This is a genomic window from Cognaticolwellia aestuarii (assembly GCF_002000025.1).
Classification (GTDB): domain Bacteria; phylum Pseudomonadota; class Gammaproteobacteria; order Enterobacterales; family Alteromonadaceae; genus Cognaticolwellia; species Cognaticolwellia aestuarii.
Genome location: NZ_MUZV01000008.1, coordinates 97,282 through 212,624, shown reverse-complemented (window position 1 = coordinate 212,624; position 115,343 = coordinate 97,282). Strand labels below are relative to the sequence as shown.

The following is a 115,343-nucleotide window of genomic DNA, read 5'->3' as shown; positions in this document are numbered from 1 at the left end:
TGTCACAGGTTGAGCTTAAGTCTCATATTCAATTTTACGATGGTATTAAAACCGCAGACATTCATGAAACCATTATTAAGTCAGCGGCAGATTTAATTTCTGAAGAAACGCCTGATTATCAATTTTTATCGGCTCGACTTGCCATTTTTCATCTACGAAAAAAAGCCTATGGTCAATTTGAGCCACCTAAGCTTTACCCTCATGTTCAAGCATTAGTTGCTGCCGGTAAATACGATCAGCATTTACTTAGCGACTATACTGCTGAAGAGTTTGAGCAACTAGAAAGCTTTATAGACCACAGCCGTGATTTAGATTTTAGCTATGCCGCAGTTAAGCAGCTTGAAGGCAAGTATCTCGTGCAGAACCGTGTCACTGGTGAGATTTATGAAAGTGCACAGTTTCTTTACATTTTAGTATCCGCTTGTTTATTCGCCAAATACCCTAAAGAAACACGTTTAGATTATATAAAAGGCTTTTATAACGCTATTTCTACCTTTAAATTGTCACTTCCAACGCCTATTATGGCTGGTGTACGCACACCAACACGTCAATTTTCTTCATGCGTACTCATTGAATGTGGCGATAGTTTAGACTCAATTAATGCGACCTCAAGTTCAATCGTTAAATACGTGTCTCAACGTGCAGGTATCGGTATTAATGCCGGTCGTATTCGAGCGTTAGGCAGTACGATAAGAAATGGCGAAGCATTCCATACTGGCTGTATCCCTTTCTATAAATTATTTCAAACAGCCGTTAAAAGCTGTTCGCAAGGTGGTGTACGTGGTGGTGCTGCTACCCTATTCTATCCACTTTGGCACTTAGAAGTTGAAAGCTTATTAGTACTTAAAAACAACCGTGGTGTTGAAGAGAACCGTGTTCGCCATTTAGATTACGGTGTGCAATTTAACAAATTAATGTACCAACGCTTGATCAAAGGCCAATCAATCACTTTATTTAGCCCAAGTGATGTACCAGGTCTATACGATGCATTTTTTGAAGACCAAGAAAAATTTGAAGCGCTTTATGTAAAATATGAAGCTGATGATTCTATCCGTAAAAAATGTATTAAAGCTATTGAACTATTTACTTTATTCGCCCAAGAGCGCGCGAGTACTGGTCGTATTTACTTACAAAACGTAGATCACTGTAATACTCACTCACCATTTGATCCAAGTGTTGCACCTATTCGCCAAAGTAATTTATGTTTAGAAATTGCCTTGCCAACGAAACCGATGGACGATGTTAATGATCCAAATGGTGAAATTGCGCTATGTACTTTGTCAGCCTTTAACTTAGGTGCTATTGACAGCCTTGATGAACTTGACGGTTTAGCCGATTTAGCCGTTCGTGCTTTAGATAACTTATTAGATTATCAAGATTATCCAGTACCTGCTGCACACACCGCAACTATGGGTCGTCGTACTTTAGGTATAGGTGTTATTAACTACGCTTATTATTTAGCGAAAAATGGAGTTTACTATTCAAACGGCAGTGCCAACAACTTAACGCACCGTACCTTTGAAGCTATTCAATACTATTTATTAAAAGCATCGAATCAATTAGCTATCGAGCAAGGTGCTTGTCCTAAATTTAATGAAACACGCTTATCGCAAGGTATTTTACCTATCGATACTTATAAAAAAGAAATCGATAATATTACCGGTGAGCCATTACATTTAGACTGGGAATCGCTTCGTGCTAGTATTAAAGAGCACGGTGTTAGAAACTCGACAGTTTCAGCCTTGATGCCATCTGAAACGTCATCACAAATTTCTAATGCGACTAACGGTATTGAGCCTCCTCGTGGCTTGATCAGTATTAAAGCCAGTAAAGATGGCATATTGAAACAAGTGGTACCTGAATACCAACGCTTAAAAGATAACTACGAGTTACTGTGGAATATTCCAAGTAATGAGGGCTACTTACAGTTAGTCGGTATTATGCAAAAGTTTGTTGACCAAACGATTTCAGCTAACACTAACTATGACCCTGCGCGTTTCGACGGTGGCAAAGTGCCGATTAAACAAGTGTTAAAAGATATTTTAACCGCGTATAAGCTGGGTGTGAAAACAATGTACTACCACAACACACGTGATGGTGCAGCTGATAGCCAAATCGAAGTGGAAGACGATGATTGTGCAGGCGGCGCTTGTAAAATTTAGCGTCCAAACTGAGGAAAACATTGCGTTTTCCTCTTTTTTTGCCAACATCGATATCTAAAAATAAAACCAGATCAATTACTAATAAGTGACGAAATATTGCCATGACTCGGTACTATTTCAAGGAGAAATAAATGTCGTACACTACGTTTAACCAAACACCTAACAATGCATTGTTAGAGCCAATGTTTTTGGGAAACAGTGTTAATGTTGCACGATACGATCAACAGCGCTTTATGGCGTTTGAAAAGTTGATTGAAAAGCAATTATCGTTCTTTTGGCGTCCTGAAGAAATTGACGTATCCAAAGATCGCGCTGATTGGCAGAGTTTAACCGACTCTGAAAAACATATTTTTATTTCTAATTTAAAGTATCAAACTCTGCTTGACTCTATGGCTGCTCGTTCAGTGAACGCTGTTTTGCTGCCGCTTGTTTCACTGCCTGAAGTGGAAACTTGGGTTGAAACATGGGCATTTAGTGAGACAATTCATTCGCGCTCATATACCCATATTTTACGTAATCTATTTTCAGATCCAAGTGAAGTATTCGATGATATCATGGTGAACCCTGCGATATTAAAGCGTGCATCAAGCATTGCTCAATACTTTGATTCTGTCATTATCACTACGCAGTTATTACAATCGCAAGGCCCTGGTAGTTACGAAGTCGACGGTAAAAACATTGAGGTAAACGAGCGTAAACTTAAAGAACGTTTATTCCTAGCTATATGCTCAGTGAACGCGTTAGAGGCTATTCGCTTTTATGTTAGTTTTGCGTGTTCATTTGCCTTCGCTGAACGTGAATTGCTCGAAGGTAATGCCAAAATCATCAAATTAATTGCTCGTGATGAAGCGCTACATTTAACTGGCACCCAACATATTCTTAATAACTGGATATCGGGCAAAGACGATCCAGAAATGCAAGAAATTGCAATTGAATTGCGTGAGCAAGGCAAGCAAATATTTATGGATGTAGTTGAACAAGAAAAAGAGTGGGCAGATTATTTATTTAAAGACGGTTCAATGATCGGTCTTAACGCTGCTATTTTAAAACAATACATTGAATACACCAGTAATCAACGTATGGCAGCAATAGGCTTTGAAGCCCCGTTCGAGATTAAAAGTAACCCTTTACCTTGGATGAATTCATATCTTGTCAGTGACAATGTACAAGTTGCGCCACAAGAAACCGAGATATCTAGTTACTTAGTTGGCCAAGTAGACTCGTCTGTATCAAGCGACGACTTTGACGATTTCGATTTTTAATTGCTATGTCTTTTAGTATTACTGTCGAGGAACGTGAAATAGCGTTCCTCGCTGAAGACAAAAATATCCTTAATACCCTAGAACGAGAAAACATCGAATCACATTTTCATTGTCGAGATGGCTTTTGTGGTGCCTGTCGTTGTACCTTAAAAAAAGGTACGGTGGAGTATAGCGAATACCCATTGGCATTTATTGGCGGTGGCGAAATACTCACTTGTTGCGCCTACCCTACTTCCGATATTGTTATTGAAATAGATTAACTTCCTCAAGAACAGTTTATGTATGATTGAAAAATCAATGCAGACGATAAAACGGACACTATCAAGATAACCAACTGAAAATAATCAATAAAAATGCCGTTCACTTTTTATGAACGGCATACAGTCATTACGATTATTAGCATATATCGTTAGAATAAAAAGCTAACTTTTGTATAGAGATAACGACCACGAGGATTATGTACTCCCGACACATAACCATATAAGTCACCATCACCATCACCAATAGCAAACGGTGGCTCTTCATCGAGCAAGTTATTAACACCTAAAGATACTTTCGTAAATTCAGTAACATGGTAAGAAGTTTGTAAATCTACCAATATTTGTGAATCAACCATTCGTGATGTATTGCTATCAAAGTCTAAATTTCCGTCAAAATCAATATCTGGCGTATCTTCAAATTCACCAACGTAACTAATATTAATATTGGTATTAAATTGCCCTATTTCCCAGTTTGATGAAAAGATCCAGCGATGCTCAGGATAGCCATACTCGCCGGTATAATCTCGACCATCTTTTTCAAACTTATCTTGATAGGCCCATTCTAAGTTGAATTTTAATAAACCTAAATCATCCAATGAGTGGTTATAATTACCTGAGATATCAATACCCGATACTTCTTGTGACGATAAGTTTTTAAAAGTACTGTGTACTTTTTGTATTGTACCTAAACTTGCACCACCGGTAGCTGGCAAACGAACACATATCGTACTGTTTTGATTACCGCATTCTGCAGCATAAATAGGACCAAACTCTTCTTCATCAATTTTATTATCTTGGGTAATACTCCAAATATCGACACTGATGCCAAAATCAGCTTCAGGAGCCCAAATAAAACCAATATTCCAAGACTCTGATTCTTCGGCTTCTAAATCAGGGTTACCTGAAAACTCAATATTATAATCTAAGGCTTGGCAGTCTAATCCCGTTTGTTCACAACGCTGCGTATCAACAAAAAACTGACTTTTCTGTGATGGACCTAAACCTATTTGAGCCAATGATGGCGCTCTAAAACCTTGAGCCCAAGAAGCTCGCACGGTTATTTCATCACTTGGCGCCCAACGAAATGCTATTTTTGGGTTAGTTGTGTTACCAAAGTCACTATAATCATCATAACGCCCGGCGAGTTGTAGCTCTAAGCTATCACTGAGAGGTATAGAGAATTCTACATACGCCGCATATTGCTCACGCTCCGCTGATGCTGACACCGATTCAGTACCAAAAATTAGGCCACGTTGAAACTGATCGTCAGGAATATCATTAACATCTTCTTCACGATATTCAATTCCCGCAGCCATCATCACAACACCATCTCCGAAATCGAAGGCCTCGCCCGTAATATTGGCATCAAATGAAGTCATATGCGATTCACCACGGCGTACTAAGCTCGTTGTGATCCTGTCGATAACTTCAGGATCATTAAAAGTGCCACCAAATGGATTATAGCTACCAGCATCAATTTCTTGTTGCAAAAAGTCAGTACGTACCCAACCTTGGGTACGATCACCTGTTTGCATAGATTTACTACGCCCTTTTTGTACTGCTGCCTCCCAGCTCCAATCATTAATTTCACCTCTTAAGCCTGCAACCAAGCGTAAAGTGTCTGACTCTATATCCCATTGACGTGCGCCCGCATCTACAGTTCTGTAACGACCAATTGCAATATCTTCGCCAAAAGGGTTGTTGGGATGGCTCGCCGGCACAGTTAAGCCTGCATCTTCATCAAGTGGTGTTGGTGCACCAGCTGCAACAGAGCTATTATGTTGGATCGCCATTTCTATAAAGCTTGTTATGGCGTTGTCAAAGCGATACTCAAATTGTGAAATAGCGCCAATACGCTCTGAAGCTGGTGATATATAGCCATAAGGGCCATAGTCAAATAAACAACTACCACTTGCGGTTGCTTTATCAGCAGGACAGTCCGGATCAATGGTTTTAACTTCATCAACATAGAAGTAACCAGGAAAGCCGCGTGATGAACGAAAATCTTCACCGCCATAAGGGGCTTGGTTTGCGGTACCTAAACTGCCCATTTCATTGGATGAAAGAGAGGTGTTTTTAAAGTAATCGATAATGATCGAAGCACTGCTTTTTTCACTTGATGTCCCCCAAACAAGACTTGCGGTTGTTTCCTCATAGTTAGGTCCATCGGTGCCTCCATACCCCAAGTTTAGCTCGACACCCTCAATGTCTTTTTTCAAAATTACATTAACAACTCCGGCAACAGCGTCAGAGCCATAAATAGCAGACGCGCCATCTTTTAAAATATCAATCCGTTCAATCGCGGAAACAGGAATGCTATTAATATCAACAAATGAATTAGTAATACCTTCTGCAAAGGCACTAACTGACACTCGTCGGCCATTGATTAGCACTAAAGTTGCATCTGCACCTAAGCCACGTAAACTGACAGCGGCTGAACCATTAGCCGTAGAGTCTTGGTTATTTCCACGAGTCGAGAAAGTACCATTACCCGCAACTGGCATTCTTTCTAGTAATTGTTGAAGGTTGTCATACCCCATGTTCTCGATATCATCTCTGCCAATTGATTGAACCGGAGACGGCCCCTCCATATCGGAACGTTTAATACGAGAGCCCGTGACTTCAATACGTTCTATTTTCTCAGCGCCTTGAGCTGCATATGCTGTTGCTGTAAAGCCCCCTGATAATGCTAATGTTGCACTTACAATAATACTAGGTGTAAATTTATGTACTTGATTCATCCTGAAATCCTTGTAGTTTTATTATTTTATGCTCATTTAATGAACAAGTTAATTAATAGCATGTAACTTAAGGGTTAGCAATTTGGATGAATTTTAACTGTATTGACGCTGAGCTTATTCGACATTAATTACCATATTGAAGGTAGTACTAGCTGACAATTTAGTAATCTCGGTACCTTAACATCGTGTATTAGTGGTCAGTATGATGATTTGAACACTGTTATTTCATCGCGCGACTATTAAAAACTCATGATATGAATTTAATTCGAGTTAAATTCAAGCACTTTTCGTATTTACGCATATACTCTATTGAAAACTAGCTCTTATTTCATGGTGTCGTATTTTATTAGTGCCAATCTTTAAACTATTAAGCCACTCCTATCGGGTTATCTACATAGTAGCTTCCTTATACGGAGGTATTTGAGTGCTATTTAAAACCATCAAAAATACCACCTCATCAATAGCCGTGTTAGCCATCTGTCTTGTTAGCTTAACTGTCCTTACGGTTTCTTTGCAGGAACATGAAAAGTTATATTTTGAATTTGTAAAAGGCGACCTCGATGCACTCGCTGAAAATATGTCTAGTGATCTCATTCCTTTGTTAGCGTTTGAGCCCGATGAATTTGAATTGACCTCAATGCTGCTGCGCTTAGATAGATATGATAATGTCAAATTTGCCACTATTTACGATAAAACATGGCAAGCACTACAAAGCTATCATGGTAAGTCATTTTCTGCTCAGCATCCGATAACTATATTTCAACTTGAATCATTTAAAGAAAAAGGTCCCGGGGTTTACCTAGCAAATGGTGAGTTAGTGGCAGTTAAATTAATTGGTGACGTAAGACTTCCTTTAGGTTATTTAATCATTATTCATGACTCAAATGGCCCGCTGAACAAAAGTAAATTGAACTTGCTAAAACAGGTACTTCCCTTAACCCTAATATTATTATTCATCGTTATCTTCTTACTATTTTGGATACAAGGACGGCTATTCTATCCTTTAATCAGCCTTTCGAGACTGACACATAAAATTAGACAAACAAAAGATTATTCTTTGAAAGTCCATATTAGAGGTAAACAAGAAGTCGCTTCTTTAAGCCATGACTTAAACCTGATGATGGAAACCATCAACCAAGAAACACTAAAAAATAAAGAGTACACTGCACAATTGATGGAGCAACAAAAAACCATGGAGCGGTTGGCAAATTTTGATGGGCTTACAGGCCTACCTAATAGGCAATTTTTTATGGAAACTTTGCGTATTGAATTAGCAAAAGCTAAACGTTCTAAAAAGAACTTAATATTATTGTACTTTGACTTAGATGGTTTCAAGGGAGTCAATGATTCATTAGGGCATGATACTGGCGATCAATTATTAATTGAAGTAAGTAATCGTTCTAAAGAGTATTTTCGTGACGGTGATATTATTTCACGCTTAGGAGGCGATGAATTTCTAATCCTACTACATAACGAACCTAATGATTTTTTATTATATCAAATAGCCGAACGCTTAGTTAATGGTCTTTCAAAGCCATTTAAAATAAATTCATGGGAAGTACAAGTCAGTGTCAGTGTCGGTATTGCCAAAGCTTATGATGCTAACTTCAATTTAAGTGAATTTGTTTGTAATGCAGATGTTGCTATGTATCGTTCTAAAATGGCTGGGCGCGATACACATACCATTTTTGTTCCTGAAATGATGGAAGAAAAAAAGCGTAAATTACTAATCGCCAATTCTATATCACATGCAATAAAAAATGATGAATTTATGCTTTATTATCAGCCAAAAGTCTCACCGGAAGAAGAAATAATAGGTTACGAAGCGTTACTTAGGTGGACAAGTGAAACATTAGGTAAAGTATCTCCCGCTGAGTTCATTCCTATTGCAGAGCAAAGTGGAAAAATTCAAATCATCACAAAATGGGTTTTGGATCGTTTGTGCCAAGATATTGAAAATATTCAACAAGCTATCAATCCCAATATCGTTGTTTCTGTCAACTTGTCTGCTCAAGATATAAAAAGTGTTTCACTGATTTCGTATATCAAGTCGTTATTCAAACAATATGCTGTCGAACCAAGCGCAATAGAATTTGAAGTCACTGAGTCAGCTTATTTGGAAAATTTTGATATGGCAAATGACTTCTTTTCTGAGATGAGAGCGTTAGGCACATCAATTGCACTTGATGATTTTGGAACAGGCTATTCATCATTAAGTTATCTCACCCAATTACAATTAAACACCTTAAAAATAGATAAGCAATTTGTTGATAACTTAGTAATATCAGAGCGTAGTACTCTGATAACCAAAACAATAATTGAAATGGCAAAACAACTGAATTTGAAAATATGTGCAGAAGGTGTAGAAACTAGAGAGCAATTTAATTTTTTAATTGAAAATGGTTGCCATCAACTACAAGGTTACCTGTTTTCTAAACCAATCTGTCTTACGCAGGTACTTAGCCATAAACTAAAAAAATAATGTCTCTTAGGTTATTTTATTTCAAATAGTATCGTCAATTCATTTGGAATTTCCATAGCAGAAGACAGATATCCAACAGCATTGTGATTATTTTTGACATAGTCTAAAACCGATTGTTCACTCTGTAATTCTTTCGGTTGTTGTCTGCGGCCCGAAAACTTCATTTGCGCCCAATAAGACTGTATACGTGACTCGGTCAAGCCTACTACTCTGGTATTAAATAATACCCGTGTAAGATTTTCTGGCGGCAGTGCAATAGCCGTTAGAGCATATTCTGACGCTCCGCCCATAAATAAATTTCTGACTTCTTGTCGACTAAGTTTTAAAGCTGTATTTTTTACATTGGCAACTACGACAATGCGCTCTCTTGCAAAACAAGTAACGCAAAAAAACAGCAAAATGATGGCGAAAACTCGCAACGTGGCACTCATTAAAACACCCACTCTACGGCAGCTAGATAAAGTATCGCCTCTCTATCAAAGTTAGCATCGTGAACAGTAAAAAAAGCGCGGTCACTACTTTTGCCTTTAATTAAACTGACTTCGCCTTTCAAGGCTAGACCTGAACTGATATCCCAGCGCGTTCCGATCGTAAAAGCTTCAGAGCTGTTAACAGGCAGTTGATTAAATATCGCTTGATAACCGCCTGCCAAAGCATCAAGTTGTGGATTTAATCCGGTAGGTATTTCATCGACAACAGACTCGTACTTAGTTTTATTTCTAGCATATGAAATATACGAAGAAAATGGGGAATAGTGATAGCCTGTTGAGACAAAATAACCATCACTATCTGGCACCAAAACAAAATCAGCTTGTATTCTATTGAGCTCTGCTCGCACAAAATAATTAACGTTTTCAAAGTTCGCACTTAATTGATAAATTTCGGTTAACCCTGCTGTTGCTAACGATTCTGCACTATTAATAAAACCTAACTGAGCTAATATACCAGAAAACTGTTGAAGTTCCTGCAATTCAACACTGGTTTGCCCTTGATGATAAGAGCCTCTAAACGTCCAGTTTTTATAATTAATATTGGCAATTAAACCGCTCAAATTCTTGGTTTTAGCTGTCATTTCTCGATCAGCAACAAAAACCTTATCAGCGAAATACCCCCAGTAACCTTCAATATTAATCACAAACGCTTTTCTGGGTATTTCATAACTTGCCATTAAGCCATCAAATGTAGAAAAAAAGTGTCTAGGATAAGTTTGTTGCGGTAATGTCGCCCATGGGTAGGCATAGCCAACATCGATAACATCACTGTAACTTAAAAAAGGCGTACGTTGCTTACCAAGCTTAAATTTCAAAGTATTGCTTGGCGTATATGTCAAATACAACCATTCAATCCCTGAGTCACGTTTATTGCCAGAATGACCGATAAGTTGCCCTGTGATCGCTAAATCATCAATAATCTGATAGTCAGCTTGTAAACCAATTAAGCTTTCATTATCAATACTTATCGAATTATCATAATTGAGATAGTCGGCTTGTCCATCATCTAGGTAGCCAACAACAACACGAGCAAAACCAGAAAACCGCAAGTTATCATCACTCTCTGCCGATACAAAGGTGCTGAAGCTAAAACAAATCAACATAACATTAACTATCAGTTTCAGAGGGTAATTTTTCATAAAATTTTGCACGGTAAGAACGATAAATAAACAGGTAGTAATAAAGATAGTCTTTGCCGGTAAAGAGTCAATATTATTCGATATTTACTTGATATAGAACGCTTTAGCTTTAAGAGTGAAACATAAATCAATCGCTGCTATTTTCATTACCGTTAAAGCCAAAATACACTTGCGACGGTTGTATGAGACATGATATTGCCTATGCTGATTTATTTATAAGAAAGATTAAAGGTAGCGGAGGAAATACAAAGAAACGCTCGTTGCTACAAATAAGCAGATGATCCGCGTTAATCATTAAGTTGTTGCTTGAAAAGCATTAAAAATTGGGAGGTTAACGCCATCAAAGTACGGCTACTGATTTTTCGCGAAGCTTTAACTAACCTGAACTCTGGGTAAGCTGCACTCATTATCCAGAGTTCAGGTTAACTATAGTAGTCAGAGCAATAGGCGAGCATTAGTGCAAAGTCGAGCTATTATATTATTGTACTGTGAGCATAATAGAGAGATCGCAGTGTGTAGCGTTCCCAATAATTTATGCATATTTCTCGATACAAAAAACAATCAAATAATCAAATAATCAAATAATCATGATATTTTCGTCTTTAACTCATAGCTCCTAGTGGTTATATGCAATTGCATCAATGTGAACGATTGTCGATCTATTTTTATCTAGCGGCCATTCAATTTCCTGCCCAATAGAAAGACCAATCAACGCACTGCCAACAGGAGTAAGAATTGATAACGTGTCACTTTCAGCAATATCTTTAGGGTAAACGAGTTTCAAGGCAAAGGTTTTTTTTGAAGAAAGCATAGTAAAGGTCACTGTTGAGTTCATTCGCACCACTGTTTTCGGTAACTTGGCTTTATCAACAATCTTTGCTCGCTCTAATTCATCAATCAATAGATCATGTGATGGTGCATAAACTTCTTTTTCTAACATTAGATGTAAGCCATCGTAATCATCATGACTTATAATTATTTTAGGTTTAATCATTATATACCTGTCCTTTTGTAAATTAACTGCATTGGAGAAAAACTTATTACTACCGATATAGTTAGCTTATTGCGTAGCTAAAACGATTGCTGCTTTGCAATCAACCACTACTTGTTGATGCATAGAAACTGTCAATCGCACGTGCTAAGCCTTCAACTGTATACTCAGTTGGCATAATATTTACCGTTAACCCTGCCGCTAAACACGCCTGATAGGTTGTTGTGCCAATAGCACAAATAACGGTATGACTTAACGCCTTTTGCTGTTCAGCGTTGGTTAAAATTGCCATTAACGCTTGCACAGAAGAAGGTGAAGTAAACGCAAAACAGTCAACGCTATTATTTTCAAATAAAATTTTCGCTGGGCTATCAAGTCCGCAACGAAGCTCAGTTTTATAGATAATTGGGCTAACGACGTTATAACCTTTCTTTATAAGTACTTGCTCTAATTTTAATGCTGCCCGGTTACCTTTTGGAAAAAATATTTGTTGGGCCTGGTCCGTAACTGGTGGGAATAAATCAGCTAATGATTCTGCAGTATACAATTCAGGCATTAAATCAGTATTTAAACCATATTCAGTCAATTGACGAGCAACGACTGGACCTACTACGCAAATTTTTAAAGCGTTGAGCTGGGCACTGTTTATACCCAATAATCTCAAGTATTCGAGTGTTTCAATTACCGCGTATTGAGAGGTAAAAATTAAATAATCACTTGCTAGCATCTGAGCAAAGTCAGCCCGTAGTTGCGCAGTTTTTTCAACCGCTGTGATATCAAATAGCGGACAGGCAGTAACCTTATATCGCTGCGCTGGCAGTAGGTTAACAGCACTTTTTAGTTTTGAATACTCGCGACTAAACAACACATTAATAGGTGAACTCGCCATTTTATTGCCTTTTTATAGCCTGTGAAATCGCGTTAATGAGTTTAACAGCGACAAACTCTTCGTATGAGTCGACTGGATCAAACTGTCGAGCGTATAACAATTCTATCGTTTCTAATCTAGCATTAACCTGCGAAAGCAGATCTTGATTTTCATTATTCATATCTTCGATTAACTCAAAGGTTTGATAGAGGTAATCCCAAAAATTATTATGCATTTCATTCTCTCAATCTCGAACTGAGGTATCAAAATCACGCCAAGTTAGCAGTGATACAGTAAGCTATAGTAGTGAAAGTGTAACGAGTTCAAGCGTTATTGCTGGGGATGGACGACTAAGGAAAAGTAGCGCTTAGTCGTCCTTAAATGGGAAAGGCGCGAACAGGAATCATCCATATAATGGATAACTTCGCAATTAAATTAGTTGTTTGAATATATGACAAAGTAAACATCCAATAATCGTAACATAGACCATTATTGTTTCCAACAATGATTCAGCCTCGTTATACCTTCTTTATTGTGGTGCTAAAATCAACTTTCAAGTCATCGCTCAAAGATTAGCGATAAATAATGATAATGGCTATCTCAGCCACTTGCCTGCTGTACATACTTTATATTCTGAACTGACTATGCAGACTGCGAAAAATTTACCATCAGCTGCTGCTATAACAGTTGTTTTATTTATCGGCATTATTTTTAGCCAGTAATCTTATATCATTGCCTGTTGGTGACTCATGAACCCTGAGTGAAAATGCTGGCAGCACGGCAATAATATGGTCAAATATATCTGACTGTATATCTTCGTAAGCGTTCCAGCTGGTAGTATTTGTAAAAGCATACACTTGCATAGGTAAACCGTCACATGTTGGCTCTAACTGCCTAACGATTAAAGTCATACCCTGATGAATTTGCGGGTGATTTTTTAAGAATGACACTAAGTATTGTCTAAATGTGCCAACATTCGTTAACCGTCGCCCATTTTGTAAAACACTCATATCAACTTTTCTATCGATATTCTCTTTTTCGATCAGAGATACTTTATTCGCGATATAATCACTTAACAAGTGTGCTTTTTTTAGCTCTGCAAGTTGCTGGTTATCTAAAAAACAAACGCTGCTCATTTCTAAATGAATACTACGTTTAATTCTTCTCCCACCAGATTCAGACATTCCTCGCCAGTTTTTAAACGAATCGGAAATCAGCGCATAAGTTGGAATAGTCGTGATGGTTTTATCCCAGTTTTTTACTTTTACAGTTGTCAGTGCTATGTCAACTACATCACCATCGGCACCATATTTAGGCATTTCAAGCCAATCACCAACGGCTAGCATGTTATTAGCTGATAGCTGTATTCCGGCCACTAAACCCAAAATAGGATCTTTAAATACCAGCAACAGCACAGCCGACAGCGCACCTAAACCACTGAGTAAAATTAACGGTGATTTATCCATCAGCAATGAAACAGCAAGAATACCGGTTAACACACTCGCTATAAGCTTAATAGTTTGTAAGAAGCCTCGAAGTGGAAATGGTACCCGACTAGAACGTTTATCAGAAATAGCTTGAAAAATATCAAGTAGCGTAAAAAGTGACAATAACGAAAATAGAATAATCCATTGGTCAGTGAGCACTTTTACAATATGTAAAAACACCGCTTCTTTGACTAACCAAAGGTTGGCTTGAATAACAACAATCGCGCCCTGAAAAGCAAAAGAAATACGGCTAACTAAGCATAACACTAGCTTAGCGGTTTCACTTTTCTCAGGCTGATCACTTGCTAAAGTCACAAAATGACCTTTAAGAAACTGTTTGGCTAATGCTCTTAAGATGAAATGCAGCGCCAAGGCAAAACTGGCGATCCATAACAGCACTAATATGTCATACCATAAAATTGAATTACCTGGAAAATGCTGTTCAAACCAAGCCAATAGAAAGTCTCTTAAATCTGCTCTTGTTTGCGTCATGATAATTTTACTCTTACTAGATCTAAAACTGAAAAATGTAACCAGTTGAATATGACTAATATACTATCAAACAGATCAGATTGTGATGATATTATTAGCACAATATATTGCGTTATCATTGATGAAAAACAAAAAGACCTTTCAACAGAAAGGCCTTGTATCATAATACGTTAAATAACTATCAGGTTAAAAAAATAAATTTTGCAATAAATAATACAGTTAGTGCCCAAACACCTTTAGATACTTGTTGATACTTGCCTGCGCCAACCTTAAGAACGGTATAAGTAATAAAACCAAAAGCGATGCCATTAGCAATAGAGAAAGTGAACGCCATCATCACCGTCGTACAAACGGCGGGAGCATATTCAGTTAAATCTTCCCAATCTAAGCCTTTTAAAGAGCTCATCATTAACATAGCAACATAAATCAATGCGCCATCAACGGCAAAGCCCGGTAACATTTGTGCTAACGGCAGAAAGAACATACCAACAGCAAACAACACGCCAATAGTAACAGCTGTTAAACCAGTGCGGCCACCAACAGCAACTCCAGCGGCAGATTCAACATATGACGTTACTGGTGGACAACCAAAGCCGGTGCCAATAACAGAGGCAATTGAGTCTGCTTTTAATGATTTACTTAAGCCATGAATTTTACCATTTTTATCTTGCAAATTGGCCCGCTCAGCAACGCCCATTAAGGTACCGGCAGTATCAAAAATATTCACAAATAAGAAGGTTACAATAACGGGGATCAAAGCAACTTGGAATGCGCCAGCAATATCAGCTTTCCATAAAATGGGCGTCAAAGCAGAAAAGTCAGGCACAGCCAAAATGCCATTATAGCTAACAAAGCCAGAAGCAGGAGCAAAAGATTTAGCCGCTTGAGCGACCACAAAAAAGTCGGCGGGTAATACCCAAGTCATCATAAAAGCAATCAAGGTTGTGGTTGCAATACCAATAATCACCGCACCAAACACTTTTCGATAACTTAGAATAGTAATCAACAAGAAACTTAAAAAACCCAACGCTGGTGCTTCTGGGCCAAATTCGCCAAAACCAAAGTGAGTCAAATCCGCAATAGCAACAACATTGTCAGCATCTGGTATAACAATGCCAGTAAAGCGTAAACCAATAAAGCCTAAAAATAGTCCTACCCCCGCGGTCATGGCAAGCCTAAGACTCATTGGTATACTATCAAGCATCCACTCTCTTAGCCGAGTAACGCTCATTAAGACAAAAATAACACCAGATAGAAATACAGCACCTAAGGCAATTTCCCAGCTGTAGCCCATTGCACCCACCACAGAAAAAGTAAAAAATGCATTTAAGCCCATACCTGGTGCAAGCCCTACTGGCCAATTAGCATAAAGCCCCATCAAAATAGTCGCAATGGCTGCACCTAAACAAGTCGCTAAAAATAAGCCATCAAACGGCATACCAGTTTTTGACATAATGATAGGGTTTAGAAACATAATATAAGACATAGTGACGAAGGTTGTTAATCCCGCCATAAGCTCAATTTTTACGGTGGTATTATGCGCAGGCAGTTTAAAAAAACGCGCTAGTGCCCCTACGTTCATCATGTCTTCACCATGATTTTTGCTCGCGTGTTCATCCATAACGACAGCTCTCTTGTTGTTGATAAATATGTTTAATTTATTTTTATTTTCTATTTAACAGTCTGACTGGTTTATCTCTTTAAATAAATAATTATTCTCATGTACTTTAATCATAAAGGTATTGTTTGCGTTCAATAACTTGTTCGACATTGCTTATTCATGTTCAAGCTTTTTTATGGCATTGATATACCCACCCTATAATGAATAGAGAAAACCTGTCAATAGTGTCAAGAACTAAGTTTTTATTATATAATTGCCACTTAGTTCCATAGCCTGCTATACCGTAGACATGCTAATAATTTTCTTTTGGTATTTATTTTAAAAATACCTCCAATCAGGTTTCATTTAGGTCGTTATGCTTTCCTTATCACATTTTAATCAACAAACCATTAAGGGTGACATTTTTGGTGCTCTAACCTCAACTATCGTTGCTCTACCTTTTGCTTTAGCTTTCGGTGTAACATCAGGTGCTGGAGCGAGTGCTGGCATTTATTGTGCTATTATAACGGGGTTATTTGCCTCAATATTTGGTGGCACAAATCAACAAATATCAGGTCCTAACACTGGTTTAACCATCGCTATGGTAGCTATATTAACTAGCTTTGTTGCACAATCGCCAGATCATGGCATAGCACTCGCTTTTACTGTTGTAAGTTTAGCAGGGGTGTTTCAAATGCTTTTTGGTTTTTTTAAGCTGGGTAAATACTTTACGTTAATATCATACCCGGTGATATCAGGCTTTACATCCGGCATTGGCGTACTCATTATTTTATCGCAAATTGAACCCCTGTTTGGGGCATCGTTGCCTGAGTTGTCATTATCTTTTAGTACTATCAGCACAGCAAATACCTTAGTTGGACTATTGTGCTTACTAGTACTATTTTTATGGCCACAACAATATAGCCGTGTGGTACCGGCAAGTATTATTGTCGTGCTAGGGGCAACCCTTTTTTACTTGTTGTCGGGCACTGAAATGCCGGTGGTTGGTGCAATTTCAAGTGAGCTGCCCTCTTTCAACTTCCCTACCTGGGATAGCGACTTAGCCGGTGAGATGCTGCAATCAGCCCTACTTATTGCCACATTAAGTACCCTAGACTCATTAATGACCTCACTGACGGTAGATAGTATTAGCAATGATCTGCACGATTCTGATCAAGAGCTTGTTGGTCAAGGTATTGGTAATATTATTGCAGGCCTATTTGGCGCTTTACCTGGCGGTGGTGCTACCATGCGCACTGTAACCAATTTACGTGCCGGTGGCACAACCCCTTTATCAGGGATTTTACATGCCCTTTTTATTCTCGCCATTGTTTTATGGGCAGGTGAATATACCGCCTACATTCCCGTTGTTGTGCTAGCGGCAATATTAACCCATGTAGGCATTAATATTATTGATTGGAATTTTCTCAAGCGTGTCCATCAAATTCCACTTTTTAGCGTCAGCTTAATGCTATCAACAATGGTAATGGCAATTGCTTTTAACTTAGTTACCGCCGTGTTAGTGGGTATCTTTATTGCAAATTTAGTGACCATACGACGTTTATCAGAAATTCAATTAGACAATATTAAATGGTTTACCGCCCAAGATGAACACTTATCAAAGACAGAAAGAGCGCTACTGACAACACTGAATGATGATGTGCTTCTGCTCAGCATTTCAGGGCCTATTGGTTTTGGAGTAGCACGTGGCTTAAAGCAGAGCGTTTCTAAAGTCGATGAAAACAAAACCCTGTTGATTGACTTAACCGATGCTCGCTTTGTTGGTATAACCAGTACCATTGCCATCGAAGAAATTATCATGAACTATCAAAAAGAAGGTAAAAAGGTCATATTATCAAGTATATGTAAACGTGTACGTGATGATTTTAATAAACTCAATTTATTTGACAAAGTGCCAACTGAGCATATTTTTGCAACAAGAGTTGAAGCACTAAGTTACTTAAAAGAAACACTCGTAAAATAAATTGACCGTGGAATTACTTTTACTTGAGTGATGCATAATCCATAGGTCACTAAAATGCTCTTAGTGACCTACTCATTGGCAAAGGTGAAAGTAACAGCAAACCAACCCTACCAAGGCATTTAAGCAATTGGCGTTTTATTGATATGTGATAAAGCAAAGTTAATATCCCAAATATGCCCTCCCATCTCTTTAATACCCATAACTTTCAAACGTGCTGAGTGCTGGTCTTGAAAAAGGTAAATGCCAACATCTAATTGATCTTGAATACTTTCGGTCTATATTTCCAAATAACCCCAAGTTCATTATTAATTGACGATGCTAAATCCGTTAGCGCCTCTGTCATTTCATCACCAAATGGACCGGTAAAATCAAAGTCTACTGGTCATCGTTTTTTCATCTGTCTTCAGCTTATGCTTATGCTTAGTTTTATAAATATTACTTTTTAGACACCCTAATTAAGATCAGTGAGATAAGCGCAACACATTTTATGCTTTTTCGAGCGCTTGTCTAACATCAGCAATAATATCGTCGATATGTTCAATACCCACTGATATTCTGATCAAATCAGCACTTACCCCGGCTGATGCTAACTCTTTAGCGTTCAGCTGTCGGTGCGTGGTCGATGCAGGATGACAAGCTAATGATTTAGCATCGCCAATATTGACCAACCGTAAAATCATCTCCAGAGCATCTATAAAGTTTGCACAAGCTTCAACTCCACCATCTACACCGAAGCTGATAATACCAGAGGCTTTACCACTAGTGATGTGCTGACAAGTGTTAAAGTAAGGGCTATCAGGTAAAGCGGCATAGTTTACCCATTTTACTTTGTCATGTTGTTGCAAATAGGCAGCAAGTTTTTCGGCATTTTCACAATGGCGCTCCATACGCAAGCCTAGGGTTTCAAGACCTTGTAGAATTTGAAAAGCATTCATTGGCGATATGGCGGCGCCGGTATTTCGCAAAGGTACAACACGACAACGACCAATATAGGCCGCAGCACCCAATGCTTGTGTATAAACAACATGATGATATGAGGGATCTGGTTCATTTAACACCGGGAAACGCGCTTTATTGGCGACCCAATCAAACTTACCTGAATCAATAATTACCCCACCAATAGAGGTACCATGGCCACCGATATATTTGGTTAATGAATGAACAACAATATCAGCACCCAATTCAAATGGTCGGCATAAATAAGGCGTTGCAACCGTATTATCAACGATTAATGGCACACCATACTTATGGGCAATTTCTGCTAAGCGCACAATATCTACAACATTACCGGCCGGATTACCAATAGACTCACAAAACACGGCTTTGGTTTTATCATCAATCGCTTGTTCAAAGCCTTGATAATCATCATACGAGATCATTCGGGCTTCAACACCTTGTCTTGGTAACGTGTGAGCAAATAAATTATAAGTACCGCCATATAATTCACTAGTACTAACAATATTATCTCCCACTTCGCACAGGCATTGTATCGCATACGTGATAGCTGCCATGCCGGAAGCAACACATAACGCACCAATGCCACCCTCCATTGCCGCCATACGTTTTTCCAGAACATCCGTGGTCGGGTTCATAATACGAGTATAAATATTACCTGGGACTTTCAAATCAAATAAATCAGCACCGTGCTGAGTATCGTCGAAGGTATAGGATGTTGTTTGATAAATAGGTACAGCGGCAGATTTGGTGGTTTCTTCCGACTTGTAACCCTCATGTAAAGCAATTGACTCTAGTTTCATGCGACATCTCTTCTGGCTAGTAACTTATGGCAGCAACCGCGATCGCGGATCATAATCGTTGGGCTAAACAGCTAAGTTAACGCTAGGAAAATAATGACTTTAGCAATAACTCAGTTTTTATAACCTAAAGGTAATATATAACTGAAAATCAAAATTTTATAGTGCTTTTTTTGTTCACGGACCATGCTCGGCGCAAAAAGTCATTACGCTTTACTAAAGTGTAATATGATTAGCATAAGAAATAGTAAAGTCGCTGACCATGTTGCGCTTGCATTAATACTAAGGTAGCCGATAGGCTTATTTAGGCGTTTTTTGATGAAATAAAAGTGCTGACATATAACGTTAAATGATTTTATTCATTAATTTCAATCAGTTAAATAGATAAAGCAAATAACAACCAGTTCTCTATAGACTATTGATATGTATTACCATTATGCTTTAACCACCCGCCTATATGATGGCCATTGGGATCATGATGCGTCCAATGCACGACTCCGCCTTTATTATTCCATTCATACTCACCATAAAACGCTATTATATCGCCGGTAGAAATGGCATTAATTCTTGGCGCTAAGTCAAAATTATGAGCAATTAAAATAGTCTTATTTGAGGCTAATTTCAGTATAAATTTCTGGTGGCGAGATGCCCGATTATCACCTTTTAATAAGCGAATAACCGTGCCGGTGCCTTTAACTTGTACATTACTTGTACGTTGCTGAATTGCTTGTTCGAGGGATATTGCATTGGCAAAAAACGAACATTGTAATAAAACAGCACTAACGACTCATAGTAAAAATAGTTGTTTTTTCATCCTAAAAGCCAAATTCCATTTCAACGGTTACACAACGCATTATACCCAAGCCACTTGAAACTGCATTTTAAGTGGCTTGGGTATAGCTAACATAATACCATGGTTAAATTAATTGTCCGGTAAAGTATCCTGCGCCCAAGCCCAAAGAACCTAACGAAGCCCACCTGATCAACTTTAACATTTTAGATGTTTGATAAATATCTTGTCCTTTAAGTAACGAGTCTACAATATGATCTTGGCCCACAAGGGAGAAAAATATTGATAAGGCTAATAACGCTAAAGCAAAATATATATCGGTTTCAATCGCAACAGCCTTCAACTGTATTAGAATAATGATCGCACCCACTACCGCTGATGAGAGCCAAGCATACTGTTTAAATAGCTCAAAATGTAGCTCCGCAGTGAGCGTTTCATTTCTGCTTTTATTTTCATCAACTACAATTTTGTTTTCATCAGCTAGCTTATTTTTGCTGATATTTTTTGTTACTGACATTGTAAACACCTAACTCCATAATCTAAATTTAACTCTACTTCACATAAAGCTGACCGCTAAATATTGACTTCAAAAATACAAACCTATCGGAATAATCACTCACTTGCGGTATTTTTCTGACGTAAACTCGCTTCTAGCATCATTGAGTTTTGTTCTGCAAAGCCCGGCTCAACAAATTTCTCAGGACAAAGACATAATTGTGTTGCCAAGGTTGGATTACCTAATGCTGCTAGCACACAAGCAATGGCAAATTGTTGGTCCGTACATGATGATATGTTATTCATCGAAGTATTTAAGGTATATGAGTCGCCAGACTTAACAAAAAAGCTTTTCATACGCTGCGCATCATAACCATATTGCGTTAATATAGGCGCTAATTCAAACCATGATTTTTTGCTAAAACCGTAAAAAAAACTCATCATATATCCTAAAGTAAAACAGCATTATTTATCGCTAAGCAGAAGCTCTTAAGCACGGGTGCGACAGGAAAGTGCTTTTTTATATCGATATTCGCATAAGTACCACATTGACACACCAAATAATAACCCAGCTAACAACCAAGTAATAACATGAATGATAGCGGCGGTTAGCGTAAACCCAGCTGAAAATGGCTTACTGATAAATGCCATAATGATTAGCATAGGTAAGCCATACGACAAAATACCATTGACGAGAAAGAAACGATATTTACCTTTTTCTCTTAGCGCTTTCCAAGCATTAAATTGCTTTGTATTCATCTACAAATTTCCAACATTGAATATTAATGTAAAGGATTAGTCGTAGTTAAATAAAATTTTCCCTCAACACAACTAGACAAAAAATTATTGAATACCACAACCTTTGAGAATAATTTTTGTCAGTGAACTCACCACTGCGTCGAAATCATCATCACTCATAGCCTCTTTATCCAATGCAGCGACAACTTGTACGTTAAAGTCAGCATAATGCTGCGTTGAACTCCAGATTAAAAAGAGTAAATGATGAGGGTTAACATCATCTATCAAACCTTGCTTTATCCAAGTTTCGATAACATTAACCTTACTTTGCAACCAAATTTTAAAATCACTATGTAGATATTCATTTAATACGGGGGCACCATGAATCAACTCACTGGCAAATATTCTGGAGGCATCAGGATCGTTCTTAGCATGCATCACTTTTGCCCTAATATAGTCGCTAAGTACTTGTTTAGGTTCTTTATCAGCGGTTAGCGTATCATAATCATTATTCCATACCGCAATGATGCTACTGAGTAATTGCTGATACAAGTCTGTTTTATCTTTAAAATAATAATGAATATTAGCGCGAGCAATATTGGCCCGTTCAGCAATACGTTTAATTGACGCACCTTTAAAACCGTAAGTAACAAACTCTTTCTTTGCCGCATTGAAGATAATGGCTTTATTCTTTTGTCGAATACTCCCTTCAGATACTTTTTCTTTCGCCACAAAAACTCCGATTAAAAGATAAAAATCAAGAAATTAGAATGAAAATTCACATCCATCTAATAAAGTCGATTATTAAATAGCAAATTAGTCATAGTTTCAACCATCAAAGCCAAGCAAACGGTATTTAACGCAACTTAAATTAATTTAAATTAGCTTAAACTGGGTTATTTTTGATCTAGCTTCGCTAACCAGCTGGCTAATTGGCTACGCTCTTGCTCAGTCATGCCAGTTTTATTCATAAATGGCATATCTCTGGCGTCAATTACCCGTGCTTTGATACGTGGGCCCCATTGCTTTATTGAGCTGATATTCGAAAAAACAAGACCTGCCGGTGCTATGGTGAAAATAGCATCGCTAGGGGTTTCTGAATGGCAAGAGCCACAGCGTTGCGCAATAATTTGCTTCACTTGTGTATCAGTGACAACTTGCTGTTGCTGCATTGGCGTCAACTCAACAGAACGAGGCGCAATGGCAAAGGCTAACACAATAGTGGCTAGTACAGATGCCACTAAAATTAACGGTTTTTGTTGTCCAAAATGACGTAAAACAAAGTACTGCCTTACTGCTGCAGTAATAAGGATGATCGCCATTAACACTAACCAATTTGCGCTATGATTAAAAGTCATTGGATAATGATTTGAAATCATAATGAACAAAATAGGTAACGTTGTGTAAGTGTTATGCGTTGAACGTACTTTCGCGTTTAAGCCATAAGCAGGATCGGGTGCTGTACCCGCTTTAACAGCGTTAACTAACGCCCGTTGTGAGGGCATGATACCGAAAAACACATTACCAGCCATTATGGTGCCAATGATAGCGCCCATGTGCATATATGCACCCCGAGCACTGAATATTTGTGTTAAACCATAAGCTAAGCCCGTGGCAACGAGCAATAAAATAATGCCTAAAATAATGCCATGATTTCTCAGCTTGGTGCGCACTAAGGTTTCATAGATACCCACACCAACAACAATTGACCCCATCCCCAATACAATAGCTTGTAATTGGGTTAAATCAGCGACTCGTTTGTCAATTAAATAAGTTTCAGCGCCAACATAAAACATTAAAGATAATAACAAAAACCCGGTGATCCACGTTGTATAAGCTTCCCACTTAAACCAGTGTAAAGTGCTAGGTATTTTCGGTGGTGCAAGCTTATATTTTGCCACTTCATAAAAGCCGCCCCCGTGAATCGCCCAAAGATCACCACCAATACCTTTATCGGCTTTTTCTTGTGGTGGTTTTTGTAAATGATTATCCAACCAAACAAAATAGAAAGATGCTCCAATCCATGCAATACCCGTTATCAAGTGGGCAAAGCGAATTACCAAATTTAGCCATTCATTAAGATACGGATCCATAATTTTCCTTAGTATAAATAATCATTATTTTTATTTTTGTTTGATTCAGCCTCAAACTGCACTAACCAAATACAGCGTTATTACCTCGTTAGTGCAAAGATAAATTCGCTATTTGGGCTCACCTGTCACTCTTTCACCCATAATATGCGTCGCTTTGACGTGACGTTCATCACCTAACATACTTAAAATAAATAATTTTTCTGACAATGTTGTGCAATGCTGCATACGTCGCGCCATTAAAGGCGTGGCATGATAATCAAGTAGCACAAAGTCGGCTTCCGCGCCTTGTGTAAAGTTACCTACAGTGCCTTCAAGATCTAACGCGCGTGCGCCGCCTAAAGTTGCCAAATAAAGCGATTGAAATGGGCTGAGTTTTTCTTGGCGTAGTTGTTGTGTTTTATAGCCTTCGTTAATCGTACTTAACATTGAGAATGTTGTACCAGCACCAATGTCGCTACCTAAACCAACATTAACATCGAATTTTTGTGCTTGTTGTAAATTAAATAAACCACTGCCTAAAAATAAATTAGAGCTTGGGCAAAAAGCAATGGCCGAATTAGTTTCACCTAAACGCTGACACTCTTCATCATGTAAATGCACACCATGAGCAAAAACACTACGGCGGCCCAGCAATTTACTCTTATCATAAACATCTAAATAACTAGTGCTGTCAGGAAAAAGTTCTTTTACCCAAGCAATTTCAGCTTTGTTTTCACTTAAATGCGTATGCAAATAGACGCTTGGATGTTCAGCCAGCAATTGCCCTGCTTTATTAAGTTGTTCTGTTGAACAAGTTGGCGCAAATCGCGGCGTAATCGCATATTGTAAACGGTCAGTATTATGCCACTTTTCTATTAACGCTTTGCTGTCGTCATAACCTGTTTGTGCAGTATCTGATAAATAGTCAGGGCAGTTTTGGTCCATTAACACTTTACCGCAAATCATGCGTAATTTTTTCTGTTGGGCAACAGTAAAAAACGCATCAACTGATGCCTTATGAACAGTACCAAAAACTAAAGCCGTTGTGGTACCGGCTTCGAGTAGTTGACTTAAAAAGAATTCAGCAACATTTTTACCGTGTTCTAGATCAGAGAATTGACGTTCAAATGGGAACGTATAATTCTCCAACCATTCTAATAACTGCTCACCATAAGATGCGATCATTTCTGTTTGCGGATAATGCACATGGGTATCAATAAAGCCTGGCATCATTAAGCCACTTTTATAGTGGGTAACGTCAATATTATCATCAAGCGTTGGAAGCAGCTCATTTGCCTCGCCAATGCTTTCAATCAGGCCATCTTTGATGATCATAAGTCCATCTTCGAAATACTGATAACTTTCTTGTAGTGCAACTTTTGCTGGATCTGCTAAAAAATGAAGCAGCTCACCACGATATACTCTTAACATGTTTTTACCTTATTTACCTATCGACAATACTTTATAATTTACTCGCGATAGTCATTATTTACTTGTCAGTGTTAACTGACCTACATTAACTTGTCTTAAATTGTCTTAACTTGTCGCGATCACTAACGAACCATCCAACGTAACAACATCACAATTGTCACCTTCGCCACCCCGATCAATGACTAAAAAATCACTTTCACCACCTAGCGCCAAACAAAAGTGATGCCAAGTGCCTTTATGGTAATTAACGCCTTGATTAGATTGGGCGATAAACACTTGCAATTTATTAATATCAAAATCGCCCTTCGGCGCAACCACCACTAAATAAGGCTTAGCACTCATGGGAATAAACGCTTGGCTCCCCTTAGGATGTCGCTCCATCATTTTAATCGCAATCGGTTGTGCCAGCGGCGTCGAACGAAAGATATTAATTAACGCACGGCCACCTTGATCATTAACGTCTACCTCAGCTAAATCATGATAACGTTGGGTATAGCCGTCATTAATGGTAATTTTATGATTATCGTCATGCGCTTCTATCACATCGCCAAAAGCGCGAAAAGCATGACTTGTCAATGCTTTTGGGGTGATCGTCTGTATCTTATTAGTCATCACTACTTCCAAGTACTAACGTTAACTGCCACGATAAGTTGAATAGCCAAACGCTGTTAATAACAATGGAATATGATAATGCTTGCCACTGCCATCTAATTCAAAAACGATATCAACATAAGGGTAAAAACCTTGTTCATTATTGGCAGCAAAATAAGTCTTAGTGGCAAAGTGCATACGATAAATTCCCGCAGCGAGTACAACATCATCTGCGAGTAAACCGGCAACGCGACCATCGGTATTTGTTATACCTGACGCCAATTTATGCCAACCGTTACTCGTTTGAGCAAATAAGGTAATTGGTAAGTTAGGTGCAGGTAAACCGCGAGTGGTATCAAGTACATGGGTGGTTATTTGGCTCATAGTAACTTCTCTAATCGTAAGTGAAATATTTTCTGCTGCTCTTGCGCTGCATTAATCAACTCTGTCGCTCTATCATTAGGTAATCGTGCTTGTAATAGCGCTAACATTTGCTCAGCGCTTTTACCCGTTGCACAAACAATAAAAATAAAGCCAAATTTTGCCAAATAATCGGCATTACCTTGAGCTAACGCTGTAATGACTTGTTCTGTCGCATTATTGACCGAGCGTTGTTCGCCACTAGCAAGAGCTTTAGTATTGGCATATTTAGCTCTTAACGTATCGACATTACCAATTTGCGGATGGCCTTCAAAGGCTTCTAGGTAGTCGTGCTCAGTCAAGTCTTGCCAAGCTGAGTCTGCTTGTTCAGCTAAGGCTTGCTTATCAGCAAAAGGCCGTGCTTTTACCATGGCATCAACCCAAACGCTTGATGTACAACATTGCATAAAGCATTGTTTTGCTTCATTAATAGGTAAACTATTCAACTGTGTTAAATTCATTTTATCTCCAGTAACACTGAGTGTTACTTACTTTAACCGCGACTAAATCGCACGGCTCCATTAACTCGTAGGCAGACAACTTAGTTTGATTTAATACTTAAAGTTGACCTTTTAGTAATGGTCGACCTACGGGTGAATCAAGAAATTCATCTTGTTGGTAGACATGATGACCACGTACATAAGTATGCAAAATTTGTCCTGTCACACGGCGACCCGCATAGGGCGTGATGTTATGACGATGCTTGATCATATCATTGGTAATGGTGTAGCTTTTATTGGCATCAAAGACCAAAAAGTCAGCATGAAAACCAACACTTATTTGCCCCTTAATGGTGTTTAAACCCGCAAACTTTGCGGTTTCACTCGACATTAAACGTGCCAAATCAACTAAACTTAAGCCGCGCTCTTTTGCTTGAGTCCAAATAAGTGGCAAACCAAACTGTAGTGCTGAAATGCCGCCCCAAGCTTTTTCAATATCGCCGGTATCAATATGCTTTAGTTCCGGCGTACAAGGCGAATGATCCGACACGATAAAATCTATTCGACCGTCTTTTACGGCCTGCCACAAATGTTCACGATTACTTTCTTCCCTAATGGGCGGACAGCACTTAAAAAGTGTTTTACCATCAGGAATATGCTCTGCAGCAAGGGTTAAATAATGCGGACACGTTTCCGCACTAAAACGTAAGCCTTCGCGCTTAGCATCAGCAATCGTCGCTAACGCTTCATCAGACGATAAATGGACAATGTGGACCTTACAATCATCACCTTTAGCTTTTGATTCACGTGCCATCTCAACCATAAGTGCAATGGCATCATTTTCCCATTTTTTCGGCCGTGACGCTAAAAAGCTGTTATATTTTTCATTGATAACAGCATGATTAAAACCACCACAATCAAGCTCAGCATGAATTAAATAAGGTACATCATGCTTGGCTAAAATCGGCATAGCTGCACGAATATCTTTCGCTGCTACATTAGGAAACTCAGCAATACCAGAATCAATTAAAAAAGACTTAACACCCAATACGCCAGCATTAAGCAAGTCGTCTAAATCTGCAATATTTTGTGGGATAACTCCACCCCAAAAACCACAATCCACCCATAATTTATCATCAACAGCAGCAAGTTTTTCCGCGAATGCCGCTTTAGTAGTGGTCACTGGAATACAGTTTAACGGCATGTCTACCAAAGCCGTAATACCCCCAGCAGCTGCTGCTTGTGTCGCGGTATTAAAACCTTCCCATTCAGTACGACCGGGTTCATTGATATGAACATGTGAATCAACTAAGCCAGGCATAATCACATGCTCAGCGTAATCAATCACCTGACACGACAATGTACTACCATAGGGATGAATAGCATGAATAAGCTGATCTTTGATTTCAACACATGCAGCAACCATTTCACTGCTACCGTTATCATTAACGATGACATTTTTACTTTGCAGGGCAAAATGCGACACCTTGCTACTCCTCTTATTTAATTCCATGTTTACTCATGTTAACTCTAGCCGATATGTCATACCGCTAACCTTTCATACAGCCAAGGCGTTTGCCAAAATCCTAATCAGCAGGAATTAACGGTTTAAGCGCTTGCCAATGAATACCCTGCTGCGATTTAGCTCTCATCTTAACATCGGGTTTTACTTTCGCATGTTGTTGATTATTTGGCGCAAAAGCTAAACTGGCACGTGCTTGTTCTTGCTTAGCGAGTTTCGCTTGTTGTACTTGATAAGTATGAATAATTTCGGCTGAAACCGACACGGCAACCTCAATAGGTAACTTACCGCCAACTTGGCGTAAACCTATCGGACAATTCATTCTCGCTACTTGCTCTGCAGCAATATCTCGATGTTTATAGCGTTGCTGAAAGCGGCGCCATTTTGTCTCAGAAGCAATTAAGCCTAAGTAGTGAAAGTCAGCTCGTTTTAAAACCGCTTGTGTAATATCAAAGTCCATTTGATGATTATGCGTCATGACAATAAAGTAGCTGTTAGCGGGCATGCTATCGACTTCAAACTCAGGTGAATCACTAATGAGCATTACAACATTTTCATAATCTCCAATATTGGCTGGGAATTGCTCGGCTCGGCTATCAACCCAAGTTACCTGACAAGGTAGCTGCGCTAATATCGGTACTAAAGCTTTGCCAACATGACCTGCGCCAAATAACATAATATTAACCCCAGTAGCAGCAAAGCATTCAAATAACACGCTAGCATTGCCACCACAGCATTGACCTAATTGGCTGCCTAATTGAAAGTGCTCAATATGTTGAGCATTTTTACCGTCAGTTAGCATATTATTAGCGTGTTTAATCACTTTGTGTTCAAGATGGCCGCCACCAATAGTGTCAAAAACACCGTCTTTGCTGATCACCATTTTAGTACCACTATTTCTAGGTGTTGAGCCCGCAACACCGACCAGGGTCACTAACACATAGGCTTGACCTTGTTTATTTAATTTATAGCTAGCACTGCTCCAATTATTGCTCATGATATTCGCCTAAGCTGTTGCTTTTTTCTTTGTCGCTTTTTCTTTCATCGCCTCTACAGCCCAAAGCACGCGTTCAGGTGTGGCTGGAGTATCAAGCGCGGGGCTAAATTGGTAGTCTGCCACACTTGCTATGGCGTCTTTAAGCGCTGACCACACTGATATCCCGAGCATAAACGGTGGCTCACCAACCGCTTTTGAGTTGTAAATGGTATGCTCGCGATTAGGATCATCAGGCACTAAATTTACTCTAAAATCACTCGGTGTATCACTGATGGCTGGAATTTTATAAGTCGCAGGATTATTGGAGAGTAAACGACCTTGCTCATTCCACATTAACTCTTCAGTGGTTAGCCAACCCATGCCCTGAATAAATGCCCCTTCAATTTGGCCAATATCAATAGCAGGATTAAGTGAGTGACCCACATCATGTAATATATCGGCACGTAATAATTTATACTCACCTGTTAACGTATCAATTAACACTTCAGATACCGCAGCCCCAGTTGAGTAATAAAAAAACGGTCGACCTTTGCCTGTTTCGCGATCAAAATGAATTTTCGGTGTTTTATAAAAGCCAGTCGAAGATAACGATACTCGCCCCATATACGCTTGCTGAACAAACTCAGCAAAAGAAAATTTCTCGCTACCAACAACCACTTGGTTATGACTAAATTTTACTGCGCTTTCATCCACCTGATATTTTTCACAAGCAAAAGCAATTAACCGTGCTTTTACGGTTTGCGCAGCCGCTTGCGCCGCTTTACCATTTAAATCGGTGCCCGACGATGCTGCAGTAGGCGACGTATTAGGCACTTTATCGGTTCGCGTTGCTGACACGCCAACGGTATCAACATCCACTTGAAATTCTTCTGCAACAATTTGCGCAACTTTAGTATATAAACCTTGGCCCATTTCAGTGCCACCATGATTTAAATGTATGGTGCCGTCTGTATATACGTGCACTAACGCACCCGCTTGATTAAGATGCTGAACTGTAAATGAGATACCAAATTTAACTGGCGTTAACGCCAAGCCTTTTTTCAAGAGGGTATTTTCATTATTGAACCTTGTGATCTTTGCTCGACGCGCTTGATAGTCTGAACTGGCTTCTAATGACGAAATTAATTCTGCCATTTTATTATGTTCAACGGTTTGATGATAATGGGTAACGTTACGTTCGTTTGTACCGTACAAGTTTATTTTACGGACAGCTAATGGGTCTTTACCCAAATAGCGCGCGATATCATCCATCACCATCTCAATGGTCATCATACCTTGTGGACCACCAAAGCCGCGATAAGCTGTATGCGATACGGTATTGAGTTTACAACGGTTACCCGTTACCGTTGCTTGGTCTAAAAAGTAAGCGTTATCAGAGTGAAACATCGCTCTATCAACAATGGCATCAGACAAGTCAGGTGAATAACCACAGTTACCATTAACTTCGATATTAATTCCCTTAATTTGGCCGTTGCTGTCAAAGCCCACCTGATAATTATTTTCAAAAGGATGACGTTTGCCTGTCATGCACATATCATCTGTGCGGCTGAGTTTGTACTTAACCGGTTGTTTAGTGACATTAGACAACAATGCTGCGATACAAGCCCAAGGAGCCGCTTGTGTTTCCTTACCGCCGAAACCGCCACCCATTCTGCGAGTATCAACAATCACTTTGTTCAGCGGAATGTCTAAGACTTCAGCAACAAGTTTTTGCACCTCACTTGGGTGCTGCGACGAAGAAAATATCGTCATGCCACCATCTTCTGTCGGCTCAGCCGTTGACACTTGCCCTTCAAGATAAAAGTGCTCTTGGCCACCCACCGATATTTCGCCCGATAATTGATGTTCAGCTTGCGCAATAGCTGTAGCTGAGTCACCACGGCGCATGGTAAATGGCGGGCGAACAAAGCTTTGCTTTGCTAACGCATCTTTTACGCTTAAAACCGCGTCAAGTTCTTGATATGCTATTTTTGCTAATTTGACTGCTTTTCTCGCCAAATCATAGCTAGTAGCCGCAACAGCAAATATTGGCTGTCCAATATATTCTACTTTACCAAGCGCTAACACTGGGTCGCCAGGAAATACCGGTCCGATATCAGTATGACCTGGTACATCATCGACGGTGATCACAGCAACCACACCTTCTGCTGTTTTAACTGCAGATAAATCTAAATGTTTAATGATGCCGTGGGCAATCGTACTTTGACCAACAGCGGCATGTAATTGCCCGCGTAAACTGGGTCTGTCATCAATATAAAGCGCTTCACCACTGACATGCTTATCAGCACTCTCGTGTTTTTTTGAACGGCCTACACCACCCAAGCCAACAGTGCTTACCGCCTTGTTTATAGTTTGGTTAGAATGATCAGTATCGATAAGGTTACGCATAATTAACTACCCGAGTTTCAATGGTTTTATTTTGCAATTCTAAGTAACATTTTTGCAGTAAGTTTTGTGCCACTTTCATACGATATTTATCACTCGCACGCACATCTGACATCGGTTGAAAATCTTGTGCTAAAGCAAATTGGGCCGCAGCTATGCTATCGCTGCACAGCTGATTATTTAATAAGGCAGCTTCACACTGTTTAGCTCGCATCGGAATTTCTGCCATGCCGCCAAATGCAATGCGTACCTCGGTAATAATATTGTCTTTAATTTCTAAGAAAAATGCCGCTAAAACTGCTGATATATCATCGTCAATACGCTTTGAAATTTTATACAGCTTAAACATTTGACTCTCCTTCGCTTTCGGAATGTAAATATGTTTAATAAACTCAGCGTCTTTTAACACGGTTTTCTTATAGCTAATAAAAAAGTCTTCGAGTGCTATTCTTCGCTCAACATCACCACGTTGTAAGCTGATTTCAGCACCTAAGGCAATCAAGGCCGGTGGCATATCACCAATTGGGGAGGCATTACCAATATTGCCGCCCAACGTACCATGGTTGCGAATTTGCCTAGAGCCGATACGTTCAATCATTTCGCCAAGCTCATGATATTCGTTATCTAGCATTGGGGTAAAGTTACTATAAGGGACGGCGGAGCCAATAATAAACTCGTGATCATTTTCTGCTAACGTATGCAGCTCAGCCACATCACCTAAATAAACCAGATCTGCAATTGTTGCTAAGTTTTGTGTTACTGATAAGGCTAAATCAGTGCCGCCTGCAAGCAATGTTGCATTAGGGCTGGCTAATAACTTATCCGCCAATTCAGTCACTGTTTTGGGAGCAAAATAATGATGCTCGGCATGGGAGAACTGAGCTGAAGGTAAGCTTTTAAAGTCAATTAATTGTTGTAATGTTCGCTGATAATGTTGTTCAAAAGAGTCGGCCTCAGCGTGTTGGCTTGAGGTTAACGCGGCATCAATTATCGAGCGATACCCTGTACAACGACAAAGGTTTCCGGCTAGCGCTTCAAGCACTTGTGCGCGATCAGGTGTGTTGTTTTGCTTGTGTAAAGCAAATGACGACATCACAAAACCTGGTGTGCAAAAACCACATTGCGAACCATGATTATCAACCATAGCTTGCTGAACATGGTGCAATTTAGCCCCTTGTTTTAAGTGCTCTACGGTAATAAGTTGCTTGCTATGCAAACACCCAACAAAGCTAATACAGGCATTGATTGATTTATAATTCAGCGCTTGGTTATCTTCGCTAAGCTCAGCAAGTACTACAGTACAAGCACCACAGTCACCCGAAGCACAACCTTCTTTGGTGCCGCTTTTAAAGCGCTCATCACGTAAATACTGCAAAACAGTTAAATTGGGGTCAATGTTTTCTAGTACTACAACATCGTTGTTTAATAGAAAACGTACTGCACTTGGGCTCATACTTAGGCTCATAATGGTATCCGCTGTTAGATTATCAATTTATTACATGAACAATGGCCGAATAAGCAAATATATCAGAATAAAAACCTGACACAAGTGTCAAATTATAAATTACTGGCATTTATTATGAATACAATGAAGGTTTTTTATGACTATTTGACTGCAATGACACGATTAAACAAGTAAAAAACTACATAGCTATTCGCTTAACAAAGAGCTAAATCGACATTTTTAAGATAAAGTGCCATAGCTAAATTATAATAGCGCTAATCGACGTTGCGCGCTTAATTTGATAAAAAAGCCAATAAATACTGAGAAAAGCTATCGTTTGAACAGCAGAAGAAAATTGAACCGCTAGTAGATAACTAGCGGTTAATAACAGTAAAATGACAATACATATAACTAACCAACTCGTAGTACAGGTTAAGCACCTGCCAGACTATTACCAAGTTATTATAGAGTTAAGGTTAAACATTAGTTCTTTGGACGAATAAATGGCATATGTCGATTGACGTCTTTGTAAAGTAAATATCGAAACGGCCCTGGGCCACCGGCATAGCAAGATTGCGGACAAAAAGCCCGTAACCACATAAAGTCACCTGCTTCTACTTCAACCCATTCACCATTAAGGTGGTATACCGCCTTACCTTCCAATACATACAGTCCATGCTCCATAACATGTGTTTCATCAAAAGGAATGACACCACCGGGCTGAAAAGTGACAATATTAACGTGCATGTCATGGCGCATATCTGATTGCTCAGTAAAACGAGTTGTTTGCCAAACGCCATCAGTATTTGGCATGGCAATCGCTTCAACATCATTATCACTAGTAACAAATGGCTCCGGTGCATCGATGCCGTCAACGGCTTGGTAAGCCTTGCGGATCCAATGAAATTTCACCTTCTCGTTGCTGTTATTTTTGACTGTCCATTTGCAGCCAGCGGGTAGATATGCGTAACCTCCCGTTTGCATCTGATGTGTAACGCCTTCAATGCTAACCTCCATCTCACCTTCAACAACAAACAGCACAGCTTCAGCACTTTCATCGAGTTCAGGTTTATTTGAGCCACCATTTGCGCCAACTTCAACAATATATTGCGAAAAAGTCTCGGAAAAACCACTTAATGGTCGAGCAATAACCCACATACGCATATTTTCCCAAAAAGGCAGATAACTGATAACAATATCGGTTAACACGCGTTTAGGGATAATGGCATAAGCCTCAGTAAAAATTGCACGATCGGATATTAATTGCGTTTGCGGTGGTAAACCACCTGTTGGGGCATAGTAAGTATGTTTCGTTGACATGTTTGATAATTCCTTGAGGTCTTTACTGGAAGTTTTTATTGTTATATTAACCTGAACTCTGGCTAAGGTGAGCGTTACGTTCACTCTCGAAAGCTATTTTCTTTTTAGCATATACCAGTTATGACGCGATAAACATACAATGTTTACCTCAATTTTGCATTTATTGGCTGCAAACAACTAAAATCGATAGCGTCAGCACTAGCTGACAATAACAAGCTTTTTGGGGAATAAATAATAAAAAAAACCGCCGAATAACTCGACGGTAACAATAAAACCAAAGCGCTAAGTTAACGCTTTCTCAGCATTTAATTAGCTTGCCAAAAAAGTGATTAGCTTGACTATTGCATAGCTTCTACATAGCTTCTAAATGACGATGAGCAAGCTATTTTAAATACTGAGCATGAAAAGCTAAATGCTCAGCTATAAACGATGATATAAAGTAATAGCTGTGGTCGTAACCTTGATGAATATTCAAGGTTAAAGGATAACCACTCGTTTGGGCTGCTGCCACCAATACCTCTGGTGTTAGTTGCTCGGCAAGGAAATCATCCGCTCCCCCTTGGTCAACTTTCGCAGGGACAAACTGGCTCGCTTGACGCATCAGCTCACTGGCATCATGATCGCGCCAAGTTGTTTGGTCTTTCCCCAAATAAGCAGTAAAAGCCTTTTTGCCCCAAGGTACATTAATAGGGTTACAAATAGGACTAAATGCCGATACTGAACAGTAACGCTCAGGGTTTAACATTGCGATAGTCAGCGCACCGTGACCGCCCATAGAATGACCACTAATAGCGCGTTTTTGTGTGACCGGAAATGCCGCTTCAATGATTTCAGGCAACTCATTAACGACATAATCATACATTTGGTAATGACGATTCCAAGGCGCTTGTGTCGCATTGACATAAAAGCCCGCCCCTTTGCCTAAATCATAACCGGCATCATCAGCAACATCATCACCACGAGGGCTAGTATCAGGTGCTACAATCGCGATCCCTAATTCAGCTGCCATTTGTTGTGCGCCTGCTTTTTGCATAAAGTTTTCATCGCTGCAAGTCAGTCCAGAAAGCCAATACAACACCGGCACTTTTTCACCATTTGATACGTGTGGTGGCAGATAAATGGCAAAGCGCATAGCACAATTTAAGACTTTTGATTGATGACTATATTGCTTATGCCAGCCACCAAAACTTTTATTTACACTTACGTTTTCAATTGTCATAGTAAAACCTTAATAGGTATTCTTTTACGAATAGGTATCCCTTTACGCTCGTTGATAAAAGAGCAAACAAAACATGGAACAATATTCATACCCATAAAACATCAAGAAAACTTCAAGAAAACTTCAAGAAAAATTTTAGCTTGAATAATTACGGGTACTTAAAAGTCGTATTACTTGTCAAAGTGAATAACAGTTCGAATGCTTTCACCTTTATGCATTAAATCGAATGACTCATTAATATCTTCAAGTGCCATGGTATGGGTAATAAAGTCACTTAATTTAAATTCACCCGCTAAATAACGCTCCACGTAATCAGGTAATTCAGTACGGCCTTTTACACCGCCAAAAGCAGAGCCACGCCATACACGACCGGTAACAAGTTGGAAAGGACGAGTTGAAATTTCTTGGCCTGCACCGGCAACACCAATCACCACTGACTCACCCCAACCTTTATGACAACACTCTAAAGCCGAGCGCATCAAATTAACGTTGCCGACACATTCAAATGAATAGTCAACACCGCCATTGGTAAGCTCAACAATGACATCTTGAATGGGTTTATCGAAATCTTTAGGGTTAATACAATCAGTAGCACCCAATTTTCTCGCTAATTCGAATTTACTTTCGTTAATATCAATCGCAATAATACGACTTGCTTTTGCCATAGTAGCACCAATAACTGCCGATAAACCTATGCCACCTAAGCCAAAAATAGCGACCGTTGCGCCCTCTTCAACTTTCGCGGTATTCATCACCGCCCCCATACCTGTAGTTACACCACAGCCTAACAAACAAACTTCTTCTAATGGCGCTTCTTTATTCACCTTAGCTAATGATATTTCTGGTAACACGGTATATTCAGAAAATGTTGAACAGCCCATATAATGGAAAATCGGTTGGCCGTCTTTATAAAAACGTGTCGTGCCATCAGGCATAAGCCCTTGACCTTGAGTTTCACGAATTTTTTGACAAAGATTAGTTTTACCAGAAAGACAAAATTTACATTCACGACACTCAGGTGTATACAGTGGAATAACATGATCGCCAACAGCTACACTAGTAACACCTTCACCCACTTGTTCTACGATACCGCCACCTTCATGGCCTAAAATAACCGGAAAAATTCCTTCAGGATCTTCACCCGATAACGTAAAGGCATCGGTATGACAAACACCAGAGGCAACAACTTTAATTAATACTTCACCTTTACGCGGTAACATCACATCGACCTCTTCGATCGATAATGGTTGTTTTGGTCCCCAAGCAATAGCAGCTTTTGATTTAATAAATTTATCTGACATATTCATTCTCACTTCCAATGGGTTGATATTCTATTGTGTAATATTAACTAAGGTCTACTACAGAAACAGCGCTGTAATCATGTCATCTAGTGTAGTCTATTAACTTAAGCATGATAATACCTATTAGTTACAATTCACTTTTACTCACAAGTAATAATAGTGTGTGATAAAGTAAGTGTAATTCGATTAAAAACATCCGTGTGATACTTCAAGATAGCGTTTAAAAACGCTCAAAGGCAGAACATTCAAGGCCCGCTGTTTAGCATCCTTATGGCTTTTATATTCATATTCGCTGTTATGTTGCCTTTGAAGTGTTAACGATGTAAATAAGGGCAACAATCATGCAATGGGAAGGGATCAGCGAGTTTGTCTATGTCGCTGAAAATGAGAGCTTTACATTAGCTTCAAAAAAAATGGCTATTTCCACAGCCCAGGTTAGTCGTCAAATAAGTGCGTTAGAAAAGCGCCTCAATATTAAATTATTTTATCGTACAACCCGTAAAGTGTCGTTAACAGAAGAAGGACGTATTTTTTATCAACATTGTCGTAGCGTACTTGACGGCTTAGAGGCGGCAGAACGAGCAATCACAAATTTACAATCTAAGCCTCAAGGTAAAATCAAGTTAACCGCCCCAGTGACTTACGGTGAACAACAGATACTGCCGCTAGTGAACGATTTTATGCAGCAATATCCAGATGTTGAAGTATCAGCCTATTTAAGTAATAGAAAAATTGATTTAGTCGAAGACGGTTATGATTTAGCAATCCGACTGGGTAAGTTAAACGATTCTTCGATGATGGCGAAAAAACTCGGCAAGCGAACAAATTATGTTTGTGCTGCAAAACAATATTTAGACATACATGGTATTCCCCACTCCATATCAGAGCTTAACCAACACAGGTGTTTATTAGGCACGCTTGACTACTGGCACTTTCAAGAATCTGGTCGTGAAAAAAGTATTAAAGTCACAGGACCTATACGCTTCAACAGTGGTTACAGCCTAACCGATGCCGCACTAAAAGGCTTAGGTATAGTGCAACTGCCCGACTATTATGTTCAACAACATTTAGCCAGTGGCAAGCTGGTGAGTTTACTCGATAATTACCGTGCGCCCGAGGAAGGCATCTGGGCCATGTACCCTCATAATCGTCATTTATCACCTAGAATAAGATTATTAGTAGATTATTTAGCAAGACAATTGCTTTAAAACACTTGCCCTAAAAGCATTGCTTTAAAGCAACAACCAGAAAATCATCGATGAGAAAGGGCCAATTTTAATGGTGAAGACGCAAGTCAAATTGCGATTGGTGCTTTTGCCATGGCCCTTCCGATTAGTTTTTCAGAAGAGGTTTGGCTATTGGCTGAGACTTTGCCTTTAGCCAACTTACTACTCATCAGTGTTTTATCACTATTCTTTTTAGTTTATTTTGCTTACTTTAGTATCTTTCAAGCAGATATCAAACAGCGCATAGCGATGCTTATTTTTCGTATTATCATTGCTTATCTGATCACCCTAATAGTGGTCGCTTTAGTGCTTACCGCTTTAAATCAATTTCCCATCACTACTATGCCTGACATTGCGATAAAACGGGCGATAATCGTAGCTATGCCTGCATCTTTAGGCGCAATTATTGTCGATAGTTTAGACAAAGAATAAGATTTATCACAATGCAGTTAGATCAACCTAAGTATTTGATTTAAAATTAATTGTGGATTACTTCTTCGTCGCTATTTTTCTTGATAGCTTTCCTTGCTCGTCTGTTATTGATTATTTTCTGATTGAGTGTTTTCTAATTGAGTGCTTTCTAATTAAGTGCTTTCTGATTGGTTCTTTTCTTTAAACATCAACGCATCGCCATCTTCAATCAACTGCTCGACCCTAGTATGTTTTTCAGCATCAAATAAAACAATACCATGTGAAAAAGCAAGTGTATAACTTCGTTGTGCCGTACTATTAAGCTGATCTAAAGACGCTTGAAAACGTTTGATAAAATCCTCAGCAAAAAACATTGGGGTATTAGTCAATAACACCACAAACTCATCTCCACCCAAGCGGGCAAAAATATCAGACTCTCTACAGGTCGTCTTCATTATGTTTGCAAAAGCAACCAAAGCAGCGTCGCCTTCAGCATGACCGTAGTTGTCATTAATGGCTTTAAACTTATCTAAGTCGAAAAAAATTAATGACAATGGTATTTTATGGCGAGCGACAAAATGTAAGCTATATCCAGCAAGCATCATAAAGCCACGGCGGTTTGAAATATTAGTCAACTCATCCATTGTTGCCATCTGCAAGGAAGACATTTCTCTTTCAACAGTGGCAGCAAGATCTGATAAAGCACTAACATCATCAATATCGAACTGACGGGGTTTATTATCTATGATGCATAAAGTACCTAATTTACTGCCGTTAGGGGCCCGCAAAGGACAGCCAGCATAAAAACGAATATGGGGCTCATGAAGAACCAATGGATTATCGAAAAAACGCATATCCTCTAAAGTATTTTCAACAACCATGACTTCATTACCTAAAATGGCATGGCCGCAAAATGAAATATCACGATCTGTCTCTGTAACCGATAAACCGACACAAGATTTAAACCATTGACGATGTGCATCAACTAAACTCACTACCGCGATCGGCACGTCGAACATACGTTTAGCCATACGAGTTATACGATCAAACCTTTCTTCTGGCTGTGTATCTAAAATATGAAGCAGTTGTAGCGTTTCAAGTCTTGCTTTTTCATCAGCAGGTAAAGTCGCCTTTATCATTGAATCTCCATTAAATCCTTTAAAAGAAAATAAACCTAACTGCTGTTTTCTTTTTCAATAGCTCCCCTGAAGACTAGCTTATTTAATGCAAACTACAAGAATTTCACCTAACGGTTTTATAGCAATATCGCTGTGTGCAACACCTGTACATCAGCGGCTTTTACGCATTACATAGATAAATATGGAAACAAGTCGATAGCTTGTTTAATTACTTCAGTTTTTTGACTTTTAGCCAAATAAACCGCAAAAATTTCTCGATGATAAATAGGTGAACTTTCGACAACAAATAAATTGTTCGCTTCAACATGTTCAAAGGTCATCTGACGAGGAAGATGAGCACTACCTCCTGCATGCAAAATATAATTTAAAGCAATCCGTGGTTGACTCATAAAATGCTTAGCTGGAGGAGCATCTTGAAATTCTCTCATATGTTTTGAATTAACTGACTCGCCGTAATCCACCATTATATAGTTATCTAAGTCTGTCCCTTCTTGATATTCCGGATCTGTGGTAACTAAATGCAGAGGTACCGTTGCCACTTTCTCAGTAACAAGGTCTTCAACAAAGGGCGGTTCAAATAAAAAGGCAATATCGATCACCCGACTCAAGACATTTTTTCTCAGCTCTACTGGCGAATAAGTATTGGTAAATAAACTAACACCATCTAAATTTCGATGAATTTTTTGTAACCAACCTTGTAACACAATGTCCCAAATTGACATCATTGAACCAATAGCAAGTTGCTGAGTATCATGCTCAGCTATACCTACATCATGTTTAGTTTTTTGCCACATAAAAAGCAACTCATTGGCATGCTTAATTAACCTATGCCCTTCTCGGGTTAACTTTAAATGTTTATGCGTTCGATCAAAAAGTAAAACACCTAGGTCATCTTCTAATAGTTTAATTCGAGCACTGACTGCAGATTGGGTAATAAAAAGATTTTCAGATGCTATCCTAAAGTGCAAGGTTTGACTAACTTCTAAAAACGTTGTTAAAAGTTCAAATTTCATGAAATACCCCTGTAATCAATTTTTTTGATTAAACACAGCAAAATTTAGCGTTTTATAATTCTCTGGCTAGACTATACACTTTAGTCATACATTTACATCACTTTTTTTAGCAAAAGTGAATCAATTAGGTAATTCCTATGAAAGTCGCAATTTTATCAAGAAACAAAAACCTTTATTCAACCAAACGCTTAAAAGAAGCGGGTGAAGCTATGGGCCATGAAGTCGATGTTATCGATACTTTACATTGCTATATGGATATCACCAGTAGCCATTCTACTGTGCGTTATCACGGTAAAGAACTCCCTAGATATGATGCGATTATTCCACGTATTGGTGCTTCAGTAACCTTTTATGGTACGGCGGTAGCTCGACAGTTCGAAATGATGGGCACGTTTAATATCAACGAATCTGTTGCGATTAGTCGTTCGCGCGATAAATTACGTTCATTACAATTACTATCACGTAAAGGCATAGGTTTACCACGTACTGGTTTTGCTAACAAACCTGATAACGCAAAAGATTTAATCAAAAATGTTGGTGGTGCACCTGTAGTTATTAAACTATTAGAAGGTACACAAGGCATCGGTGTAGTGCTAGCTGATACAGCAAAAGCTGCAGAAGCGATTATTGAAGCTTTTATGGGCTTAAAAGCCAACATTTTGGTGCAAGAATTTGTTAAAGAAGCCGGTGGTGCTGATATTCGTTGCTTAGTGATCGGTGGTAAAGTTGTTGCGGCAATGAAACGTCAAGGTGCAGAAGGTGAGTTTCGTTCTAACCTCCACCGTGGTGGCTCTGCTGAAGTAGTGAAACTATCGAAAGAAGAACGTGAAACGGCAGTAAAAGCGGCAAAAGCCATGGGCTTAAATATGTGTGGCGTTGATTTACTGCGCTCACAAAATGGCCCTATGGTGATGGAAGTTAATTCATCTCCAGGGTTAGAAGGTATTGAAAAAGCTACCGGTAAAAATGTTGCGGGTATGATTTTTGAATTTTTAGAAAAAAATGCGAAACCACACAATACTAAAACTCGTGGTCGTGGATAATTAAGGTGAATTCTATGAATGTATTACGTATAGGTGAATTTGATATATTGCCCGGTGAACAGCGCAAAATAGAGTTGCCCGTGGCTAAGCTCTATACCGATGCCGATGTTTCATTGCCTGTGCATATCATTCGCGCTAAAAAACCTGGGCCAACAATTTTCATCAGTGCCGCAGTGCATGGTGATGAGCTTAATGGTATTGAAATTATTCGACGTTTGATCAGCCAAAAAAACTTTAAATTGATCAGAGGAACATTAATCGCTGTGCCTATGGTCAATGTTTACGGTGTCGTAAACCAAAGTCGCTATATGCCTGATCGTCGTGATTTAAATCGTTGTTTTCCGGGCTCATCAAAAGGGTCATTAGCTGGGCGTGTTGCTCATATTTTCCTTAATGAAATCGTTAAGCACTGTAACTATGGTATCGATTTACATACTGGAGCGATACACCGTTCAAACTTCCCACAAATTCGGGCTGATTTATCGGATGAAGAAACAAAAGAACTGGCATTAGTCTTTGGCGTGCCGGTTGTACTTAACTCAAATATTATTGATGGTTCGTTAAGAGAAGCAGCCGTTAAGCATAAAACTAAAGTGCTACTTTATGAGGCCGGTGAAGCACTACGTTTTGATGATTTTTCGATTCTCGCTGGCATGCGAGGCATTACCAATGTGTTAAAACACTTAGGTATGGTGCGTAAGTCTGTAACACGTAAAAGAGTTGTACCGCCTTTTGTTGCCAATAGTAGCCAATGGTTACGTGCTAATGCCAGTGGTATTGTTAATCATCGCGTTAAGCTCGGTGATCAAATTAAAAAAGGTGATATTTTAGCGGATATTGGCAGCCCTTACGGTGATATTATTGATGTTGTCAAAGCAAGTAGAGCGGGCATATTAATAGGCCAACAAAATATTCCTTTAGTACAAGAAGGTGAAGCTATGTTTCATATTGCCTATTTTGAAGAAGATGATGCCGATATTGTTGAGCAAATAGAGAATGCTCAAGATACTTTATTACCAGACAATAACGTTTAACAAAGGCTAACGTAATATGACAACAACACAAAAAGCAATCATTGGTCGATTGGAATCTATTGCGCTACCTGAGTTAGCAATAGCAGATTTACAAGTACGCGTAGATACAGGCGCTAAAACTTCGTCATTACATGTTGATAACATTACGAAATTCACAAAAAACGGAAAATTAATGGTCAAGTTCAACCTGCACCCTGATGTCCATAATGTTGAAAACACCGTATCGTGTGAAGCGCCTATTCATGACATTAGAAGAGTCAAATCTTCAAACGGTAAATCAGAGCAACGTTATGTTATCGCAACACCGGTACAACTGGGTGAGTCGAATTGGACCATTGAAATAACCTTAACGGATCGTTCTGACATGAGCTATTTAATGCTATTTGGCCGTGAGGCCATTGGCGATAAATTTCTTGTTGACCCATCAAAAGTTTTCGCTAGCTCGTAACATTTAAAACAAAGGTTTTTTATGACTTTAGAACAGATAATAGAACAAATAACAGGCACGCTTGCTTACACTGTAGTAACGATATCGGAGCAGCCAATCACACTGGGCGATATACTCTTTATACCATTACTTATTTGCCTTGGTTTACTGTTAACCAAGTGGCTAACAGGGTTTGTTAGTAAGCGTTTAACATCGAAAAAAACCGATCCTAACATTATCCATTTAGTGCAACGGATTTTATATGTTATATCGATCACTGTGCTTATTATCAGCATATTAGACTTTATGAATGTACCGATTGCCGCTTTTGCCTTTTTATCTGGTGCAATTGCAATCGGTTTTGGTTTTGGCGCGCAAAACATCATTAATAACTTTATTAGTGGTTGGATTCTAATGTGGGAGCGCCCTATTCGTATTGGCGACTTTTTAGAAGTTGAAAATACTAAGGGTATAGTAGAAGAAATAAATACTCGCTCAACCCGTATTAAGCGGGTCGATGGTGTGCATTTATTGATACCTAATAGTAAATTGCTCGAGAATACAGTCGTTAATTGGACCTTAGTAGATCAACTGGTCAGATGTTCAGTAAAAGTAGGTGTCGCTTATGGCTCACCGGCAAGAAAAGTAGCAGAGTTAATCATGCAAGCTACCACAGAACAACCGGAAGCCTTAGCAGAGCCTAAACCTTTAGTGACTTTTGATGATTTTGGCGATAACGCTTTAATGTTTGAAGTGACGTTTTGGATAAGTTCACGTGTTGAAGGCGGTTTAAGGTTAGCAAGAAGCAATGTACGATTTCGTTTGGAAGAGCTATTTGAGCAGGAGAATATTGTTGTAGCTTATCCGCAACGCGATATACACCTTGATGGTTCATTAACCTTAATAAAACCATAATATTATTAGCTTATTACCCAAACCACTTGAAACTGCATTTTCAAGTGGTTTGGGTATATTTACACTATTATTTAATTAACGATTAAATGACAAAGCTGTTGACTATTTGTGGCGAAAGTTCGCCATTACAATAGTTATTTTATGCCCTCTTAGCAGGCATATTGAGAATTGCCTGCAAAAAGCAAATACAACCCAAAAAGTAACTAATATGTAGAATTTTCACATGCGAAGATGTTGTCGTTTTATGACCATTAACATAAAACGACAAACAATAATTATTATTTCTTTGCAAACCACAATTGCATGAAATCAGCGGTTAGCTTCTGCTCTATTTCAAGCGCTTTTTCAGTAGGACAAAAAATAGAAAAAATCACTTGTGTATCGCCTAACTCAGAGGTCGCCACTTGAATATGTGGCTCTGGTCCAGAAATACTGATATCTAAGCGATTTTCTATCAAGTGATTATATCGGATAGCGACTTCTTTGAACTCTTCACAATATAAGTTGGCCTTTTCATGTAATGTATCGATAAATGTAAAAGGGTTAACACTATCATCACGTACAATTGTAAAATGATGCATCGCATAGCGTTTTAGAAAGTTGAGGTTTTTTATCACCGAGGTAATCAACTGGCTATTTGGTACGTAGAGCGTTTTACCTGTATATTGATAGTCGAACTTATTGACTTCTAACAGCGTTAACTTTGCCCAATCACTTGAGTGCACTTCCCCATAATACTTACCCACTTGAATCCAGTCACCGATACGAAATGGGCGACTAGATAAGATATAAATGAAACCGATAAAGCATTGAATAAACTCTCTTGTTGCTAACACAATAGCGACGATAAAAGCAGCGATTGAAAACGCAAACTGCTGAATTTCATTCGACCAAATATTTATAATCAAAACAATAACAAGTAAGGTAAATACATTATTGACTAAATTTATTTTTAATCTTCTACTTTGCTTTGATTTTCGTTTTATCACGTTAATAATTAATGCTTTAACGCAAAAAAAACTAATGATAAATACTGAGGTCAATAAAAATTTATGCTGAAGAAAAAATTCAACCATGGTTTCAATTTTCAAGTTAATGCTGTTCCTATAATACTTGTGGTAGCCTAAAGGTATTTAAATATGTGCTCTAAAGCGCTGTTATACGGCTATTGTTACTTAATTACTCTTCAACAACTCTTTGATTAATATTTTTTAAATGTAATAGCGTACCATCAACGCCTAAACGGTTAAAGCTGGCATTGATTTCACCTTGCTTAGTCTGTAATAAACTTATCCCTTCAACTTCAATATCAAAAAAACGCCAAGCTTGATCGTTACTTTGAACTAGCTTTACTACGGCTTTATTGGTTTTAGTTTTACCAATAACGGTAATATCAACCATGGCAATTTTACCACTGGGTGATAACGAACTTTGGCCAATATGAAGCTCTTCATTATTATATTTATTTAACAAGCTGCTATAAGTATTAATAAGCTGTAAAGACAACTCAGTAACAAACGCATCTCTGAGTACTTCTGGTACTTTAGTTAAATTTTTATTAAGTACTTTATAAGTAAAATAGCGAGTTTCAACTTCAGGCAATAAAAACTCAGTTAATACCTCTCTTATACTCGCTTTTGTTAAGCCTTGTGTTTGTTTTAACATAACCAAGGATTTTTCAACCTGACCAAATACCGTTTTTACTTTCTCTTTAGCGGTATCAGCTGAAGCAAACACACGGGTAGAAATTAATAACGCCATGGTGATAACCAACACAAAAGTTAAATTGGTATAGCTAAACTGTTTGATTGTCATTTTATTACTCAGTCGATAGTCAATTACCGCGATTATAGTGATTAATTTAATGTCAGCAAACGCAAAAATTGACTCGGTGTAATCAAATAAAATGTTTAAACATAGGTAACTAATAAATTATTATCATTTTGATGTTAACACCCATTAATGTCTGGCAATTGGATATGTACATAGCAAAGCTAGACTAGCTTGACAATGCAAACGTTCAAAGCTCACACAAAAGCCAAATAAACTAACAAAAGGATCATTTTTTATAGAGTCAGCTGACAATATATCTTTAAAAAAGAATCTGTTAGTTCATAAAAACAATCAGCTAGTATTAATTGGAGTTTTATATTATCTTAACGGTATAATTAACTTTATTAATGTTTTATTCGCCATTTGATTCATTAAGCTAAACTGATAAAGTTCAATATCTATTTGCCCGTAAGTTTTACTTTTTATGCAAAATTAAACCTTATATTGCTGCTTAGATAATAAGTTATAAATAAAGATAAGGCATAAGGATATATAACGCCATGGAAATAAATGACGCCCAAGATGCACGGCAGAAAATGCTCTACTCTAGCCATTTACGTGGCTTTCATTGGTTAATATTAAGCCTTTCAGTAATATTAACCACTGCTGCATGGTTTGTTACCACCGAACAAGTTCACGAGCGAGCTGCTGAGCGTTTTGAACGCGAATCATTACAGGTTATTGAGCTCGTCAAAGAGCGCATGAAACTCTATGAGCATGCTTTATGGGGGGCTGTTGCATTTCTTGACGCTAATAAAAGTGAACTCACTGATCAACAATGGAAAGACTACAGTAATAGCCTGCAAATCGACCGAACTTACCCGGGTATTAATGGCCTAGGGGTAATTTTAAATATCACACCTGAGCAGCGCAATAGCTTTATTGAAACACAACAGGCAACTCGACCTGATTTCAGCATACATCCGACTCACGAGGAGTCTGAATTATGGCCTATTACCTATATTGAGCCGGCCTTATCAAACGAACAAGCGATAGGGTTAGATGTTGCTTTTGAGCATAACCGTTATACCGGCATCAAAAAGGCAAGGGACAGTGGATTAGCACAATTAACCGGCCCGATTACCTTAGTACAAGATGCAAAACAAACACCTGGTTTTCTTTTTTATGCACCATTCTATAAAAAAGGTATGGCGCATGATTCAGTGAATGCTCGTCAAAGTTCAATTGAAGGTGTGGCATACGCGCCATTTATTATGTATAAACTTATTTCTGGCACATTAGCGATAGATAAACGCTTAGTGACTCTAGAAATCAATGACAATGGCCAGGGGCTTTACAATGATTTAGATAGTAATGAAACGGCAGAGATAGATGCAAAGCCTTTGTTTACTGATAAAATAACCGTGGATTTCTATGGCCGTAAATGGCAGTTTGTCATCAGCTCTAACTTGTCTTTTCGTAAAGACTCTCATTCAAATCAGCCATACTTCATATTAGCCAGCGGCACTACACTCACATTATTACTATTAGCCTTATTCATTGTACTCTCTCGAGCCAGTAAACAAGCATTGACATATGCTGATGATATTACCCGAGAATTACAGATTAATGCCCAGCATTTAACAAAGTCAAACCAAGACCTAGAACAATTTGCTTATGTTGCCTCACACGATCTAAAGTCCCCCCTTAATGCGATACAAAAACTGGTGAATTGGATCTCAGAAGATTGTGAAAACATATTACCCGATAGCTCTAAAGAACATTTAGCTTTACTAAAAAACCGCACTATTCGCATGAACAAGTTACTCGATGACTTGCTTGATTATGCACGTATTGGCCGCCATGATTTTGCACCGCAAGAGCTCGATTTAAAAGCAACTGCGCACGAGGTATTTAGCTTATTAGACCACCCGAAAACCTTTTCATTATCAGTAACTGAGCAGCTTTTATTAATCCCTAAAACGCCACTGGAAATCGTGCTACGCAACCTGATATCGAACGCGATAAAGCATCATGATAAAACAAGCGGCCATATCGAGGTACTGTATAAAGAAGAACACGGTATGCATCATATTTGCGTAAAAGACGATGGTCCGGGTATTCCACAAGCGCTATTTGATAAAGCACTTGAGATGTTCCAAACATTAAAACCTAGAGATAAAGTTGAAGGCAGTGGTATGGGGCTTTCTTTATCTAAGAAAACCATTGAGCATTACGGTGGTACCTTAACCATTGAATCTGATGGGGTAAATGGCACTTCGGTCATTATTACTTGGCCAATGGCAAGTAAAACGACCAAATGATAATTTGACTACTACGATAATTAAACTATAAAACTTAATTATCGTTTTTTAAACGATAAACGTTCAACGGATACTAAATGAGCATAAACACTAATGAAATAACACTTTTATTACTAGAAGATGATGATATTGATGCGATGGCCATCACCCGCGCATTAGATAAAATGAATATTGGCAATAATATCATCAGGGCTTGCGATGGTTTAGAAGGCTTAGAATTATTGCGCAGCGGTGCTGTGCCCTCACCTTATATTATTTTGCTAGATTTACAAATGCCGCGCTTGAGCGGTTTAGAGTTTTTAGAAGAAATTCGTCAAGACCCTGTATTAGATAAGAGTATTATCTTTGTTTTAACTACATCAAAATCTGATGAAGATATCACCGCCAGTTATAAGAAAAATATTGCTGGCTATTTTCTTAAAGAAAACGTAGGTGAAGAGTTTTTAGATATCGTAAAAATGCTAAAAGGTTATTGGAAAATAGTGCTTTTCCCAGAAATATAAACAATAACTAAGCTGTATCCGAATGAAAACACAAGGAATTTATAGTTGAACATTTTGATTGTGGATGACGACATTGTCGATCGAGAGCACATTAAACGCACCTTACACAAAACCAGTACAAATTGGCTTTTTACTGAAACTGAATCTGTGGATGAGGGGTTAATAGCCTTTGCAAAAAATGACTTTGATGTAATTTTGTTAGATTATCGCATGCCAAAACGTGACGGTATCGAATTATTACTTGAATTACGCAATTCGTCTTTAGAGAAAAGTGTCGCTATTGTTATGCTCAGTAACTCTGAACAGCCTGAACTTGCTTTAGAGTGTATTAAAGCTGGCGCGCAAGATTTTTTACTAAAATCAGAAGTTAATTCTTCGAGACTGGAGCGGGCCATACTGCAATCTCAAGCGCGCTTTGACCTAGAGCAAAAACTATATATAAGTTATCAAAAGGCAAAAACACTCGCCGAGCATGATTCATTAACCGGTTTGGCTAACCGTTACTCATTTGAAGAAGCACTACGTCTAAGTGTTAGTCAAAAACCTCGTGACAAATCTATTTTAGCGCTCGCGGTCTTTGATCTTGATAACTTTAAATTTATCAATGACAGCCATGGTCATGATGTTGGTGATGAGCTTTTAAAACAAGTTTCAAATAGAATATACCATTGCTTACGTGAAAATGAATTATTTGCCCGTTTAGGCGGTGATGAGTTCGCCATTATATTGAATAATTTACACAGCATAGATAATGCAACAAGAATTACAAAACGTATTTTAAACTGTTTAGAAGACGTTTTTATTATTGCAGAAATCGAAATAAAAATGTCAGCCAGCATTGGCATAGCGGTTTATCCTGATAATAGTATTATTGCCAATGAATTATTAAAATATGCCGATATAGCGATGTACCGGGCTAAAAAGCTTGGTAGAAATCAAATTTGTTTTTTTGAAGAGCAAATGCAAGCACAGTTTTTAAAACGCTATCAAATAGAAGCAAACTTAGTCGGTGCAGCAGAGCGAAATGAATTTGTATTACATTACCAACCTATTTTTGAAACAGCTACTACTGAAGTCATTGGTTTTGAAGCGCTAATACGGTGGAATTTTCAAGGAGAATTGCATTTTCCTGATAATTTTATTGGTATCGCAGAAAGCTCTCATATTATTATTGACATTGGGCGATGGGTGATAGAAGAAGCCATAAGTAAGATAGCACACTGGAATATTAATCATGGTAAAACATTATCTGTTTCAATTAATTTATCAGTTACACAGTTATCTGATAAGTCTTTAGTGAGTTTTATCGAAAGTACCATAGAAAAATATCAATTAGAGCCTAAACTTGTTGAGCTTGAATTAACCGAAACTGCGTTATTAGAAAATAGTGAACATGCCATTGGTGTTATAGAATCGCTAAGTAATTTAGGATGCCATATCGCATTAGATGATTTTGGCACCGGTTTTTCATCTGTCTCACATTTACAAAACTTTCCTATCAATACAGTAAAGATAGACAAATCATTGATGCTTGCATCTAATGAAGCAAAAACGCTTGCCTTAATCGAAGGGCTTTCAGCGATGTTACACTCGCTAGGCTTGAATATTGTGGCAGAAGGTATTGAAGATAAAGATAGTTTTGCTTTGTGTCAGCAACTGAATATTCAGCGTATGCAAGGTTACTTTTTCTCTAAACCTGTCGATGTTAACACGGTAGAAAAAACGTTTTTGTAGGCTAAATGTTCTAGCTGTTATTTATTGTCACGAGTGCAGTGTTTATGTGACTCAGGTCAGTTCATTATGTTGCCGGTGACTAAGCTTCTGGTGACAAGTCTCTGGCGGCAATGATTCAGCTGACAAAATCATTGCTTAGCTAAAAGTACCTGAAAGAAATTCGGCTTACTTTTCAACTAACAATAGCTTATTATATGGCTAGATTATGCTTTAAAAGCCTTATGTATACAGCCAAATACCGCAAGTTACCGTGCTTTACACCGTGGCTTGTCGCTTAGGCTTTACCCTGCTTAATGATTAATCACCCAAGGGGATGTTTCATGACAACCTTACACATTGTTCTGTCAGATTTAGAAGTCACTCACGCAATTTTTACCAAAGTCAGTTTATTACAAAAACGCCTATCAGCAGATATTGTGTGGTACTTACATCACCATCAACGCTTTTTTGACCGTCACTATTTTTCTAATGAACTTGCTGCTATCTCAAGTAACTTACAAGCAAACCACAGCGATAAAATTTCGCCAGTAAAAACTAAAATAAACAAGCACTTTCCTGAAAGTAAAATAACCATCTGTCAAGACAAATACTGGGCAAACAATGTTAATGACAATGCTGCAACGAAAGATCCTAGAGTCATCATCCGTTCGGCATCTGGCTTAACCTCAGCAGATCATCAGTACATTAGTCGCAACAAACACACGGTGTTTATCTTAAGTCAACAGAAGTGGTTAGCTGAGGGTAAAGCTATCGGGGCAATTGACCCGTTTCACGCAGATGACAGTGATAATAAATCAGATGTTAAGGTGTTTAATTTTATCCGTCAGTGGACTTCGGTTACTGAGAAGAAAGAGCCTTGTTTATTGCATGTCATCCATATTCCACCATTAGCTATTGAATATGAAAAACAAATCGAAACATTACATAAAGAACAAGTATATCGTTTTGCTAAAAAAGTAAAATGCCCAATTGACCTAGTTAGTTTTATTCGCGGTACGCCTGAACAGGCTTTATTGACTTACATTAACGATAATAACATTGATGTCATCGCGCTTGGTTGCAGAGAGCATAGCTTGTTTGACAAATGGCTAAACGGTTCAACAATATCAGCACTGATAACACATCAAAATATTGATCTAGTTTTACTTAATACCCCTTAACATTACTGCCACTTAATTCATCGTAAATCTTAAGCGCTATGCTCACAATCCGGTATTAGTGCTGTTCGGTTAACTAAGTCAATAATTCTCTTAATATTTTTCGTCTTGTTATCTTCCGTCTTGTTATCTTCCGTCTTGTTATCTAATACTTAGAGAGTAGCAAAGACGAAAATGAAAGTGTCATGACGGGTAATAATGCCGCTGCGCGATAAAAATATAGTACAACACCTCTAGATTAGTTTAAAAAATAAATCGCCAAACCCCCATAATAATGTGCCGGTAATAAGTAACGAAACTTCAAGTATACCAAGCTGTAATCGAACCGCTTGTAAAATACGTTGCGTTTTATCGTCAAACTCATCTTCTATTAATTGCAGCTCACTGTCTTTATTTGCTTCGGTTACCTTTAAAAGCCGTAGCTTTCTTTTCGTGCGAGCCACATTAATACGGTGTTGAAAATTAAGCCGACTAATTAACAGTCTTTCTTGTATTATGCCGCCCAAACTTGACCACACACCCAAGACCACAATTAAACAGCCACTGCGAGAAAGCCATTCTATGCCAGCAAACTCTATGATTGATAAATAAATACCTGAGACCATGAGCAATATTGCCAATAACCAATTAAGTAACGGATGACGTTTAGATATTGTTGGTGGCTTTATCAATGTTGGTTTGTTTGACTCATCGGTCATCACTATCCTCTTCTTTAATTTACAATTAGCGAACATCAGGATTTAACTGTTATTTGCTGTGTTGACAAATACCCTAAACAATAGCTAACTAAGTAAGTTTTAATAATTAATGAAAAAATGACAAAAAATAAAAATCACACTGACCTTCAATCATAGCGCGCAATTGTTTATTCGCAGCGAAATGAGACACTAAGGTTGTTGTTTATCTTCAAGTTTATCACTTTGATCATCAGTCGTTTTGTCGCTGTTATCATCACTGTCTTTATTTTTGCTTTTGCTTTTGCTCGGCGAATACTGCTTTTTATAATTAATGTTGGCACTTATCTCTTCACCGCTGGTGGCTTCAAACGAAATATTGGGCGAAAGTTTATATTCGATAACCCAACCAGCTTGTATGCTATTGTCAGAGTCAATACTCGTCCCGTAACCAACGTTTAAACGTTCATTTATTTTTGCTGCTATATCCACTCGCGTGCTATTACCATTAGTGCCATTTTTACTGGTAAATGCCACATCTTTCAAACCTAATTGTTCTCCTATTTTTTGTACTAACTTATTTGCACTATCAACACCTAAACTAATTGCCGCACTGGTTAATGCATTGCCCTCTTGTTTAGTCAAAGAATCTAAATTACGGCCGGTGATCAACAAAGATAGTACATTTTCATCAGCCATCGCTGGCTCAGAAAATAAAGTAAGACGGGGATATTGTATGGTGCCATCAGCAATAATACCGACCTTAATATCATCAACTACACGAACAGCTCGAAACTGTATGCTAGGATTTTCTGGGGCGCCAAGAAACAATAACTGCCCTTGTTCAATAGTAAGAATTTGCTTATATGCCTGAAACTCACCATTTTTTAATTCTAATCGACCATTAAGGCTTAATGGCTGGCCAGAAATAACACTGGAAGTAATATTGCCTTGTATCTCACTTGATAAACCAAAGCCACTAATTTTAACGTTATCTCCTGCGGTGATTGTTAGTGCAACATTATAATCAAGCCCACTGTCTCTTGATTGCACCTGTTTTTCACCGACAATAACTTGGTCCTGAGAAACACTGACTGCTGACTTAGGTAAAGAGGCTATTTTTATATCTGCTTGATCGACCAACACATGTCCATCAATCTTGAGTTGCTGCTGTTGATAATTAGCTTGTAAGGTAGGCGAAACAATCAGTTTATTGTCATTGCTATTAACTAAAGTAACTTGCTGTCCTTCAATCGTTAAATCAGCTTTAATCGGCGCAGACAACTTAGCTTGTCCAGTAATGCTAAGTTCTCCCTGTGGGTTTTGCAATTTACCTAACAGTTCAATGCGATCTTGAGCACTGGTGAGCTTAATTTTGCTGTTACGAATATCTAAGCCGTATTCATCAATGGCTAAATGTTCAATGTCTAACGCCCCTTTACCTTCAAATAATGGCTGTTGCCATGTCCCTGCTAAGCTAAAGTCTTGAACTAAACTCATATCAATTTTATCAATACGTTTTTGCCAGTTTTTAAGCCAGTCAAATTGCTGCAAATTCAGCCATAAATCCCCTGAAATATTAGCGTTATCAGCCAATGGCCAAGCACTGGTTAACTTTGCGGTTATTTTATCTTCTACCGGTAAAAGTATGCTTAAGTCAGTGCTTATTTTATCCTGTTGCCATTGACCTGTCAGTGCGACTAATGGAATGGTCAATAAACGTTGGGAATTTTTCGCTACACCTGCACTTTCTTCAGTGGCAATATCAATAACCGTATCGGGTTGCTGTAGCTTAAAGCCGAGTTTTCCATCTGCATGATATGAAAATGTAACGTCTCCCGAAGGCATGACTATTTCTGATGTAAACTCAGGTAGCTGTAAACTTGTATGAATACTTTGCCATTGCGTTTTTAAAGCAAAGTTTTGCTCATGTTGTTCACTATTTAGGGTAATGTTTGCACCTTGCAATTGAATATCGGATGTTTGCCATTTTAAGCGAGGTATCGATAAATTTGCGCTAACATTTTGCAGTTTTTCAGCCTGACCCAAGGCACTGAGCTTGCCGGTTATTGTCCCCGAGACTTGTTGTGGGAACTGTGCAGAATACCTTGGCAACCAAGCGTTAATGTTGTTTAAGGCGGGTAATATTGACCATTGGTCAAACACTAAGTTTGCTTGCCATTGATCATGCTTATTTTCGCCATTAACACATAAACTGCCATGACCCGTTAAACATAGATTTTTGATCGTTTGTTGCGCTTGACTAAGTGTTAATTGCTCTGCCAGTAAAGATAAGTTTTGTTGTTGTGTTTTCGCACTAAGCGCTAATTGATCGATCTGCCAAATAGCCGACATAAAATCACGACTAACGGTGAAGGCTTCCTTGTTTGGAGAGCGTAATTGGCCATCAAAGGTTAAATTAATCGCAGTATTATCAGCAATATTTGCCTTAACGACTGCTTGATGTTGCGAAGGTAAACCGGTTAGTGTTACTGCTGCTGAGGCCACATCAATATCATGAATATTAAGCGAGTCAGCTTTAAATTCAGCCTGCCATTGATCACTAAAATCGAGTGCCCAATGTAATTTTTTACCACTAACATCTGATAATGCTAATTCAGCTATATTGCCATTACTGGTGATTTGCCATTGTGCTTGTTGTTTTTTTATCAGCCAATTAACATCTACACCTAAAAACTTAACACTGTCACTGAGTGTTAAGTTATCACCATTGATTTGCCCTTTTACTAAAAAACTTTCTGCTGTTGGCTGATTAACATCAAATTCAGCTTGCACTGCTGCGGTTAGCTCTCCTATTTTCAACTCACGACTGTTGAAAGTAAAAGCGCCTTGATTAATAGCCATGTCTAGGTTTGCTTTTACTGGCCATACTGGCGCATTATCAGGTGCGCTATGAGCAATAACTGGCGGCAATGTAGCCGAAAGTGCTTGTTCATTTAACTCGCTTTTCAACTGCATAGTACTTTGAGTATTCATTTGCCAATCAAGAATATTCGCCAGTTCAGTATCTATATCTAGTTGAATATTTTCAAATGCTTGCCATTTTGCCTGTGCTTGAATCGTTGAAGTTAACGTCGGCCAAGCAAGTGCAAATGTTGCTTTTGCTTGTTGCAAAAATGCCGACGTTTTACCTAAATTCACTGCTTGTTCGGGCGCAATGAGTAAACCATGCTCTAAAAAAAGCCCTTGTTGTAAAAACCAATCCGTAGTTAATGTCGCTTGGTTTGGCGACGCTAGCTGTAACGTTAGTTGCGCGCCTTTATTAATACTACCTTTGGACGTGGCCTGAAGAGAAAGTTGAGGACCTAATACGCTAAAATCCAGTACATGTTGCCAGCGCTTTCGCATATCTACAGAGCCAGATGCTTTAAGTTCATGTCCTTCATAGGTCAATGCTAAGCTTGCAACACTGACTTTACTGCGCAGTAAAGTAAATTTTTTCGCGCTTAGCTTACGAACATGATAATTAATGGCTGCCTCAGGTGAGCGTTTATTGTATCGGACATCATTAATAGTGACTTTTTTAACCTTTGCGGCAATAGGTAAGACTATTGTATTTAGTTCAGGCCAAGGAATGTCTTGCGATTGATTGCTGGTATCTTCGCTGCTCGATACTATTAAAGAGCTCAGGGCTAAGCTTTCACAAGAGATTAACCCATCAATTAAATGCCACCATTGGCAGTTAACCTCTAGACCCGTTGCCTGTATTTCTTGCTGATCTTGCTGCCAAGTTAAATCAGTTAAATAAATACCTGACTCAAGCGTACCAGTGACTTTACCGATAGTTAACCCCGCAGGCTGATAGGGTAACAGACGTGCCGTTAACCATTGCAAGCCAGATTCAGAGCTATAAAGCCAAGACAACATTAGCAATATCAGCGCTAGCAACACCGTAATAGTTAAACTTGTGCTTTTAAGTAACCGACTTTTTTTCATTTCTGTCATAAATCCGGCCCTATCGTGACATGAACACGCCAATCTTTATTACCATCAAGTGCTTTAGCAACATCAAAGCGAATAGCGCCAACGGGCGTGACCCAGCGTAAACCTGTGCCAACAGATTTATGTAGTTTCCAGTCCTGCCAATCATTAAAAGCATTACCTTGGTCAGTAAATACGGCCCAACGAAAGTCCTCTTTAAATAAGTAATCAAGTTCGATACTCGAAGCGATCAAATGTTTACCACCAAGCAAAACACTGTCAGCAACGGGTGACAAGCTTTGATGTTTATAGCCTCTAACAGAAACATCTCCGCCAGCAAAAAAACGATAGTTAGATGGCATAGAGCGATTAAAGTCTTCAGTATCCATCAAGGTAGTGCCAATACGTGCTCGTAATAATACCCGCCAATCCTCATTGATTGACCAAATGCGCTTGATGCGTTGATCCGTTTGTAAGAAAGTAATATTGGGATCACTGATCTGCTCACCACTAAAACGAAATATGCTTTGCCAGCGCCAACCTTGAGTAGCAGAAAAGGGATCGGTAACACTGTAATAATTCAGCTGCCATGACGGCACTATATACTCCAAACTGCTACTAACATCAGCATCAGATTGTAACTGCTCTTGGGCCATCACAATGGACCATTGGCTAGTCCAATGATCATTAATTTTATTGGCAAGCATCGACTCTAAGGTGAAAATTTCACTGCGACCTATTTCTTCATTCTTTATCTGATAACTCAGTAAGTTAATCCACTGGCTGGAGGCTTTTTCTAACGGTATTTGGTATTGGAATGTGGCATGAATATCTGCTTTATCTAATTTTACTTTGTTTAAATCTAAGGCGGCAATATATTGATGTGCTTGGTTATTTACTCGCCTGTTTTTCCAGCTTACGCCTAACTTTCCTCCGCTGTCGGTACCATAGCCTAACAAGGTTTTTAACTCATACTTTTCTGTGTCAGCAATAGAAAGGCTGATATCAACAGTTTCAGTCGCGTGATCTATGGTCTGTTCAACGACTACAGATTTAAAAAATCCAGAACGATTAAGGGCTTGCTGGCTTGAAATAATATCAGGTTGATTATAATTTTGCCCTGGACGGATTTTCGAATAACGATTAACTAGATCATGTGATAGTACAGTACCATCAATATTTACTTTATTGATAATGTAGCGAGCACCACAGTCAAACGTCCACGCAACATTAGCAATATGCTGTGTAACATCAACGTTTAGGACACTTCGACTAAAGCTGGCATTAAGTAAACCCAATTCTTGTGCTTGGCGCTGTAGTGTAGCCTTAAACTGGCTATAGTCTCCATGGTTAACCACCTTGCCTTGGCTAAAAGGATGTTTACTAACAAGTTGTGATAATTCTGGCAGCTCATTCTGACAATTTAGCTTGATATCAACCTGATGCCAACGCACCGGTGACTTTAGATCAATGGTGAGTATTTTAATGATTTTATCACTTTGGGGCTCATCAGCTAATGCTAATATCGGCTGATAATAGCCTAATGCTTGTAGCGCACTACGAGCTTTATTCAAAATATAATCATCTGATTGGGGAAAGCCTAAAACAGATAACGGAATCACGTTATCTGTACTATTTAGGTTTCTCAAAATATTGGTTTTTAAGGATGCATCAACACCATTTATCGTAATAGATGTGCCCGAAAGTTCATGCTCTTGGGCTGACTGCACTTTAAAAGCGCTCAAAAGCATTAAGCATATAATGAATGGGTAAATCGGGTATCGGTAATTCAGTTGTTTCAATAGTTATCCATGGCTGCTTGGCCGTTTAAATTTCACGGTCTAGGGCAATTATGACGATTTTATTGGCAAAAATCATTAAATAAGCAAAACCTGGTATTTTATTGAGCGCAACACTTAAAAGTGTGTCAGGTCATCAGCAGCTGACTACATCATCTTTGTCTTGGGCTGCTGGTAAAGCTCATTTATAACCAGCGTTTCTTCTTAAATACTATCAATAATACAACTGAGATCACCGCCATAACGAACAATAATATAAAATAACCATTTTCAGCTTTCAATTCCGGAATATGTTCAAAGTTCATTCCATAGATACCGGCCAGGAAAGTTAAAGGTACAAACAAGGCAGTGATCACTGTTAATACCCGCATGGTGGCATTAAGTTGATGTGAAGTTACTGACATATAACCGTTAATTAAATCACCACAAATATCATAATACATTTGTGAAAGACTCAAAAGACGGTCTAAACGCTCACGTAAATCATTAACCGTATGGATTTCTTTATCTGTGATCAAATCGGTATCATCATCATCGACAAAGGCTTTTAATGTATCGCCCATACTGACATGATAATTGAAAGTACGCCTTATTTTCACCAACTGTGAGCGATGTGAGGTGATTTGCTTCATCATGCGATCATTACCACTTAACTGAAATTTATCTTCTATTTTTTCCAGTTCAGCTTCAAAGGTAAAAAGCTCTTTAAGGTAATAACCACAACTGCAATGAAAAAGCCTTAACGCCATATGAATTGGACTACGTTTAAGATATTTTTCACTACTTTGATTAAAAAGTTCATTTATCGCCAGTGAGCTTTGTGGATGACGAGTAATTAACAAACGTTTTCCGATAAACATACTGATTTGTAAATGACCAAAGCGTAAGCCGTCGTCATTCGCCACTATGCCGCGATACAACATAAAAATATAATCTTTAAACAACTCTATTTTCGGCGGATGGCGCTCTCGTTGAGCATCGCTGATAGCCAATGGATGACAGTTAAAGTTGGTTAATAACTGCTTTTCTTCCTCCAATTCAACATTATCTAAATCTATCCAAAGCGTTGATTGCTCATCTTTTTGCCATTGTTCTATTAATTCACGGCCACCAAACAGTGTTTTGTCAGTGGGTGAAATCAACATACATTTAATCATTTTACACTCTCAATATCCCCAACATATGAAGGGATGTTTTGTGAACTCTGTTTTGACGACTACGTAAAATTCAGTAATGACTCGTTAAATATTAAGACTGTACATTACTTAATATTTTCAATTACTGACATTATGTCAATTATTTAATAAACAACAACGGAATTTAATTACTCACGTTATTGTTGCTTTATCGGCTTAATTTTCGCTGAGTGTGAAATAACTTAATCAACTTGTTATTAAAGTTAACTTAATTTCTCTTGATTGTAATACACTTAATGCTAAATACGCATAAAACCGATTAATACCTAACGTTAAACAAAAAAAAACGATACCCGCTAAATATAAGACAAATGACCATTAAACAATTACTTAAAATAACAAACCAAAGTGTTTTGACGACACTTTTAAGGATAATTCAATGTTAGAAAACACTATAGACAAATTATCCTTAGTTATCGACGACATATTAATTTCCGAGCACACTGCACAAATCGCTGAAATTATGTCTAACGCCATTGATACTCTGGCGCCAGAACAGTTTTCTTTACTCATTGAGGCATTGCCACAAGATAAGCGCTTAAGTGTTTGGGCAACTTACCCTGAAGAAATCCAAAGATCTGCCTTTGTAGATATGGGGCAAGCAACTAGAACAAGTCTGATCGAGTCATTAACTGACGACGAATGTTTCGAGTTATTAGCACAGCTAGATGTTGACGATGTCATCGAAATTGCCGAAGAAATCCCTAGTCGGCTATTAAAATATGCCATAAAGCACTTAGATGATTCACAACGTAAGCTGTATCAACAAGCACAACAATTTAGTGTCGACAGCGTCGGTCATTGGCTAGATTATAACTATGTTCGTATTTCAGAAAAACTTAAAATCACTAGTGCTCAATTACTTTTACACAAAGGACTTGCGCCCTATACCGAAGACTTTTACGCGGTAAATAAGGAAGGGATTTTAACCGGTACTATTGCTATTAATACCCTATTACCAAATAACGCTGAAGGAACTTTGAAGGAGCTTTTTTGCCCAGAAATAGTCAGACTAAATGCCAACGAAGAGCTCACTCTCGCAGCTGAAGCCGTTATATTATCAGGCAAAATGTCGCTTCCTGTTGTTGATGACGATGAACGTTTTCTTGGCCGCTTTACAATAGAAACGGCTTATCAAGTTAAGCAAGAGTCACAAAGTGAGCAAATTACTACCGCTGCTGGTTTAAGCAGTGACGAGGATTTGTTTTCTAGCGTACGAACCAGTGCGAAAAACCGTGGTATTTGGTTGGGTATTAACTTATTAACCGCCTTTTTAGCCTCCTGGTTCATTGGTTTTTTCGAAGCAACATTACAACAAGTCGTGGCATTAGCAGTATTAATGCCGGTAGTTGCCTCAATGGGTGGTGTTTCTGGTAGCCAAACCTTAACGGTGATTGTCCGCGGTCTTGCTTTAGGTCAAATAACCGATTTAAACCGAAAAGTATTACTACGTAAAGAACTCAAAGTTGGCGCACTCAATGGCTTAATTTGGTCGCTGGTGATCGGGTTAATCACTTTTGTTTGGTTTGATAGTTTGGTACTAAGTTTAGTGATAGCTTTGGCAATATTATTAAATTTATTGACCGCCGCCGCATCTGGCGTCATGATTCCGGCATTATTAAACCGATTGAACATTGACCCTGCTTTATCAGGTGCGGTTATTTTAACGACGGTAACCGATATTGTCGGCTTCGTTGTATTTTTAGGATTAGGCAGCTTATTGCTGCTTTAAACAAGTCAGAGCAATCCGCTAAAATATTCACGGTTTTAGCCGGTTTGATATTTATAACAGGAATTAAGTAATGCCCGTAGAAACAATCACTTGGATTGCAATTGCATTTTGTATATCGCAGTCAGCCATTTTTTCTGGTTTGAATTTAGCCTTTTTCTCGCTGAGTCGCTTACAGCTAGAAGTAGAAGCCAATAAAGGCAATAAAGCCGCTAAAAAAGTCCTGGCACTAAGAAACGACTCTAACTTTTTATTAGCCACCATTTTGTGGGGGAATGTCGGCATAAATGTATTATTGACCATGCTATCAGACTCAGTGCTTGCTGGTGTTGGCGCGTTTTTATTCTCGACAATCGTAATTACTGTGGTGGGTGAAATAACCCCACAAGCTTATTTTTCACGTAATGCATTAAAAATGGGCAGTATGCTTTCACCCATTATACGTTTTTATCAATTTTTGTTATATCCCGTTACTAAGCCAAGCGCATTAATACTGGACGCCTGGTTAGGAAAAGAAGGTATTACCTATTTAGGCGAGAGTGAACTAGGCAATATTATTAAAGAGCATATTCGCGCCGAAGAAGCAGATTTAAACCATGTTGAGGGTATTGGCGCCCTTAACTTTTTTGCTTTAGATGAAATTAAAGTGACAGAAGAAGGTGAGATTATTGATCCTAATTCCATTATTGCCTTACCAACAAAACTTGATTTACCTATTTTACCGGATAGTTATTCCGGTGCTGATGATCCCTTTCTCACTATGCTCAATCAATCAGGTTATAGTTGGGTGGTATTAACCAACCTTGAAGGAGACCCCTTATTAGTGATTGATGCGGATGGTTTTTTACGTAGTGCTTTATTCCAATCAGAAAACTTCGACCCGTACAATTATTGCCATCGACCTGTGGTGATCACTGATGAAAGCACATCTTTAAATGAAGCCATTTTAAAAATGAAAGTCAATACCTCTGTTGATCAAAACTTTGATGGCGTAATAGAACACGATGTCTTACTGATATGGGGTGAAAGTAAACGTATTATCACCGGAGCCGATATTTTTGGTCGCTTGCTAAAAGGTATGCTACCACCAATGGAAAGTAGCGCTAAGACTAACATTTAAAGCCATGATATCTTAAAATATCGTTAACGTATTCATGATAAAAAAGCCCATTACTTATGTAACGGGCTTTTTTTACGGCTTATTTTTATGACTTTAATACTTAGTCAAAATCAGCTATCGAGCTAAAAAACAAAGTCTTCGCTATCTAATGCCATCATCGAATCAACGCCATTGCTTATACAAGCAGCATGACCTTTCGCACGAGGCAACATACGTTGAATGAAAAACTGTGCTGTTTTAATTTTCGCTTGATAGAAAGCAGTATCTTCTGTGCCCTGTGCGAGCTTAGTTTGTGCAACTTTCGCCATTTTCGCCCAGAAGTACGCTAAAGTGACATAACCTGAGAACATTAAGTAATCAACCGATGCACCACCAATTTCATCTGGATTTTTCATCGCTTTAGCGCCAATCATCGTCGTAAGATCATGCCATTCTTTCGCGTAAGCCATGATAGGTTGAATGAACTCAGCCATTTCAGCATTGTCGATATTTTCTTGACAGAAAACGCTTACATCTTTAGCAAAAGGCTTTAATACTTCACCTTGAGTACCGATAATTTTACGCGCAAGTAAATCTAATGCCTGAATACCGGTAGTACCTTCATATAAACAACTAATTTTGGTATCACGCATTAATTGTTCCATGCCCCACTCTTTGATAAAGCCATGACCACCGAAAATTTGCACACCATGGCTGGTACATTCAAAACCTAATTCAGAAAGGAAGGCTTTTGCGATGGGTGTTAATAACGCTAGCTTAGTTTCTGCATCAGCTTTAACCGACGCATCTTTTTCAGCATGACCAATATCAACAAGTTGTGCGAGATATGACACAAGTGCACGACCGCCCTCAGCAATTGATTTCTGTGTTAGCAACATTCTACGTACATCAGGGTGAACAATAATGGGATCAGCTGGTCCATCAGGATTTTTTACACCACTGATCGAACGCATTTGTAAGCGATCTTTAGCATAGGCTAGTGCCCCTTGAAATGACGCTTCAGCAGCGGCAACACCTTCACTTGCTACACCAATACGGGCGGCATTCATAAAGGTAAACATGCATTTAAGACCACGATTAGGTTCACCAATTAAATGGCCTTTAGCGCTATCAAAATTGATCACACATGTCGCATTACCATTGATACCCATTTTATGTTCGATTGAACCACAGTTTACGCCATTTCTATCTGCGATAGTGCCATCATCATTAACATTAAACTTAGGTACAATAAATAAAGAAATGCCTTTGTTACCTTCTGGTGCACCAGGGATACGGGCAATAACAATATGAACAATGTTATCAGACAAATCATGCTCACCAGCGGAGATAAAAATTTTCGTACCCGTTAAAGAGTAACTGCCGTCTTCATTTAATTCTGCTTTGGTGCGCAACATGCCTAAGTCAGTTCCACAATGCGGCTCTGTTAAACACATAGTGCCTGTCCAGTTGCCTTCGACAAGTTTTGGCATAAACTGTTGTTTTTGAGTTACTGTACCGTGCGCTTCAATCGTAGCTAATGCACCATGGCTTAAGCCTGGATACATCGCAAAACTATGATTTGCACTTGAAAATAGCTCAGCAATACTAATATTAAGAGAGTGTGGTAAACCTTGGCCACCAAACTCTTCCGACTGAGATAGTGTCGGCCAACCACCTTCAACATATTGTTGATACGCTTCTTTAAAACCATCGGGTGTAGTTACAACGCCATCGGTCCATGTACAACCTTGTTGATCGCCAATTTGATTTAACGGCGCAACAACTTGTTCGGTTAATTTCGCGGCCTCACCAATAATGGCATCAACCATATCTGTACTTGCATCTTCATAACCTAAATGTTGATAGTGACTTTCACAATCAAGCAACTCTTGCATTACAAACTTTACATCACGAATGGGTGCTTTATATTCAAGCATGTGGTTCTCCAAATAATTATTTCTGGGTAATATGGTCAATTGACTATTTGGATGATTTCTTCACACAAATAACATTGTCTAATACTGCATGCTAAATCACTCACAAGTATTATCCAAATGAATAATACTTATAACCATATATTCAACTTAATTATAAACAACTATTTTAGTTCTCAAAACTATTTTTTAAATAATCAGTAAATAAACATTATTATTCATTTAATCAAGCAATTAATTGCCAACTTAGCGGCTAAATTGTCCTATATCACCGCATTATTCATTTAAAGAATAGTTCTCCATCAAAACAATCGATTGGTTTAATTTAATGACTAGACTTAGCATGAATTGGTGATTAAATGTTCAGTTAAGTATCAGCAGGTTATGCATAAGTAAGGCTTAGTGAGTTTACTGCTTCATGCCCTATTGGTAATAAAACCGCTTTAATTACACAACATTATATACTTACAGGTTAGAAATAAGAACGCTTAAGCGTCAAACATATTCTATAAAAAACAATGTGTTAAATAACATAGTAACTATCAGTTAGTATTGGGGAAAGAAATGAATAATACAGCAAAAACTTTTAAGCAGTCACTGCTAGCGTTTGCCATTATCGGTGCAATCACAGCAACAGCAAGTGCTCAAGAAGCTGAAGCAGAATTAGCGGCAGATAAAGCAGACAAAGATATAGAAAGAATTTTTGTAACCGCATCTAAACGCTTGAAAGGCTTACAAGAGTCACCCGTTGCCGTTACCGTGGTAAATAGTAAAGCAATAGAACAAACTAAAGTTATGGACATGAATGATCTGCAAACACTTGTGCCAACTTTACGAGTAACACCCTTACAACGCTCAGTAAATACTAATTTCGCCATTCGTGGTTTTGGTAACGGTACTAATAATACCGGTATTGAACCATCCGTTGGTGTGTTTGTTGATGGCGTATATCGTTCACGCGCAGCTGCTCAAATTGGTGACTTACCGCGATTGCAACAAATCGAGGTACTCAGTGGCCCACAAAGTACTTTATTTGGTAAAAATGCTTCAGCGGGTGTTATCAATGTTCGTACGATGGCGCCATCATTTGATCTTGAAAGTAAAATTGAATTAGGTATTGCTAATTTTAACCAGCGAACAGTAAAAGGTTATGTAACAAATGGCGTGTCTGATACCTTGGCCTTAAGCTTATCTGGCGGCTTTAATACCCGAGATGGCTATACTGACAGTGTGGTTGGATTAGATGAAATTAACGATCGTGACCGTTGGAATATTCGTGGACAAGCGCTATATGAGCTCACTCAAGATACCACCATCAGAGTCATTGCTGATTATAGTGAAATAGAAGAGGCTTGTTGTACTGTGGCAGACATTATCAATGGTCCAACAACTGGCGCTGTTCAGGCGTTGGGAGGGATTGTTCTTGATGATAGTACACCTTTTGCCTATGAATCTTCATTAAATACAGACCCAACTAATAGTGTTGAAGACGGCGGTGTTTCTGTTCAAGTTGACATAGAATATGAACGTTTTTCTTTTACCTCAATTACCGCGTTTCGTAATAATAAATCTGGTTTTGACAATGATATCGATTACACCTCTTTAGATATTTTAAGTGAAGATGGTCACACCGACATTGATACTTTTACCCAAGAGTTTCGTTTAACCTCAACAGGTATACAACAATTTGAATGGATGGTGGGTGCCTTCATATTTAAAGAAGAAGTCGACACCGGCGACACCCTTAGTTATGGCAATGACATTAGAAGCTACTTTGATGTTTTATTAGCTGCAGGTGGAGCACCAGGTTTACTAGGTGGTATTGAAGGTGCTTATGGCTTAGCACCGGGTACCTTTTTCTCGAGTGAATCAGCAGTAAATTCTGAGTTTACACAAGAAAATGATGCTTATTCATTATTTGCTAACTTTGACTATCATATTTCTGACAACTTAACGGCTATTTTTGGCGTCAGTTATACCAAAGATGAAAAAGAAGTCACTATCACTCAAAACCACAGCGACGTCCTTTCAAGCTTAGATTTAGATACTGAAAACACTGTCTTTGGTGTACCTATTGGCTTTATTCCGCAACTTGCTCCTGCGGTACCAACATTGAAAGGCTTACAGTTTCTACCACCAATGCTAGGTTTACCTAATGCTGTTGAGGAGCATGAATCTGATGACAGTAAAACTACTTGGTCGATGCGCTTAGCTTACGAGCTCAACGAAAATATTAATCTATTTGCATCAGCTGCGACGGGATTTAAAGCAACGTCTTGGAATTTATCGCGTAACGCTACTCCATTTATCAACGATAAATCAGCAATAGAGGCAGCCGGAATTGCCAAACCAAACCAAATTTATGGTGGTCGATATGCATCACCAGAAGAAGCAACAGTTTATGAACTTGGTATGAAAGCACGTTTTAGTCAAGGTGCCTTTAACGTTACGGTATTTGACCAAACCATAGATGGCTTCCAATCATCATTGTTTATCGGCACCGGCTATGTACTTGCCAATGCGGGCAAACAAAGCACTAAAGGTATAGAGTTTGATTCAGTTTATAATCCTAATGACAGCTGGTCTTTCACCCTAGCCGGTACTTTCTTAGACCCTATCTATGATTCTTTTAAAGGTGCATCAGGTTTAGACGGCCCAGTAGATTTATCAGGCGAAAAGCCAGCAGGTATACATGAACAAAGTATTACTGCCGGCATTACCTATAACTTCGAATTTGATAATGGCGCCTATGGTTACGCACGTACCGATTACCTTTATGAGAGTAAAGTACATATTGCAGAAAATGTGCCTGAATCAATCACACGTGAAGTTGGTACTTTTAATGCCAGTGCTGGAGTTAACTTTAATAATGGTCTCGGCCTACAAGTTTGGGTGCGTAACTTAAATAACGATGAATATTTCTTATCGTCATTTCCGCCACCAATTCAGGCCGGTAGTTTTAACGGTTACCCGAATCAACCACGTACTTTCGGTGCCACGCTAACCTACGAGTTTTAAGTTATCACTCAGCTGAATTGGCAACAACACACGTTATTATTTTTGCTGTTGTCAATTCAGGCATGGTCTTTATAAACCAATGTAATTCAACCTTTAACCCCTACTAATCATCAATAATTTAAGAGTCCTTGATATGCCTATTGAATCAATTTTAAAAGCTCGTCACTCAGTTCGTGCTTTTCTCGATAAGCCTGTAGCAACAGAAACATTACAGCGTATTTTTGAAAATGCTCAACTTTCCCCTTCAAACTGTAATGTCCAACCTTGGCAAGCATGTGTAGTTTCAGGACAAACTAAAACAGATCTGACAACAAAATTTATCGAAATACTGATGAGTGGAGCTGCGCCCAACCCAGACTTCAATTGGGCAGCACAATACACAGGTATTCATCGAGAACGACAGTTTGGCTCAGCCAATGCACTTTATAGCACTGTAGGTATCGCAAGAGAAGACAAAAAAGCACGGCAAATGGCGATGGTGCGCAATTGGCAATTCTTTGATGCTCCTCATGCCGTTTTTTTCACTATGGACAAGTATTTAGACATCATGGGTGCTGTTGATTTAGGTATTTATGCTCAAACCCTTTCACTGATAATGGCAGAGCATGGTATTTCGAATTGTATGCAAGGTGCGTTAGGTCAATTCCCCGATCCCGTTCGAGAGCTTTTAAACTTACCTGAAGATCGCGGTATTTTGTTTGGTATGTCTTTTGGTTACGCCGATGAAAGTGCGCCAGTAAATAATACCAGAACAGAGCGTGAAGCACTGAACAAGGCCGTTACGTTTTATTAATTCACCTTACCCTATTATATAGAGATTCTGATGACCACGATTAATGTAAACACATTTGAAGTAAATAAGTCTTCATTGGCCAATAGCCGATATATCACCACAGAAATGACAACAAGCCTCGCTGAAAATGAAGTTATTTTACAAGTAGATAAATTCGCCCTGACCGCAAATAACATTAGTTACGGTGTTACCGGCGAGAGTTTAGGCTACTGGAATTTTTTTCCTGCTACACAAGGTTGGGGTCGTATTCCTGCTATGGGGTACTCAGAAGTGATCGCCTCTGCTTGTGAAAATATCCGCGTTGGAGAACGTGTTTGGGGCTTCGTTCCCATGGCAAGCCACGTAAAAATTATTGCTGGCAATGTCACTGATACTACCTTCTCAGATATCAGTGATAACCGCTTAGGCTTATCACCTGTCTATGCTGCTTTTGAACGGGTTGCTAAAAACCCTTTCTATAAAAAAGATAATGAAGATTTTGATCTGCTAGTACGGGGATTATTCACCACATCATGGCTCATTGAAGATTTTATGTTTGATCAAGATTACTTTGGCGCAAAGCAATACTTGATAACCAGTGCCTCAAGTAAAACCAGTATTGCATTGGCCTTTGCAATTAAGGCGCGCGGTGGAAAATCCGCCATTGCTATTACCTCAAACAGTAATAGAAAATTTGTTCAAGGCCTTGGCTGTTACGATCAGGTAGTCAGTTATGATGAAGTTGCCAAGCTTGATAACAACATCTCAAGTATTTTAGTTGATATGGCAGGTAGCCAAAGCACATTAGTCGCCATACACACCCATTTTGCTGAGCAACTGCGCTACTCATGCCGTGTTGGCGCTACCCATCACGACGACCTTGTAACCAATGAATTAAGTCACAAAAGTGCGCTGCCAGGTGTTGAGCCTATCTTTTTCTTTGCACCAACACAGTTAAAGAAGCGAATAAATGAGTGGGGAACAGCAAAAACCATGAGCAAAATATTCTTATCTCTGCACGATTATATTGAGTTTTGCCGCACTATCATGAGCGTTAAACATTCGACAGGTGAGCAGGCTATACAGACAATTTATCAAGAGGTTTTATCTGGTAAGGCAGATGCATCTGTTGGCCAGGTAATTTCATTGAATACCCTAACCACCTGAAAATGCAGGATTGTGCAAGCTGAAACTGCATTTACAAGTGGCTTGGGTATAAATCGTAATGTTTCGACCACTAGCACTGACTTGCACTCTTGCCCTAACGTTTTAAGTAACCGTACTTTAAGCGATATCCTAAACACTTTAAGGCGAAAATTTTCAACTAAAAGTATCATGGATATGCAGAGTAACTGAGCGAACAATAAGCAATAAAAATACTATGGTAGTGTTTAAAAAATTATAAAAGCTTAATGAATTATTAAGTTAAATGTCTAGACGAGGTAGTTATGGAAGGTACTGAATTAGTTACATTTGTAAACACACAGATTATCCCACTTTGCATATTTTTAATTATGATGGGCATGGGGTTATCATTAGTGCCAGACGACTTTAAGCGCATAGCAAAGTCGCCTAAAGCCGTTTCTATCGGCTTAGTTAATCAATTAGTTTGTTTGCCAATGATTGGGTTTGCCTTAGCAACCATCATGCCTTTGGAGCCTGAATATGCCGTTGGTGTAATGCTATTGGTTATGTGTCCAGGCGGCACTACCTCAAATATGTTTAGCCACCTAGCAAAAGGTGACGTAGCGCTGTCAGTTACCATGACCGCAATCTCCAGCATTATCACCGTATTTACCATTCCGGTGTTGCTAAATTTTTCATTAAATCATTTCATGGGTCAAGGTAATGAATTCCAGTTACCCATTCTAGCAACCATGTTCAGCTTAATGAAACTGACTATTATTCCTATTGCTATCGGCATGATAATTAAAGCGTATGCACCTAAGCTTGCAGCTAGCTCTCAAGTACATGTATCCAAATTTGGTATTTTATTTTTGACACTATTGATTATATTTTTAACCTATATACAACAAGATATTGTCATTCCTGCGCTTATTGCTACTGGTCCGGTGTCATTAATATTGAATATATCAACCATGGCACTAGGATATTACTCAAGTAAATGGTTAAAATTGACCTCAGCACAAACAACATCCATAACCATTGAAGTCGGTTTACAAAATAGTACTTTATCAATGTTTATGGCGTTAACCTTATTGGCTAATTATAAAATGTCGTTTACGCCCGCTATCTATACCCTCATTATGTTATTTACCGCGGGTATATTAGTAAAAATATTACACCTTAAATTTCGTTCAACGGCCAATAGCGTTAATGATATTACGTTAGCTGTTGAACAATCTAAAAAATAAGACACAATTGAGCAATGATAAAAAGCAAATATTGCTTGGCTTCACTTAACTTGGTTAGCATGTTTGTGCAACATTCATGCACCACTAAAGCACTCAATTGATATAATCACAGGAAATACTATTTTATGATCACCGTTCACCATTTAAATAAATCTCGTTCCAAGCGCGTTATTTGGCTACTTGAAGAGCTCGATATGCCTTACACGCTCGTGAAACATCAGCGTGACCCAAACACGAATTTAGCGCCTGAGAGCTTAAAAGCGGTTCATCCCTTAGCGAAAGCACCAATCATTGTTGATGATAATGTAACCTTGTGTGAGTCTGGCGCAATTATGGAATATATTCTTAACAAAAGTTGTACAGAACAATTAAGGCCAATTCAAAATACCCAAGAATATTATCAATATTTAGAGTGGTTACACTTTGCTGAAGGTTCACTAGCCTTGCCTGTTATTTCTACTTTATTGATGGGCATGGAAAAGCGTTCAGGTGCATCACCGCTCGATCATTACATCGCAAAAGAAATAGCCTTAGACTTTACTTATATTGATAACACGTTAAGTAAGCAAACTTATTTCGCCGGCGACAATTTTACCGCCGCTGATATTATGATGACCATCATTTTAGAAATCGCCGGTACTTTGCAGCTAATCGACAACAAAGCGCACATTGAACGTTACCTTGAAACGGTTCAGCAAAGACCTGCCTATCAATTAGCCACCAGCCAAGGATAAAACTATTTTATATAATACCAAGCACAGCAAATGCGTAATCTGTTTGGTATTATGGTTAAATCCCTGTATAAACAACAATAAATATTGAATGACTCAAAGGTAAGAAAATGGAAATGATCAACGTAGCAATTGAAAACAACGTGCATGTAATTACGCTAAATAATGGCAAAGTCAACGCCATATCACCGCAAGTTATCAGCGAAATAAATACCGCTTTAGATCACGCTGAACAAGAAAAAGCAATTGTAATTTTAACCGGTCAAGCGGGAATATTCTCTGGCGGATTCGATCTAAAAACCATGAAATCAAGCCCTGAAGATGCTATAGGTTTAGTGACACTTGGCTCGCAACTTGCGCGTAGAATGTTAGCTTTTCCAACCCCTATTATTGGTGCTTGTTCAGGCCATGCTATCGCTAAAGGCGCATTTTTAATGCTCAGTTGTGATTATCGTATTGGTTGTGCCGGTAATTTTAAAATTGGCTTAAATGAAGTTGCTATAGGTATGACAATGCATAACGCCGGTATTGAAATCGCACGTAACCGCCTTCCTATTAATTACTTAACACGTGCAGTGATCAACGCTGAACTTTTCTCTCCAGAAGCGGCTACTGTGGCAGGTTTTCTTGATGTAGTCGTTGAAGAAGAGCAATTAATGGCTACAGCACAAGCGGTAGCCAAACAAATGCAAACGCTAAATATGACAGCACATCACGGTACAAAATTAAAAGAGCGAGCTGAAATATTAGCCTCGTTAGATGCCGCTATTGAAATCGATAAGAAAAGTATCATCGCTTTATAACGGTGTTTTATTGCCGCAGCCATACATGGGCTAACGGCAATTACTATACGAGTGTAGCGCAAAATAAAATATCCAAAAAACAGTGCGCTACACTCGCTTTTTGTCACCTAAAAGGTCTCATAATGATCAAAAAAATAATAATATCAATCATTGTGCTCACCACCCTTGCCTATGTTGGCAGTGCGTGGTTCTTTTCCTCGAAAATATTACACTTAGGACTTACCGAGTGCAGTGTTGAACACTTTGTATTTTGCGGCGATCCAAGTACACAAGACATTCCCTTTGAAGACGTCAGCTTTAAAACCATTGACGGTTTCACTATTCCTGCCTGGTTTATGCCTGTTGACAATGCTAAGCAGGTAATACTATTAGTGCACGGCAGAACAGCTAGTCGTCATGAGGGCATGCGCTATGCAAAAAGCCTTATTGATGCCGGCTACAGCGTTTTAGCCATCGATTTACGTCATCCTCGTCAAAACCCCAATATTTTGTCGACCATGGGCTATCACGAACAGAAAGATGTTATTGTCGCACTCGACTATTTAACATCGGTAAAAGGTTTCGACTCGATTGGTGTTATGGGGTTTTCAATGGGCGCAGCAACAAGCATGATAGTCATGGCTAAAGACCCTCGCATAAAGGTTGGTGTTTTTAGTGGGGGCTACGCCAATTCAATGGACGTACTTGCCGAACAAGCCGCCATGATATATGGCCTACCTCGATATCCATTAATGCCATTAGTTGAGTTATTGTTTCAATGGCGCGGTGATTTAAATACCGACGAAACTCATCCAGAAAACTATATTGCTGACATATCGCCGCGACCTATTTATCTTATGCACGGTACTGCTGATACCACGGTTGGTTTTCATCATGGCGAGCGTTTATTTGCCGCGGCAAAGCAGCCAAAACAATTTTGGCAAGCGCAAGGTGGCGCTCATACCCGACTTTGGCAATTTGATAAAACTAAAGCAGAAACCAGTGTGGTCGCCTTCTTTAAGCAATACCTTTGATAAAATAATCCCAACTTCGATAGATAGGCTAGAGATAGCTTATTCTCTAGCTTGCTTTTAGCCCCGAGCGTATGTGAGTATAGCGATAACTTTATCAACATAAGGCAAGCATGAAAGATTGTAATCAATGTGGAAAATGCTGCATCAAATATGGTGATGGTGACCTTTCGGCGACGCAAGATGAAATTAATCTTTGGGAAATATTTAACCCTGATATTTTCGAATACGTTAAACATAATGAAATTTGGTTTGACCCTCAGTCTGGCATTAAGCTTAATCGTTGTCCTTTTCTCAATATTGCAGCGAAAAAAAGCCCTAATGAAGCAGATAAATATACCTGTAGTATTTATTTAGATCGACCTGAGGATTGTCGTCATTATCCGAGTTTGATCAGCGAAATGGTCAGAGATGGCTGTGAAATGGTTGAAATAACTGACTTACAACAGCCGAAAAAAGCACAAGCTAAACTAGATATATTGATGCAAGATAGTCGCCCTTCGCACTTTTGAGCACATTAAATAAAAATAGCGTCTATCACGACGCTATTTTCAATATAAAGATTTAGTCAGTCGAAGTAGGCTCATCATGCAATTCAATATTTAGCTCTAATACGTTTAAATCGCCATCTTTATTATCTAGGTTTATCGAAAAGCTTTCATCAGAAACATGAATATACTTACGTAGTACCACTAAAATATCTTCGGTCAATTGCGGTAAATAATCTGGCTGTTTATTTCTATTATTACGCTCATGAGCCACAATAATTTGTAAGCGCTCTTTTGCCTTAGAGGCCGTAGTTACTTGCTTTTCTTTTTTACGTAAAAAATAATCCAATAGTGCCATGTTATCCTCCAAACATACGACTGAAAATGCCTTTTTTCTCGGCAGTTAAAAACCTAAATTCAACAGTGTCACCTAACAAGCGATCAACAACATCTTGATACGCTTTACCAGCATCACTTTCAGTATCTAAAATGACTGGCTCACCGGCATTTGATGCTTTAAGCACCGCTTGTGATTCTGGGATGACACCTAATAGCGGAATAGAAAGAATATCTTTAACATCCTCAACACTGAGCATTTCGCCCTCTTCTACGCGCTTAGGTGAATAGCGAGTTAATAGCAAATGTTCTTTGATAGGCTCTAAGCCCTGTTCAGCTCTTCGTGAACGACTTGCTAACATACCTAAAATACGATCTGAATCTCGAACTGACGATACCTCAGGGTTAGTTGTCACTATCGCTTCATCTGCATAATACAATGCCATCATGGCACCAGCTTCAATACCCGCAGGAGAGTCGCAGATGATATAATCATAGGTTTTACCAAGCTCTTCTAATACCTTGCCAACATTTTCTTTATTTAATGCATCTTTATCACGTGTTTGAGATGCAGGTAATATCGACAAACTGCTAACACGCTTATCTTTAATTAACGCTTGATTTAACGTTGCCTCTCCATTTATAACATTAACAAAATCATAAACAACACGGCGCTCACAGCCCATAATTAAGTCTAGGTTTCGTAAACCTATATCAAAATCAATTAAGACCACTTTATGGCCTTTTAATGCTAAACCAAGACCAATGGCAGCACTTGATGTGGTTTTACCAACACCACCCTTGCCAGATGTAACAACTATTATCCGTGCCATAGACCGAATATCCTTTATAAGTTAAGTATTAAATAAGTTTTGACGACGTAAGTTCGCTGTCTGTTAGTTGTATATAGGCGGGTGAACCCCAATCTTTTTCCATTGATTCACTCAACCAATAATTACCATTGATAGACACTAATTCCGCCTCAAGGCTTTGACAATATATTTGTGCCTTATGATGCCCTTTTGCGCCGGCTATTGCACGCCCACGTAGTGCACCATATACATGAATGTTACCATCGGCAATAACTTCTGCTCCAGCAGATACTGAACCAATAATCACCAAATTTTGTTCTTTAGCATACACTTGTTGGCCTGAGCGTATCTGACCGCGGTGTATTTTATCGGTATATAGTTGTGAAGCTACAGGAGTAACTGTGTTTTCAACTTGTTCTTCAGGTGGCTGTTCCACTGTTGCAGGCGCTGCGGCAGCCGTTTTTTCAACAACTTTTGCTTTTGCCGTATTCACAAATGAAAAACCAAGTTCACGAACCAAGTTACGTTGCTCTTTAGAAATTGAGCCGGTAAAACCAACAAAAGTAAAGTTAAATTCGGTAAGTAATGTTTTTATTGCTTGATAGTCAAGATCTAAAGCGATTTTCTCGATATTAACGACTACAGGAACGAGATAGAAGAAATCAGGCGCTTGCGCTACTTTTTTTACTAAATCAGCGCGAATATCAGCTAAAACGGAGGTTTTCAAATGTATTACAGATAGGGTGAAACTTGTACCTTTAAATTCAATACTGGCATCAGCCATAATAAAGTTTTTCCTAAATAAAACAATTCTATATCAATATTGCCAGTAATAAATACGACTGGCAATACTAAAAAGTACTATATTTATAGAGCGTTTTTTAATGTCGAGATCAACGTATCTTGCTTATGTTGATAACGCTCTATTTTGTTGTTTGCCATTAATAATGAATAACTTAAATTAATTGACGCAACGAGTAAAGCACGTTCGCTACTCACAACACCGGTATTTTTTTTTATATCGTCACACATAGCAGCGAGTTTGTTTGCTGCTTGCTTTAAATCCTCTTCATCTTCACTTGAACAGGTAAACTGGTGTTGTTTACCCATAATTTGAATGCTGATGCTTTTAGAGTCTTCAGCGAGCATTAATTTACCTCATCTGCACTTTGTAATTTACCTAGCAGGTTAGTTAAAGTTTCATTGGTTTGATTACGTTTTTCTTCACCTTCAAGTATTTCAAGCTGTAACATTTCATTTTCGTCAGCAAGCGTAGACTTTTCTTGTTCTAGCTCGACTATTTTGCTTTTTAGTTGATTGTTTTTTTCAATAATGTCTTCGATCAGTTGTTCGAGTTGTGGGAGAGTGTTTTCTAACATAAGGCGCTCTGGTTAACTGTAAATTTAAGGCGGCAAATTTAATCTAAAGTGAGGAAGAATGCTACTGTTAACCGCTATTATCTGCTTAAATTATGTAACAAATAGCAACGTTAGCTAAAATTAAAGAAATATGCTTAAAAAACATACGTTAAATCCACTTATTTCACCAAAAACTTACCGGTTCAGCTCGGCCGATAAAACAGTTTTTGTGCGCTGATATCGCTTAAAAATTGTCACGTAAGTCAATAAAGGTTTTCATACCGCGATTGGGGCTATTTTTAATCATGTGAATGGGTGATATATTTTTATCATGGCCTTCATACCCTGAGGTAATGGCACTGATCAATTTATCATCGAGTAACTTAAATGCCATTGACCAATCAGTGAACGATCTATGTTCAATTTCGCCCTGATAAAAAACATCGACACTTTTATGGCGATCATCTTCGAATATAGTTTGAAATAAAGCTTCAACCTCACCACGATTGCCCTCTAAAATCTGCATAATTTCTCGGTTGTGATAAATTAACATCCCTGTGATACCGTGTTGTTTGTTTTTTGAACGTGATTTTTCCAGTAAATCAACTAACTCTTGCTCTGAAAAGCCTGCTGGCACAACACTGGTATAAAGTAATTCAAACATCGTAACTAAGCTCCTGTTTTTGTTTTCCATCGTATTTATCAATAATGTCTAATATCATGCATGCTGTATTTGTAGTATATATATTAACGATTATTAAACTTGTTAACTCTGCTAACAATTATATTACTTATACAGGTGTTTTTTTCTATAACCATAACGCTGCAGCCTAAAGCTAACAAAATATGAAATCAAGACGAGCGGTAGCGTGATCACAAATACCAACAATAAATAAAAACTGATACTTTTAAAATTCATATTTAGTAAATTCATCCCGGTATCAATAAATAACATATAAATAAAAGCCGATAGCGAAATTACACCAAAGCGTTGGTAAAATAGAAGTTGTCGGTGATATTTAAAGCTTATAAATTGCATACAGGCACAAATCAACGCTAACTTTGTTGCTGAAATTACATGATGGTAATGATAAGAGCCTGTGAATAATGTAAAGCCGATAGCCACAAGAGTATTAATACAAGTTACCCAGTAAAGAATATGCCAAACCAATACATTTTTATCCTGCTTATCCATAATATTGTTTTATATGTCCTTTAGATAATGTGCAGCAGAGCGTATATACCCAAACCACTTGAAAATGCAGTTTCCGCGTTAAGCTAGGAAATCAGCGCAAGGTACAGCACGCAGATAATCGTTATTCTCGATAATAGCGCCTGCATTACCCTAATGCCCCACATCCCTGTGGGAACCTTATCAAGTGCTGCACTGATTTTCTAGCTTAGCTCCCACAGGGCAAGGCGATAAAGGGTCAACTTTGGCGTTATTGATTTCGGCAATCGAGCAACCATTCCATTTAATCAATGCCTTGGTGCTACCCCTTTTTCCTATTAAAGTGTTAGTCTCAACATCATGGTTCATTCATTACGCGGAGTATTTCACAATGTTTAAAAACAATGGTTAAAAATTATTAAGCGCTAACTTGACTGAATCAGACGCTAAAATGACCTGCTAAACACTTCTACTGATAAATTTAGTGATCAGGTTAAACAGCAAAATACCAACAACATCAGCAAGTAAATCTGTTGCATCTAGTGTTCTATTGGGTATGAAATATTGACTTAACTCTTCAAGTACAGCGAACAATAAAACCACGCTTGAACCAACATATACCTTTAATGACGCTAAGTTAAAGAAAACTAAATTAAATGATTTAAGCTTAAAAACAAAATTAAACCCTAAAGTCAGTAAGCCAAACAAACAGAAATGACCTAATTTGTCACCATAAGGAATACTTGCCACCAAGTTAAAAAAAACACTACTTTGGCCGGTATTCGCTAAATATATTATCCAAACAATAAAGCCTAAAAAAGCGACAGATAGCAAAGATATTAGCTTGTAGATAGTAAAAAACATGATTAAACCCTGAAGTCATTTTTAAGCAACTGATAATAATTCTATTAAATCGATGTAAGTGCCGTAACATGGAGTTAAGTTAAATTAAATGCAATTGTGTTTAATTTTTAATCGGTGCATTGTCACTGCGGTTACGCTATCACCATACGGTTATAACAATTGATGTTGAGGTTGATATTTTTCAATCCAATCTTTTGCTAAAGCTGCTGCTACTTTTTGGTTTTCAGTAATAAACCAACGATAAGACACCACATTTTCTGCCGTTATATTTCCGACATGTTCAGCTAAGACAAGCTGCAAATCATCGCCACGTGCAGAGCCGACATATAGCACGTCACTGTGCTCATTTAATAGCACAAAAACACCTGGTGCTATTGGAGCTTGCTCAACCTTTTCGGGAAAATCAAAAGCGTAAGTAGATTGTCTAGACACGCGAGCGTCTTTTTTATCTTTATGGCTAAATCTCATGGTAACCTCTGAAAAATAATCAGAGATTACCATATAACATCCGGTAAGTAAGAAACCAAATCATGCCGGTTTAAAAAAGATAAATAATCAACTTCGTCATTTTATGAGGTATTTCGCTCTGAGGGATCAGTTTTAAAATCACCAATGAACTGATGCGGATCCACTTGTGCGTGTTGCTCTCTCGCAGCTTGTGCCCACCACATCAATTGATTGATAGTTCGACCAAAATAGCTAAACCAAGCCGCTTGATCTACCCCAACTTGCACAGTGCCATCCTCAGTGAATACTGCTTGCGCTTTTGGCACATGTATCATTGCTGAAACGGGTAAACACCCTAGTTCTGACAAATAACTACGCATGCCTACTGCTGCACGCATACCGCCCCATTGCCCTGCAGAATAAGTAACAATTGCACTTGGTTTGTAGGAAAACAAAGAGCTACCAAAATGATTTAATAGATTAGCCAATGCAGGGCTCATCGCATGATTGTATTCTGGACTCACCATAATATAACCATCGGCACTCGCTATTATTTGCGCTAAATTATTCAGCTCAGCAGGTGCTTTATTTTTGGCGTAAGCAAAGTGAGGCTTAAAAACAGCGTCAAGTGGATAATCTAAAACATCTATCAAAGTAATATCATGCGTTTCATACTGGCTTTTCAACAAAGTAAGCAGCGCCTCAACAACACGAACACCCAAACGTGCTGGTGCAGGCGGTGTGCTGTTACGTGCCGTACCCAAAAAAATTAAAAACTTCATATTAACCTCGCTCTGTTATTCGCTATAAAAACCACAAAACATTATTAGCAACGAGTCTACAGTATAAATTCATCAAGGGTTACTATCAAAGCTGTCGCCAACAGCATAAAGCCCTACTTCGTGAGTTTTGATGGCCCACTCTTAGTAAGCCTCTAATTTAGGATAAATAAAGTTATTTTCAGACTGTTTAAGTTTTGTCGTCAGCGTTTTTATTTGTAGGTGATTAGCGCACTAACGTCTTTAGCTAAACGATTTAATTTCATAGTTCGCTTGTATTAGCTTGTATTGGAACGACTAATAAACAACCACAGATAGCGTTTAGGTGTTTGATGACTTACAACAGACACTTTGTTAATTTATTGATATTATTGTTAATAAATAGTTAAAAAGTTGGTTGTAATAGATAAAACAATTGTATAAGGTTTGACCACTTAAAATTATTCACTTATATAAGGAAATCACATGAAAGTAACAATTCTTACCGTATTTTTAACACTAACTGCTTTAGCGGGTTGTGGGTCAACAGCGGAAAAAAATCAAGAAAGCGCTGTGGCAGTCAATAACCAAAACCAAACGAGTACAGCCCAAAAGCTAACGGATAAACAGTTAGACGAGCTTGCGAAAAATACTAATTTTACGCCAGCAGAATTAAAAGCGGCTGCTAAAAAACTCGGTTATAAATGTACTTTTTTTGCTGTCACAGGCTCTCGCATCAAACAAAAACTATGCTCTACACAACAACAAAGAGATGTACGTGCTGAAGCGGCAAAACGCTACATACAAGATTTTTCAAGATCTAGCATGGCAGCACCAGTAAGCCGTTAAGCATTTTTACCTGTTACGCAGGCAAGCTTAGGCTAATAGACAACAAAAAAGATGCAAAAGCATCTTTTTTTCCTCTCTGACTCACCCGAAATAAAGCAATTACATTTATGCTCATCAGCAATAAAACCTAGCTGATTCAATCAGCACCTAAGTCATAAGCGATTAGTTACAAGCGCAATAGTTAACAACAAATTTCAGCCACTGTTAAATCAACTGTTTAATGGAAGTCTACATGGCCTTGACACTCAGAAAGTGTCGATACCTTATAATTTTATTTCGCTAACTTGAACCGGGGTTTTACCAATGATTCTATTAGTATGTTTACCTGTTCGCTGATGAATAGCTAAAAAATACTCTATTGGATACTTAAGTGATGCAAGTTGCTCTTTAGAAGCGAAAGTTGTTTTATCCAGTATGGTTGGTAATACCAAAGATATTTCACCTGCGGCTTTATTGAAGTTACAAGGTAACTCTCGACCAGAGGAAACCGAAAATGATGTCCCATCCAAAGCTAAAAACTGTACAGAGCAGTTGTATAAATCAGGCTGATTGTGATATTTAGCTATTTGGTAGTTAAATGATAAATCGAGTGTATGCTGACCTGCATTTAAATTATGAATTTCACTCACTTTAAAATTTGATATAGAGGCTTCTCCAGTTGCTAACTTCGAATAATCTGTTGATGCACAACCGAACAAAGTTAAAAAAGCAATTGAAGTTACAAGTTTTTTCATTTCATTTTCCTTAATGATAACTTTACACCTAGCGATGTAATAAAAGTATTATGTAAAAAATCGAGATACGAGAACAATAAACCACTGTTCATTCGCCCAATCTCTTTGTTATTTATACCATAATTAACTAGCTATTAACATTTATGGAATCATATTATCGCTAAAATAATTGCCTTTGTAGGCAGCAGGCAGCATTAACGGCTAAGGTCAATTAAAGTCAATTACAGTCAATAAAGATAAAAGGCTTAAATAAATAAACCTGATCTTAAAGCCCCTTTACTGTATCTACCGCTCAGTTTGTTACTTGTGATAACAGTTTTTATCGACAGCTCTCTGGAATTAAAAGAAACCCATGAGGTAAATCAACACCTAACACAGTGTACTACGTAAAAAGCCAACGGTAGCTTTTTGTACAATATTATCGCTATTTATGCGCCAAGTAAGTTCAAATGTTTTATTTTTTTATAACGTAGAGCCATTGAAATACAATGAGATAATTCTCTAACGGGTACCTGTTGTTTACAGTTAAATATAATGGCTCGATTACCCTCATAGGTAAACGTATCGCCGTAAACAATTTTAAACGTCTCAATCAACGATGTTTTACAGTTGAAATAAATACCGTATTGGTCTGCATCCTTGGGTTTCCAATCAAATCTAATAGCACTGCCTATTTTTGAAATATAGCTAGGTTCGCCCCATTTTAGGGTTTCTGATAGCTCAAAAATATTATCTTGCTCAGCCACGCTATAAATTAATTTACGTATATTAAAGAGTAAAATAGCAATATCTTCAGGATAACTTGCAAATTTTTCTTTTACACCCCTGTCCATTTAATACCTCATATTTTGAAAAACATCTGCTGGTATTGCCGACAAGTTGACAGGTTTATTATTTACCTGTTGCTTGTTGGTATTTATACAATCCTCGCAATGCATTATATAAACCAGCAGACAGGGTGAAACCATGCGCTGCAGTGTTAAATTCATCTAAATTGAGCATTAAATCCAGTGAACGATTTCTAACAATGCTATCTACAAATGCATCATATACTGCTCGCATTTCACCACTTTCATTACCGATATTAAGATATAAATAATTGCCCTTTGAAATACCTGAGCGCATATATTTTTTCACTTCATTTGCTGTTTCTCGTTCTCCCCACCATATCGCAGGACTAAACGCTAAGTGCGCTTGAAATAACTGAGGCCGTGAGTGAAAGGAATGAACAACAAGCAAACCAGCAATAGAATGTCCTGCAATAGTTTTATGATCAGTAGTTCGGTACTGACGAGCTATTCGTGGTATCAGCTCTATTTCGAGGTAGTCGAGAAACTTATCTGCTCCGCCACCTGCGCCAATGGGTCCTCTAAGATCCATATTTACGCTAGGGGCAAAATCTTTCAAGCGATCAGCTGACTCTATACCAACAACAATATGTTCATATGAGCCTGCTGATGCAGCCAAGCGAGCATTCATGCTCTGCACCAGTTGAGCATTTAGCTGACCATCTAAGACATAAATCACCGGGTAATGTTTTGTTTTGTCAGAGGCATACGAAGCTGGCAGTAATACTGTTATCTCCGGCTTTTCATTTAAAGCTTTCAAAACAGGTTCAACTGTTGAGGCATAACTTGCAAATGATAAAAATAATAATACATATAGTGCTAGTGTCTTCAAAGCCTAATTTCCTTGTTTAAGTGCCTTGTTTGAGTGCCAGTTAAACGATATAAAGTCCCGCAAAAAGGAAGTAATTCTTTGCTAAAGTATCAACAAAGTGAAGCGATACACTTTATTTTTCATTTGTCGTGTTTGTTCGTTACACTTCAGCTCAATACTTTAATTTGCTTGACTGATTTAACTCTGATGTGAGTTTGAAAATAATATTTATCAGTTCTTTTACCATTAGAAAAAAACCAGATTTTCGTTTGTTTTGCTTCACCAGTAACTGCAATATTTTTATTAATAAAAAAGGACTCAGGAGAGGTGCCATACTTCTTGATGAACTCAGCGATTGTTTTAGGATGAAGTGCAACCGTTATATTTCTTCTATCTCTGTAATCTAACTCAGTATTTAAGTAAACTACTTTTCTTTTTATTCCAGAAGCTTTTATTGAAAACTGAAAAGTACCGTTGACACCTTTTGGGGCATTTACGGCTGTTTGTTCAATTAATTGCATAACATCAGTTGATGCTGGCTCTGCCGTGATGTCTGGCGTCATGGTACATGCAGACAAAACTAACATTGATACTAATAAAAAATATTTCATTGAAATAACATCCTTGTTTTAAAGCTTATAGCTTAAATAATCGGCATGAATGCCGGCTTGTATTACGCTCATTTTCATTTTTTAACAGCCAAGCTGGGTAATATGTAACAACTCTCCAGAAGGTCCCCAAATATAGAATACTTTGCCCCAATGCTCAGTTTTGATACCCGTGATCTTCTGCTTATGCCGAGCTGAATTTGCACTTTGATAAGCTAAATCAATATTCAATACACATATTTGCAGCATTAAGTTTTCAGCAAATTCCTGGTTGTAATGCCGTTGTAAGAAAAATGTACATTGACCATTTGCAAAAATTGAAAGATCATCAGAAACATAATCACTGACAAAACCTAAGTCAGTATAGAATTCGGCTGAAATTTCGAAATTCTTGCTTGGAATAAACACGCTAATATTGTCAACTATCAAACATCCTCCATAAGAGCTAACAATCTAGTCGTGCTCAAGTCACAAGTTTTGCTAATTAACCTATTTTTAACAAATTAGTTAACACATTACTACTAAAGGCGTTTATTTAATTGACCTTTATGGAGGTAAATAATGATCAAAGAGGTCCGGTTAATTATCTCTTTGACACTGCGGCTATTGTAGTTAACCTGAACTCTGGATAAGCAGCACTCATTATCCAGAGTTCAGATTAGTTAATTAGTGGCGCCATTATCGGCAATAAATTTAACCACCACATCAGCAAGCGCCTCGCCTTGATCTTCTTGCAAAAAGTGACCGCCATTGATAATGGTGGTGTGATGTTGCCCTTTTGTACCTGGTATCAGTTTTTGCATCAGCTTATCACCACCAGCGGTGATCGGGTCTGAGTCACTAAAAGCGGTTAAAAATGGTTTTTGCCATTGCGACAATACTTTCCAAGCCGCACGGTTTTTGTCTGAGGCAGGATCATCAGGGGTTATCGGCACTAATAATGGAAATTGTCGAGCACCCTCTTTATATTTTTCTTCTGGAAACGGAGCATTATAAGCCGCAATTACCGCAGCAGAAAGTTCGGTTGTTGTGGCTTGATTAATAATGTTTCCGGTTGGAAATTCAGCGACTTCTTGTGAGAAAGTTTGCCACTTTATAAAGGCATCACCCGGCTTATGATCGCCTGTAGGTAACATAGTATTAGCTGCCACTATGCGGTCAAAGCGCGCAGGGTTTTCGGCGGCTAAGCGTAAGCCAATTAAACCTCCCCAATCTTGACAGACTAAAGTTATATCGCTTAACGCTAACTGCAGTAACCATGAGGTTATCCAGTCAACATGGCGTTGGTATGTATAGTCACTGCGTTTAGTCGGTTTATCAGAGCGGCCAAAACCAACTAAATCAGGAGCAATAACGCGATGACCGGCTTGCACTAATATGGGGATCATTTTACGATACAAAAAACTCCAAGTGGGTTCGCCGTGTAATAATAATATTGGCGCTGCATCTTTTGGTCCCTCATCGAGATAGTGAACTCTTAACTGTCCACCTTCCCCATCATCAACACTGAGATAGTTAGGCGAAAAATTGTAGTCTGGCAAATTCTCAAAACAGCTATCATCTGTACGTAAATATTCCATCATTACTCTCTCTATTTTTATTATTGTCTATGCTTACCACTCACTGAGTAGCTGCCGAAACTTATAGCTAAGATTGCCATTAAAATAATAACTAAAGCCCAGTGCATACTTTTTAGCTATAGCTCACCAGTAATGGGGTAACTAGCTGATTTCTTTTATCGCGCGCCCAATACCATCAACCGTTAGCGGAAACATTCTATCGTTAACTATCTGCTGTATAACAGATATCGAGTGATGATAAGGCCAATGTGTTTCGGGTTGAGGGTTTAACCACGCTACTTTATTGAAATGAGATAAAAGGCGGTTCATATATGCTATGCCCGGCTTTTCATTCCAGTGTTCAACACTACCGCCACGCGCCATAATCTCGTATGGTCCCATCGTGGCATCACCAACAAAAATCACTTTGTAATCGCTGCCAAATGTTCTTATAACTTCTTCAAGATCAATGGTTTCTTGATAACGACGTTGATTATCTTGCCAAACTTTATCGTACAGACAGTTATGAAAATAAAAAAACTTTAAGTGCTTAAATTCGCTGTGCGCGGCAGAAAACAATTCTTCACAGGTATGAATATATTCATCCATTGAACCGCCAATATCAAAAAACATCAGCACTTTAACGGCATTATGGCGCTCAGGCTCCATATGAACATCAAGCAAGCCACCGTTTTGTGCGGTAGAGCGAATAGTCGTATTAATATCAAGCCTTTCACTGGCGCCGGTACGGGCAAATTTACGCAATTTTTTTAGTGCTAATTTGATATTTCGGGTGCCTAATTCACGGTCTTGATCAAAGTTTTTAAACTCTCGTTTGTCCCAAACCTTCACCGCACTATTATTACGGTTTTTGTCTTGACCAACACGAATGCCTTCCGGATTATAACCATAAGCACCAAATGGCGAAGTGCCTCCAGTGCCTACCCATTTACTACCACCTGCATGACGTTTTTTTTGTTCTTCAAGCCGTTCTTTTAACGTTTTCATTAAAGCTTCAAGACCACCTAAGGCTTTAAGCTGTGTTTTTTCTTCTGGCGATAAATTTTTCTCAAACTCTTTTCTTAACCAATCTTCTGGCAGAATTTGATCAAAAATATCTATACTTTCAATGCCTTTAAAATATTCAGCAAAGGCATTGTCGTACTTGTCATAATGAATTTCATCTTTAACCATGACAATTTTGGCTAAATTATAAAACTCTTCAACATTGGCAAATACCACGCCTTTTTTTAATAGCGCGATAAGATCGAGTAGTTCACGCAAGCTACAAGGAACTTTGTGTTTTTTTAGCGTGAGAAAAAAGTCGATAAACACTGTTATATCACCCGTTTCGTCTGCTCATAAAAGCTAATTTTTCCAGCAAAGATACATCTTGCTCATTTTTCAGTAAGGCGCCAAATAAAGGAATGATGTCTGATTTTTTATTCAATAATACATCTTGTGCAAGATCATCGGAAATCAGCAATTTTAACCAATCAATTAACTCGGAAGTTGACGGCTTTTTCTTGATGCCATTGACTTCTCTTAAGTCAAAAAATACCTCTAAGGTTTGCTTTAATAAGTCTTGCTTAACGTTAGGGTGGTGAACATCAATAATTTTTGCCATTTCAGCTTTGGTTGGAAACTTAATGTAATGGAAAAAACAACGTCTTAAAAAAGCATCGGGTAATTCTTTTTCATTGTTCGAGGTAATGATAATAATAGGTCGTTGTTTAGCTTTAACGACTTGTTGAGTTTCATAAACAAAAAACTCCATTTTATCCAATTCTTGCAATAAATCGTTTGGAAATTCGATATCGGCTTTGTCAATTTCATCAATCAATAAAATCGGTCGTTGCTCTTCTTCAAAAGCCTGCCATAACTTACCTTTAACAATATAATTTGAAATATCATGAACACGCTCGTCGCCTAATTGACTATCACGTAATCGAGATACTGCATCATATTCGTATAAGCCTTGCTGTGCTTTAGTGGTTGATTTGATATGCCATTGATACAATTTACAATTAAGCGATTTAGCGAGCTCTTCAGCCAACTGAGTTTTACCTGTACCCGGCTCACCTTTGATCAACAATGGTTTTTCTAATGCTATCGCGGCATTTACCGCCATTGTAAGGTCATTAGATGCAATATAATTATCTGTACTTTTAAACATGGATTACCCTATTAAATTTGTTACGTTTTATTGATTACGCTTTACTTGTCTTCACTATGACTTGCTTGGCCCAGGGAAGAATATATTCGTGGTTTGCTGATAAGTTTTATATTCTGGTCGTTTCTGCACAGAATAAAACTCAGACGGTACCGCTCCGGTGTAAGTCACTAAGGTGGTGTACATCATTTTTGAGGCCAGTAAAACACCGATACCTAACAATGCCCAAATGATCAATGACTCTTGTTGATAAAGCAATAGCCAAGAAGGTATAGCGGCGATCACTAAAGCATTCCATACCATCCACTCGGCAAAGTAATTAGGATGGCGGCTATATTTCCATAAACCAACATTGCACACTTTATTTCGTTCGCCGAGCTTTTTCATGCTACGCAAAAATTTCAGCTTTTGCATATCGGCGACGGTTTCCATGCCAAACGCGCCAAACCAGACAACGATGGCGATTATCTCGAATATTGAGATATTTCCCTCTGGATTCGTCGCAATGACAAAAGCAGGCATCGCTAGAAATGACGCATTCGCTAAACCTTGTAAAATGGCTTCAACTTGCATCGCTAACGCCGTATTGGTTTTGCCCGCTTTGTGCCAACGACGTTTTTGATATTCATAACGTGGTAATTCTGTTTTTAAATGGCCTAATTTCCATAATTTTAACGCGCCAAATCCCATGCGACTTCCGGCAAAAATGTAAGCGATACTGACCACAGCAACACGTATGCTGTTACCTTCGCCATAAAGCCAGGTTAGTATGCCAATCAGTGTTAATCCCCAGGGCCAACCAATATCAACGTATGACATACGCCCTGTACGCCACGTTGGTAGGCATACCACGAAGGTAAATAACACCAGTTGTAATGTACCGTTAATAAAGCCAATAACGGCTAAACTCTCAGTAAAAAAAAGCAGTAACCAACCGGCAATAAATAAAAATAATGGTGAAAAATATTTCATCTTACGGCCCTTTTAAGCGACTTTTATTGCCACAGGTGTGCCGTTAAAAGCGGCATTACCGGTTAGCGCACAAATACGATCAGCATGGGTTAAATCATTAATACTAACCCCCGGTTGCGTCGCCGCTATGGTCATTTTTGTGTCTTTTTGGTTATGCCCCCAACCTTGCGGCATAGTAACAACGCCCTGCTGTATTTCATCACTGACCAATGCCGGTATTGCTATTTCACCATTACTTGAACTGACCGTTAACAACTGGCCATTACTGATACCTAATCTTTGTGCATCTTGCGTGTTAACCTCTAAAGTGCATGGGTTTTTGCCCTTAACCAGGCGCGCAGAGTTTTGTGTCCACGTATTATGACTTTTTACTAAACGGCGACCAATAAGCTCAAACGGATATTGCTCATCATGTGTAGGTTTGGTCATAACCTCATCTAGCCTTGGTAAATCATCAAGATAAATTGATGGAAATAAGTTAATTTTACCATTTTCAGTTTTAATACGCGCTTTTAAGCATGGCTTTAATGGCCCTAAATCAAGACCATGTGGGTTATCAATTAACTTTTGTAAGCTCATACCTTGCTCGCCGTATGGACCTTTTTGTAATGCCATATCAAGGATGATTTCTGGCGTTATTTTTAAAGATTCATGATCAAGTGGAATGCCTGCCATACGTGCTGATAACTCAGCCAATATTTGCCAATCACTGCGTTGAGACACTGACTTTTCAAAAAGTGGCGGTGAGTATTTAACGGTATTGCGTACCGAAAATGAATTAAAGAAAATATCAAAATGTGAGTTTTCGACACCCGTGGTGCCAGGGAGTATGATATTGGCGTGTTTAGTGGTTTCATTTAAATAAATATCCACCGACACCATATAATCTAAACTATCGAATGCATCTGCAAGCTTATCGCCACCCGGCGCGGAAAGCACAGGATTACCGGCAATGGTGATCAGGCTTTTTATTTGCCCTTCTCCCGGCGTTAAAATTTCTTCACCGAGGGTTGCAACGGGAAATTCACCGTTAAAAAATGGTAACTTACGCACCCGTGATTGATATTGGCCAAAGGTACTTTTATGACCTTTTTTATGATTTCTTATCATGTCGAAAGCGGGTTGTGGAAACATCGCGCCACCTGCGCGGTCAAAGTTACCGGTGACAATATTCAGTACATTAGTTAACCACTGACACAAGCCGCCAAAGCTTTGTGTTGATGCCCCCATACGGCTGTAACAAACCGCAGACTCAGCAGCCATCATGTCGTTGGCAAGGGTTCGAATAGTATCGGCGTCAATACCAACAAATTCAGCCACTTTTTCTGGACTATAGTTTTTTGCTACCGCTTTAACATCATCAAGGCCTTCAATCATGTCGGCTAAATGACGTAAATTAACCTTTTTACTAGCAAAAATACAATGAATGATGGCGAACAATAACAAAGCATCTTTTTCTGGTCGGATAAATAAATGTTGGTCGGCCACTTTCGCTGTTTTAGTACGACGAGGGTCAACCACAACTATTTTACCGCCACGTTTTTGAATAGCTTTCATACGGCCAATCACATTAGGAGCCGTCATCATACTGCCATTAGATACCACCGGATTACCGCCAATAATAAGCATAAAGTCAGTGCGGTCAATGTCAGGCACAGGAATAAGCATACCTGCACCTAACATAAAGTTAGATGCAACATGATGCGGCATTTGATCCGCCGAAGCTGAGCTATAACGATTAATAGTCCCTATAGATTTAATAAAAGGTTTTAAGAACAAGCCGTTACCAAGACTATGGGCATTAGGGTTGCCTAAGTATATCGCCAGTGCATTTTTACCATGAGCTTGTTGAATGGCGGTGAACTTTTGCGTTATTTCGCTAAAAGCCTCATCCCATGATATATCTTCCCAGCCCGTCGCTGTACGTCTTATCGGGGTTTTTAAACGATCTTTGTCTTGATAAAAATCGGCTAAAGCTGTTGCTTTCGGGCAATTATAGCCTTTACTAAAAGGGTCTTTTTGATCGCCTTTAATCGACAGAATTTCTTTGTCTTTATACTTAATTTCCAAGCCACACATGGCTTCACAAATATTACAGTTTCGATAATGTGTTTTAATGTCGGTCATTGTTAATACCTATGCTGAATAATACGCTGTTGCCACTTTACACAAGCAACAGCGTTTAAAGGTGAGTTTGTAAACTAAGCTAATTTACTGGCATTAAAGCCTTATCTATTATCGACAAAAAGTTATCAATAAACAGACTAGCAAGGTGAAACAGCATAGAGGTGCCAAATCACATATCAGGTTAATGCTATCGTTATGTTAACTATCGCTTCTTGTTATTAGCTTACGTTGTCAGATGCGAGCCACTATAGCTTCACAATTAACTTGCCTTTATTCTGGCCAGTAAAAAATAAGTTCAAGCCTGTCATGGCAGACTCAAGACCATTAAGCACATGAGCACGATGTTTAATTTGTCCTTTCATCACGTAAGGTGTTAATTTTGCTAACAAAGCAGGTACTTCGCCAAAATGATCTGGCATAGTAAAACCTTGTATAGTTAGACGCTTTTTAATGATAGGGATCCAGTTAGGTGCTAGATCAGGCTCTGCTTTTGGGTAGTCTGCAATCAATCCACATACCGCGATTCGACCATGTGCATTCATTCTAGCAAAAACATGATGTTGTATTGGACCACCCGTGTTTTCAAAGTAAACATCAATACCGTTTGGTGTTAACTCCGTGAGTTTTTCTGCTAAATCATGTTTTTTGTAATTAACCGCGCCATCAAAACCCAACTCATTGACGATCCAATCCGCTTTTTCATCACTACCTACAACACCTATCACTGTTAAGCCGTCTGCTTTAGCTAATTGACCAACAATTGAACCCACAGAGCCTGCGGCACCAGAAACCACAATGGTTTCCCCTTTTTGTGGCTTACCAATGCTGTAAAGCCCTTGCGTTGCCGTTAAGCCCGGCAAAGCAAATACCGACAATATGGCTTCATCGGGCAACGGTGCTGTCACTTTATTTAAACCAACGCCGTCACTCAAAAGATACTCTTGCCAGCCCATCATGCCCATAACGCGCTCACCAACTTGAAAATCTGGATGTTTACTTTCAACAATTTCACCAACGCCAGAAGAACGCATTACCGTGCCTAATTCAACCGGTGGAATATAGCTTTCAGTGTCTGGGCTCATCCAACCGAACATGGCTGGATCGAGAGACATATGATTTTGCTTAACTAAAAACTGACCTTCGCCAACACTCGGCATTTGTTTGCTGACAACTTCAAATAATTCAGGGCCAACAGGACCAGCACCTGGACGAGCGATTAAGTTTATTGCAGTGTAAGTAGTCATATGTTTATTCCCTTTTTTGTTTCTGTTGTTAATTTTTTTATTATTAGTGTTTAATGTTGTTTTAACTTATCAATAAAGCGCGTTAGGCAACTAACTGGCTAATAGGCTTTATTTGCTTAATATCTTGTGTTTGATGGAAGCTTTTAAACGCTGCTGCCAGTTTTTCACTTTCCAAAAATACCTGCTGCCAATATTGCAAACGCTGCTGTGGATCTAGGGTAACAAAATCCTTACGATCAGGAATTTTTCCGTATGGGAGCGCATCAATAAAGGCTTGTGATGGACAAACTAATACCGTTTTATCGTAATGTTCAGCACGAACATTTCTTGACAGCTTTTTGTCAAACCAACCTGCTTTTAACGTTGAACTAAAGTGCGGATAAAGGGTTAAGCCATCAAGTGCTAAATCAAAATGATAGTCAATGATGCCGCCATCTCGGTACATGCCAGGTCCACAGTCAGCAATATCTTGAATACCCTGCATCACCATAGGAATAGCACCCGAGGCAAGTAAAGCATCTTTAATATTATTTTCACTAAACGCTAAACGCGTGGTGGAAATATTATCGGGGTCATGCAGCTGTAGCTCGCTATCTTGATGCTGAAAAACATAACGTTCATACTGACTTTTAATCAATGAACGTTTTGCGCCATTGCGCAATAAGCTTGATAACAGCCCTAAGCCCAATAGCAATTTATTTTCTGAGGCAACTAAGCCTCGACATTTGGCGACAACAAAGTGTGCTTTGAAAATTTTATTATTAATAATTTCTTCAGCGCCAGACTCGCCAAATAATATATCTAATAATTCTCGTGCTTTATGGGTAATTTCAGCGGCGTTAGCTTTACTTGAATAAACCGTTTCACTGTAGTTTTTCGCTAATCGTTCAATGGCTGCCACAGGATCTTGTTGTGCAAAACAAGCCATTCTAAAAGCGCCTGCGCTCGAGCCAATTAAGTTTAATGGTTGCTGTTGGTGCTGAAAAAAATCACCAAAAAAATACTTATCTAATCCGTATAAAACAAACCATTTAGGCCCTCCACTAGCACCTAAAAAGTTACTGAAAATTTCAGGGCTAAAGCCCTTTTCTTTAATCGTTTTTAAAGCCGTTTCACCAGCATAAATTTCTAACATATATACCCATAACACCCAGCGGTGCCAATTTCAGAGCGCCTGAGCCAATGGTACTCAACACGCATTTTTATTAATGATATTGCCTTCAAATAGGTGTAACAATGAACATGGTTTACGCAGCTGCCCCTTCCATCTTGCAGTGGCATGGATATAAATCAACCTCAGTTTTACGATAGATTAATCACGGGTATTGATCATACCCATGATTAATCTAATGCTTTATTAACGCAGTTCTTTGCGCAGTACTTTACCAACATTGGTTTTTGGTAACTCATCTAAAAACACCACTACTTTCGGGCGTTTGTAGTTCGTCAACAACTCAGTACAGTGTTCAATAACATCGCGTTCGGTTAAGTTAGAGTCTTTGCGCACAACAAATACTTTCACCATTTCACCTGTGGCATCACTTGGCGCTGCAACAGCTGCGGCCTCTAATATGCCAGGATGAGTAACCAATACTTCTTCAATTTCATTCGGGAAGACATTAAAACCCGAAACGATAATCATGTCTTTTTTACGATCCACAATAGTAAAAAAGCCATTTTCATCCATAGTGGCTATATCACCGGTCGCTAACCAACCGTCTTTTAGCACCTCATCGGTAGCATCTTGACGATTATGATAACCTTTCATCACCTGTGGACCTTTAACCCACATTTCGCCCGGTTGACCAATTTCAACTTCTTCACCATTATCACCGGTTAAACGGACATCAGTAGAAGGTGCTGGTATCCCAATCGTGCCATTGTAACTTTCTTGATCGTAAGGGCTCATGGTCACCAAGGGCGAACATTCCGTTAAACCATAACCTTCGAGCAAACGCGTACCCGTCACTTTTTCCCAAAGCTCAGCAACTGGACGCTGTACAGCCATACCGCCAGCAAAACCTAATTTTAAAGTGCTAAAATCAAGTTTTTCGAAACCTGGCGTATGCAATAAACCATTAAATAAGGTGTTAACGCCTGTAATTGCGGTAAAAGGGTATTTATCTAATTCTTTAACGAAGCCAACCATGTCTCTTGGGTTAGTAATTAACAAGTTCGCACCACCAAAAGGAATAAAACACAGGCAATTAGAGGTTAAGGCGAAAATATGGTAAAGCGGTAAGGCTGTTACCATCATTTCTTTACCAATTTCGTAAACATTTTTAGTGGAAGCATTCGATTGTTCAACATTAGCAATCAAATTTCGGTGCGTTAACATTGCCCCTTTTGAAGGACCCGTTGTGCCTCCCGTGTATTGTAAGAACGCTAAGTCTTCGCCTTGAATGCTAACAGGTGTAAAACTCAGTTTTGCGCCTTTAGCCATGGCATTATTAAATTTAACTGCGCCTGGTAAGTTATATGCAGGCACCTGTTTTTTAACGTACTTAAGAACAAAGTTTACAACTGCACCTTTAATTGTACTTAAACGGTCACCGACACTGGTGAGAATAACTTGCTCAACATCGGTTTTATCAATAACGGTCTCAAGCACATTAGCAAAGTTTTCAAGGATCAAAATAGATTTTGCACCTGAGTCTTTTAATTGATGCTGTAATTCACGAGGAGTATAAAGTGGATTAACATTGACCACCGTTAAACCAGCAATTAGCGCACCAAATAATGCAATAGGATATTGCAAAAGATTAGGGATCATAATGGCAAATTTATCACCTTTTACTAAGCCCAAATCGTGCTGTAAGTACGCAGCGAAGTCAGCCGCTTGCTGACCAAGTTCTTGATACGTAATACTGCTATCCATATTAATGAATGCGACATTATCCTTGTATAACTTGGTATATTTTAAAAACAAATCCGCAATAGAGTTATATTTGTCTGGATTTATTTCAAACTCAACACCTGCAGGATAACTTTTCTCAAGCCAAATTTTTTCCATTGTTTTATCTCCCCCAATCACTAATATTTACTGTCATTAGTGCTATTGTTATTATTGTTAATGTTGTTGCTGGTATGGTTAGTTGTAGTCTTGTTCATATCATGCAGTAACACTGCTACTGTACATGTTACTGCTTGATTACTAAAGTACTTCAAATAATCCTGCAGCGCCTTGACCACCGCCAATACACATGCTGATCACCACATATTTAACACCACGACGCTTACCTTCGATAAGTGCATGCATGACCATGCGTGTGCCACTCATACCATACGGGTGACCAATAGAAATTGCACCACCATTTACATTTAATTTTTCTTCTGGAATGCCTAACTTTTCTGCACAATAAAGTACCTGTACGGCAAATGCCTCATTAATCTCCCATAAACCGATGTCATCCATGGTTAAACCATTACGCTCGAGTAGCTTTGGAATGGCGTAAATAGGGCCAATGCCCATTTCATCAGGTTCACAACCTGCAACCACTAAACCACGATAAGCACCTAAAGGGGTTAATCCACGTGCTTGCGCTAACTCACGCTCCATCACAACAACTGCGGCAGCACCGTCTGATAACTGTGAAGCATTGCCACCAGTAATTGAGCCATTATCTTTTACGGCTTTTAACGCTGACAAGCCTTCAATATTGGTTGATGGTCGGTTGCCTTCATCTTTACTTAATGTAACTTCTTCTTTGCTGATATCTCCCGTTGTTTTGTCCATAACTAACTTAGTACAAGAAACCGGCACAATTTCATCATCAAACTTACCTTCTGCTTGTGCTTGCGCAGTACGTTGCTGTGATTTCAGCGCGTATGCATCCTGTTCTGCTCGTGAAATTTCATAGCGATTAGCGACAATTTCAGCAGTATCTAACATCGGCATATAAATAGCTGGTCGATAAGCTTTAACACTGGGGTCAACCGCGCGATGCATATTCATTTTGTCGTTTTGCACTAAGCTAATTGAGTCACAACCACCGGCAATAACAACATTAGCGCCATCGCAAACAATATGATTGGCCGCTGTTGCTATTGACATTAACCCCGATGAACATTGACGGTCGATGGTCATGCCAGCAACCGATACAGGTAATTGTGCAGCCATAGCAACTTGACGGCCAAAGTTCATGCCTTGGTTGCCTTGAGTTAATGCCGCGCCGAAAATACAGTCATCAATTTCATTAGGGTCAATACCCGCTCTTTCTACGGCTGCTTTGACAGCTACTGCGGCTAATGTTGGCGCAGATAAATCGTTAAATGCTCCACGATAAGCTTTACCTATCGGGGTACGTGCTGCTGATACTATGACTGCTTCTCTCATGATATTTCCTGTCTGTAATATTTAAATTTTTAGTTTTATTATCTAAGCATTGTCAGTTAAAGCGGCTTATTATTGCCCGATAACTGTGGCGGTAAGTCGTGCTACAAAAGCTAAACGCTTATTGCTGCTGTGACTTCATAAATGCCATCGCTTTCATGACAAATTTTTCACCTTGTTTAGCACCCGACGCTAGCGATGCTTGATTTTCTTGGTCAGTTAACTCATGCCAATTTTCTCGTACCGCTTCTGGGCTTTGCGAGTTTTGTGGTAAAAAACAACCTTGTGTTTCAAAAATACTCGCACTTGAGTAACCACCTGCACCGGCACATAAAATAAAGCGATTAGGCGCATTTTCATCACATAAGGTCAGCATACCGGCGGTAACAGCTTCGGGGGCGAACGCTTTAACAATTTCTTCTGGCATTAAGTCTTCGGTCATGCGCGTGCCGGCTGTTGGCGCTAAGGCATTAACCAGAATATTATTCTTAGCGCCCTCAAGTACTAACGTATTCATCAGGCCTAACACCGCCATTTTTGCCGCGCCGTAGTTTGATTGGCCAAAATTACCGTACATGCCACTCGATGATGTCGTCATAACAATACGGCCATAATTTTGCTCACGCATAATTTCCCATACCGCTTTAGTACAATTAACAGTGCCCATAACATGCACATCCATGACCAGTTTAAAGTCATCTAAAGTCATTTTAGAAAAAGATTTATCACGTAAAATACCGGCATTATTAATAAGAATATCGACGCGGCCCCATTTTTCCATGGTCTGATTAACCATGTCTTGCACTTCATCGAAGTTAGCTACATTAGCGCCATGGCTAATAGCTTCGCCGCCATGTTCTTCAATTAAACGCACAACTTCTTGCGAGGCTTCTGATGAAGCGCCACTACCATCACGGGCACCGCCTAAATCATTGACAACAACTTTAGCGCCTCGTTTTGCTAATTCTAAAGCGTGCGAACGTCCTAAACCGTTACCAGCACCTGTTACTATGGCTACTTTACCTTGAAAACTAATGGTCATACTTTTTCCTTAAAATCTTTAAAAAACTTAATATTTAAAATCGCGCAAGCAACCATCAGGTTACTTAACCATTTGTACTGAAATCCACTCTGCAACAAGTGCAGGTGTATCACAGCCTTCAATTTCAATGGTCACTTCAGTTGATAAACGATACTGTCCGGGCTTTTTCTCTTCAATAGCAAGCGTTTTAGCATGAGCACGCACTCGGCTATTAACCGTGACGGGTTGTAAAAAACGCACTTTATCAAAACCGGCGTTTAGCCCCATGTAGAATCCGTCGATAATGACACTAAACTCTTCGGCAAAATGCGACAACATTGATAACGATAAAAAGCCGTGCGCAATCGTAGCGCCAAACGGTGTGGCTTTTGCTTTTTCTTCATCAACATGAATAAATTGATGATCAAGGGTACAGTCAGCGAATTGGTTAATTTGCGTTTGGGTAATTTGATGCCACTGAGTTGGCGCTGCTTGATTGCCAATAAATTTGGCAATCTCATCTCTATTAATTACTGTCGGCATTCTATTTTCCTTTGGTACGTTAACGTTACCAGCTATGAATGAATTTTAAGCGATAACTCATGCTAATCGCGACAGTAAAATTAAACAAATGAATAGTTTTCATACCTCGATATTTATTGTACGAATAGTTAAGAAAAAGGTGTGTTCTAATGACAATAGAAAGAGTCTATTGATATATAACAAAAAAAGCATTACCGACAAGGCGGTAATGCTTTAAAATTGACATTGAAGTTACACCAATTATTGCATTGAGCAATAAAGGCCTTGTCCCGTTAAATTAAAACCATGCTGCTTTCATATCGAAACTGGTACTGTCAGTACTGTTCAGCGTTTTTTCCCAAACCGTTATCTGTGGCAGCTCAATGCGATAAAAATATTGCAATGCTTGCAATTTACCGTGATAAAAGTCTGTATCGTCTTGGTGAGGCTTTGCAGCTAAGGCTTTAGTTGCAACAATACCTTGCTTTAACCACAACCATGCAATAATAACGTGACCAAACATAGACAAATAGCTCACCGAATTAGCCAGAGCAAGATCTATATTTTTCGTCGACATATCAGTTAATACCGCTTTGGTTGTATGTTTTAGCATACTAACCGCACTGAGTAATTCATCAGAAAATTCGTTTAAACTATCAAGTTCTTGCGCTAAGGCGATGGTTTGATTAATTTCGTTCAAGGTTGCTAGGTAACCTTCCATGTTATTCATTGGCACTTTGCGGGTAATTAAATCTAATGATTGAATGCCAGTAGTTCCCTCATGAATAGCATTAAGTCGGTTATCACGATAAAACATTTCAACCGGATGCTCATTAATATAACCATGTCCCCCCATCACTTGAATAGCGTAAGAATTAGCTTTTGGACCATACTCAGACGGCCAAGTTTTGATGATCGGTGTTAAAAAGTCTAATAATGTATGCGCGTATGCTCGTTGCTCTGGCGTTGCTGCGGTTTTTTCATCGTCACTGAGCTGTGTACCATAAAGCACTAATGCCATTGCACCTTCAGCATACGATTTTTGCGCCAATAACATTCGACGAACATCGGCATGTTCAATAATGTTAACCATAGGTGAAAGTGGGTCTTTACAAGAAGGTAGTCGGCCTTGAGGACGGTTTTTAGCATAATCAAGTGAATACTGAAAACCGGCTGTTGCCAAAACGGCACCACTTGTGCCCACCATAATGCGTGCTTCATTCATCATATGAAACATATATTTAAGGCCGTGATTTTCTTCACCAACTAAATAACCCACTGAACCATTTTTTTCACCAAAACTTAACGCGGTTGAAGTTTGTGCTCGTCCGCCCATTTTATGAAATAAGCCGGCAAGGGCAACTTCGTTATCTTCGCCAATCGAACCGTCATCATTTAATAAAAACTTAGGTACGACAAATAACGAGATACCTTTGACACCTTTTGGTGCTCCTTGGATACGAGCAAGCACTAAATGAACAATGTTTTCACTTAAATCATGATCGCCACCCGAAATAAAAATTTTACTGCCAGACAAGCGATAATTACCCTCGCTGTCTTTTACGGCTTTAGTCGACAAATCACCTAAACCAGAGCCACTGCCTGGTTCAGTCATCGCCATTGTGCCCATAAAGCGGCCATCTAACATAGGTTTAACCCAAGTATCGATAAGGTCTTTACTGGCATGTGCTAACAACAAATTAGCATTGGCGGTAGTTAACATGTTGTAGCCCATTCCAACACCACCAGCAATAGTCAGATATGTCGCTGCAGCACTCGCTACGATTGGCGGTAATTGCATCCCCCCCAAGTCGTAATCAGCCATTGCAGAGCCAATACCAGACGCATTCACCGCTTCAATCGCCGGTTTAAGTTCAGGTATTAAATGCACTTTTTTACCATCGAAAGTCGGTTGATGGGTATCTAATTTTTGACGAATAGGCAAAAAGTGCTTTTCTGCAATTGCTTTTGCCGTATTAATAACTTCATTAAATGTTTGGCGATCATGGTCTTGATAGCGTGGTCGTTTTATCAATTGCTCGCTATCAAATAGTTCATAAAGCATAAATTCCAAATCACGCTCATTTATCATTGCTACAGCCATACGATTCTCTTTTTCATTTAACAGTTAAAATTTATAACTTGGGTTAGCTAGGGTATGTTGATCTTTTAGTTTACAGCGCGGTTACACTTGAAAAAGCAAGCTATCAAGCTGCTTTTTCAAAATGCACTACAGACTATGCAGCAGACACGCCACCATCAATGGCAATACATTGACCCGTCATATAAGTATTGGCAGGTGATAGCATCATCAGCATCATAGCAACAATTTCTTTCGGCTCAGCTAAGCGGTTCATTGGCGCACTGCGCCCCATTTTGCTTTGTTTTTCTTCATCTGCAAAATTAGTCACCATAGGCGTTAAGGTAAAAAATGGACAAATAGCGTTAATACGAATATTACTGCGGCCATACTCAACGGCACCTGTTTTAGTTAAACCAATCACCGCATGCTTAGCCATTGAGTAAGCACTACCACGTGGTGCGCCACCTAAGCCAGCCATAGAACTGACATTGAGAATAATGCCCTCACCTTGAGTTAACATTTGCTGTATTTGATGACGCATACCAAATTGTACACCTTTAACATTAATGGCAAATTGCATGTCCATAATGCTTTCATCAATATCGTGTAATGGCATAAATTCATGCGCGATTCCGGCATTGTTAACACCGATATCAACACGGCCAAAGGCTTCAATAGCTTTATCAACCATGGCTTTGCATTGTTCATTTTGCGAAACATCACATTGCATAGCGAATACTTCGGCGCCGGTAGCAGCAATGCCATCAGCAACTTTATGTACACCTGCTTCATTAATATCGCTGATCACTAACTTAGCGCCACGCTTGGCCAGCTCTTCAGCGAGTAATTGACCAAAACCTTGAGCTGCGCCGGTGATCACAGCCACTTTACCGGTAAAATCTAACAATGGATCCATGAGCTATTTCCTTTAAATAAAAGTTGTCTATTATTGTTGTAATACTTTTTATATGTTGATTAATTTTCTTTACTTACTGCACTAACTTCATTGCTTCCAACTTATTGTTTTAGTGTTGGTAAACTAAGCTTTATGCTCTTGAGCTATTATTTCTAGCGCCATTAACGCAAGTGGCTCGACAAAAGCACCCACTTTATCAGCGTTTGCATTTGAGGCATTACCTTGTGATGCTCTTTTTGCAACCCCTTGTACAATGGCAGCCAAACGGAAAAAGCTAAAACACAGATAAAAGGACCAATTATCGATACTATCGATATTCATACGTTGACAATATTTCGCAACATATTCAGCTTCGGTTGGAATACCTAAACTGTTACGGTCAATACCTTTTAAGCCATCAATACTGCCCAAACCTTGTGGCATACGCAGACCCATGCATTGGTAAGCTAAATCAGCAAACGGGTGCCCTAATGTTGATAGTTCCCAATCTAAAATGGCGATAATTTCCGGCTTATCTTTGGCAAACATAATATTGTCTAATCGGTAGTCACCATGAACTAAACACACCCGACCATCATCTTCAGGCAAATGGGTTTCTAACCACTGACCTAATTTATCCATGGCGGGTATAACCTGTAGCTCAGACGCTTTATACTGCGCTAGCCAACGGTCTAGTTGACGGGAAAAATAGTTGCCCATCTTGCCGTAACTGCTTAAACCCACGGCTTCAATGTCAACACTATGTAAGGCAACAAGCGCCTTATTCATCGCGTCATACATTTTTGTTCGTTGCGCGTTATCATCAATTTCGCTCAGTGAGGCGTGCCAATAAATACTGCCATCACAAAATTCCATTACATAGAACATTGAACCAATAACGGCGATGTCTTCACACAAGTGATAAACCTGTGCGACTGGCACATCTGTGTTTTTCAGCGCCTTTAATACCCGGTACTCACGATCAACAGCATGTGCCGACTTCAAAAGTTTACCTGGGGGTTGGCGACGTAATACATAGGTGCCTGATTGCGCTAAAACTTTATAAGTAGGATTGGATTGTCCACCGCTAAATTTTTCTAAGCTCATTGGCCCTTGAAAACCATCAAGGTGTTGTTCGAGATAAATCGTTAATGCGTTAATATCAATAGATGAGGCATTTGACATTGGTTCACTACTCTTAATAACATGAAATTAACGACAAGCTACCCTGCTTGTCGCGATGTAGTCTCTGTAAAGTGATAACCACAAGGTCATCACTTACTCGGCTTTTTGTTTGACCAGATCTCGACCTAATTGCATCATATGCACTTGATCAGGACCATCAGCGAGACGTAAGGTTCTTTGCCCTGCGTAAGCATGAGCCAAAAAGGTATCTTGGCTGACACCAACAGCGCCATGACACTGGATAGCGCGGTCTAAAACATCAAGTGACATATTTGGCGCAACAATTTTTATCATCGCAATTAAATCTCTTGCCGCTTTATTGCCTTCAGTATCCATTTTTTGCGCCGCTTTTAAGGTCATTAAACGCGCTTGTTCAATCTGACATGCTGATAGTGCAATATCTTCACGAACCGATTGTTGCTTGATCATTGGACGACCAAAAACAATACGTTCATTAACCCGTCTACACATTAAATCAAGTGCACGTTGAGCAACACCAATTGAGCGCATACAGTGATGAATACGTCCAGGACCTAATCGACCTTGTGCAATTTCAAAGCCTTTACCTTCACCAAGAATTATGTTTTCAACCGGTACTCGGACATTTTCAAAAGTAACTTCTGCATGACCTTCTGGTGCATCGTTATAACCAAACACTTGCATTGGGCGGACCATAGTAACCCCAGGTGTATTCATTGGCACTAACACTTGAGATTGTTGAATATAACGATTGCTATTGCCAGGGTCTGTTTTGCCCATCACAATCATCACTTCACATTGCTTACGACAGGCACCACTAATATAAAACTTACGACCGTTGATAACATATTCATCGCCATCACGTTCTATGCGTAACTCGATATTTGTTGCGTCACTAGAAGCAACTTCTGGCTCTGTCATGGCAAAAGCAGAGCGAATTTTTCCTTCAAGCAATGGCTCTAACCATTGTTTTTTCTGCGCTTCATTGCCATATTTAGCCAATACTTCCATATTGCCTGTATCTGGCGCCGCGCAGTTAAACACTTCCGGTCCCCACATCACTTTACCCATAATTTCGGCTAATGGCGCGTATTCAAGATTGGTCAAGCCAGCACTGTATTTTCCGTAAGCAACAGGTAGAAATAAATTCCATAAGCCTGCAGCTTTTGCTTTTGCTTTTAACGCTTCTAATAATGGTGGTGTTGTCCATTGGTCTTTAGCAACAAGATCATGCATTTCTTGTTCAACAGGAAAAACATGTGTATCCATAAAATCAGAAACTTGCTTAATAAGCGCCTGAACTTTTTCGCTATATTCGAAATTCATAGGGTATTCCTTATTTAATCTGGCTAATTAACTTAATGACATGAGTGACTTTTTAGTAAAAGGCTTAATTTCTTCAATAGCATCAACCGCAATTTTATTAACCCAATCAGGGTCAACTAGCAAAGCGCGGCCAATGGCAACTAAATCAAACTCGTTATTACCTAAACGCTCAAGCAATTCATCGATGCCTGTTGGGTTCGATGTGCCTGATAAATCTTTATTTCCTTCGCCAATAAAGTCAGCATCAAGGCCTACATTACCGACAGTAATCACAGGTTTATCGGTCAATTTTTTCGTCCAGCCGGCAAGATTTAATGCCGAGCCTTCAAATTCACTGACCCAAAAGCGACGTGTACTAGCATGAAAAACATCAACACCGGCATCGCTGAGCAAGTTTAAGAAACGCTCTAATTCTTCAGGTGTTTGACAAAGTTTGGCGCTGTAATCTTGTTGTTTCCACTGAGAAAATCTGAAAATAATAGTAAAGTCATCGCCCACTGCTGCACGAATAGCTTGGACAATTTCAACACCAAAACGGGTACGGTTTTCTAACGATCCACCGTATTTATCATCACGTTGGTTAGTGCCTTCCCAGAAGAACTGGTCGACTAAATAGCCATGAGCACCGTGTACTTCAATAGCGTCAAAACCAATGTTTTTAGCATCAAGTGCCGCTTGTGCAAACGAGGCAACAACTTCATCAATATCGGCTTGCGACATAGCAACGCCATTTTCAGCCCCTGGTTTAAATAAGCCAGAAGGACTATATGCTGGTACGTCTTTATCAGGACCTACCCCTAGTTTTCTTACCGAGCCTACATGCCATAGTTGTGGCGCGATTTTACCGCCAGCAGCATGAACCTCATCAACAACATGTTTCCAACCCGCTAACGCATCATCACCATAAATAGCCGGTACATTCTCATAACCGTTAGCCGCTTTATGCGAGATAAAAGTCCCTTCAGTGATGATAAGGCCAACATTACCCTCAGCACGACGACGATAGTAAGCTGCAACCTCTTTGGTTGGCACATTATTTGGAGAAAATGCCCTGGTCATTGGTGCCATTACAGTTTTATTCTTTAAGGTTAATGACTTAACCGAAAATGGCTGAAATAATGCTGCTGCGTTGTTGCTGTTAGTTGTGCTCATAAATGTTGTCTCAATAAATTGTAATGCGTTTCACTGTTTGTCATACCAAACACAAGATTGAATTGCTCACTAAGCAAAAACGCTGTCTTGCGTTTGGTATTATTGTTATTAACTTAAGTAATACAAAGTACACCAATAAAACTTAAGCTTTAGCGGCTTAGCCAATAAGGTAGCCGCCATCAACGTTAATAGCAGTACCTGTTGTATAGCTAGAAGCATCTGATGCTAAGTACAATACGGTACCGGCCATTTCATCTGGCTTTGCCACACGTTTCATCGGCACGTGTGCCATAGCTTGCTCTAAAATTTTAGGGTTATTAACTAACGTAGAGGCAAATTTAGTATCTGTGGCGCCTGGTAATAAGGCATTAACACGAATATTAAATTGCGCGCACTCTTTAGCAAACGCTTTTGTCATCGAAATAACTGCCGCTTTGGTGATCGAATATATCCCTTGAAAATCACCAGGAATAACACCGTTAACAGATGCAACATTAACAATAGCGCCACCACCGTTGGTTTTCATTAACTTGGCACCTAAGGTCGACATAAAGAAATAGCCACGAATATTGACATCAACCGTTTTCTCATAAGCGCTTAAGTCAGTATCTAAGATATGACCAAAATATGGATTAGCAGCCGCATTGTTCACCAGAATATCAAGCTTGCCATGTTGCTCGCTAATTGATGAGAAAATAGCCTCAATTTGCGCCATGTCACCAATATGACAGGCAATAGCTTGCGCACTACCACCGGCTTTGATTATGTCGTCAACAACCGCTTGGCAACCTTCAACTTTTCGACTTGAAACAATTACGTGTGCGCCATGTTGAGCAAGTAACTTAGTAATGCCTTCGCCTATGCCACGGCTAGCACCAGTAACTAATGCGACTTTTCCTGATAAATCAAATAAATTGCCATTATTCATTTTATTTCCTACTTAAGTTTTAGTTAATTTTTTAACAAGCGCTTACCTAAACGTTACCCAGTCATCGCCTGCTTGCTCTAAATGACTATAATTATTTAAATAGTCTACGCTCAACAAGTTCTCTGAAAACAACAGTTTGGTAACACTGGTATTTCTCGCTTGCTGATTAATCTCTAATGCTTGTTGATCGTTTAATTTTAAAATGTGCTGAACGATCACCGATATTGTGCCGCCAGAGGTAAACACTAGAATGTCTTTAGACTGTTTAGCTTTACTACCATCGGCTTTAAATTGACGCTTGTTGGCTAACTCTTGTGCAATAATGTCTTGTAATGCCCTTATACAGCGGGCTTTAAATTGCTGCCAACTTTCTTTATATTCTTCATCTTTATCGCCGGAAACCCAACGATTAAGTGCGTTAGAAAACTCTTTTTGAAAGGTCTTATTTGGGTTTTTCAGCTGTTTTATTTCGTCGCTCATTTTGGCAAGATTCTGCCACTGTGCGTGATAATTTTTCAAAATATCAACATGATCAAATTCGTTAAAACCTGAATGTATAATTGTCGGTGTTGCCGAGCCTTGATAGCCCTCATTAAAACTAGACAATGTTTGACTGTGACGGAGTAAATCACCGCAATAAAATTTACATGGCGTTGCTCTTGAACGCCAGTATTGACCTAGTAACGCCGCCTGTTGCCAGCCTTTATCAGACAACTGGTCATAGTCAGCACTGCCAAATGAGGCTTGCCCATGTCTGATTAAATAAATTGCCGCCATATTAGCACTCAACCTTAAGGTAGGTTTGCAGGTTTAACGAAGCTGTTAATGCAGTCTCAATAGCGTCGTTGCTTAACTGAGTGTTTGCTAAATTTTTTCGGTTATAAACGACCACATTAACTCCTATTCTTTTATGTCAATCATGCGCATTTTAAAATAGTACTGCGCTATATCGAATGTACTTGACTATGCTAAGCCGAGCATCTAAATTAAACAAATGAATAGTTCTAATACCCTACTATTGATATATTAAATAGTATAAATAATGTAATTTAATGGTTATTTACCGCTATAGTAAGTCAGCAATGGAGTGAAGATGAAAATTGATTTAAATTTGTTTGTAGTTTTCGATGCAATATATTGTGAAGGCAATATTACTAAAGCCGCATCAGTACTGAATTTATCGCAACCAGCCGTCAGTCACTCATTAGGTAAGCTGCGTAGCTATTTCGATGATGCTTTGTTTATTAGACAAGGTAACGAAATGAGGCCAACACCTGTTGCAAAAAATGTTATTGATGATGTGAGAGAAGCATTGCATCAGCTGCAAGTATGCTTAGTGCAATCTCGTCAATTTGAACCATTAACTTCTCGGAAAAACTTCTCTCTTTCATTGCATGGCTCATTAGAACCTTATTATTTACCGATACTACAAGAAAGCTTATCTGTTGAATCTCCAGCCATTAATTTACGAAGTAATAGACGCGTTCGACGCAGTGAGCTTGAAAATAAATTAGCCAGCGGTGATATTGATCTCGCAATTGATGCGTTAATCCCAGTAAGTAATAATATTTTGCATACCCAATTGGAGCTAGATCAACTGGTAGTGGTGGCGCGTAAAAACCACCCTGCACTTAACGGTAAACTCGACTTAGACACATACCTTCGACTTGAACATATATTAGTTTCATCTCGTTCAACAGGACCTGGCTTAGAAGATTTTGAACTTTCTCGTATTGGCCTACATCGTAAAATATCCTTACGCTGTCAACATGCTTTATCAGCCTGTCGCGTCTTGATAAGTAATGATATGTTGCTGACATTACCCAAAACCGCAGCAGAAATGTACGCAGATATGCTTGATATTGCCATTTACAAAATGCCCGTTGAATTACCCGATATCGATGTTCATTTATACTGGCATGTTAATGTTGATAAAGAGCCAGCAAATAAATGGTTAAGAAATAAAATGATTATGGCTGCCTCAAATACAAAAAATTAGCCTTAAAAATTAAGGCTAATATCATTTTATCACTCCCGATAGCAGCACTAATAAATAAGCTCAATTGGCATTGCTAAACCACCTTGTTAGCCCCGTTTTGCCATATATTTACTGGCAACTTGTTCATTTGCTTGTCATTGTTGGCTGAAATTACGTTATTGTCGTATTTTATACGAGATTATTTTGAGGCTTTGTGGCTATGCAGGCCATTTTTATTTGACCACAACATCAACTTTAACTTCATAGTGCTCTTCGTTGACATTATATTTGTTACCAAAATACAGTATTGCCTCACCTTGTTTGTGGGCAATTAAATGACACACTGTGCCACCAAATAGTACCCCGGGTTCACGAAATGGTACGATACTTCTCGCGGCTTTGCAGTCTATGCTCGCAATATTTGCTGACGATGAGATCACCCAAGGGTAATAACCCCAGTACCCTGGAAAACCATTACCAACAGCTAACAATTCAAGTGTTTGCCCTGTATTAACATTTATTACTTGTCCATCAGTTGTCTTTTCAACTTCAGTTAGGTAACTGTATCTAGCACCAGCGCAGCCCTGTAAAAAATAAGTCAGCAAGAGAATACCAAGTAGGTTAGTTTTCATTTTTTCACCTTTGAAAAGCTATAACATGACTAAATTATTGGCTTAAATCACCCTATACACAAAAATTAAATGTTATCAAAGTTTGCTTTTAAGCCATCATATGAAGTACTCAGTACAAGATTCAATAACTTGAGCTGAACCACCGTCAGTAAGGTGGCGAAACAGTGTGCCCTTCGCACCAGCCCCCCTACCCTTAGTCCACCACTCAATATCATTCGTAATATAGCGTGAACCGCTAGCAGAAATTGCTGCGCTCATTTTATAATGACTGCCTTGGTATTGCAGCAAAATAGTCTCTGTTGATTGATAATTAACCACAATTTTTTCACCGCTTTGACATTGATAATTGTGCGCTGTATTACCTAGCGCTGCAGATGTTTTACTTTCAGCTTTTATTTGTAATGGTTTTACACAAGCAAATAAAAGCAAAGTTAATACCATTATTAATAAAGCATTTTTTTTCATATTAATATTTTTTATTGTCAGCAAGTGGCTATTTAACTAACGATTTATCGAGCAAATAGCTATGTAGCTATGTAGCTATGTAGTTAAATTGACAAACTTACGGCTTATTATTTTTTACGCTTCGAAGCGATAACGGCGATGATTATAATAATAATGATTACGACGACACCGCCAGTTACTGAACTATTCATGATGACTTTCCCTGCTTTATTTTATTATTAATAATGTTGATAAATTACCTCATATTAGCAATCTTAGTCCACTGCTGTTTCAAACCAATCAAATGAAAAGCGGCGTATATTAAGCAAATTATTGAGCTCCACAACCAAAACTCTGGCGAACGCCCCATGGGGGTATTAATCAAAAATAAACCGATAATGCCACGTGTTAAATAAATTAATGTAATTAAACTTAATACTGAGCGCATAAAAGGTAAGCGATAAAAAACACCCGCCGCAGAAAATGCATACAGTGACCAAATAACGAGTACAACAACAATGCCACTTGTGATCAGCGTTGGCTGAATACTACCTTGCTCCGCTAGTATTGCCATGTGTTCGCCAGCACCGAAAAAGCGATACCAAGGTGCGCCAAAATATATACAAGCTAAGTGCAACATTGCAGCAGTCGCACTGAAAGCGCCGGCAATAATTAAAAAAACATTCATCTACTGATAAACCTTATAATGTAGCAAACATGCTTATTGCCGCTAACGTATTAAACATTACTAACAAGCTAAATAATTGCCAGACAGCACTCTCTAACGTTTAAATAACCAATATAAACCTTGAATTGCCGTTGTTGGAAAAGCCGTTTCATGATTTGCCTCTTGTACAGTTAATAATTTGACTTCGGTATGAGGGAACAGTGCTGGCGATATTTTTAATTTCAGTGCATTAGCGCCTTTAACCATGTCATGGTTTGGAGAATCAAGCTCCTTGGTTTCATTAGCTCCAACACCAATAAAAACTTTATGTTTGTTTAGGTTAAGTGTGGTTTTAATTTTAAGAATATCATTATCTTTAAACCATACCGATGGACTACCTAAAACATAATTATTAAACATGGTTGGTTTTGTTAATAGTATATAAGCCCCAAATAACCCACCAAGTGAGTTTCCGACAAATGTTCTCGATTTACTGACTCTGTAGTTATTTTCGAGATATGAAAAAACTGATTTTTCAATAAACTCGCTATGCGCTTTGGCTTCTCCTGTAGGGTATTTCCAGCTTACATCTTTGCTATGCGTAAAGTCGCGTACACGACTAGAATGGCCCCCTGAGCCTTTTGAATAGGATATTGCCACGATAATAGCTTCTTGCATTTTTCCGGTATTCATCGGAAATCGAGTAGCACCTGAGATCAATTGAAAACTATATGGCGCATCGGTTAAATAAATAACCGGATATACCTTATCAGGATTATGTTGGTACGAACGCGGCAATTTGATAAAAATTGGATAAACTCTAGCTGAATGTGGATCTTTAATGTCAACGACACGACTTCGCGGTATTTCAAAGGCATTAACCGTGTTTAAATGCCGGCTTGGTGAATTCATGTTTTGTGAATGAGTGCTCTGAGCATTAGCGCCTTGCACTGCACTAATAAAAAAACAGATAAAAAGACAGATAAAAACAATTAACTTCATTCAAACTCCACTATTCCATATAAGACTAAAGCAATTAACGTTAGGGATAACGCTCGGTTATTGCCAACGACACGTTAAGGTGCACTTTCATCGCGACCAAGCGACAACTAATTCAGCAGATACTCTTCAGGCATATTATCACCTTTAAACTAAATACAGCACACTAGTTGCTCTGTTTTTAAAATACCGAACAGCTTGAATAAAAACAAATAATTACCTAGATAAGAAAAAAAAGTACATGCTTTACTCTACGTTTGCTGCTTTTTATTTTACGACTTTTACCTTCAACGAATGGAATAGAGAGGCAAATAAGAAAGTAGTGAATAACAAAAGCGAGCAAAGCAGTTTTATCCCTATGCTCTCATGCTCTATGAATTCATTTAAAATTTCGGATAAAAGTATCCACCCAACTAAATAACCTGAACTCTGGATAATGAGTGCTTGATATTCAAGTGAATAAGGTACTTAGGTGGCAAAGTAAATGCTATAGCAAGGTGAACATCACTAATAGATATCATCAATGATTCAATTTATGCCATTTCCAATGGCAAAACGTTTATCAATAGCGCGCTATTTATCGACGTTTTAACGCAGATAATTGCTTAAAAGGGAGGATTGAGCAAGTGCTGCTTATCCAGAGTTCAGGTTAAATAGTAACTATGTATGCTGCTGTATGCTGCTCACGAAAACTCCTTGTATACATGACGCCCTAATATGCTGGCGAAACGAGCCCAGCGAGTTAAGGTCGGTATAACTGGTTTGTTATATTGCGACTGGCCTATGAAGTAAAATACAACCATCAACTTGACTTAAAGTCTTGATTTAGAACATCAAGTTCTTTAAGTCTTTTTTCAAGCTTATCAATTTTGGACATTGATATAACCCCAAAAACAAAGCCTATGACTCCCATAGACATACCTGTAATACCAAATATAAAACCTAAATTTTCCATGTCTTTAGTTCCTCTTATGGTTGACTCAATTACTGGGTGTCCTTTAGTTTTTTGGTTTTTTTTTGAAACATGTAGTGGAACGTAAGTTTCAGGACTTGCACTCCACCTAAGGGCCTGTTGTTATAGCGCGACTTTTAGATTGCCCCATTTAGAAAGCCAGCCTTTTGAGTTTACACGGTGGTCGAATATAGACCTCAAGCGCTTTGGGTTATACGTTATTTTTAAGTTGAACAGTGAATCATATCCAAAAGCAGAAATACATTCTAAATTACCATTGGATAATTTACGAATACCTATCGCCGTTTCCTTTTCAGGCCAATAGCTCATAGCATCTAATGAACTCTTATAGGGCTTATCATTGTTTCGTATATGCATTAATGCTTGATTTCTAACTTGCCAATTTAATTTTGGCAGCATCACTTTAAGTCTTAATTCATACTCTTGAAATGCTTCAGGGTTTGATTCAGTTGAATCAAAGTAAATAACATCAACGTCATTTAACATTGTTGGCTCTGATTTTTGATGCAAACTATCCCAAATGAGATTACGAACAAATCCAGCAGCTAAATAGCATTGAGGTAAGTCAAGTAAGCGTACACATTCTAATGCAGTCAAACGTAACTCATCTAGCTCAATTAGTTCGATAATCTTGTTCATATGCTCCATGCGCTATAACGCTTCATTAACAAGCGAGTTTAGGCTTGCTAAACTTTGGTGACGAAAGAACTCGAATTTGAGGTGGGTGTCCTTTATATTTTTATATTTAACGGGAATAAGGCACATATGTGTTAGTTTACCGATGGCTCTTACTTTGCATCTTTTTCTGATGGATTGTTAAAACCACCCGGAGCATTGTCTACGACCTCTGCCACAATACCAATTATAAACATTGCAACAACAGTAACACCAAGAACAACCCAAAAGCTATAAAATAACATGCCACCCACTTTAAATGCCAGAAAGTACACCGGAGTTTTGATTCACTCCCCAAAATATGCGCCATTTAAGTCTTTGAAAATTAAGGTGGGCAGAAATTAAGGTGGGTGTATCTTTTATTTTTCATACAGGGATTAATCTCTTTGTAAATAAGCAAGTCCATTGTGCAGAATATCTAGTTTCAGTGGCGTAAAACGAAGTGTACGTACTGAATTAGTTTTTTCATTGGAGTCTGTTTGTCCGTTGTCATCCCACAGGATTTCACTGGAAACGATGAGCTGTAAAAGGTGTCCGTTTTGCCAATCAAAAAATAACAAACTAGCGATTGGGTTATGCAGGAGATTTCCGATGGTATTAAAGAACCCATTTCCGTAATATTCTTCTACTAACAATTGTCCTTTCTCATTCACTTTTACAAAGCCAGCTTCGCCGCCTCGGTGGGACATATCCACACCACGATTACGCAGCGCTTCACCATCATCAAAACTGCTGGCAATGAAAAAAGTATCGGCTTGAGTTATTAATTGTTTATCCGTCGCATCTAATACTGAACGTGTGGTCGTAGAAAACTCACCGTAAGCGACATTAGTTTTAAATGTTTTGTCTTGGATGTATTTAGGACAATTACCAAAGCTTTGTAATACGTTAATGGTGATATTTTTTTGACTAATATCTGCAACCACCGCATTTAAACGATTACGCCGTTTAGTATCAAATTCAACGCCAACTAGACCAACTTTATCCCCTACTTCGAGATCCTGATGAATAAAGTCTCCCATGGTATTTTGTGTATTGATCACCAATGAAGTGTCAGAAGGCGAATGGATAAAACCCGGTTCGCCAAATAAAACACTCGCACGAGATTGTGAATGACGAGCTGTATAGCCAATGAATATCATGGACAAGTTAGCAAAATAGTCTCGATGTTGTTCCGGCATAAAGTCGCGAATAAAACGAGGCCCAATATCTGCCATGCGTTTATCCGTACCAACACGTTTTTGAATGGTTAATTCGCCTTGATGCCAGCTCGGTACCTGTTCATTAATCATCATTATCTCCTAGGAATTAATGATATTAAGCATTAATCAGTTCAAGTCTAATGCCACCTGGAATGTAACACATCATATGGTGGATCCCTGTGTCACCTAATGGCTCTGGTGCAAACTCAATCTGTACATCATCAAGTTTCAGGAACTTTGCATGCAAGGCTTGTAATTCTTCTAGGTTGCTCACTCTCAGTGCAAAGTGATGTAACCCCACATTGTTTTGGCGATTAAAAGCAACCATGTTGTCAGCATCTTTAGCTTGCCATAGCGTTAACATAATAGAGCCATCAGAAACAAAAATAGCTGGATAAGCTGGTTTTTCACCTACTTTTTCAAAGTTAAGTTGCTCAATAAAAAAATCAACGGCTTGTTGTAAATTAGGTACGGTTAAACCTAAATGATGGATGCCTGCTGTGGTGATTGCTTGTTCGTTACTGTTGGTACTGGCTATTGTGCTGCACATAATAATAAATCTCATTGAATAATACGAATCAGGTGAACAAATCTGTTCACTCCTATTTTTACTATAGGTGAACAGCTCTGTTTACGTCAAGTGTAATTTTGTTATAATCTGATTTTTATACAGAGTGATTTCAGCATTAATCCAAATAAAGGCCGCTCAATATGCAACCAAGAAAGCAACATTTAATCGAAACCGCATTAACGTTATTTAATGAAAAAGGCTACCACGCCACGGGTATCGATTTGATTTTGGCTGAATCTAAAGTGTCTAAGGCAACCTTATATAAACACTTCCGCAGTAAAGACGAACTTATTTTAGCGGCGTTAGCATTACAGCATGAGCACGTGCTAGAGATGATTAAAAATAAAATAGAAAATGCAAAGCAAGGTGATCCTTTACGTGTTTTAGCTATGTTTGATGGATTGCATGCATGGTTTAATAGCAAGAGTTTTTACGGCTGTAATTTTATTAATGCCAGTGCTGAATATGCCGACTCTAATGATCCTATCCATGTTTATGCAGCTGAGCATAAACAATCAATTGTTGACCTTGTACAAACTGAATTACAACCAGAAGATAAACATAAAGCAGAGCAAATTGATTTATTAGTAGGTGGTGCCATTGTGATGGCACATACACGCGGCATTAAAGATGCCGCTTTGATAGCAAAAGAAATGGCACGAGCTCTTTTAAAATAGTAAAACCATAAAACGGGCCAATTCAGGTGTGTATTGAGGAAATAAATCAGACACCCATTTTAAATAATACGTCCAATATAAACAGGAAAAGTTTAACCTTAATGCACGCAATCGTGTTTTTATCGTCTGTTGAGGTTCTCGCACTATGAATTCTATCAATTAAACCTCATATGACCCAAAAAATTTATTCTGAAGGCATGTTTGGTCCGGCGTAATGACAAATACACTGTTTAAAATGGAGTGCTCTATTGAGTTTACTTAGGCTAAACGCTTTTACGCAAATAGCTTATTACAATGACTTAAATTCTGTCGTCGTTTGAAGTGTTGATGTTCGCAAAAATCAGTTAACGCCGCTTCTCGGCCCACTGCACCATGAAATTGTGTTCTAAATTCGGTGGTAATAATCAACCAGTGCGCTGCTGATATATTTAAGCGTTTTAGTATCTCTGGTTGGCTTTGCTCGATAAAGCCATGTTTCTCTTCACGGATACTACGCCCAGTGATATCAATGAGTTGCAAATAGTCTGTTAGGTCAAACGGTAGGCCTTTTGGCATATCTTCTCTTGGGTTACCAACAAAAGGCATCAGTGTGTTTGGCTGGTTGCTGATATTGTCGGTTTTATTGGCTTTATGATGGGTTTTCTCACTTGCTTTTGTTTGCTCACAGCGCAGTTTAACGCTGGTGTGGTTTGAACTCTCTGGCGTGTCAGCGATATTGGCGCGAACAGGGTTTAAGTCAACATAAGCCATACAAGCCACTAGCGCTGTTTCATCCAACAGTGCTTGGGATTTAAATCGCCCTTCCCAAAACCGGCCTTTGCAATCATCTTCTTGATTCGCCTGACGTGCTATTTTTTCATTGATTTCACGCATAAACCAACTGATGTCAATAAGGCGTTGGCGATATATATCAGCCGTAGTATTTACCATATCCAGTAGTGGCTCTACGAGCGTATCGCCATTCAGGTATTGCTGCGTTAATAGTGTGCCTTTGTGTAACCGATGCCAGCGCTCAAGTACCTCATTCATACTCCATTGCTTGGCTTTGTCTTCATCAACAAATAGCACGACATGACAATGATTGCTCATAAGCGCACATTTCAATAGCAAAAACCGTGGTGAGGAAATGTAATTTATCTTCTATCCACCCTCGCCGATGTTCAAAGCTTTGCCCTGAGTGCTTATCTTCACCGCATAAAAAGGCACGCCTGACACAGCGAGTCATACAGTGATAGTAAGGTGTATCTGCTAAACTAATTTGTTGCTTTCTGGGGCTAGTCATCACGTATCTGATATAAATGAGAAAAGGTCATTTGAGCTTAGTACACAGACTAGGTTAGTTCAATTTAGGATGGGTGTCCTTTATATTTTTTAAAACAGAAATATAATGGACAACAAGTTGCGGTCGCCTGTGAATTAAAAAAAGGCCCTTTAATTTACGCATTAAGTAAATTTAAGCACATTGTTTTATTTACCATCAATCCTTCAACCGTCGCCAAATACCGAAAGGCATTTACACACAGTGGCGCTAAAGATGACCCGACAGATGCCGCAATCCAGTTAGAAATATTGCAGCAACACATGTCAAAACTTAACGTTATCATGCCAGATACACAGAGTATCAGGTCGTTGGCTCAGCTGGTTGAATATCGTCGAAAGCTCGTGCAAGACCGAGTTGATTTAACCAACAGACTGAGCACGACACTTAAGAACTATTACCCTCAGGTCCTTGATTGGTTTAATGAAAAAGACAGTATGATATTTTGCGACTTCCTGTTGCGTTGGCCATCACTAGCGAAAGTTAAACGCGCAAGAAAACAAACATTACATGATTTTTTTAACCTACATAACGCCCGTTATCCTAACGTAAATGAAAAGCGTATTGATGACATTAAACACGCTGAGTCTTTAACAAGCGACAACGCTATCATCGGCCCCAACTTGTTATTGGTTGAATGCTTGGTGGGTCAACTCAAACAGCTAATGCTATCCATCGAACGTTTCGACCATGAGATAAAATCAATTTATAAACAACATAGCGACCGATTTATATTTGATAGTTTGCCAGGGGCTGGTCCGCAAATGGCACCAAGATTACTAGCCGCGATGGGCTCAAACCGTGAGCGTTATCAATCGAGTGAAGAAGTACAAAAATATGCGGGTATTGCACCAGTAACAGAACGCAGTGGCAAAAAAGAATGGATACATTGGCGCTACTCATGCACCACATTTTTACGGCAGACATTTGTTGAATGGGCAGGTCAATCGGTGCGTTATTCG

104 protein-coding genes and 4 pseudogenes (1 of these 108 running past the window's edge) are annotated in these 115,343 nt (G+C 38.8%); 30 read left to right on the top strand and 78 right to left on the bottom strand.

The features are described from left to right. From nrdA to yfaE, 3 genes are all read left to right on the top strand, one after another. Positions 1–2,162 carry the 3' portion of a class 1a ribonucleoside-diphosphate reductase subunit alpha gene (nrdA, locus tag B0169_RS13845; RefSeq protein WP_077286729.1) on the top strand. Its footprint begins 112 nt before the window's first position, so the window shows 2,162 of its 2,274 coding nt (coding positions 113–2,274); its start codon lies off the left edge, out of view; its stop codon occupies positions 2,160–2,162. A 131-nt stretch (positions 2,163–2,293) separates the two neighbouring features. Then, on the top strand, positions 2,294–3,424 hold the full coding sequence (gene nrdB, locus B0169_RS13840) for a class Ia ribonucleoside-diphosphate reductase subunit beta (protein WP_077286727.1): 1,131 nt from the start codon (positions 2,294–2,296) through the stop codon (positions 3,422–3,424). A 5-nt stretch (positions 3,425–3,429) separates the two neighbouring features. Continuing rightward, positions 3,430–3,684, top strand: a complete 255-nt coding sequence (gene yfaE, locus B0169_RS13835) for a class I ribonucleotide reductase maintenance protein YfaE (RefSeq protein WP_077286725.1) — start codon at positions 3,430–3,432, stop codon at positions 3,682–3,684. Positions 3,685–3,833: 149 nt separating this feature from the next. Here the strand turns inward: yfaE and B0169_RS13830 are convergent, their stop codons facing one another. Beyond that, positions 3,834–6,425, bottom strand: a complete 2,592-nt coding sequence (locus B0169_RS13830) for a TonB-dependent receptor plug domain-containing protein (RefSeq protein WP_077286723.1) — start codon at positions 6,423–6,425, stop codon at positions 3,834–3,836. A 424-nt stretch (positions 6,426–6,849) separates the two neighbouring features. Here B0169_RS13830 and B0169_RS13825 point away from each other — a divergent pair, with 424 nt between their 5' ends. Continuing rightward, entirely contained in the window at positions 6,850–8,907 is a 2,058-nt protein-coding gene (locus B0169_RS13825) for an EAL domain-containing protein (RefSeq protein ID WP_077286721.1), read from the top strand. Between the two features lie 11 nt (positions 8,908–8,918). On the opposite strand, the gene B0169_RS13820 is transcribed toward B0169_RS13825, so the two are convergent. From B0169_RS13820 to B0169_RS13790, 7 genes are all read right to left on the bottom strand, one after another. Then, on the bottom strand, positions 8,919–9,338 hold the full coding sequence (locus B0169_RS13820) for a type 2 periplasmic-binding domain-containing protein (RefSeq protein ID WP_077286719.1): 420 nt from the start codon (positions 9,336–9,338) through the stop codon (positions 8,919–8,921). Then, positions 9,338–10,537, bottom strand: coding sequence for a hypothetical protein (locus B0169_RS13815; RefSeq protein ID WP_077286717.1), 1,200 nt, complete (start codon positions 10,535–10,537; stop codon positions 9,338–9,340). Before B0169_RS13815 ends, B0169_RS13820 begins: the two co-directional genes overlap by 1 nt. 616 nt (positions 10,538–11,153) lie before the next feature. After that, on the bottom strand, positions 11,154–11,531 hold the full coding sequence (gene rnk / locus B0169_RS13810) for a nucleoside diphosphate kinase regulator (protein ID WP_077286715.1): 378 nt from the start codon (positions 11,529–11,531) through the stop codon (positions 11,154–11,156). A gap of 100 nt (positions 11,532–11,631) precedes the next feature. After that, the gene (locus B0169_RS13805) at positions 11,632–12,417 is read right to left on the bottom strand and encodes a uroporphyrinogen-III synthase (RefSeq protein ID WP_077286713.1); all 786 of its coding nucleotides are present in this window, start codon (positions 12,415–12,417) and stop codon (positions 11,632–11,634) included. Between the two features lies 1 nt (position 12,418). Next, positions 12,419–12,631 carry a hypothetical protein gene (locus B0169_RS13800; RefSeq protein WP_077286711.1) on the bottom strand — a complete coding sequence of 71 codons (213 nt, stop codon included), beginning with the start codon at positions 12,629–12,631 and terminating at the stop codon, positions 12,419–12,421. A 457-nt stretch (positions 12,632–13,088) separates the two neighbouring features. After that, positions 13,089–14,375: a mechanosensitive ion channel family protein gene (locus tag B0169_RS13795; RefSeq protein WP_077286709.1), complete on the bottom strand. Its 1,287-nt coding sequence runs from the start codon at positions 14,373–14,375 to the stop codon at positions 13,089–13,091. A 181-nt stretch (positions 14,376–14,556) separates the two neighbouring features. Continuing rightward, positions 14,557–15,996 (bottom strand): NCS2 family permease, encoded by a 1,440-nt coding sequence (locus tag B0169_RS13790; RefSeq protein ID WP_077286707.1) that lies wholly within the window; start codon positions 15,994–15,996, stop codon positions 14,557–14,559. Positions 15,997–16,351: 355 nt separating this feature from the next. Here B0169_RS13790 and B0169_RS13785 point away from each other — a divergent pair, with 355 nt between their 5' ends. Beyond that, entirely contained in the window at positions 16,352–17,959 is a 1,608-nt protein-coding gene (locus B0169_RS13785) for a SulP family inorganic anion transporter (RefSeq protein WP_077286705.1), read from the top strand. A gap of 250 nt (positions 17,960–18,209) precedes the next feature. On the opposite strand, the gene B0169_RS19690 is transcribed toward B0169_RS13785, so the two are convergent. The 19 genes and pseudogenes from B0169_RS19690 to B0169_RS13690 all read right to left on the bottom strand — a co-directional run bounded on the left by B0169_RS19690 (position 18,210) and on the right by B0169_RS13690 (position 36,878). After that, positions 18,210–18,302, bottom strand: a complete 93-nt coding sequence (locus B0169_RS19690) for a hypothetical protein (RefSeq protein WP_328589023.1) — start codon at positions 18,300–18,302, stop codon at positions 18,210–18,212. Between the two features lie 142 nt (positions 18,303–18,444). Next, a complete protein-coding gene (locus tag B0169_RS13775) occupies positions 18,445–19,716 on the bottom strand; it encodes an O-acetylhomoserine aminocarboxypropyltransferase/cysteine synthase family protein (protein ID WP_077286703.1) in 1,272 nt (423 codons plus the stop codon). Positions 19,717–20,128: 412 nt separating this feature from the next. Next, a pseudogene (locus B0169_RS13770) lies at positions 20,129–20,479 on the bottom strand (DUF3465 domain-containing protein); the annotation flags it as partial. 151 nt (positions 20,480–20,630) lie between these two features. Beyond that, a complete protein-coding gene (locus B0169_RS13765; protein WP_077286701.1) occupies positions 20,631–21,020 on the bottom strand; it encodes a hypothetical protein in 390 nt (129 codons plus the stop codon). 95 nt (positions 21,021–21,115) lie between these two features. After that, positions 21,116–21,439 carry a hypothetical protein gene (locus B0169_RS13760; protein ID WP_077286699.1) on the bottom strand — a complete coding sequence of 108 codons (324 nt, stop codon included), beginning with the start codon at positions 21,437–21,439 and terminating at the stop codon, positions 21,116–21,118. A 48-nt stretch (positions 21,440–21,487) separates the two neighbouring features. Then, positions 21,488–21,757, bottom strand: coding sequence for a hypothetical protein (locus B0169_RS13755; protein ID WP_077286697.1), 270 nt, complete (start codon positions 21,755–21,757; stop codon positions 21,488–21,490). A gap of 84 nt (positions 21,758–21,841) precedes the next feature. Beyond that, positions 21,842–22,468, bottom strand: coding sequence for a TetR/AcrR family transcriptional regulator (locus B0169_RS13750; protein WP_077286695.1), 627 nt, complete (start codon positions 22,466–22,468; stop codon positions 21,842–21,844). Positions 22,469–22,632: 164 nt separating this feature from the next. Beyond that, complete coding sequence (locus tag B0169_RS13745; RefSeq protein WP_077286693.1) at positions 22,633–23,829, bottom strand: urate hydroxylase PuuD; 1,197 nt, start codon at positions 23,827–23,829, stop codon at positions 22,633–22,635. Positions 23,830–23,937: 108 nt separating this feature from the next. Further along, the gene (gene guaD / locus B0169_RS13740; RefSeq protein ID WP_077286691.1) at positions 23,938–25,239 is read right to left on the bottom strand and encodes a guanine deaminase; all 1,302 of its coding nucleotides are present in this window, start codon (positions 25,237–25,239) and stop codon (positions 23,938–23,940) included. Positions 25,240–25,344: 105 nt separating this feature from the next. Further along, entirely contained in the window at positions 25,345–25,851 is a 507-nt protein-coding gene (locus B0169_RS13735) for an ureidoglycolate lyase (RefSeq protein ID WP_077286689.1), read from the bottom strand. A gap of 21 nt (positions 25,852–25,872) precedes the next feature. Further along, positions 25,873–26,214 (bottom strand): hydroxyisourate hydrolase, encoded by a 342-nt coding sequence (gene uraH, locus B0169_RS13730; protein ID WP_077286687.1) that lies wholly within the window; start codon positions 26,212–26,214, stop codon positions 25,873–25,875. Next, positions 26,211–26,711 (bottom strand): 2-oxo-4-hydroxy-4-carboxy-5-ureidoimidazoline decarboxylase, encoded by a 501-nt coding sequence (uraD, locus tag B0169_RS13725; RefSeq protein WP_077286685.1) that lies wholly within the window; start codon positions 26,709–26,711, stop codon positions 26,211–26,213. Before uraD ends, uraH begins: the two co-directional genes overlap by 4 nt. Before the next feature lie 97 nt (positions 26,712–26,808). Beyond that, on the bottom strand, positions 26,809–28,176 hold the full coding sequence (gene allB / locus B0169_RS13720) for an allantoinase AllB (RefSeq protein ID WP_077286683.1): 1,368 nt from the start codon (positions 28,174–28,176) through the stop codon (positions 26,809–26,811). A 100-nt stretch (positions 28,177–28,276) separates the two neighbouring features. Then, entirely contained in the window at positions 28,277–29,209 is a 933-nt protein-coding gene (gene xdhC / locus B0169_RS13715; protein ID WP_077286681.1) for a xanthine dehydrogenase accessory protein XdhC, read from the bottom strand. A gap of 9 nt (positions 29,210–29,218) precedes the next feature. Next, complete coding sequence (xdhB, locus tag B0169_RS13710) at positions 29,219–31,597, bottom strand: xanthine dehydrogenase molybdopterin binding subunit (protein WP_077286679.1); 2,379 nt, start codon at positions 31,595–31,597, stop codon at positions 29,219–29,221. Beyond that, the gene (gene xdhA, locus B0169_RS13705) at positions 31,590–33,059 is read right to left on the bottom strand and encodes a xanthine dehydrogenase small subunit (protein ID WP_235838574.1); all 1,470 of its coding nucleotides are present in this window, start codon (positions 33,057–33,059) and stop codon (positions 31,590–31,592) included. The genes xdhB and xdhA overlap by 8 nt, the downstream gene beginning before the upstream one ends. Before the next feature lie 462 nt (positions 33,060–33,521). Then, positions 33,522–34,358 (bottom strand): bifunctional allantoicase/(S)-ureidoglycine aminohydrolase, encoded by an 837-nt coding sequence (locus B0169_RS13700; protein ID WP_077286677.1) that lies wholly within the window; start codon positions 34,356–34,358, stop codon positions 33,522–33,524. Between the two features lie 382 nt (positions 34,359–34,740). Further along, positions 34,741–35,577: an S-formylglutathione hydrolase gene (gene fghA / locus B0169_RS13695; RefSeq protein ID WP_077286675.1), complete on the bottom strand. Its 837-nt coding sequence runs from the start codon at positions 35,575–35,577 to the stop codon at positions 34,741–34,743. A gap of 170 nt (positions 35,578–35,747) precedes the next feature. Next, entirely contained in the window at positions 35,748–36,878 is a 1,131-nt protein-coding gene (locus B0169_RS13690; RefSeq protein ID WP_077286775.1) for an S-(hydroxymethyl)glutathione dehydrogenase/class III alcohol dehydrogenase, read from the bottom strand. Positions 36,879–37,219: 341 nt separating this feature from the next. Between B0169_RS13690 and B0169_RS13685 the strand changes: the two genes are divergently transcribed. Both B0169_RS13685 and B0169_RS13680 read left to right on the top strand, forming a co-directional pair. After that, positions 37,220–38,086: a LysR substrate-binding domain-containing protein gene (locus B0169_RS13685; protein ID WP_077286673.1), complete on the top strand. Its 867-nt coding sequence runs from the start codon at positions 37,220–37,222 to the stop codon at positions 38,084–38,086. A 63-nt stretch (positions 38,087–38,149) separates the two neighbouring features. After that, a pseudogene (locus B0169_RS13680) lies at positions 38,150–38,536 on the top strand (DUF2391 family protein); the annotation flags it as partial. Positions 38,537–38,688: 152 nt separating this feature from the next. Here B0169_RS13680 and B0169_RS13675 read toward each other — a convergent pair. Both B0169_RS13675 and B0169_RS13670 read right to left on the bottom strand, forming a co-directional pair. Continuing rightward, the gene (locus B0169_RS13675) at positions 38,689–39,654 is read right to left on the bottom strand and encodes a GGDEF domain-containing protein (RefSeq protein WP_077286669.1); all 966 of its coding nucleotides are present in this window, start codon (positions 39,652–39,654) and stop codon (positions 38,689–38,691) included. Positions 39,655–39,821: 167 nt separating this feature from the next. Further along, positions 39,822–40,667, bottom strand: coding sequence for a LysR family transcriptional regulator (locus B0169_RS13670; protein WP_077286667.1), 846 nt, complete (start codon positions 40,665–40,667; stop codon positions 39,822–39,824). Between the two features lie 137 nt (positions 40,668–40,804). Between B0169_RS13670 and rimK the strand changes: the two genes are divergently transcribed. From rimK to B0169_RS13650, 4 genes are read left to right on the top strand one after another with little or no spacing between them, the layout of a single operon-like run. Further along, complete coding sequence (gene rimK / locus B0169_RS13665) at positions 40,805–41,710, top strand: 30S ribosomal protein S6--L-glutamate ligase (RefSeq protein ID WP_077286665.1); 906 nt, start codon at positions 40,805–40,807, stop codon at positions 41,708–41,710. A 14-nt stretch (positions 41,711–41,724) separates the two neighbouring features. Further along, positions 41,725–42,744: a succinylglutamate desuccinylase/aspartoacylase family protein gene (locus tag B0169_RS13660; protein WP_077286663.1), complete on the top strand. Its 1,020-nt coding sequence runs from the start codon at positions 41,725–41,727 to the stop codon at positions 42,742–42,744. Positions 42,745–42,760: 16 nt separating this feature from the next. Continuing rightward, positions 42,761–43,192: an ATP-dependent zinc protease family protein gene (locus B0169_RS13655; protein WP_077286661.1), complete on the top strand. Its 432-nt coding sequence runs from the start codon at positions 42,761–42,763 to the stop codon at positions 43,190–43,192. A 21-nt stretch (positions 43,193–43,213) separates the two neighbouring features. After that, the gene (locus B0169_RS13650) at positions 43,214–44,086 is read left to right on the top strand and encodes a mechanosensitive ion channel family protein (protein WP_143323550.1); all 873 of its coding nucleotides are present in this window, start codon (positions 43,214–43,216) and stop codon (positions 44,084–44,086) included. A 278-nt stretch (positions 44,087–44,364) separates the two neighbouring features. Here the strand turns inward: B0169_RS13650 and B0169_RS13645 are convergent, their stop codons facing one another. Together B0169_RS13645 and B0169_RS13640 are read right to left on the bottom strand one after the other, a co-directional pair. Beyond that, positions 44,365–45,177, bottom strand: a complete 813-nt coding sequence (locus B0169_RS13645) for a mechanosensitive ion channel family protein (protein ID WP_235838573.1) — start codon at positions 45,175–45,177, stop codon at positions 44,365–44,367. 88 nt (positions 45,178–45,265) lie between these two features. Next, entirely contained in the window at positions 45,266–45,901 is a 636-nt protein-coding gene (locus tag B0169_RS13640) for an MlaC/ttg2D family ABC transporter substrate-binding protein (protein WP_077286659.1), read from the bottom strand. A 518-nt stretch (positions 45,902–46,419) separates the two neighbouring features. Here B0169_RS13640 and B0169_RS13635 point away from each other — a divergent pair. The 4 genes from B0169_RS13635 to B0169_RS13620 all read left to right on the top strand — a co-directional run bounded on the left by B0169_RS13635 (position 46,420) and on the right by B0169_RS13620 (position 51,580). Then, positions 46,420–48,183, top strand: a complete 1,764-nt coding sequence (locus B0169_RS13635; protein WP_077286657.1) for a CHASE domain-containing sensor histidine kinase — start codon at positions 46,420–46,422, stop codon at positions 48,181–48,183. Positions 48,184–48,260: 77 nt separating this feature from the next. Next, on the top strand, positions 48,261–48,686 hold the full coding sequence (locus tag B0169_RS13630) for a response regulator (RefSeq protein WP_077286655.1): 426 nt from the start codon (positions 48,261–48,263) through the stop codon (positions 48,684–48,686). Between the two features lie 45 nt (positions 48,687–48,731). Further along, on the top strand, positions 48,732–50,420 hold the full coding sequence (locus tag B0169_RS13625) for a two-component system response regulator (protein ID WP_077286653.1): 1,689 nt from the start codon (positions 48,732–48,734) through the stop codon (positions 50,418–50,420). 320 nt (positions 50,421–50,740) lie between these two features. After that, complete coding sequence (locus tag B0169_RS13620; RefSeq protein ID WP_158077094.1) at positions 50,741–51,580, top strand: universal stress protein; 840 nt, start codon at positions 50,741–50,743, stop codon at positions 51,578–51,580. 230 nt (positions 51,581–51,810) lie between these two features. Here B0169_RS13620 and B0169_RS19545 read toward each other — a convergent pair whose 3' ends face one another. From B0169_RS19545 to B0169_RS13600, 4 genes are all read right to left on the bottom strand, one after another. After that, complete coding sequence (locus tag B0169_RS19545; RefSeq protein WP_235838572.1) at positions 51,811–52,275, bottom strand: hypothetical protein; 465 nt, start codon at positions 52,273–52,275, stop codon at positions 51,811–51,813. A gap of 189 nt (positions 52,276–52,464) precedes the next feature. Beyond that, positions 52,465–56,217: a translocation/assembly module TamB domain-containing protein gene (locus tag B0169_RS13610; protein WP_077286649.1), complete on the bottom strand. Its 3,753-nt coding sequence runs from the start codon at positions 56,215–56,217 to the stop codon at positions 52,465–52,467. Further along, positions 56,214–57,938: an autotransporter assembly complex protein TamA gene (locus tag B0169_RS13605; RefSeq protein WP_158077093.1), complete on the bottom strand. Its 1,725-nt coding sequence runs from the start codon at positions 57,936–57,938 to the stop codon at positions 56,214–56,216. Before B0169_RS13605 ends, B0169_RS13610 begins: the two co-directional genes overlap by 4 nt. A gap of 239 nt (positions 57,939–58,177) precedes the next feature. Beyond that, on the bottom strand, positions 58,178–59,149 hold the full coding sequence (locus B0169_RS13600) for a magnesium transporter CorA family protein (RefSeq protein WP_077286645.1): 972 nt from the start codon (positions 59,147–59,149) through the stop codon (positions 58,178–58,180). A 418-nt stretch (positions 59,150–59,567) separates the two neighbouring features. Here B0169_RS13600 and B0169_RS13595 point away from each other — a divergent pair, with 418 nt between their 5' ends. Together B0169_RS13595 and B0169_RS13590 are read left to right on the top strand one after the other, a co-directional pair. Beyond that, positions 59,568–60,920 carry a magnesium transporter gene (locus B0169_RS13595; RefSeq protein ID WP_077286643.1) on the top strand — a complete coding sequence of 451 codons (1,353 nt, stop codon included), beginning with the start codon at positions 59,568–59,570 and terminating at the stop codon, positions 60,918–60,920. Between the two features lie 70 nt (positions 60,921–60,990). Then, a complete protein-coding gene (locus tag B0169_RS13590; protein ID WP_077286641.1) occupies positions 60,991–62,037 on the top strand; it encodes a DUF21 domain-containing protein in 1,047 nt (348 codons plus the stop codon). A 122-nt stretch (positions 62,038–62,159) separates the two neighbouring features. Here B0169_RS13590 and B0169_RS13585 read toward each other — a convergent pair whose 3' ends face one another. Continuing rightward, on the bottom strand, positions 62,160–63,956 hold the full coding sequence (locus B0169_RS13585; protein WP_077286639.1) for an acyl-CoA dehydrogenase C-terminal domain-containing protein: 1,797 nt from the start codon (positions 63,954–63,956) through the stop codon (positions 62,160–62,162). A gap of 561 nt (positions 63,957–64,517) precedes the next feature. Here B0169_RS13585 and B0169_RS13580 point away from each other — a divergent pair. The 8 genes from B0169_RS13580 to B0169_RS13545 all read left to right on the top strand — a co-directional run bounded on the left by B0169_RS13580 (position 64,518) and on the right by B0169_RS13545 (position 73,174). Further along, positions 64,518–66,971 (top strand): TonB-dependent receptor, encoded by a 2,454-nt coding sequence (locus B0169_RS13580; protein WP_077286637.1) that lies wholly within the window; start codon positions 64,518–64,520, stop codon positions 66,969–66,971. A 133-nt stretch (positions 66,972–67,104) separates the two neighbouring features. Further along, positions 67,105–67,764: a nitroreductase gene (locus B0169_RS13575; protein WP_077286635.1), complete on the top strand. Its 660-nt coding sequence runs from the start codon at positions 67,105–67,107 to the stop codon at positions 67,762–67,764. A gap of 30 nt (positions 67,765–67,794) precedes the next feature. Continuing rightward, on the top strand, positions 67,795–68,910 hold the full coding sequence (locus tag B0169_RS13570; RefSeq protein ID WP_077286633.1) for a DUF2855 family protein: 1,116 nt from the start codon (positions 67,795–67,797) through the stop codon (positions 68,908–68,910). 281 nt (positions 68,911–69,191) lie between these two features. Further along, positions 69,192–70,118: a bile acid:sodium symporter family protein gene (locus B0169_RS13565; RefSeq protein WP_077286631.1), complete on the top strand. Its 927-nt coding sequence runs from the start codon at positions 69,192–69,194 to the stop codon at positions 70,116–70,118. Between the two features lie 125 nt (positions 70,119–70,243). Then, entirely contained in the window at positions 70,244–70,852 is a 609-nt protein-coding gene (locus tag B0169_RS13560; protein ID WP_077286629.1) for a glutathione S-transferase family protein, read from the top strand. Positions 70,853–70,959: 107 nt separating this feature from the next. Continuing rightward, positions 70,960–71,652 carry a crotonase/enoyl-CoA hydratase family protein gene (locus tag B0169_RS13555; RefSeq protein ID WP_077286627.1) on the top strand — a complete coding sequence of 231 codons (693 nt, stop codon included), beginning with the start codon at positions 70,960–70,962 and terminating at the stop codon, positions 71,650–71,652. 122 nt (positions 71,653–71,774) lie between these two features. Further along, positions 71,775–72,665 (top strand): alpha/beta hydrolase, encoded by an 891-nt coding sequence (locus B0169_RS13550; protein ID WP_077286625.1) that lies wholly within the window; start codon positions 71,775–71,777, stop codon positions 72,663–72,665. Between the two features lie 110 nt (positions 72,666–72,775). Beyond that, a complete protein-coding gene (locus tag B0169_RS13545; RefSeq protein ID WP_077286623.1) occupies positions 72,776–73,174 on the top strand; it encodes a YkgJ family cysteine cluster protein in 399 nt (132 codons plus the stop codon). 52 nt (positions 73,175–73,226) lie between these two features. Here the strand turns inward: B0169_RS13545 and minE are convergent, their stop codons facing one another. The 9 genes from minE to B0169_RS13495 all read right to left on the bottom strand — a co-directional run bounded on the left by minE (position 73,227) and on the right by B0169_RS13495 (position 78,920). Continuing rightward, entirely contained in the window at positions 73,227–73,508 is a 282-nt protein-coding gene (gene minE / locus B0169_RS13540) for a cell division topological specificity factor MinE (RefSeq protein WP_077286621.1), read from the bottom strand. 1 nt (position 73,509) lies between these two features. Then, positions 73,510–74,319, bottom strand: coding sequence for a septum site-determining protein MinD (minD, locus tag B0169_RS13535; protein WP_077286619.1), 810 nt, complete (start codon positions 74,317–74,319; stop codon positions 73,510–73,512). 28 nt (positions 74,320–74,347) lie between these two features. Then, on the bottom strand, positions 74,348–75,082 hold the full coding sequence (minC, locus tag B0169_RS13530) for a septum site-determining protein MinC (RefSeq protein ID WP_077286617.1): 735 nt from the start codon (positions 75,080–75,082) through the stop codon (positions 74,348–74,350). A gap of 83 nt (positions 75,083–75,165) precedes the next feature. Then, a complete protein-coding gene (locus B0169_RS13525; RefSeq protein ID WP_077286615.1) occupies positions 75,166–75,447 on the bottom strand; it encodes a cell division protein ZapA in 282 nt (93 codons plus the stop codon). Continuing rightward, positions 75,447–75,677 carry a cell division protein ZapB gene (gene zapB / locus B0169_RS13520; RefSeq protein ID WP_077286614.1) on the bottom strand — a complete coding sequence of 77 codons (231 nt, stop codon included), beginning with the start codon at positions 75,675–75,677 and terminating at the stop codon, positions 75,447–75,449. The genes B0169_RS13525 and zapB overlap by 1 nt, the downstream gene beginning before the upstream one ends. A gap of 223 nt (positions 75,678–75,900) precedes the next feature. After that, on the bottom strand, positions 75,901–76,320 hold the full coding sequence (locus B0169_RS13515; protein WP_143323548.1) for a BLUF domain-containing protein: 420 nt from the start codon (positions 76,318–76,320) through the stop codon (positions 75,901–75,903). Between the two features lie 966 nt (positions 76,321–77,286). After that, positions 77,287–77,691 (bottom strand): VanZ family protein, encoded by a 405-nt coding sequence (locus B0169_RS13505; protein ID WP_235838571.1) that lies wholly within the window; start codon positions 77,689–77,691, stop codon positions 77,287–77,289. Between the two features lie 150 nt (positions 77,692–77,841). After that, positions 77,842–78,159 carry a GIY-YIG nuclease family protein gene (locus B0169_RS13500; protein WP_077286608.1) on the bottom strand — a complete coding sequence of 106 codons (318 nt, stop codon included), beginning with the start codon at positions 78,157–78,159 and terminating at the stop codon, positions 77,842–77,844. A gap of 101 nt (positions 78,160–78,260) precedes the next feature. Next, positions 78,261–78,920 (bottom strand): NADPH-dependent FMN reductase, encoded by a 660-nt coding sequence (locus B0169_RS13495; protein ID WP_077286606.1) that lies wholly within the window; start codon positions 78,918–78,920, stop codon positions 78,261–78,263. Between the two features lie 462 nt (positions 78,921–79,382). Between B0169_RS13495 and B0169_RS13490 the strand changes: the two genes are divergently transcribed. Beyond that, the gene (locus B0169_RS13490) at positions 79,383–79,745 is read left to right on the top strand and encodes a hypothetical protein (RefSeq protein WP_077286604.1); all 363 of its coding nucleotides are present in this window, start codon (positions 79,383–79,385) and stop codon (positions 79,743–79,745) included. 263 nt (positions 79,746–80,008) lie between these two features. On the opposite strand, the gene B0169_RS13485 is transcribed toward B0169_RS13490, so the two are convergent. The 23 genes from B0169_RS13485 to B0169_RS13375 form a co-directional block, all read right to left on the bottom strand. After that, positions 80,009–80,479 (bottom strand): hypothetical protein, encoded by a 471-nt coding sequence (locus B0169_RS13485; protein WP_077286602.1) that lies wholly within the window; start codon positions 80,477–80,479, stop codon positions 80,009–80,011. A 428-nt stretch (positions 80,480–80,907) separates the two neighbouring features. After that, positions 80,908–81,312, bottom strand: coding sequence for a DUF1801 domain-containing protein (locus tag B0169_RS13480; protein WP_077286600.1), 405 nt, complete (start codon positions 81,310–81,312; stop codon positions 80,908–80,910). A 58-nt stretch (positions 81,313–81,370) separates the two neighbouring features. Beyond that, positions 81,371–82,159 carry an alpha/beta hydrolase gene (locus B0169_RS13475; protein ID WP_077286598.1) on the bottom strand — a complete coding sequence of 263 codons (789 nt, stop codon included), beginning with the start codon at positions 82,157–82,159 and terminating at the stop codon, positions 81,371–81,373. 146 nt (positions 82,160–82,305) lie between these two features. Then, positions 82,306–82,749 carry a hypothetical protein gene (locus B0169_RS13470; protein WP_077286596.1) on the bottom strand — a complete coding sequence of 148 codons (444 nt, stop codon included), beginning with the start codon at positions 82,747–82,749 and terminating at the stop codon, positions 82,306–82,308. Between the two features lie 81 nt (positions 82,750–82,830). Continuing rightward, complete coding sequence (locus tag B0169_RS13465; RefSeq protein WP_077286594.1) at positions 82,831–83,175, bottom strand: VOC family protein; 345 nt, start codon at positions 83,173–83,175, stop codon at positions 82,831–82,833. 233 nt (positions 83,176–83,408) lie between these two features. Beyond that, a complete protein-coding gene (locus B0169_RS13460; RefSeq protein ID WP_077286592.1) occupies positions 83,409–84,326 on the bottom strand; it encodes a haloalkane dehalogenase in 918 nt (305 codons plus the stop codon). A 141-nt stretch (positions 84,327–84,467) separates the two neighbouring features. Next, positions 84,468–85,640: a vWA domain-containing protein gene (locus B0169_RS13455; protein ID WP_077286590.1), complete on the bottom strand. Its 1,173-nt coding sequence runs from the start codon at positions 85,638–85,640 to the stop codon at positions 84,468–84,470. A gap of 7 nt (positions 85,641–85,647) precedes the next feature. Continuing rightward, the gene (locus tag B0169_RS13450; RefSeq protein ID WP_077286588.1) at positions 85,648–86,481 is read right to left on the bottom strand and encodes an AAA family ATPase; all 834 of its coding nucleotides are present in this window, start codon (positions 86,479–86,481) and stop codon (positions 85,648–85,650) included. A gap of 54 nt (positions 86,482–86,535) precedes the next feature. Beyond that, positions 86,536–87,450 (bottom strand): DUF1295 domain-containing protein, encoded by a 915-nt coding sequence (locus tag B0169_RS13445; protein ID WP_077286586.1) that lies wholly within the window; start codon positions 87,448–87,450, stop codon positions 86,536–86,538. 12 nt (positions 87,451–87,462) lie between these two features. Then, a complete protein-coding gene (locus B0169_RS13440; RefSeq protein WP_077286584.1) occupies positions 87,463–89,577 on the bottom strand; it encodes a molybdopterin-dependent oxidoreductase in 2,115 nt (704 codons plus the stop codon). Positions 89,578–89,822: 245 nt separating this feature from the next. Further along, positions 89,823–90,821, bottom strand: coding sequence for an NADP-dependent oxidoreductase (locus B0169_RS13435; RefSeq protein WP_077286582.1), 999 nt, complete (start codon positions 90,819–90,821; stop codon positions 89,823–89,825). Between the two features lie 82 nt (positions 90,822–90,903). Next, on the bottom strand, positions 90,904–91,956 hold the full coding sequence (locus B0169_RS13430) for a patatin-like phospholipase family protein (RefSeq protein ID WP_077286580.1): 1,053 nt from the start codon (positions 91,954–91,956) through the stop codon (positions 90,904–90,906). A 222-nt stretch (positions 91,957–92,178) separates the two neighbouring features. Continuing rightward, positions 92,179–93,834 carry an AMP-binding protein gene (locus tag B0169_RS13425; RefSeq protein WP_077286578.1) on the bottom strand — a complete coding sequence of 552 codons (1,656 nt, stop codon included), beginning with the start codon at positions 93,832–93,834 and terminating at the stop codon, positions 92,179–92,181. Between the two features lie 141 nt (positions 93,835–93,975). Beyond that, on the bottom strand, positions 93,976–95,157 hold the full coding sequence (locus tag B0169_RS13420; RefSeq protein WP_077286576.1) for an acetyl-CoA C-acyltransferase: 1,182 nt from the start codon (positions 95,155–95,157) through the stop codon (positions 93,976–93,978). A 118-nt stretch (positions 95,158–95,275) separates the two neighbouring features. Continuing rightward, positions 95,276–96,196, bottom strand: coding sequence for an SDR family NAD(P)-dependent oxidoreductase (locus B0169_RS13415; protein ID WP_077286574.1), 921 nt, complete (start codon positions 96,194–96,196; stop codon positions 95,276–95,278). 60 nt (positions 96,197–96,256) lie between these two features. Beyond that, a complete protein-coding gene (locus B0169_RS13410) occupies positions 96,257–96,718 on the bottom strand; it encodes a MaoC family dehydratase (RefSeq protein ID WP_077286572.1) in 462 nt (153 codons plus the stop codon). 277 nt (positions 96,719–96,995) lie between these two features. Continuing rightward, on the bottom strand, positions 96,996–98,801 hold the full coding sequence (locus B0169_RS13405) for an acyl-CoA dehydrogenase (RefSeq protein WP_077286570.1): 1,806 nt from the start codon (positions 98,799–98,801) through the stop codon (positions 96,996–96,998). A gap of 133 nt (positions 98,802–98,934) precedes the next feature. Next, a complete protein-coding gene (locus tag B0169_RS13400) occupies positions 98,935–99,696 on the bottom strand; it encodes an SDR family NAD(P)-dependent oxidoreductase (RefSeq protein WP_077286568.1) in 762 nt (253 codons plus the stop codon). 123 nt (positions 99,697–99,819) lie between these two features. Next, positions 99,820–100,860, bottom strand: a complete 1,041-nt coding sequence (locus B0169_RS13395) for a phosphotransferase family protein (protein WP_077286566.1) — start codon at positions 100,858–100,860, stop codon at positions 99,820–99,822. A gap of 93 nt (positions 100,861–100,953) precedes the next feature. Next, on the bottom strand, positions 100,954–102,165 hold the full coding sequence (locus B0169_RS13390) for an acyl-CoA dehydrogenase family protein (protein WP_077286564.1): 1,212 nt from the start codon (positions 102,163–102,165) through the stop codon (positions 100,954–100,956). Positions 102,166–102,192: 27 nt separating this feature from the next. Further along, positions 102,193–103,317 (bottom strand): NADH:flavin oxidoreductase, encoded by a 1,125-nt coding sequence (locus tag B0169_RS13385; RefSeq protein ID WP_077286562.1) that lies wholly within the window; start codon positions 103,315–103,317, stop codon positions 102,193–102,195. Positions 103,318–103,474: 157 nt separating this feature from the next. Then, positions 103,475–104,245: an SDR family oxidoreductase gene (locus B0169_RS13380; protein WP_077286560.1), complete on the bottom strand. Its 771-nt coding sequence runs from the start codon at positions 104,243–104,245 to the stop codon at positions 103,475–103,477. Positions 104,246–104,287: 42 nt separating this feature from the next. After that, positions 104,288–105,022: a histidine phosphatase family protein gene (locus B0169_RS13375; protein ID WP_077286558.1), complete on the bottom strand. Its 735-nt coding sequence runs from the start codon at positions 105,020–105,022 to the stop codon at positions 104,288–104,290. Between the two features lie 316 nt (positions 105,023–105,338). Here B0169_RS13375 and B0169_RS13370 point away from each other — a divergent pair, with 316 nt between their 5' ends. Continuing rightward, the gene (locus B0169_RS13370) at positions 105,339–106,244 is read left to right on the top strand and encodes a LysR family transcriptional regulator (RefSeq protein ID WP_077286556.1); all 906 of its coding nucleotides are present in this window, start codon (positions 105,339–105,341) and stop codon (positions 106,242–106,244) included. Positions 106,245–106,456: 212 nt separating this feature from the next. Here the strand turns inward: B0169_RS13370 and B0169_RS13365 are convergent, their stop codons facing one another. From B0169_RS13365 to B0169_RS13335, 9 genes are all read right to left on the bottom strand, one after another. Beyond that, positions 106,457–106,855, bottom strand: coding sequence for a hypothetical protein (locus B0169_RS13365; protein WP_077286554.1), 399 nt, complete (start codon positions 106,853–106,855; stop codon positions 106,457–106,459). Between the two features lie 96 nt (positions 106,856–106,951). Further along, the gene (locus B0169_RS13360) at positions 106,952–107,320 is read right to left on the bottom strand and encodes an MliC family protein (protein WP_077286553.1); all 369 of its coding nucleotides are present in this window, start codon (positions 107,318–107,320) and stop codon (positions 106,952–106,954) included. Positions 107,321–107,555: 235 nt separating this feature from the next. Then, the gene (locus B0169_RS13355) at positions 107,556–107,987 is read right to left on the bottom strand and encodes a hypothetical protein (RefSeq protein WP_077286552.1); all 432 of its coding nucleotides are present in this window, start codon (positions 107,985–107,987) and stop codon (positions 107,556–107,558) included. Between the two features lie 93 nt (positions 107,988–108,080). Continuing rightward, positions 108,081–108,968 carry an alpha/beta hydrolase gene (locus B0169_RS13350; protein WP_077286551.1) on the bottom strand — a complete coding sequence of 296 codons (888 nt, stop codon included), beginning with the start codon at positions 108,966–108,968 and terminating at the stop codon, positions 108,081–108,083. Between the two features lie 799 nt (positions 108,969–109,767). Further along, positions 109,768–109,920 carry a hypothetical protein gene (locus B0169_RS19375; RefSeq protein ID WP_164474804.1) on the bottom strand — a complete coding sequence of 51 codons (153 nt, stop codon included), beginning with the start codon at positions 109,918–109,920 and terminating at the stop codon, positions 109,768–109,770. A gap of 120 nt (positions 109,921–110,040) precedes the next feature. After that, positions 110,041–110,577 carry a nucleotidyltransferase family protein gene (locus B0169_RS13345; RefSeq protein ID WP_077286765.1) on the bottom strand — a complete coding sequence of 179 codons (537 nt, stop codon included), beginning with the start codon at positions 110,575–110,577 and terminating at the stop codon, positions 110,041–110,043. 149 nt (positions 110,578–110,726) lie between these two features. After that, the gene (locus B0169_RS19265) at positions 110,727–110,888 is read right to left on the bottom strand and encodes a hypothetical protein (RefSeq protein ID WP_158077092.1); all 162 of its coding nucleotides are present in this window, start codon (positions 110,886–110,888) and stop codon (positions 110,727–110,729) included. 102 nt (positions 110,889–110,990) lie between these two features. Beyond that, positions 110,991–111,908, bottom strand: a complete 918-nt coding sequence (locus B0169_RS13340; RefSeq protein WP_077286550.1) for a pyridoxamine 5'-phosphate oxidase family protein — start codon at positions 111,906–111,908, stop codon at positions 110,991–110,993. A 22-nt stretch (positions 111,909–111,930) separates the two neighbouring features. Next, complete coding sequence (locus tag B0169_RS13335; protein ID WP_235838570.1) at positions 111,931–112,380, bottom strand: VOC family protein; 450 nt, start codon at positions 112,378–112,380, stop codon at positions 111,931–111,933. 146 nt (positions 112,381–112,526) lie between these two features. Between B0169_RS13335 and B0169_RS13330 the strand changes: the two genes are divergently transcribed. Then, positions 112,527–113,063: a TetR/AcrR family transcriptional regulator gene (locus tag B0169_RS13330; protein WP_077286549.1), complete on the top strand. Its 537-nt coding sequence runs from the start codon at positions 112,527–112,529 to the stop codon at positions 113,061–113,063. Between the two features lie 273 nt (positions 113,064–113,336). On the opposite strand, the pseudogene B0169_RS13325 reads toward B0169_RS13330, so the two are convergent. After that, a pseudogene (locus B0169_RS13325) lies at positions 113,337–114,345 on the bottom strand (transposase). 122 nt (positions 114,346–114,467) lie between these two features. Here B0169_RS13325 and B0169_RS19650 point away from each other — a divergent pair. Further along, positions 114,468–114,773 (top strand): annotated as a pseudogene (locus tag B0169_RS19650) (IS110 family transposase); the annotation flags it as partial. 45 nt (positions 114,774–114,818) lie between these two features. Continuing rightward, positions 114,819–115,343: IS110 family transposase (locus B0169_RS19685; RefSeq protein ID WP_328589025.1), on the top strand; the 525-nt coding region annotated here is incomplete at its 3' end.

Excerpts from the sequence above, each read along its gene's own strand:
- minC (WP_077286617.1), bottom strand. The coding sequence starts at position 75,082 with ATGGCTGATGCCAGTATTGAATTTAAAGGTACAAGTTTCACCCTATCT.
- B0169_RS13790 (WP_077286707.1), bottom strand. The coding sequence starts at position 15,996 with ATGGATGAACACGCGAGCAAAAATCATGGTGAAGACATGATGAACGTA.
- B0169_RS13330 (WP_077286549.1), top strand. The coding sequence starts at position 112,527 with ATGCAACCAAGAAAGCAACATTTAATCGAAACCGCATTAACGTTATTT.
- B0169_RS13640 (WP_077286659.1), bottom strand. The coding sequence starts at position 45,901 with ATGACAATCAAACAGTTTAGCTATACCAATTTAACTTTTGTGTTGGTT.
- B0169_RS13820 (WP_077286719.1), bottom strand. The coding sequence starts at position 9,338 with ATGAGTGCCACGTTGCGAGTTTTCGCCATCATTTTGCTGTTTTTTTGC.
- B0169_RS13490 (WP_077286604.1), top strand. The coding sequence starts at position 79,383 with ATGAAAGTAACAATTCTTACCGTATTTTTAACACTAACTGCTTTAGCG.
- B0169_RS13525 (WP_077286615.1), bottom strand. The coding sequence starts at position 75,447 with ATGCTCGCTGAAGACTCTAAAAGCATCAGCATTCAAATTATGGGTAAA.
- B0169_RS13690 (WP_077286775.1), bottom strand. The coding sequence starts at position 36,878 with ATGTCAGATAAATTTATTAAATCAAAAGCTGCTATTGCTTGGGGACCA.
- B0169_RS13670 (WP_077286667.1), bottom strand. The coding sequence starts at position 40,667 with ATGAAATTTGAACTTTTAACAACGTTTTTAGAAGTTAGTCAAACCTTG.
- B0169_RS13335 (WP_235838570.1), bottom strand. The coding sequence starts at position 112,380 with ATGAGATTTATTATTATGTGCAGCACAATAGCCAGTACCAACAGTAAC.
- B0169_RS13700 (WP_077286677.1), bottom strand. The coding sequence starts at position 34,358 with ATGTCAACGAAACATACTTACTATGCCCCAACAGGTGGTTTACCACCG.
- B0169_RS13545 (WP_077286623.1), top strand. The coding sequence starts at position 72,776 with ATGAAAGATTGTAATCAATGTGGAAAATGCTGCATCAAATATGGTGAT.
- rnk (WP_077286715.1), bottom strand. The coding sequence starts at position 11,531 with ATGATTAAACCTAAAATAATTATAAGTCATGATGATTACGATGGCTTA.
- B0169_RS13480 (WP_077286600.1), bottom strand. The coding sequence starts at position 81,312 with ATGGACAGGGGTGTAAAAGAAAAATTTGCAAGTTATCCTGAAGATATT.
- B0169_RS13355 (WP_077286552.1), bottom strand. The coding sequence starts at position 107,987 with ATGAATGTTTTTTTAATTATTGCCGGCGCTTTCAGTGCGACTGCTGCA.
- B0169_RS13365 (WP_077286554.1), bottom strand. The coding sequence starts at position 106,855 with ATGAAAACTAACCTACTTGGTATTCTCTTGCTGACTTATTTTTTACAG.
- B0169_RS13635 (WP_077286657.1), top strand. The coding sequence starts at position 46,420 with ATGGAAATAAATGACGCCCAAGATGCACGGCAGAAAATGCTCTACTCT.
- B0169_RS13360 (WP_077286553.1), bottom strand. The coding sequence starts at position 107,320 with ATGAAAAAAAATGCTTTATTAATAATGGTATTAACTTTGCTTTTATTT.
- B0169_RS13785 (WP_077286705.1), top strand. The coding sequence starts at position 16,352 with ATGCTTTCCTTATCACATTTTAATCAACAAACCATTAAGGGTGACATT.
- B0169_RS13815 (WP_077286717.1), bottom strand. The coding sequence starts at position 10,537 with ATGAAAAATTACCCTCTGAAACTGATAGTTAATGTTATGTTGATTTGT.
- B0169_RS13765 (WP_077286701.1), bottom strand. The coding sequence starts at position 21,020 with ATGTCAGTAACAAAAAATATCAGCAAAAATAAGCTAGCTGATGAAAAC.
- B0169_RS13450 (WP_077286588.1), bottom strand. The coding sequence starts at position 86,481 with ATGTTTAAAAGTACAGATAATTATATTGCATCTAATGACCTTACAATG.
- B0169_RS13565 (WP_077286631.1), top strand. The coding sequence starts at position 69,192 with ATGGAAGGTACTGAATTAGTTACATTTGTAAACACACAGATTATCCCA.
- B0169_RS13735 (WP_077286689.1), bottom strand. The coding sequence starts at position 25,851 with ATGACTAATAAGATACAGACGATCACCCCAAAAGCATTGACAAGTCAT.
- B0169_RS13555 (WP_077286627.1), top strand. The coding sequence starts at position 70,960 with ATGGAAATGATCAACGTAGCAATTGAAAACAACGTGCATGTAATTACG.
- uraD (WP_077286685.1), bottom strand. The coding sequence starts at position 26,711 with ATGAATTTAACACAGTTGAATAGTTTACCTATTAATGAAGCAAAACAA.
- B0169_RS13430 (WP_077286580.1), bottom strand. The coding sequence starts at position 91,956 with ATGTTAGAAATTTATGCTGGTGAAACGGCTTTAAAAACGATTAAAGAA.
- nrdB (WP_077286727.1), top strand. The coding sequence starts at position 2,294 with ATGTCGTACACTACGTTTAACCAAACACCTAACAATGCATTGTTAGAG.
- yfaE (WP_077286725.1), top strand. The coding sequence starts at position 3,430 with ATGTCTTTTAGTATTACTGTCGAGGAACGTGAAATAGCGTTCCTCGCT.
- B0169_RS13620 (WP_158077094.1), top strand. The coding sequence starts at position 50,741 with ATGACAACCTTACACATTGTTCTGTCAGATTTAGAAGTCACTCACGCA.
- B0169_RS13405 (WP_077286570.1), bottom strand. The coding sequence starts at position 98,801 with ATGGCTGTAGCAATGATAAATGAGCGTGATTTGGAATTTATGCTTTAT.
- B0169_RS13395 (WP_077286566.1), bottom strand. The coding sequence starts at position 100,860 with ATGTCAAATGCCTCATCTATTGATATTAACGCATTAACGATTTATCTC.
- xdhB (WP_077286679.1), bottom strand. The coding sequence starts at position 31,597 with ATGCGTAACCTTATCGATACTGATCATTCTAACCAAACTATAAACAAG.
- xdhA (WP_235838574.1), bottom strand. The coding sequence starts at position 33,059 with ATGAGCCTAAGTATGAGCCCAAGTGCAGTACGTTTTCTATTAAACAAC.
- B0169_RS13410 (WP_077286572.1), bottom strand. The coding sequence starts at position 96,718 with ATGCCGACAGTAATTAATAGAGATGAGATTGCCAAATTTATTGGCAAT.
- B0169_RS13425 (WP_077286578.1), bottom strand. The coding sequence starts at position 93,834 with ATGGAAAAAATTTGGCTTGAGAAAAGTTATCCTGCAGGTGTTGAGTTT.
- B0169_RS13685 (WP_077286673.1), top strand. The coding sequence starts at position 37,220 with ATGCAATGGGAAGGGATCAGCGAGTTTGTCTATGTCGCTGAAAATGAG.
- B0169_RS13585 (WP_077286639.1), bottom strand. The coding sequence starts at position 63,956 with ATGCTTGAATATAAAGCACCCATTCGTGATGTAAAGTTTGTAATGCAA.
- uraH (WP_077286687.1), bottom strand. The coding sequence starts at position 26,214 with ATGAGCCAAATAACCACCCATGTACTTGATACCACTCGCGGTTTACCT.
- B0169_RS13390 (WP_077286564.1), bottom strand. The coding sequence starts at position 102,165 with ATGAATTTCGAATATAGCGAAAAAGTTCAGGCGCTTATTAAGCAAGTT.
- B0169_RS13385 (WP_077286562.1), bottom strand. The coding sequence starts at position 103,317 with ATGAGCACAACTAACAGCAACAACGCAGCAGCATTATTTCAGCCATTT.
- B0169_RS13340 (WP_077286550.1), bottom strand. The coding sequence starts at position 111,908 with ATGATGATTAATGAACAGGTACCGAGCTGGCATCAAGGCGAATTAACC.
- B0169_RS13350 (WP_077286551.1), bottom strand. The coding sequence starts at position 108,968 with ATGAAGTTAATTGTTTTTATCTGTCTTTTTATCTGTTTTTTTATTAGT.
- fghA (WP_077286675.1), bottom strand. The coding sequence starts at position 35,577 with ATGACAATTGAAAACGTAAGTGTAAATAAAAGTTTTGGTGGCTGGCAT.
- B0169_RS13745 (WP_077286693.1), bottom strand. The coding sequence starts at position 23,829 with ATGGATCCGTATCTTAATGAATGGCTAAATTTGGTAATTCGCTTTGCC.
- B0169_RS13415 (WP_077286574.1), bottom strand. The coding sequence starts at position 96,196 with ATGACCATTAGTTTTCAAGGTAAAGTAGCCATAGTAACAGGTGCTGGT.
- B0169_RS13575 (WP_077286635.1), top strand. The coding sequence starts at position 67,105 with ATGCCTATTGAATCAATTTTAAAAGCTCGTCACTCAGTTCGTGCTTTT.
- B0169_RS13560 (WP_077286629.1), top strand. The coding sequence starts at position 70,244 with ATGATCACCGTTCACCATTTAAATAAATCTCGTTCCAAGCGCGTTATT.
- B0169_RS19545 (WP_235838572.1), bottom strand. The coding sequence starts at position 52,275 with ATGACCGATGAGTCAAACAAACCAACATTGATAAAGCCACCAACAATA.
- B0169_RS13675 (WP_077286669.1), bottom strand. The coding sequence starts at position 39,654 with ATGATAAAGGCGACTTTACCTGCTGATGAAAAAGCAAGACTTGAAACG.
- B0169_RS13650 (WP_143323550.1), top strand. The coding sequence starts at position 43,214 with ATGACTTTAGAACAGATAATAGAACAAATAACAGGCACGCTTGCTTAC.
- B0169_RS19690 (WP_328589023.1), bottom strand. The coding sequence starts at position 18,302 with ATGACAGAGGCGCTAACGGATTTAGCATCGTCAATTAATAATGAACTT.
- B0169_RS13345 (WP_077286765.1), bottom strand. The coding sequence starts at position 110,577 with ATGAACAAGATTATCGAACTAATTGAGCTAGATGAGTTACGTTTGACT.
- B0169_RS13590 (WP_077286641.1), top strand. The coding sequence starts at position 60,991 with ATGCCCGTAGAAACAATCACTTGGATTGCAATTGCATTTTGTATATCG.
- B0169_RS13400 (WP_077286568.1), bottom strand. The coding sequence starts at position 99,696 with ATGGATCCATTGTTAGATTTTACCGGTAAAGTGGCTGTGATCACCGGC.
- B0169_RS13570 (WP_077286633.1), top strand. The coding sequence starts at position 67,795 with ATGACCACGATTAATGTAAACACATTTGAAGTAAATAAGTCTTCATTG.
- B0169_RS13805 (WP_077286713.1), bottom strand. The coding sequence starts at position 12,417 with ATGGCGAGTTCACCTATTAATGTGTTGTTTAGTCGCGAGTATTCAAAA.
- B0169_RS13795 (WP_077286709.1), bottom strand. The coding sequence starts at position 14,375 with ATGACGCAAACAAGAGCAGATTTAAGAGACTTTCTATTGGCTTGGTTT.
- minE (WP_077286621.1), bottom strand. The coding sequence starts at position 73,508 with ATGGCACTATTGGATTATTTTTTACGTAAAAAAGAAAAGCAAGTAACT.
- B0169_RS13600 (WP_077286645.1), bottom strand. The coding sequence starts at position 59,149 with ATGATTAAATGTATGTTGATTTCACCCACTGACAAAACACTGTTTGGT.
- rimK (WP_077286665.1), top strand. The coding sequence starts at position 40,805 with ATGAAAGTCGCAATTTTATCAAGAAACAAAAACCTTTATTCAACCAAA.
- B0169_RS13660 (WP_077286663.1), top strand. The coding sequence starts at position 41,725 with ATGAATGTATTACGTATAGGTGAATTTGATATATTGCCCGGTGAACAG.
- B0169_RS13775 (WP_077286703.1), bottom strand. The coding sequence starts at position 19,716 with ATGAAACTAGAGTCAATTGCTTTACATGAGGGTTACAAGTCGGAAGAA.
- B0169_RS13630 (WP_077286655.1), top strand. The coding sequence starts at position 48,261 with ATGAGCATAAACACTAATGAAATAACACTTTTATTACTAGAAGATGAT.
- B0169_RS13610 (WP_077286649.1), bottom strand. The coding sequence starts at position 56,217 with ATGACAGAAATGAAAAAAAGTCGGTTACTTAAAAGCACAAGTTTAACT.
- xdhC (WP_077286681.1), bottom strand. The coding sequence starts at position 29,209 with ATGAGCAATAATTGGAGCAGTGCTAGCTATAAATTAAATAAACAAGGT.
- B0169_RS13435 (WP_077286582.1), bottom strand. The coding sequence starts at position 90,821 with ATGACTACTTACACTGCAATAAACTTAATCGCTCGTCCAGGTGCTGGT.
- B0169_RS13760 (WP_077286699.1), bottom strand. The coding sequence starts at position 21,439 with ATGAGTTTTTTTTACGGTTTTAGCAAAAAATCATGGTTTGAATTAGCG.
- B0169_RS13495 (WP_077286606.1), bottom strand. The coding sequence starts at position 78,920 with ATGAAGTTTTTAATTTTTTTGGGTACGGCACGTAACAGCACACCGCCT.
- B0169_RS13655 (WP_077286661.1), top strand. The coding sequence starts at position 42,761 with ATGACAACAACACAAAAAGCAATCATTGGTCGATTGGAATCTATTGCG.
- B0169_RS13375 (WP_077286558.1), bottom strand. The coding sequence starts at position 105,022 with ATGGCGGCAATTTATTTAATCAGACATGGGCAAGCCTCATTTGGCAGT.
- B0169_RS13420 (WP_077286576.1), bottom strand. The coding sequence starts at position 95,157 with ATGAGAGAAGCAGTCATAGTATCAGCAGCACGTACCCCGATAGGTAAA.
- B0169_RS13550 (WP_077286625.1), top strand. The coding sequence starts at position 71,775 with ATGATCAAAAAAATAATAATATCAATCATTGTGCTCACCACCCTTGCC.
- B0169_RS13515 (WP_143323548.1), bottom strand. The coding sequence starts at position 76,320 with ATGTTTGAATTACTTTATACCAGTGTTGTGCCAGCAGGCTTTTCAGAG.
- zapB (WP_077286614.1), bottom strand. The coding sequence starts at position 75,677 with ATGTTAGAAAACACTCTCCCACAACTCGAACAACTGATCGAAGACATT.
- B0169_RS13380 (WP_077286560.1), bottom strand. The coding sequence starts at position 104,245 with ATGAATAATGGCAATTTATTTGATTTATCAGGAAAAGTCGCATTAGTT.
- B0169_RS13595 (WP_077286643.1), top strand. The coding sequence starts at position 59,568 with ATGTTAGAAAACACTATAGACAAATTATCCTTAGTTATCGACGACATA.
- guaD (WP_077286691.1), bottom strand. The coding sequence starts at position 25,239 with ATGTTAAGAGTATATCGTGGTGAGCTGCTTCATTTTTTAGCAGATCCA.
- B0169_RS13580 (WP_077286637.1), top strand. The coding sequence starts at position 64,518 with ATGAATAATACAGCAAAAACTTTTAAGCAGTCACTGCTAGCGTTTGCC.
- B0169_RS13500 (WP_077286608.1), bottom strand. The coding sequence starts at position 78,159 with ATGAGATTTAGCCATAAAGATAAAAAAGACGCTCGCGTGTCTAGACAA.
- B0169_RS19375 (WP_164474804.1), bottom strand. The coding sequence starts at position 109,920 with ATGGAAAATTTAGGTTTTATATTTGGTATTACAGGTATGTCTATGGGA.
- B0169_RS13800 (WP_077286711.1), bottom strand. The coding sequence starts at position 12,631 with ATGCATAATAATTTTTGGGATTACCTCTATCAAACCTTTGAGTTAATC.
- B0169_RS13445 (WP_077286586.1), bottom strand. The coding sequence starts at position 87,450 with ATGAAATATTTTTCACCATTATTTTTATTTATTGCCGGTTGGTTACTG.
- B0169_RS13505 (WP_235838571.1), bottom strand. The coding sequence starts at position 77,691 with ATGTTTTTTACTATCTACAAGCTAATATCTTTGCTATCTGTCGCTTTT.
- B0169_RS13370 (WP_077286556.1), top strand. The coding sequence starts at position 105,339 with ATGAAAATTGATTTAAATTTGTTTGTAGTTTTCGATGCAATATATTGT.
- B0169_RS13830 (WP_077286723.1), bottom strand. The coding sequence starts at position 6,425 with ATGAATCAAGTACATAAATTTACACCTAGTATTATTGTAAGTGCAACA.
- B0169_RS13485 (WP_077286602.1), bottom strand. The coding sequence starts at position 80,479 with ATGAAAAAACTTGTAACTTCAATTGCTTTTTTAACTTTGTTCGGTTGT.
- B0169_RS13460 (WP_077286592.1), bottom strand. The coding sequence starts at position 84,326 with ATGGAATATTTACGTACAGATGATAGCTGTTTTGAGAATTTGCCAGAC.
- B0169_RS13755 (WP_077286697.1), bottom strand. The coding sequence starts at position 21,757 with ATGAATACAAAGCAATTTAATGCTTGGAAAGCGCTAAGAGAAAAAGGT.
- B0169_RS13440 (WP_077286584.1), bottom strand. The coding sequence starts at position 89,577 with ATGACCGACATTAAAACACATTATCGAAACTGTAATATTTGTGAAGCC.
- B0169_RS13470 (WP_077286596.1), bottom strand. The coding sequence starts at position 82,749 with ATGAAATATTTTTTATTAGTATCAATGTTAGTTTTGTCTGCATGTACC.
- minD (WP_077286619.1), bottom strand. The coding sequence starts at position 74,319 with ATGGCACGGATAATAGTTGTTACATCTGGCAAGGGTGGTGTTGGTAAA.